General features: G+C 61.1%; 107 protein-coding genes and 7 pseudogenes (2 of these 114 running past the window's edge). 62 read left to right on the top strand and 52 right to left on the bottom strand.

Annotated elements, in window-relative coordinates; genetic code table 11:
* From ETW23_RS15010 to ETW23_RS15025, 4 genes and pseudogenes are all read left to right on the top strand, one after another.
* Positions 1–844, top strand: partial view of a pyridoxal phosphate-dependent aminotransferase gene (locus tag ETW23_RS15010; RefSeq protein WP_134830463.1) — the 3' portion only. Its footprint begins 341 nt before the window's first position; only the last 844 of its 1,185 coding nucleotides appear in the window; the start codon falls outside the window, past its left edge; its stop codon occupies positions 842–844.
* A pseudogene (locus tag ETW23_RS15015) lies at positions 841–2,444 on the top strand (5-guanidino-2-oxopentanoate decarboxylase). The gene ETW23_RS15010 and the pseudogene ETW23_RS15015 overlap by 4 nt, the downstream one beginning before the upstream one ends.
* A 5-nt stretch (positions 2,445–2,449) precedes the next feature.
* A complete protein-coding gene (locus tag ETW23_RS15020; RefSeq protein WP_134830464.1) occupies positions 2,450–3,232 on the top strand; it encodes an arginine deiminase family protein in 783 nt (260 codons plus the stop codon).
* Between the two features lie 68 nt (positions 3,233–3,300).
* Positions 3,301–3,585: a hypothetical protein gene (locus tag ETW23_RS15025; RefSeq protein WP_134830465.1), complete on the top strand. Its 285-nt coding sequence runs from the start codon at positions 3,301–3,303 to the stop codon at positions 3,583–3,585.
* Positions 3,586–3,631: 46 nt separating this feature from the next.
* Here the strand turns inward: ETW23_RS15025 and ETW23_RS15030 are convergent.
* Positions 3,632–5,109, bottom strand: a pseudogene (locus ETW23_RS15030) (IS3 family transposase).
* 195 nt (positions 5,110–5,304) lie between these two features.
* Positions 5,305–5,466 carry a hypothetical protein gene (locus ETW23_RS25200; protein ID WP_167738044.1) on the bottom strand — a complete coding sequence of 54 codons (162 nt, stop codon included), beginning with the start codon at positions 5,464–5,466 and terminating at the stop codon, positions 5,305–5,307.
* Here ETW23_RS25200 and ETW23_RS15035 point away from each other — a divergent pair.
* Positions 5,446–6,249, top strand: a pseudogene (locus ETW23_RS15035) (IS3 family transposase); the annotation flags it as partial. The gene ETW23_RS25200 and the pseudogene ETW23_RS15035 overlap by 21 nt on opposite strands.
* A 560-nt stretch (positions 6,250–6,809) precedes the next feature.
* Here ETW23_RS15035 and ETW23_RS15040 read toward each other — a convergent pair.
* The 15 genes and pseudogenes from ETW23_RS15040 to ETW23_RS15110 all read right to left on the bottom strand — a co-directional run bounded on the left by ETW23_RS15040 (position 6,810) and on the right by ETW23_RS15110 (position 23,498).
* A pseudogene (locus ETW23_RS15040) lies at positions 6,810–8,140 on the bottom strand (transposase).
* A gap of 22 nt (positions 8,141–8,162) precedes the next feature.
* Positions 8,163–9,149, bottom strand: coding sequence for a tyrosine-type recombinase/integrase (locus tag ETW23_RS15045; RefSeq protein ID WP_254695043.1), 987 nt, complete (start codon positions 9,147–9,149; stop codon positions 8,163–8,165).
* Positions 9,150–9,801: 652 nt separating this feature from the next.
* On the bottom strand, positions 9,802–10,398 hold the full coding sequence (locus ETW23_RS15050; protein WP_368075845.1) for an IclR family transcriptional regulator: 597 nt from the start codon (positions 10,396–10,398) through the stop codon (positions 9,802–9,804).
* A gap of 67 nt (positions 10,399–10,465) precedes the next feature.
* Positions 10,466–11,805, bottom strand: a pseudogene (locus tag ETW23_RS15055) (TRAP transporter large permease).
* 41 nt (positions 11,806–11,846) lie between these two features.
* Positions 11,847–12,344 (bottom strand): TRAP transporter small permease, encoded by a 498-nt coding sequence (locus tag ETW23_RS15060; protein WP_134830466.1) that lies wholly within the window; start codon positions 12,342–12,344, stop codon positions 11,847–11,849.
* Positions 12,345–12,404: 60 nt separating this feature from the next.
* Complete coding sequence (locus ETW23_RS15065) at positions 12,405–13,475, bottom strand: C4-dicarboxylate TRAP transporter substrate-binding protein (RefSeq protein ID WP_134830467.1); 1,071 nt, start codon at positions 13,473–13,475, stop codon at positions 12,405–12,407.
* A 176-nt stretch (positions 13,476–13,651) separates the two neighbouring features.
* Positions 13,652–15,172 (bottom strand): class I adenylate-forming enzyme family protein, encoded by a 1,521-nt coding sequence (locus ETW23_RS15070; RefSeq protein WP_134830468.1) that lies wholly within the window; start codon positions 15,170–15,172, stop codon positions 13,652–13,654.
* A 23-nt stretch (positions 15,173–15,195) separates the two neighbouring features.
* Entirely contained in the window at positions 15,196–16,200 is a 1,005-nt protein-coding gene (locus ETW23_RS15075) for a nitronate monooxygenase family protein (RefSeq protein WP_129369610.1), read from the bottom strand.
* 10 nt (positions 16,201–16,210) lie between these two features.
* Positions 16,211–16,990 carry an oxepin-CoA hydrolase, alternative type gene (locus tag ETW23_RS15080; RefSeq protein ID WP_134830469.1) on the bottom strand — a complete coding sequence of 260 codons (780 nt, stop codon included), beginning with the start codon at positions 16,988–16,990 and terminating at the stop codon, positions 16,211–16,213.
* Complete coding sequence (locus ETW23_RS15085; RefSeq protein ID WP_134830470.1) at positions 16,987–17,412, bottom strand: PaaI family thioesterase; 426 nt, start codon at positions 17,410–17,412, stop codon at positions 16,987–16,989. The genes ETW23_RS15080 and ETW23_RS15085 overlap by 4 nt, the downstream gene beginning before the upstream one ends.
* Before the next feature lie 3 nt (positions 17,413–17,415).
* Entirely contained in the window at positions 17,416–18,546 is a 1,131-nt protein-coding gene (locus tag ETW23_RS15090; protein ID WP_134830471.1) for an acyl-CoA dehydrogenase family protein, read from the bottom strand.
* Between the two features lie 14 nt (positions 18,547–18,560).
* Positions 18,561–19,757, bottom strand: coding sequence for an acyl-CoA dehydrogenase family protein (locus tag ETW23_RS15095; RefSeq protein WP_134830472.1), 1,197 nt, complete (start codon positions 19,755–19,757; stop codon positions 18,561–18,563).
* A gap of 13 nt (positions 19,758–19,770) precedes the next feature.
* Entirely contained in the window at positions 19,771–20,949 is a 1,179-nt protein-coding gene (locus ETW23_RS15100; RefSeq protein ID WP_134830473.1) for an acetyl-CoA C-acyltransferase, read from the bottom strand.
* Between the two features lie 11 nt (positions 20,950–20,960).
* Positions 20,961–23,054 (bottom strand): 3-hydroxyacyl-CoA dehydrogenase NAD-binding domain-containing protein, encoded by a 2,094-nt coding sequence (locus ETW23_RS15105; RefSeq protein ID WP_134830474.1) that lies wholly within the window; start codon positions 23,052–23,054, stop codon positions 20,961–20,963.
* 138 nt (positions 23,055–23,192) lie between these two features.
* Positions 23,193–23,498: a hypothetical protein gene (locus ETW23_RS15110; RefSeq protein WP_134830475.1), complete on the bottom strand. Its 306-nt coding sequence runs from the start codon at positions 23,496–23,498 to the stop codon at positions 23,193–23,195.
* Between the two features lie 146 nt (positions 23,499–23,644).
* On the opposite strand from ETW23_RS15110, the gene ETW23_RS25205 reads away from it, so the two are divergent.
* The 3 genes from ETW23_RS25205 to ETW23_RS26095 all read left to right on the top strand — a co-directional run bounded on the left by ETW23_RS25205 (position 23,645) and on the right by ETW23_RS26095 (position 25,838).
* The gene (locus tag ETW23_RS25205; protein WP_167738125.1) at positions 23,645–23,803 is read left to right on the top strand and encodes a hypothetical protein; all 159 of its coding nucleotides are present in this window, start codon (positions 23,645–23,647) and stop codon (positions 23,801–23,803) included.
* A 442-nt stretch (positions 23,804–24,245) separates the two neighbouring features.
* Positions 24,246–24,974, top strand: a complete 729-nt coding sequence (locus tag ETW23_RS26090; RefSeq protein ID WP_247676984.1) for a plasmid recombination protein — start codon at positions 24,246–24,248, stop codon at positions 24,972–24,974.
* Positions 24,975–25,322: 348 nt separating this feature from the next.
* The gene (locus ETW23_RS26095) at positions 25,323–25,838 is read left to right on the top strand and encodes a hypothetical protein (RefSeq protein ID WP_247676985.1); all 516 of its coding nucleotides are present in this window, start codon (positions 25,323–25,325) and stop codon (positions 25,836–25,838) included.
* A gap of 288 nt (positions 25,839–26,126) precedes the next feature.
* Here ETW23_RS26095 and ETW23_RS15120 read toward each other — a convergent pair.
* Positions 26,127–27,274 (bottom strand): IS3 family transposase gene (locus ETW23_RS15120; RefSeq protein ID WP_254695044.1). Its coding sequence is split into 2 segments (ribosomal slippage): positions 26,127–26,993 and positions 26,996–27,274, totalling 1,146 coding nucleotides; the frame shifts between segments, so codons are not numbered across the junction.
* A gap of 38 nt (positions 27,275–27,312) precedes the next feature.
* Here ETW23_RS15120 and ETW23_RS15125 point away from each other — a divergent pair.
* The 3 genes from ETW23_RS15125 to ETW23_RS15135 all read left to right on the top strand — a co-directional run bounded on the left by ETW23_RS15125 (position 27,313) and on the right by ETW23_RS15135 (position 29,941).
* Positions 27,313–27,915, top strand: coding sequence for a LysE family translocator (locus tag ETW23_RS15125; protein ID WP_254695213.1), 603 nt, complete (start codon positions 27,313–27,315; stop codon positions 27,913–27,915).
* Positions 27,916–28,018: 103 nt separating this feature from the next.
* A complete protein-coding gene (locus ETW23_RS15130; RefSeq protein ID WP_134830477.1) occupies positions 28,019–28,648 on the top strand; it encodes a 2'-5' RNA ligase family protein in 630 nt (209 codons plus the stop codon).
* 378 nt (positions 28,649–29,026) lie between these two features.
* On the top strand, positions 29,027–29,941 hold the full coding sequence (locus tag ETW23_RS15135; RefSeq protein ID WP_134830478.1) for a homocysteine S-methyltransferase family protein: 915 nt from the start codon (positions 29,027–29,029) through the stop codon (positions 29,939–29,941).
* Positions 29,942–30,618: 677 nt separating this feature from the next.
* Here the strand turns inward: ETW23_RS15135 and ETW23_RS15140 are convergent.
* Positions 30,619–31,653 carry an MBL fold metallo-hydrolase gene (locus ETW23_RS15140; protein WP_205879908.1) on the bottom strand — a complete coding sequence of 345 codons (1,035 nt, stop codon included), beginning with the start codon at positions 31,651–31,653 and terminating at the stop codon, positions 30,619–30,621.
* A 155-nt stretch (positions 31,654–31,808) separates the two neighbouring features.
* On the bottom strand, positions 31,809–32,507 hold the full coding sequence (locus ETW23_RS15145) for a TetR/AcrR family transcriptional regulator (RefSeq protein WP_129369436.1): 699 nt from the start codon (positions 32,505–32,507) through the stop codon (positions 31,809–31,811).
* A 176-nt stretch (positions 32,508–32,683) separates the two neighbouring features.
* Between ETW23_RS15145 and ETW23_RS15150 the strand changes: the two genes are divergently transcribed.
* The 7 genes from ETW23_RS15150 to ETW23_RS15180 all read left to right on the top strand — a co-directional run bounded on the left by ETW23_RS15150 (position 32,684) and on the right by ETW23_RS15180 (position 38,758).
* The gene (locus tag ETW23_RS15150; protein WP_129369435.1) at positions 32,684–33,148 is read left to right on the top strand and encodes a (2Fe-2S)-binding protein; all 465 of its coding nucleotides are present in this window, start codon (positions 32,684–32,686) and stop codon (positions 33,146–33,148) included.
* 2 nt (positions 33,149–33,150) lie between these two features.
* The gene (locus tag ETW23_RS15155; protein WP_134830479.1) at positions 33,151–35,337 is read left to right on the top strand and encodes a molybdopterin cofactor-binding domain-containing protein; all 2,187 of its coding nucleotides are present in this window, start codon (positions 33,151–33,153) and stop codon (positions 35,335–35,337) included.
* 31 nt (positions 35,338–35,368) lie between these two features.
* Complete coding sequence (locus ETW23_RS15160; RefSeq protein ID WP_129372802.1) at positions 35,369–35,953, top strand: hypothetical protein; 585 nt, start codon at positions 35,369–35,371, stop codon at positions 35,951–35,953.
* A gap of 131 nt (positions 35,954–36,084) precedes the next feature.
* On the top strand, positions 36,085–36,675 hold the full coding sequence (locus ETW23_RS15165) for a YceI family protein (protein ID WP_129369433.1): 591 nt from the start codon (positions 36,085–36,087) through the stop codon (positions 36,673–36,675).
* A 46-nt stretch (positions 36,676–36,721) separates the two neighbouring features.
* A complete protein-coding gene (locus ETW23_RS15170) occupies positions 36,722–37,180 on the top strand; it encodes a RidA family protein (RefSeq protein ID WP_134830480.1) in 459 nt (152 codons plus the stop codon).
* 127 nt (positions 37,181–37,307) lie between these two features.
* Positions 37,308–38,312, top strand: a complete 1,005-nt coding sequence (locus tag ETW23_RS15175; RefSeq protein ID WP_167738126.1) for an alginate export family protein — start codon at positions 37,308–37,310, stop codon at positions 38,310–38,312.
* On the top strand, positions 38,201–38,758 hold the full coding sequence (locus ETW23_RS15180) for an alginate export family protein (protein ID WP_254695045.1): 558 nt from the start codon (positions 38,201–38,203) through the stop codon (positions 38,756–38,758). Before ETW23_RS15175 ends, ETW23_RS15180 begins: the two co-directional genes overlap by 112 nt.
* Before the next feature lie 36 nt (positions 38,759–38,794).
* Here ETW23_RS15180 and ETW23_RS15185 read toward each other — a convergent pair whose 3' ends face one another.
* Genes ETW23_RS15185 through ETW23_RS26590 form a run of 3 tightly spaced genes read right to left on the bottom strand, consistent with a single transcriptional unit; the run spans position 38,795 to position 42,249 of the window.
* A complete protein-coding gene (locus ETW23_RS15185) occupies positions 38,795–40,594 on the bottom strand; it encodes a metallophosphoesterase (protein ID WP_134830483.1) in 1,800 nt (599 codons plus the stop codon).
* Position 40,595: 1 nt separating this feature from the next.
* A complete protein-coding gene (locus ETW23_RS15190; RefSeq protein WP_247676869.1) occupies positions 40,596–42,080 on the bottom strand; it encodes a tripartite tricarboxylate transporter permease in 1,485 nt (494 codons plus the stop codon).
* Between the two features lie 34 nt (positions 42,081–42,114).
* Entirely contained in the window at positions 42,115–42,249 is a 135-nt protein-coding gene (locus tag ETW23_RS26590; protein WP_282103138.1) for a hypothetical protein, read from the bottom strand.
* Positions 42,250–42,738: 489 nt separating this feature from the next.
* On the opposite strand from ETW23_RS26590, the gene ETW23_RS15200 reads away from it, so the two are divergent.
* Together ETW23_RS15200 and ETW23_RS26595 are read left to right on the top strand one after the other, a co-directional pair.
* Positions 42,739–42,918 (top strand): hypothetical protein, encoded by a 180-nt coding sequence (locus ETW23_RS15200; RefSeq protein WP_134830486.1) that lies wholly within the window; start codon positions 42,739–42,741, stop codon positions 42,916–42,918.
* A 25-nt stretch (positions 42,919–42,943) separates the two neighbouring features.
* Positions 42,944–44,581: a recombinase family protein gene (locus ETW23_RS26595; RefSeq protein WP_134830487.1), complete on the top strand. Its 1,638-nt coding sequence runs from the start codon at positions 42,944–42,946 to the stop codon at positions 44,579–44,581.
* Between the two features lie 436 nt (positions 44,582–45,017).
* On the opposite strand, the gene ETW23_RS15215 is transcribed toward ETW23_RS26595, so the two are convergent.
* From ETW23_RS15215 to ETW23_RS15245, 7 genes are all read right to left on the bottom strand, one after another.
* Positions 45,018–45,524, bottom strand: coding sequence for a DUF2165 domain-containing protein (locus ETW23_RS15215; protein ID WP_134830488.1), 507 nt, complete (start codon positions 45,522–45,524; stop codon positions 45,018–45,020).
* 61 nt (positions 45,525–45,585) lie between these two features.
* A complete protein-coding gene (locus tag ETW23_RS15220) occupies positions 45,586–47,250 on the bottom strand; it encodes an ABC transporter substrate-binding protein (protein ID WP_134830489.1) in 1,665 nt (554 codons plus the stop codon).
* A 92-nt stretch (positions 47,251–47,342) separates the two neighbouring features.
* Positions 47,343–48,227 (bottom strand): TauD/TfdA family dioxygenase, encoded by an 885-nt coding sequence (locus ETW23_RS15225; RefSeq protein ID WP_134830490.1) that lies wholly within the window; start codon positions 48,225–48,227, stop codon positions 47,343–47,345.
* An 11-nt stretch (positions 48,228–48,238) separates the two neighbouring features.
* Entirely contained in the window at positions 48,239–49,648 is a 1,410-nt protein-coding gene (locus ETW23_RS15230) for an FAD-binding oxidoreductase (RefSeq protein ID WP_134830491.1), read from the bottom strand.
* Positions 49,645–50,886, bottom strand: coding sequence for an amidohydrolase family protein (locus tag ETW23_RS15235; RefSeq protein WP_134830492.1), 1,242 nt, complete (start codon positions 50,884–50,886; stop codon positions 49,645–49,647). Before ETW23_RS15235 ends, ETW23_RS15230 begins: the two co-directional genes overlap by 4 nt.
* Positions 50,883–51,674 carry a creatininase family protein gene (locus ETW23_RS15240; RefSeq protein ID WP_134830493.1) on the bottom strand — a complete coding sequence of 264 codons (792 nt, stop codon included), beginning with the start codon at positions 51,672–51,674 and terminating at the stop codon, positions 50,883–50,885. The genes ETW23_RS15235 and ETW23_RS15240 overlap by 4 nt, the downstream gene beginning before the upstream one ends.
* Positions 51,671–52,366: a glutamine amidotransferase gene (locus tag ETW23_RS15245; RefSeq protein ID WP_134830494.1), complete on the bottom strand. Its 696-nt coding sequence runs from the start codon at positions 52,364–52,366 to the stop codon at positions 51,671–51,673. The genes ETW23_RS15240 and ETW23_RS15245 overlap by 4 nt, the downstream gene beginning before the upstream one ends.
* A 128-nt stretch (positions 52,367–52,494) precedes the next feature.
* Here ETW23_RS15245 and ETW23_RS15250 point away from each other — a divergent pair, with 128 nt between their 5' ends.
* Positions 52,495–52,881, top strand: coding sequence for a RidA family protein (locus ETW23_RS15250; RefSeq protein ID WP_134830495.1), 387 nt, complete (start codon positions 52,495–52,497; stop codon positions 52,879–52,881).
* Between the two features lie 80 nt (positions 52,882–52,961).
* Here ETW23_RS15250 and ETW23_RS15255 read toward each other — a convergent pair whose 3' ends face one another.
* Entirely contained in the window at positions 52,962–54,575 is a 1,614-nt protein-coding gene (locus ETW23_RS15255; protein ID WP_134830496.1) for a sigma 54-interacting transcriptional regulator, read from the bottom strand.
* Positions 54,576–54,861: 286 nt separating this feature from the next.
* Between ETW23_RS15255 and ETW23_RS15260 the strand changes: the two genes are divergently transcribed.
* From ETW23_RS15260 to ETW23_RS15310, 11 genes and pseudogenes are all read left to right on the top strand, one after another.
* A complete protein-coding gene (locus tag ETW23_RS15260) occupies positions 54,862–56,229 on the top strand; it encodes an FAD-dependent oxidoreductase (protein ID WP_167738128.1) in 1,368 nt (455 codons plus the stop codon).
* Positions 56,175–56,519 carry a hypothetical protein gene (locus ETW23_RS15265; protein WP_167738129.1) on the top strand — a complete coding sequence of 115 codons (345 nt, stop codon included), beginning with the start codon at positions 56,175–56,177 and terminating at the stop codon, positions 56,517–56,519. The genes ETW23_RS15260 and ETW23_RS15265 overlap by 55 nt, the downstream gene beginning before the upstream one ends.
* A 13-nt stretch (positions 56,520–56,532) precedes the next feature.
* On the top strand, positions 56,533–57,837 hold the full coding sequence (locus ETW23_RS15270) for an ABC transporter substrate-binding protein (RefSeq protein WP_134830498.1): 1,305 nt from the start codon (positions 56,533–56,535) through the stop codon (positions 57,835–57,837).
* Between the two features lie 169 nt (positions 57,838–58,006).
* The gene (locus ETW23_RS15275) at positions 58,007–58,810 is read left to right on the top strand and encodes a branched-chain amino acid ABC transporter permease (protein WP_205879909.1); all 804 of its coding nucleotides are present in this window, start codon (positions 58,007–58,009) and stop codon (positions 58,808–58,810) included.
* A complete protein-coding gene (locus tag ETW23_RS15280) occupies positions 58,810–59,769 on the top strand; it encodes a branched-chain amino acid ABC transporter permease (protein WP_134830499.1) in 960 nt (319 codons plus the stop codon). The genes ETW23_RS15275 and ETW23_RS15280 overlap by 1 nt, the downstream gene beginning before the upstream one ends.
* Positions 59,762–60,550, top strand: a complete 789-nt coding sequence (locus ETW23_RS15285) for an ABC transporter ATP-binding protein (protein WP_134830500.1) — start codon at positions 59,762–59,764, stop codon at positions 60,548–60,550. The genes ETW23_RS15280 and ETW23_RS15285 overlap by 8 nt, the downstream gene beginning before the upstream one ends.
* Positions 60,543–61,187 carry an ABC transporter ATP-binding protein gene (locus ETW23_RS15290; protein ID WP_134830501.1) on the top strand — a complete coding sequence of 215 codons (645 nt, stop codon included), beginning with the start codon at positions 60,543–60,545 and terminating at the stop codon, positions 61,185–61,187. The genes ETW23_RS15285 and ETW23_RS15290 overlap by 8 nt, the downstream gene beginning before the upstream one ends.
* A 38-nt stretch (positions 61,188–61,225) precedes the next feature.
* Positions 61,226–62,215 carry an enoyl-CoA hydratase/isomerase family protein gene (locus ETW23_RS15295; RefSeq protein ID WP_134830502.1) on the top strand — a complete coding sequence of 330 codons (990 nt, stop codon included), beginning with the start codon at positions 61,226–61,228 and terminating at the stop codon, positions 62,213–62,215.
* 189 nt (positions 62,216–62,404) lie between these two features.
* Positions 62,405–62,862: pseudogene (locus tag ETW23_RS15300) on the top strand ((2Fe-2S)-binding protein).
* A 3-nt stretch (positions 62,863–62,865) separates the two neighbouring features.
* Positions 62,866–65,010 (top strand): xanthine dehydrogenase family protein molybdopterin-binding subunit, encoded by a 2,145-nt coding sequence (locus ETW23_RS15305; protein WP_134830503.1) that lies wholly within the window; start codon positions 62,866–62,868, stop codon positions 65,008–65,010.
* A gap of 14 nt (positions 65,011–65,024) precedes the next feature.
* On the top strand, positions 65,025–65,648 hold the full coding sequence (locus ETW23_RS15310) for an Isoquinoline 1-oxidoreductase subunit (RefSeq protein ID WP_247676871.1): 624 nt from the start codon (positions 65,025–65,027) through the stop codon (positions 65,646–65,648).
* An 89-nt stretch (positions 65,649–65,737) separates the two neighbouring features.
* On the opposite strand, the gene ETW23_RS15315 is transcribed toward ETW23_RS15310, so the two are convergent.
* Positions 65,738–66,541 (bottom strand): MBL fold metallo-hydrolase, encoded by an 804-nt coding sequence (locus ETW23_RS15315; RefSeq protein WP_134830504.1) that lies wholly within the window; start codon positions 66,539–66,541, stop codon positions 65,738–65,740.
* Positions 66,542–66,640: 99 nt separating this feature from the next.
* Here ETW23_RS15315 and ETW23_RS25485 point away from each other — a divergent pair, with 99 nt between their 5' ends.
* Positions 66,641–67,021 (top strand): hypothetical protein, encoded by a 381-nt coding sequence (locus tag ETW23_RS25485; RefSeq protein WP_217621244.1) that lies wholly within the window; start codon positions 66,641–66,643, stop codon positions 67,019–67,021.
* A 35-nt stretch (positions 67,022–67,056) separates the two neighbouring features.
* Positions 67,057–67,557 (top strand): helix-turn-helix domain-containing protein, encoded by a 501-nt coding sequence (locus ETW23_RS25490; RefSeq protein ID WP_217621245.1) that lies wholly within the window; start codon positions 67,057–67,059, stop codon positions 67,555–67,557.
* On the opposite strand, the gene ETW23_RS15325 is transcribed toward ETW23_RS25490, so the two are convergent.
* The 12 genes and pseudogenes from ETW23_RS15325 to ETW23_RS15375 all read right to left on the bottom strand — a co-directional run bounded on the left by ETW23_RS15325 (position 67,526) and on the right by ETW23_RS15375 (position 75,590).
* Entirely contained in the window at positions 67,526–67,795 is a 270-nt protein-coding gene (locus ETW23_RS15325) for an HAD hydrolase-like protein (protein WP_134830505.1), read from the bottom strand. The two genes, ETW23_RS25490 and ETW23_RS15325, sit on opposite strands and share 32 nt — an antisense overlap.
* A complete protein-coding gene (locus ETW23_RS15330) occupies positions 67,708–68,247 on the bottom strand; it encodes a hypothetical protein (RefSeq protein ID WP_134830506.1) in 540 nt (179 codons plus the stop codon). Before ETW23_RS15330 ends, ETW23_RS15325 begins: the two co-directional genes overlap by 88 nt.
* Positions 68,248–68,317: 70 nt before the next feature.
* The gene (locus ETW23_RS15335) at positions 68,318–68,974 is read right to left on the bottom strand and encodes a DsbA family protein (protein WP_134830507.1); all 657 of its coding nucleotides are present in this window, start codon (positions 68,972–68,974) and stop codon (positions 68,318–68,320) included.
* 4 nt (positions 68,975–68,978) lie between these two features.
* Positions 68,979–69,689, bottom strand: coding sequence for a glutathione S-transferase family protein (locus ETW23_RS15340; RefSeq protein ID WP_134830508.1), 711 nt, complete (start codon positions 69,687–69,689; stop codon positions 68,979–68,981).
* Positions 69,690–69,699: 10 nt separating this feature from the next.
* The gene (locus tag ETW23_RS15345; RefSeq protein WP_134830509.1) at positions 69,700–71,616 is read right to left on the bottom strand and encodes a monovalent cation:proton antiporter-2 (CPA2) family protein; all 1,917 of its coding nucleotides are present in this window, start codon (positions 71,614–71,616) and stop codon (positions 69,700–69,702) included.
* A pseudogene (locus ETW23_RS26105) lies at positions 71,616–72,229 on the bottom strand (NAD(P)H-dependent oxidoreductase). Before ETW23_RS26105 ends, ETW23_RS15345 begins: the two are co-directional and overlap by 1 nt.
* Positions 72,226–72,912: a glutathione S-transferase family protein gene (locus ETW23_RS15355; RefSeq protein WP_134830510.1), complete on the bottom strand. Its 687-nt coding sequence runs from the start codon at positions 72,910–72,912 to the stop codon at positions 72,226–72,228. The pseudogene ETW23_RS26105 and the gene ETW23_RS15355 overlap by 4 nt, the downstream one beginning before the upstream one ends.
* Positions 72,913–72,991: 79 nt before the next feature.
* Entirely contained in the window at positions 72,992–73,282 is a 291-nt protein-coding gene (locus tag ETW23_RS26110) for a glutathione binding-like protein (protein ID WP_254695047.1), read from the bottom strand.
* Positions 73,282–73,707, bottom strand: coding sequence for a glutathione S-transferase family protein (locus ETW23_RS26115; RefSeq protein ID WP_254695048.1), 426 nt, complete (start codon positions 73,705–73,707; stop codon positions 73,282–73,284). Before ETW23_RS26115 ends, ETW23_RS26110 begins: the two co-directional genes overlap by 1 nt.
* A 58-nt stretch (positions 73,708–73,765) precedes the next feature.
* Positions 73,766–74,569: an SDR family oxidoreductase gene (locus tag ETW23_RS15365; protein WP_134830511.1), complete on the bottom strand. Its 804-nt coding sequence runs from the start codon at positions 74,567–74,569 to the stop codon at positions 73,766–73,768.
* Between the two features lie 15 nt (positions 74,570–74,584).
* Complete coding sequence (locus ETW23_RS15370) at positions 74,585–74,938, bottom strand: cupin domain-containing protein (RefSeq protein ID WP_167738130.1); 354 nt, start codon at positions 74,936–74,938, stop codon at positions 74,585–74,587.
* Between the two features lie 40 nt (positions 74,939–74,978).
* Positions 74,979–75,590, bottom strand: a complete 612-nt coding sequence (locus tag ETW23_RS15375) for an NAD(P)H-dependent oxidoreductase (protein ID WP_134830513.1) — start codon at positions 75,588–75,590, stop codon at positions 74,979–74,981.
* Between the two features lie 302 nt (positions 75,591–75,892).
* Here ETW23_RS15375 and ETW23_RS15380 point away from each other — a divergent pair, with 302 nt between their 5' ends.
* Together ETW23_RS15380 and ETW23_RS15385 are read left to right on the top strand one after the other, a co-directional pair.
* Positions 75,893–76,270, top strand: coding sequence for a helix-turn-helix domain-containing protein (locus tag ETW23_RS15380; RefSeq protein WP_247676872.1), 378 nt, complete (start codon positions 75,893–75,895; stop codon positions 76,268–76,270).
* A 1-nt stretch (position 76,271) separates the two neighbouring features.
* Positions 76,272–77,138 (top strand): hypothetical protein, encoded by an 867-nt coding sequence (locus tag ETW23_RS15385; RefSeq protein WP_134830514.1) that lies wholly within the window; start codon positions 76,272–76,274, stop codon positions 77,136–77,138.
* 121 nt (positions 77,139–77,259) lie between these two features.
* On the opposite strand, the gene ETW23_RS15390 is transcribed toward ETW23_RS15385, so the two are convergent.
* From ETW23_RS15390 to ETW23_RS15400, 3 genes are read right to left on the bottom strand one after another with little or no spacing between them, the layout of a single operon-like run.
* Positions 77,260–77,739: a thioesterase family protein gene (locus tag ETW23_RS15390; RefSeq protein ID WP_134830515.1), complete on the bottom strand. Its 480-nt coding sequence runs from the start codon at positions 77,737–77,739 to the stop codon at positions 77,260–77,262.
* A complete protein-coding gene (locus ETW23_RS15395; protein ID WP_134830516.1) occupies positions 77,736–78,623 on the bottom strand; it encodes an amidohydrolase in 888 nt (295 codons plus the stop codon). Before ETW23_RS15395 ends, ETW23_RS15390 begins: the two co-directional genes overlap by 4 nt.
* Complete coding sequence (locus ETW23_RS15400; protein WP_134830517.1) at positions 78,620–79,624, bottom strand: ester cyclase; 1,005 nt, start codon at positions 79,622–79,624, stop codon at positions 78,620–78,622. Before ETW23_RS15400 ends, ETW23_RS15395 begins: the two co-directional genes overlap by 4 nt.
* Before the next feature lie 116 nt (positions 79,625–79,740).
* On the opposite strand from ETW23_RS15400, the gene ETW23_RS15405 reads away from it, so the two are divergent.
* From ETW23_RS15405 to ETW23_RS15470, 15 genes are all read left to right on the top strand, one after another.
* Complete coding sequence (locus ETW23_RS15405; protein WP_134830518.1) at positions 79,741–80,793, top strand: ABC transporter ATP-binding protein; 1,053 nt, start codon at positions 79,741–79,743, stop codon at positions 80,791–80,793.
* A gap of 86 nt (positions 80,794–80,879) precedes the next feature.
* Positions 80,880–81,980, top strand: a complete 1,101-nt coding sequence (locus ETW23_RS15410; RefSeq protein ID WP_368075847.1) for an ABC transporter substrate-binding protein — start codon at positions 80,880–80,882, stop codon at positions 81,978–81,980.
* Positions 81,977–82,123 (top strand): hypothetical protein, encoded by a 147-nt coding sequence (locus ETW23_RS26805; RefSeq protein WP_368075848.1) that lies wholly within the window; start codon positions 81,977–81,979, stop codon positions 82,121–82,123. The genes ETW23_RS15410 and ETW23_RS26805 overlap by 4 nt, the downstream gene beginning before the upstream one ends.
* A gap of 67 nt (positions 82,124–82,190) precedes the next feature.
* A complete protein-coding gene (locus ETW23_RS15415; protein WP_134830519.1) occupies positions 82,191–83,222 on the top strand; it encodes a carbohydrate ABC transporter permease in 1,032 nt (343 codons plus the stop codon).
* Between the two features lie 10 nt (positions 83,223–83,232).
* Complete coding sequence (locus ETW23_RS15420) at positions 83,233–84,153, top strand: carbohydrate ABC transporter permease (RefSeq protein WP_134830520.1); 921 nt, start codon at positions 83,233–83,235, stop codon at positions 84,151–84,153.
* Between the two features lie 135 nt (positions 84,154–84,288).
* On the top strand, positions 84,289–84,819 hold the full coding sequence (locus ETW23_RS15425) for an ester cyclase (protein WP_134830521.1): 531 nt from the start codon (positions 84,289–84,291) through the stop codon (positions 84,817–84,819).
* A gap of 10 nt (positions 84,820–84,829) precedes the next feature.
* Entirely contained in the window at positions 84,830–86,143 is a 1,314-nt protein-coding gene (gene hisD, locus ETW23_RS15430) for a histidinol dehydrogenase (RefSeq protein WP_134830522.1), read from the top strand.
* Positions 86,140–87,195: an ester cyclase gene (locus ETW23_RS15435; RefSeq protein WP_217621248.1), complete on the top strand. Its 1,056-nt coding sequence runs from the start codon at positions 86,140–86,142 to the stop codon at positions 87,193–87,195. Before hisD ends, ETW23_RS15435 begins: the two co-directional genes overlap by 4 nt.
* Before the next feature lies 1 nt (position 87,196).
* Complete coding sequence (locus ETW23_RS15440; protein ID WP_134830523.1) at positions 87,197–87,964, top strand: SDR family NAD(P)-dependent oxidoreductase; 768 nt, start codon at positions 87,197–87,199, stop codon at positions 87,962–87,964.
* The gene (locus ETW23_RS15445) at positions 87,964–88,983 is read left to right on the top strand and encodes a LacI family DNA-binding transcriptional regulator (protein WP_134830524.1); all 1,020 of its coding nucleotides are present in this window, start codon (positions 87,964–87,966) and stop codon (positions 88,981–88,983) included. Before ETW23_RS15440 ends, ETW23_RS15445 begins: the two co-directional genes overlap by 1 nt.
* Positions 88,980–89,954 (top strand): ester cyclase, encoded by a 975-nt coding sequence (locus ETW23_RS15450; protein ID WP_134830525.1) that lies wholly within the window; start codon positions 88,980–88,982, stop codon positions 89,952–89,954. The genes ETW23_RS15445 and ETW23_RS15450 overlap by 4 nt, the downstream gene beginning before the upstream one ends.
* Before the next feature lie 156 nt (positions 89,955–90,110).
* A complete protein-coding gene (locus ETW23_RS15455; protein WP_134830526.1) occupies positions 90,111–91,070 on the top strand; it encodes a cupin domain-containing protein in 960 nt (319 codons plus the stop codon).
* Between the two features lie 93 nt (positions 91,071–91,163).
* Positions 91,164–92,282: a cobalamin-independent methionine synthase II family protein gene (locus ETW23_RS15460; protein ID WP_134831339.1), complete on the top strand. Its 1,119-nt coding sequence runs from the start codon at positions 91,164–91,166 to the stop codon at positions 92,280–92,282.
* A complete protein-coding gene (locus ETW23_RS15465) occupies positions 92,279–92,974 on the top strand; it encodes an alpha/beta fold hydrolase (protein WP_134830527.1) in 696 nt (231 codons plus the stop codon). The genes ETW23_RS15460 and ETW23_RS15465 overlap by 4 nt, the downstream gene beginning before the upstream one ends.
* Positions 92,971–93,666 carry an RraA family protein gene (locus ETW23_RS15470; RefSeq protein WP_134830528.1) on the top strand — a complete coding sequence of 232 codons (696 nt, stop codon included), beginning with the start codon at positions 92,971–92,973 and terminating at the stop codon, positions 93,664–93,666. The genes ETW23_RS15465 and ETW23_RS15470 overlap by 4 nt, the downstream gene beginning before the upstream one ends.
* A 243-nt stretch (positions 93,667–93,909) precedes the next feature.
* Here the strand turns inward: ETW23_RS15470 and ETW23_RS15475 are convergent, their stop codons facing one another.
* The 4 genes from ETW23_RS15475 to ETW23_RS26810 all read right to left on the bottom strand — a co-directional run bounded on the left by ETW23_RS15475 (position 93,910) and on the right by ETW23_RS26810 (position 99,985).
* On the bottom strand, positions 93,910–94,857 hold the full coding sequence (locus tag ETW23_RS15475; protein WP_134830529.1) for a GlxA family transcriptional regulator: 948 nt from the start codon (positions 94,855–94,857) through the stop codon (positions 93,910–93,912).
* 65 nt (positions 94,858–94,922) lie between these two features.
* A complete protein-coding gene (locus ETW23_RS15480) occupies positions 94,923–97,394 on the bottom strand; it encodes an FAD-dependent oxidoreductase (RefSeq protein WP_134830530.1) in 2,472 nt (823 codons plus the stop codon).
* A gap of 172 nt (positions 97,395–97,566) precedes the next feature.
* Positions 97,567–99,045 carry a trimethylamine methyltransferase family protein gene (locus ETW23_RS15485; protein ID WP_254695049.1) on the bottom strand — a complete coding sequence of 493 codons (1,479 nt, stop codon included), beginning with the start codon at positions 99,043–99,045 and terminating at the stop codon, positions 97,567–97,569.
* Between the two features lie 346 nt (positions 99,046–99,391).
* Entirely contained in the window at positions 99,392–99,985 is a 594-nt protein-coding gene (locus tag ETW23_RS26810) for a helix-turn-helix domain-containing protein (protein WP_134830532.1), read from the bottom strand.
* Positions 99,986–100,070: 85 nt separating this feature from the next.
* On the opposite strand from ETW23_RS26810, the gene thrC reads away from it, so the two are divergent.
* Together thrC and ETW23_RS15500 are read left to right on the top strand one after the other, a co-directional pair.
* Positions 100,071–101,468: a threonine synthase gene (thrC, locus tag ETW23_RS15495; RefSeq protein WP_134830533.1), complete on the top strand. Its 1,398-nt coding sequence runs from the start codon at positions 100,071–100,073 to the stop codon at positions 101,466–101,468.
* A 164-nt stretch (positions 101,469–101,632) separates the two neighbouring features.
* Positions 101,633–102,253, top strand: coding sequence for a hypothetical protein (locus ETW23_RS15500; protein ID WP_167738131.1), 621 nt, complete (start codon positions 101,633–101,635; stop codon positions 102,251–102,253).
* A 132-nt stretch (positions 102,254–102,385) separates the two neighbouring features.
* On the opposite strand, the gene ETW23_RS15505 is transcribed toward ETW23_RS15500, so the two are convergent.
* Positions 102,386–103,303, bottom strand: a complete 918-nt coding sequence (locus ETW23_RS15505; protein WP_134830535.1) for a LysR family transcriptional regulator — start codon at positions 103,301–103,303, stop codon at positions 102,386–102,388.
* A 176-nt stretch (positions 103,304–103,479) separates the two neighbouring features.
* On the opposite strand from ETW23_RS15505, the gene ETW23_RS15510 reads away from it, so the two are divergent.
* The 9 genes from ETW23_RS15510 to ETW23_RS15550 all read left to right on the top strand — a co-directional run.
* Positions 103,480–104,799: a lyase family protein gene (locus tag ETW23_RS15510; RefSeq protein WP_254695214.1), complete on the top strand. Its 1,320-nt coding sequence runs from the start codon at positions 103,480–103,482 to the stop codon at positions 104,797–104,799.
* On the top strand, positions 104,796–106,289 hold the full coding sequence (locus ETW23_RS15515) for an aldehyde dehydrogenase (RefSeq protein ID WP_134830537.1): 1,494 nt from the start codon (positions 104,796–104,798) through the stop codon (positions 106,287–106,289). The genes ETW23_RS15510 and ETW23_RS15515 overlap by 4 nt, the downstream gene beginning before the upstream one ends.
* A gap of 51 nt (positions 106,290–106,340) precedes the next feature.
* Positions 106,341–107,438 carry an aldo/keto reductase gene (locus tag ETW23_RS15520; RefSeq protein WP_134830538.1) on the top strand — a complete coding sequence of 366 codons (1,098 nt, stop codon included), beginning with the start codon at positions 106,341–106,343 and terminating at the stop codon, positions 107,436–107,438.
* Between the two features lie 73 nt (positions 107,439–107,511).
* The gene (gene dddP / locus ETW23_RS15525) at positions 107,512–108,849 is read left to right on the top strand and encodes a dimethylsulfonioproprionate lyase DddP (RefSeq protein WP_134830539.1); all 1,338 of its coding nucleotides are present in this window, start codon (positions 107,512–107,514) and stop codon (positions 108,847–108,849) included.
* A gap of 95 nt (positions 108,850–108,944) precedes the next feature.
* Entirely contained in the window at positions 108,945–110,615 is a 1,671-nt protein-coding gene (locus tag ETW23_RS15530; RefSeq protein WP_134830540.1) for a BCCT family transporter, read from the top strand.
* 298 nt (positions 110,616–110,913) lie between these two features.
* Positions 110,914–111,351, top strand: coding sequence for a hypothetical protein (locus ETW23_RS15535; protein ID WP_134830541.1), 438 nt, complete (start codon positions 110,914–110,916; stop codon positions 111,349–111,351).
* Positions 111,352–111,765: 414 nt separating this feature from the next.
* On the top strand, positions 111,766–112,053 hold the full coding sequence (locus ETW23_RS15540) for a hypothetical protein (protein WP_134830542.1): 288 nt from the start codon (positions 111,766–111,768) through the stop codon (positions 112,051–112,053).
* Positions 112,053–112,829, top strand: coding sequence for a hypothetical protein (locus ETW23_RS15545; protein ID WP_134830543.1), 777 nt, complete (start codon positions 112,053–112,055; stop codon positions 112,827–112,829). The genes ETW23_RS15540 and ETW23_RS15545 overlap by 1 nt, the downstream gene beginning before the upstream one ends.
* Positions 112,763–113,662, top strand: a protein-coding gene (locus tag ETW23_RS15550) for an IS3 family transposase (RefSeq protein WP_134828802.1) whose coding sequence is annotated in 2 segments (ribosomal slippage) — positions 112,763–112,997 and positions 112,997–113,662 — 1,131 coding nt in all (it continues 230 nt past the right edge of the window). Because the reading frame shifts where the segments join, the coding sequence is not laid out codon by codon here. The genes ETW23_RS15545 and ETW23_RS15550 overlap by 67 nt, the downstream gene beginning before the upstream one ends.

Here is a 113,662-nt window from a genome sequence, read left to right on the forward strand (position 1 = left end):
AACCGGCACCGAGGTGCTGGTGGGCGACCCGATGTATGCGACATACGAGGGTGTGATCCGCGCCTCCGGTGCGGACATGGTACCTGTGCCGCTGCGGCCTGAGGCCGGGTTCCGGATGCAGGCCAGCGACATCGCCGCGCGCATCACCCCCCGCAGCCGCGCGATCCTGCTGACCACCCCGCACAACCCGACCGGCGCCATCCTGACCGCCGAAGACCTGCGCGAAATCGGGGCGCTGGCGATCAAGCATGACCTCTGGATCATCTCTGACGAGGTCTACGAGCATCTGATTTTCGAGGGCGCAGAGTTCATCTCGCCGCTCTCTGATCCTGCCCTGGCGGAGCGGGTGATCGCGGTCTCATCGATCTCCAAATCCCACGCCGCACCGGGCTTTCGCAGCGGCTGGTGCGCCGGGCCTGCGGCCTTCTGCACCGCGCTGCTGCCAGTGTCGGAAACCATGCTGTTCGGCAATCAGCCCTTTATCGCTGACATGACTGAAAAAGCCGTGCGCGATGGCTCCGCAGTCGCCCCCGGCATGGCCGCCCGTTTTGCTGCCCGCGCCGACCTGCTGGTCCAGCGCTTGCACAGCGAGACAGAATTGCGCGTCCACCGTCCCGAAGCCGGCATGTTTGCCCTTATCGACGTCTCGGCCACTGGCCTGGACGGTGATGCCTACGCTTGGGACCTTTTGGACAGCGGCGTCGCCGTGATGCCCGGCTCCGCCTTTGGCGGCAGCCTTAAAAACTGGGTGCGCGTCGCGCTTACAATCGACGACAGCAGCTTTGCCACCGCCCTGGACCGGATCACCGCCCACGCAAACCGCAAGGCAAGGAGCGTCGCATGACCGCAAAAACAGTTGGTGAGGCTCTGGTCGCAGGGTTGCAGAAACGCGGGGTTTCCTGCGTGTTCGGGATCCCTGGCGTCCACACGGTCGAGCTTTACCGCGGGCTGGCAGATTCCGGCATCCGCCACATCACCCCCGCCACGAACAGGGCGCAGGCTTCATGGCCGACGGTTACGCCCGCGTCTGCGGCCAGCCGGGCGTCGCCTTTGTGATCACCGGCCCCGGCCTCACCAACACGCTGACCCCGATGGCCCAGGCGCGGGCGGATTCGGTGCCGATGCTGGTGGTCTCGGGCGTCAACGCCAGCGGCACCCTCGGCATGGGCCTCGGCCACCTGCACGAGCTGCCGGACCAGCACGCCCTGGCCAAAACCGTGGCTTTGGCATCGGAACACGTGGCACACCCTGCCGGATTGGAGGCAGCGCTGGATCACGCTTTTGCCCCCTTCTCCGCCGGCCGCCCCGGCCCCACGCACATACAAGTCCCGCTGGACGTCGCAGGCGCCGCATCCGACGACGGCGCAAATGCACTGCCCCCGCCCCCGCCGCAGCTGGACCCGGACCTGATCACCAAGGCCGCAAACCGGCTATCCGCAGCAGCAAATGTCGTAATCCTGGCCGGCGGCGGCATGAAGACCGCGGGTGCAGGCCTCCAAGCCCTGGCCGAACGCCTGGACGCCCCCGTCGTGCAAACCGTAAACGCCCGCGGCCTGATGCACGGCCACCCGCTGACCGTTCCAGCCAGCCCCAGCCTGCAAGCCACCCGCGCCCTGATCGGCGACGCCGATTGCGTGCTGGCCCTGGGAACCGAATTGGGACCAACCGACTATGACATGTACGCCACCGGCAGCATGCCCCGGATGGCAGGGCTGATCCGGGTAGATATCTGCCCCGCGCAGCTGGAGCGGCATGAAACGGCGCTGGCCATCACGGGCCGCGCAGGAGACGCCGCCGCGGCACTTCTCTCCGCCCTGCCCGGACCAGCGAAACAAGGCCAGGGCGCTGAACGTGCGCAACACGCCCGCGCCGCTGCCTATGAGGAAATCGGACCGGACTACCGCCGCCAGGTCGAGGTGCTGAACGCCATGCGCGCCGCAGTTCCCGGCTCATTGATGGTCGGCGATTCCACCCAGCCGATCTATGCCGGCAACCTCTACTACGACCACGACCGCCCCGGCGGCTGGTTCAATGCCGCCACCGGATACGGCGCGCTTGGCTTTGGCATCCCCGCTGCGATCGGCGCCGCCATCGCCGCACCGGACACATCAGTGATCTGCATTGCCGGCGACGGCGGCGCGCAATTCTCGCTGCCAGAGATCATGGCAGCAGTGGACGAGGACCTGCCCATCACCTTTGTCCTCTGGAACAATCGCGGTTACGGCGAAATCGCCGCCTCAATGAAGGCCGTGGACGTCCCCGTGGTTGGCTGCGACCCGACCCCGCCGGATTTTGAGGCTGCGGCCAAATCTTTTGGCATCCCCTTCACCCGCGTGCCCATGGACCCGCAAACCATTGCCGCCGCACTCCGCGAGGCCGGCAGCCGCGGCGCCCCCTCCCTACTTGAAATCGACATTGCCGGACCCGTTCCGGAACAGGAGTAACCCCCATGCGAAACCCCACATTTGAGTTCACCCGCGCCATCACCCGCCGCCCCGCCGCCTCCATTGCAAATGGACTGCGCGCCGAGGACATCGGCAACCCGGATCTGGACAGCATGCTGGCTGCCCATTCGGCTTATGTCGCGGCCCTGTGCAGCACCGGCGCCGAGGTGATCGAACTGGATCCGCTGGACGCATTCCCCGACGCGCAGTTTGTCGAGGACACCGCCCTGTGCCTGCCTCAGGGCGCCATCCTGATGCGCCCCGGCGCACCGTCGCGGCTGGGCGAAGTGGCTGAAATGGCCCCGGCCCTGCGCGGCTGCTACGGCGACATCCGCGAAATCAAAGGCCCCGGCCATATCGAAGGCGGCGACATCCTGGTTACCGGCAAGGAAATCCTGGTTGGCCGCTCCGACCGCACCGACGCCGCAGGTGTAGCCGAACTTGCTGAAATCGCCGCCGGTTGGGGCCACAGCTTGCGCGAAGTCTTTACCCCGGAAGGCGTCTTGCACTTCAAGACCGATTGTTCGCTGATGGATGCCGAGACTATACTGTCGACCAAGCGCCTCGACGCCTCCGGCTGCTTCAAAGGCTACCGTGTGCTGCATGTGGCCGAGGGTGAGGAAGCGGCTGCAAATGCCATCAGGTTCAACAATCTGGTGCTGATGGCAGCAGGTTTCCCGCGCACTGCAGACATGCTCGACAAGGCGGGTTACCAGCTTGTTGAAATCGACAACACCGACTGCGCCAAACTGGACGGCGGCATGTCCTGCCTGTCCCTGCGGTTCTGACCCCGGCAGCAAAGGCCCTGGGGCCCTTCCGTGCAGCGGCGGCAACCAACGCTGCGCGGAACCTCGGAGTGGACGGTTTTCTGCAACCCTTGCGCCTCTCAACAACGCCAGCCAGCTCGCATTTGGCAGCAAGCCCCACCATTCACGATCTGCAATCTCTCCGTCTGCGGGGCTATGGGCCGCAAAACCGCGAAGTCATCATCATTGGTGAAACGCTCTTGACTGAAGCCCGGCTGGCTGAGCTTGCAGCGCTGCCGCAAACGGGTTTCCTTGTGCCCGAACCCTCTACATTCATTTCAACAGTTCGGCTAGGCATGAGCAAAATAGATTTACTGCGGCACGAATGGATTTGAGAGAAGGTGAACCGCACCGGGTTTGCCGGAGGCTGATTAAAGTTAGTTACGCGGCAATGTCCTCAGTTTCCAGAGCGGCGTAGAAATTGGCCTCTGCTTCTGCCGGCGGGATGTTCCCAATGGGTTCAAGCAGGCGGCGGTTGTTGAACCAATCCTCCCATTCGAGCGTTGCGTATTCCACGGCTTCGAAGTTGCACCATGGGCCGCGGCGGTGAATGACCTTAGCCTTGAAAAGGCCATTGATCGTTTCAGCCAGCGCGTTGTCATAGCTGTCCCCAACGCTGCCGACGGAAGGTTCGATGCCAGCTTCGCCCAACCGTTCTGTGTATTTGATCGAAAGGTATTGGCTGCCGCGGTCGGAGTGGTGAACAAGCCCCATCGCCTTCGTCGGCCGCCGCTCATGAACAGCCTGCTCCAGCGCATCGAGAACAAACCCGGCATGCGCCGAAGTGCTGACACGACCCATTGACCGGCAGGCGATTTGGCAAAGCCAAATCTGCCGAGAGGGGGCCGACGATCTTGCGGGCATAGGCATCAATAACAAAGGCGACATAGGCGAACCCTTTCCAGGTGGCGACATAGGTGAAATCGCTGACCCAGAGCATGTTGGGCGCGGGCACACGGAACTGCCGGTTCACCTTGTCCAGCGGGCATGGGGCCTTTTTGTCGGGCACCGTGGTTTTGTGCGGCTTGCCCCGGAGCGAGCCTTTGTCCGCCATTGGTCCGAGGACAATGGCGAGCGCCTTGAATACCCATGCCCCTCTGCAACCGGGCGACCGTGCAGCGGGCAACAGTGAAACCCTCCCGCTGCAATTGCCGCCAGATCTTCCGCACGCCATAGACCCGCCAGTTCTCTTCGAAAACACGCAGGATCTCGGGCCGCAATGCCGCGTCACGCCGGGCACGGTCCGACAACCGGGCCGGATTGGCCCGCTTTGCCAGATGTTCATAATACGTGGAAGGGGCAATCGGCAGGAATGAGCCATGTCGCGCCATTGGTCCGAGCGACAATGGCGAATGCAGATCGGCCCGACCCCATGCTCAGCGCGATGCATGTCCCCTCTCGCGCATGCAGGCATGCGCTGCCGGGCAGCGGATAAAAGACACCATCACTTCGACCGGCGGTCGAGCTCCGTCATCGCAAAATACGCGGAGGCTATGCGGAGGATCTCGTTCGCCTGGCGCAACTCGCGGTTCTCCCGCTCAAGCGCCTTCGTTTGGGCCTTCAAATGATCCCCCGGATCATTTGATCGCTTCGCGAACGACCCGCACTGTCGGCGACATCAGTCGGAACACCCGCCCGCTTGCCGCCGTCGACTTCTGCCTTCTTCACCCACTCATTCAGCGTATGCGCGGAACAGCCGATCTTCGCGGAGATCGACATGATCGCCTGCCAGCGGGGACTGTGCTGGCCGTTCGCCATTGGGCTCGAAGCAATGGCGCCTCAATGGCTCACTTGCCCAGCACCAGGCGTACCGCACGCTCACAGACCTCAGGAGAATACTTGTTTGTTGTCTTGTTCATTATGGCTTCATTCTACTCAGGAGTTGAAGCCTCCGGAAAACCCGGTGCGGTTCAATCTGAACGCAAAACGCGCCGCTCAAAGGCCATGAAAACCTGCTGGTTTTCTTCACCAAGCAGCCAACATACTTGCCGATCAAGACCAATGGGCACCCGCGCACGACGGCCACGAAGCGTCGCGACAAAACGGAAGTTTAACTAGCCGCTCAGCCGTTCCGTCTCTTCCTCCGGCGTCGCCACACCGAACAATTGCTGGTAACCAAGATAGGAGAACCTGAAGACCTCGTAAGCCGAGGTGACGGCACCAGCCAAAGCCCGGTCGCATTCGAACTGACTTGTCGCAGCCGACCAGCGGGCCAAAGGCAACGAACCGGCATGGTTGTCTTGGCCCGCATCAAAGAACAGTCCCGTCTCAGTCTGGGCAACTATGGCCGTCCACGAATGACCGGGGAACTAAAGGAACTCGGTTTGAATGCCGGGCATCGGCGTGTTGGCCGTTTGATGCGTGAGAATGGCATTCGTGTTGAACGGTCGAGAAAATACAAGGTGACGGCCATTGCCCGGCAGGCGATTGCAACGCAATCTGCCGAGAGGGGGGGCAGCAACCCCGCTTTCAATATCGCACCCGACCTTTTGAACCGGAACTTCTCAGCAGACAAACCCAACCAGAAATGGGCTGGTGACATCAGTTACGTGTGGACCCGAGAGGGATGGTTGTATCTTGCTGTGATCTTGGACCTGCATTCACGGCGCGTAATCGGGTGGGCGTTAAGCAATCGGATGAAGCGTGACCTGGCCATCCGGGCATTGAAGATGGCTGTGGCGTTGCGGCAGCCACCCAAAGGATGCATTCACCACACGGATCGCGGCAGCCAATATTGTTCCCACGACTATCAGAAACTTCTGCGCCAGCATGGGTTCCGGGTGTCGATGAGTGGTAAGGGAAATTGCTATGACAACTCTGCTGTCGAAACCTTCTTCAAAACAATCAAAGCAGAGTTGATCTGGCGCAGGTCATGGCCAACGCGCCGAGACGCTGAAATGGCCATCTTCCAGTACATCAATGGCTTCTACAATCCGCGCCGACGGCACTCAGCATTGGGTTGGAAAAGCCCGGTCGCGTTCGAACGGAAAGTGGCCTAAACGAGCACTTGGCGCGGCACGAAAACGGGACAGGTCCATATCTTGTCGACGAACAGAAACTGGGTGGACAGCTTGGCGATGGCAGCGTCACGGCTACCGCTCTCCAATACGTATTCAGAGAGTGCTTCCTCGCAAACCAGGTGGAGCAAATTTTCCGCGCGCATGAACTGCGCTGCATGAAGCACGAAAGTCTGAATCTTTGGCCGCATCGCAATGTGAGAAATCGTGCTGCTGCGCTGATGCAGGTTTCTCGGACGCCCCGCGCGACGTTAGGGTGACGCGGGGCCTTGCCTGGCGTCTGAGAAGCGCTTAGGCGGGAAATCGCGGGGTTCGAGGTTGAGCGGATCGTCAGGGTCTATGGGGATTGGAGGGGTGAGCGCCCTGGATCCGGCTGCTCGGGGACAGGTTTGTGTCGGCCCTTGAAGGCAAGCCTGTGACGGGTTTCGTTGGTTTTCTGCCTCCATGCGTCGCAATCTTTGGATACAGACAGGCAGACGACCGCTGAGGGCTGGATTTGGGCAGGCGGGCTTGGCCGCGGCCGGCGCGGTGTGCGGTTGTGGTTACGAGCTTGGGGTTGAGGCGCGTGGTTCATGCAGATGCCCTCGCGGATGCTGGCGGTGCTCTGGGGCGATCGTTTCGACAATGATCAACCGCCCGCCGCAGCAGGGACAGGGCAGCGCGAGGATGCGGCAGGGTGCATCTGTTTCCCCGGTACTGTCATCATGCGTGTGACCCTGATGTGATGTTGCGGCGCCGAACAGTTCCCTGATCCGGGCGATATTGGCGGCACGGCGGGTATTTCCGCAGAAGCCGTAGTGGCGAATGCGGTGCTGGCCTTTGGGCAGAACATGGATGAGGAACCGGCGGATGAACTCATCTGTTTCCAGGGTCATGGTGGTCCGCCGCTTGAAGCCGTTGACGCGGTAGTTCTTGACCTTGAATGTCACGCTGTGTGCATCGAACCGGATCAGCCGGCGGTTTGAGATCGCGATCCTGTGCGTGTAGCGCGATAGGTACGCTGACACGGCTTTTGGCCCGGCGAACGGTTCCTTGGCATAGACGACCCAGTCGATCTTGCGCAGCGGTCGCAGGAAGGCGTTGAAGACCGCGCGATCGACGAGCTCGGCGTGATCGCCGAAGAACTGAAGTGTTCCGGCATCGTGCAGCCGGGCAAGTCCGTCCAGAATAAGCCGCCGGTACAGGCGGGACAGAACCCGGACGGACAAAAAGAAGTTCCTGCGGCAGTCGATCCACCGCGCCCCGTCCGCAAACAAGCCGCCGTCCCGCCGCCCAGCAGGCGATTGCGCAGCAATCTGCCGAGAGGGGGCACGATCATGTGGACATGGGAATGATGCGTCATTGCTGAGCCCATCGTGTCGAAGACGCGCCTCCGGCACGATGTGTGCAGCACGGACGTGATGCCAACCCGGGCGCCGAGGTGCTTGGGGTCGGCGGCGACCCGGATCACCGTATCCGCGCTCGCCCGCATAAGCAGGTTGTAGATCTCCCCTTGTTGGTGCGCGCGATGTCGGCGATCGGCTTCGGTAGGGTGAAGACCAGATGGAAATACCGCACGGGCAGCAGTTCGGCCTCGCGTGCCGCCAGCCAGACCTTCGGCCGCACCCGCCTGACATTTGGGACAATCCTTGCCCGGCAGTCGATTGCACAGCAATCGATGAGAGGGGCGATTGCGGCAGGAATTATAGGCGATGTGTTCATGCGCGCAGTCTTCACATCGCGCAACATGGCCGCCGAGCACCGCCGAGCGGCAGCGCTCGATCGCGCTCATCACCTTCAACTGGTCGAGGCTGACATGGCCGGCATTGGCCGCTCGCCAGGCAGCACCGTGGGCGCGGAAGATATCCGCAACCTCAAGCCGTGACCGGGGCAAGGCGGGTTACGAGACGCCTCTCTTATTCTTCTTGCGCTTGGTCGGTGTCAACTCGTCGAGCGGGCTGTCCACTGCCGCGATCATTCCGGTGGCGACGCTCGCATAACGCGCGGTCGTGGTCAGCTTGGTATGGCCGAGCAGCGCCTGCCCTCTCATCGATTGCTGTGCAATCGACATCCGGGTAGTAAATGACCCGGATGTCGACCCCGCGTTCCAACAGGTGAGTTGCAAAACTGTGTCGCAACGTGTGCAGCGTGACCGGCTTGGTGATACCTGCCGCTCGCGCCGCCTGCTTGAACAGCCGCGAGATCTGGCGTGGCGACAGATGCTTGCCGTTATACCCGGGGAAAATCACTCGGTCTGGGCCCGGCACGCCTTGGTCCTGCCTGGTGGGGCGTTCTTCCCACCAGTGGCGCAACAGGCCCAGAATATCGGCAGGCAACATCACGTTGCGATCTTTGCGGCCCTTCGATTGCACGATGCGAATAATGTTCTGGGCACCATAGATGTCGCCAACCCGCAGCCGGACGACTTCTCCCGCCCGCATGCCGCAGCCATAGGCCAGCGACAGCACCACCCGCGCCTTAAGGCTCGGCGCCATCAGCAGGATGCGTTTGACCTCGTTGCGGCTCAGCACCAGCGGCACCTTGACCGGTTCCTTCAGGCTGAAGATCTCCGCCACCAGATCGTGCCGCCGCAGTGTCACACGAAACAGAAACTTCACCCCGGTCATCGTACGATTACGGGTGCAGATGCTGGTACCGGTCTCGATCTGATGCCGCTGGAAGTGCTTCACGTCATCCGGTGTTGCCGTCTCCGGCGAGCGCTCGAGCCAGGCCGCAAAACGCTTGCAGGCTCGTAAGTGGCCGGTCTGAGACGCTGGCACAAGATTGCGCGCCGACATATCCGCGATCATGCGGGCCCGAATGGATGTCGTCGTGTTCTGTGTTTGGATGTTCATGGAATAGCCCACTGTCAATTGAGGCAAAATCACCTCGATCAACAGCACACACCCAACCTCGATATCCGCGAAACAAATCCCGACTAGGCACAACGCCAGCCACAAACGCCCATATCGCGGAGCGATTTAGTGCGAGAGCGCTGTTTGCGCTTGCAGTACGAAATCACAATGACCGGGATGGGCTCAGATCCGCCGAATGCCAATGCAGCAGGCAACTTGGCGCAGATGGAACGGAACCAGTCATCGGCAGAATAGGTCAAGCCTCTGATCTTCCACTGCTACGGTCGATGTGCTGTCGTTCGCATGGCAGGAGCGAACTTTGGCGCCGCAAGCGGCGAAACCTGGCTCTGAGCCCAAGCCAGGCAAATGTTGCAAAACGCACAAATGTCCTAAGCGGTCTGAGAAGCTGCCATCAAACGATGGCTCCGGGCCCTCCGCGAGGAATGGCGGCAAAACGAAACTCCGCCGGCAGAGTCGGTTACACCCGGGACGCCCTATTCATTCATCACAAGAGCGGACTGTTGGCCGGTCATCCTGCGGACCTCAGACACAGCTTCGGCAAGTGCCGGGCCAACCTCGTCAGAGATGCGTTGATCAGTAAGTTGCTTTGAGGTGGAACTTGCCAGAAAAGCCACCGGCTCACCTAAATCAGACGGACGGTATGGCACAGCAGCAGCGTTGATGGTCTCGGAAAACCGGCTTACGCCCTCACCTGAGTGTAGCCGTCAGCCAGGATCTCATTATGCGCAGCAAGTCTTATTGCTGCGAATTCCGCCAGCAACTCTGCTGGCTCATCGCCTTGGCTTTCAAGAAAACGGGCAAATTCCTCATCGTTGAGCGCACCCAAATACGCTTTGCCGCTGGAAGAAGTATGAAGCGGCATCCGATAGCCGACATCCAGCCAGATTGCCGAGGAGTTCACTGGCCGCCAGGCCCTGGTCAGCAGCATCCGCTGGTCATCTTTGATGCTGATCGCCGTCAGCGTGCCGGTTTCATCCGCCAGCCGCTGCATCACCGGCGAGGCGATCTCGACAAAGGCAAAGGAGGCAGCCGCGATATTCCCCAGTGCAAGCGCCGCCGGGCCGAGACGGTATTTGTCGTGCCGCCGTCCATGGGTCAGGTATCCAAGCGCGCACAGGGTGAAGGTCAGCCTGGACACTGTCGGGCGCGGAATGCCGGTGCGCTCTGAGATTTCGAGGTTGCCCAATCCATCATCCGTCGGCCGGAAAGCCCGCAGAATTGTAAGGCCCCGCGCCAGTGTGTTGGCAAATCTTTTGTCCGATGCGTCGGCTGGCATGGTATTCCCTGTATCTATGCGGGCGTCCGGCCCGAGCCGGGTATTCGCTGTCCGCTGGCCCCCAATACTACTGAACCGCATTTGACAGCACCAGAGAGATTGACGGGAAAGCCACCAGCAGAAGCAGCACGACCACATCAACGCTCAGAAACCGCCAGATGCCGGAAAAGACCATGCCCACCGGGGCGTCCTTGCCGACAACATTAGACAGCACAAAGACATTCAGCCCCACCGGCGGGGTGATCAGGCCGATCTCCAGCAGCTTCACGACAACAACGCCAAACCAGATCAGGTTCAGCCCGTAGGATTCCACCAGCGGCACCACCAGCGGCAGGGTCAGAACCATGATTCCGATCGGGTCCAGGAACATGCCCAGCATCAGGTAGACGACGCAGATCGCAAACAGCAGCGTGCCCGTAGACAGCTGCGCCTGCGCCACCCAGTCCACCAGCGCGGGCGCCATGCCCGTCAGCGCAATCGCAGCGACAAATATCTTGGCACCCGCCGCAACAAAGAAGATCGCGCCGGTCTGTACACAGGTTTCCCGGACCGCCTGCCAGATGCCTGCAAGATCAAGCTGCCGCTGCACCAGGCCGATCAGCACAGTCAGCACAACGCTCACCGCCGCCGCCGCGGTGGCGGTAAAGTACCCGCCGTAAATCCCGATCACGATCACTGCAAAAATCACGGCCGCGGGCCAGGCCCTGCGGAACGCCGCCAGCTTGTCGGCAAAGCTGGCCGCTTCGCCGCGGGCAGGCACCGCCGCCGGATCCGCCCTGATCCACATTGCAATGACCAGAACAAAACCCGCCAGCGTCAGCAGCCCCGGCAGAATGCCGGCAATGAACAGTTTGTTCACCGAGGTCTCGGTGAAGATCGCATAGATGATGAACAGAATGCTCGGGGGATCAGAGAGCCGAGTGTACCCCCGGCAGCGACGCTGGCGGTTGCCAGCCTTGGGTCATAGCCAAGGCGCAGCATTTCTGGGGTACAGATTTTGCCCATGGTCGACGCACAGGCCAGGCTGGAGCCGGTAATGGCGGAAAACCCGCCGCAGCCCATCACCGAGGCCACCGCAATGCCGCCGCGCAGGCGCAGCAGCCAGACCTTGGCCGCGTCATAAACCGCCGTGGTGATCCCGGCACGATAGGCAATGTTGCCAAGCGCGATGAACAGCGGGATCATCGACAAATCAAAGGAATGCAGCAGATCGAACGAATTGTTGAAGACCAGCGACGAGGTCGCCCGGAAGGCCCGTTCCGGCATGAAGGTGCCAGTGCGGAAGGCAAAGATTGTAAAGGCCGCCAGCGTCGCCACGCCGATCAGGGCAAAGGCAATCGGCACACGGATGGCCAGAAGCACAAGCATAACGGCAAAGGCCACAAGGCCGATCAGGGCAGGATCCACGGGCAGTCTCCTCGGCAGGTCTGTTGAATGTCAGATGGGTGTCAGGTCTTGTGCAGCACGATTTCGCCGCCGCGCAGCAGGGTCAGCGCATCGCCGGCAGCCATCACCGCAAGCCGCAGCCATCCCAGCGCAATCCCAAGGGTAAAGGCCAGCCGCCCCGGCCATTGCGGCAGGTTCAGATCGCCGTAGAACACACTGCCGGTCTGCCACTGATGCAAAAACTCCCGGCCGCCGGAATACAGGATCGGCGTCAGCGCCAAGAGGCCGAACAAGGTGCCGAACACGGTCAGCCAACCCGACACCCGCGGCGGCAGCAGATTGGTCAGAAACTCCACCGCGATATGCGCCCGCTGCGCGGTTGCGGCGGCCAGGGGCATCACAATCGCCAGAACCATCAGCTCACGCACGATGACAATGGTGTCCGGCACCGAGCTGTTGAACAGGTTCAACGCCACCACATCGGCAAAGATCAACAGCGCCAGAAGAATGATAGCCGCCGCCGATATATCTACAAAAACCCGTTCCAGCCTGTGCAGCATCTTGTCCTCCCTCACATTTGCCAGGCGGCGCTGCCGCCGCCCGGCCCTGTTCCGCCTTGATCAGTTGCTGCGCGTCCAAGGATAGCCCTTGGCTTCGAACTCAGACGTGAATTCAGCCACTGCTGCGGTGTAGGTGGCCATCAGCCGGTCCGCATCCAGACCAACGCTGCGGGCATTTTCCATCCAATCCGCAATAAAGGGTTCCGCCGCCGCATTCAGGGCAGCCTTGTCAGCCTCGCTCAGCTCGATGACCTCGATCTTGCGGGCGGTTTCGCCTGCGGTCATCGCCTTCATCGCCTTGCTGTTGGCACCGGTCACAATCTTGGCAAACTGATCCGCCAGTTCCTCGCCCGCCTGCATCAGCACCTGCTGCTGGCCAGCCTCCAGACCGTCAAAAACCTGCTTATTCATGAACATGCCGTAGCCGCCGATTTGTCCCCAATTCAGGACAGTATAGCTGTCGATCACCTCGTCCCACTTCAGCGAGGGCACGATGTAGTCATAGCCCTGGCTGCAATCGATCAGCCCGGTGTCCATCCCCTGATAGGCCTCATAGACCGACAGGTTCACGCGGGTTGCGCCCATTTCGCCAAAGACCTTGCCGTAGACGCCGGCACCGCGGACTTTCTTGCCCTTGATGTCCTCAACCGAACGGATCGGCTCTCCGGCGCAGGCCACGTTCACAGCCGAGGCGGTGAAAGTGCCGATATAAACCAGGTTCTGGCGGGCCAGATGTTCGGTGATCTGCGGTTCCGACCGCATCAAGCGGTCGGCTGCACGCATGGCGACCCAGGCATTCGGCCCGCCGATGGGAAAGTCCGCCAGCGAATAGGCCGCCATTTCCTTCTGGAAATAGGCCGCAATGATCGACCCGGCATCCGCCACCCCGTCGCCGATCCCCTGCACTGCCGCGCTTGCCTTGAACAGCGCGCCGCCCCATTGGACGTCCATCCGCAGATCGCCTTCCGACAGCTCGCCGATACGGCTGTTGTACCATTTCAGCGCGGCAGGAACCGTGCCCCGATCCGGGCCGCTGTGGCCGTAGTAAATCACGGTCTCCGCAGAGACCGCCGTCGCACCAAGACCGGCCGCAATGGTCAGCCCTCCCAGAATATTCCTGATCATTCCCATGACTGGCATCTCCTCCTCGAAAGCCATTCGTTTCATTTTACTATGTGGAATTTTGACGTTCTGTCCAGAATTTTATTTCACATAATGAAATTTACAATGACTGCCTGCGCTCGACCCGCAGCAGAACAGGACTTCCTCTTCTGCGCCTCTGCAGAACAAGAAATTGGCGCAGCAGATCAAACGCCTTCCGCCAGCTCGCTGGCAAAGGCTTCGATCAGTTTCGCTTTCAGGATTTTCCCAGTCGGCGCGGCAGGCAGGGCCGCAGCCACGATAATACGTGCCGGCCGCTTGTAGGGCGCAAGCCGGTCGTGCAAAAAGGCTTTCAGCTCTGTTTCTTTCACGCTGCTGCCAGTGGCGGCGCTGACAAAGGCCAGAACCTCTTCGTTCCCTTCAAGGGTACGGCCCACCACGCTTGCCACCACCACATCGGGATGCTCGGTCAGCGCTGCCTCGATCTCCACCGGGTAGACATTGAAACCGGACCTGATGATCAGCTCCTTGGTGCGCCCGGCAATATGCAGCCGCCCTTCATCGTCAAAGCAGCCCAGATCGCCGGTGCGGAAGAACCCGTCCTCTGTCAATGCCGCCGAAGATTGCTCTGGGTCACGGAAGTAGCCCTTCATGACTTGCGGGCCGCCCACCAGGATCTCTCCTATACCTTCCTCCGGAGTGGCGCCCGGCGCCTCCAAGTCGAGCTTAAGGGTGCAATCGCCCATCGGCAGGCCGACACTGATGTCAGGATCGCCGAATGCGTTGCAGGTGGCGCAGACACCCGCCGTGCCTTCAGTCAGCCCATAACCGTTTTGCAGCGGCAGGCCATAGAACGCCTCTGCCTCGCGTTTCCAGGCCGGATCCAGGGGCGCACCGCCCGAGGACACAAACCGCAGCTTGCCCGCATCATAGCGCGGCTTGCCGTTAGAGCGGGCATAGTTGAACAGATGCGCATGCATCTGCGGCACTGCGGGCAACAGGGTCACATCCTCTTGCAGCGCCTGATACAGACGCTCTGCCGAGAATTGCGCCTCCATCCGCATCGCCGATTGCGCAAGGGTGACCGACAGCATGGTGACAAGCCCGAAAATATGGCTGAGCGGCAGCGCCAGATAGGTCACATCCGCCTTCTGAATGCCCCGCACTTCGGCTGAGGCCGCCGCCCCTGCGATCAGGTTGGCATGGGTCAGCATCGCCGCCTTGGGGGTGCCGGTTGTGCCCGAAGTATAAAGCAGAAGGGAGACCTGATCGCGCCCGTCCTCTGACACCGGTTCCGGCGCGGCCCCCTCGCGCGGCATCAGGGCCGCCGTGCCAAAGGCGCCCTGCACGTCCTGAGCGCCATAGTGCTCCGCATGGTCGCGGGCTGCTGCGGATGAGGCGGCTGTGAACATCACAGCGCTGGGGTCGGAGTGGGCAAAGATCCGGTCCAGTTCAGCCGTGGTCAGCCGCGCATTGATGGCAACCGCGGATGCATCCAGCAGGCTTGCGCCAAAGAAGAATGCGATCACCTCGGCGCAGTTTTCAAACACCAGTACCACCCGGTCTCCGGGCCGCACGCCTGCGGACTTCAGCTGCTCCGCCGCGGCATGTGCCGCTTGGGACATCTCCTGCCAGGTCAGGCGGCGGCCATCCTGATCCATCAGCGCCAAAGCACCGGGGCGGGTGTCAGCGGCTGCCTGCAGCAACCCGTGTACGCGGTTATGCATGTCTATTCTCCTCCCTTTCCCCGTCACGCCGCCAGGCCCAGCCGCCCGAAGACCGCCAGCGCCTCAGCCTCCAGCCGGGCGGTGATTTCGGCGAAGGGCTCCACCTTGTCGACAAACCCCAGCGCATGGCCCGCCGACAGCAGCCCGCGGGAAACGTCGCCAGTGGCATAGGCTTGGCGTCCGATTTTTCCGGACACATGCTTCAGCAGTTCCTGAATGCCGATCTCCGGATTGTCGCGCTCCAGCCGGGCGACAGTTTCCGTGGTCTGATTGCGCAGGCTGCGCACAGTGTTACGCACCGAGTGCATGGTCAGCTGCGTATCCAGCTCGCTCGCATTCACCATTGCCTGCTTGTAATCCGGATGTGCGGTCAGCTCACTGGCAACCAGGAACCTGGTGCCTATCACCACGCCGGCCGCGCCCATCACAAGTGCTGCCATGATCTGCTTGCCGTGTCCGATGCCGCCGCCGATCAGCCAGGGGATGGTCAGCCGGTCCCCGGCCAGGCCTGCGTTGACCATGCTGCCAACCATATCCATGCCGGGGTGGCCGCCGCATTCAGCACCGACAATCGACACCATGTCGACCCCCACCTGCTCCGCCTTCACCGCATAGCGCAGGCTCGGCACCTTATGCAGCACGGTGATCCCGGCATCCTTGAGGATGGGCATGAACGCCTCGGGGCTGCGGCCGGATGTTTCGACAAACTGCACGCCTTCGTCCGCGATCAGACGGAACACCTCCTCGGTCTTCTCGCCCGGCACCAGCTTGGGGATCATCGAGACATTGACGCCGAAAGCCCTGCCGTCGCACATCTCGCGGCAGCGGCGGATCTCGGCGCGCAGATCGTCCATCTCCGGAAAACTGGCAGCCGTGATGAACGAGACAATCCCGGCTCGCGCCGCAGCCGATACATATTCGGCATTGGCCAGCCATTGCAGGCCGCCCGCCACAACCGGCAGCCGGGTGCCATAGGTCCGGGTCACGGCTGTATCGAAAATCACCGGAAGCGCAGAAGTATGCATCATGTCGGTCTCCTTACCGGAATACTGGGGAGGTTTTGCTAAGAAAGGCGCCGATGCCCGCCTGGGCTTCCTCACCGCCAAGGGCCTGCGCCATGGCATCGCGTTCATGGGTCATCTGGTCTTCGAAACTGGCGGTTTCGGCCTGGTTGAGCAGCATCTTGATGTCCGCAATCGCCATCTCAGGGCCACGGGCCACCGCATCGGCCAAAACTTCGGCCTGCGCCAGGGTACGCCCCTTGGGTGCCAGTTCCGTCACAGCCCCCAACTGATGCATCCGCTCAGCGCTGAGCGGTTCTGCCAGCATCGCCATCCGTGCAACGGTCGCCCGCGGCAGCGCCTGCGTCAGCGCATAGGTGGCGCCGCCATCCGGCACCAGGCCTGCCTTGACATAGGCCAGCGTGAACATCGCCCCCTCTTCCGCTACGATCATATCCGCCGCCATTGCAAGCGATAGCCCGGCCCCTGCCGCGCCGCCTTCGACAGCTGCAATCACGGGCTTGGGACAGTCCCGGACCGCACGGATCAAGGCGTTCAGCTTGCCGATCTGCACCTGCCGCTCCTCATAGGGCATCGCGCGGCGTTCCTTCAGCATGTTCAGATTGCCGCCGGAACAGAAGAACCCGCCCGCGCCCGCCAGGATCACAGCCGCAATCGCAGTATCCTCTGCCGCCCGCGCCAGACCCTCCTGCAAGCCTTGGTAATACTCATACGACAGCGCATTGCGCATGCCTGTGTTGCAGTTCCAGATAATCAGGGTCCCGCCGCGGACCTCATGCCGGTAAAGCGCGCTCATGCCGTATCCTCAGCTGCTGCCCCGCGCACCCGCTTGAAAACGCCGGTTGAGGCCGCAATCAGCCGCCCTTCCCCGTCGCGCAGATCGCAAGAGACAAATTTGGTTGTGCTGCCGCCGCCGGTGATCCGGCCGGTCGCCCGCACGCACCCCTGGCGGGCCACTGCCAGATAATTGACGTTCAACGACAGGGTGACAAAAGGGGTGATCCCTTGCGGATCGCAGGTGAGGCTGGCGGTGATCCCGCTGGCCGTATCCAGCAACGTTGCCGCCACGCCGCCATGCAGGCTGCCCTGCCGGTTCAGATGCAAAGGCGAAATCTCCAGCACGCAATGCGCCTCAACCGCCTCCGGGTCGAGTTCAATGCCGTAGCCCATCGCTTCAAACAGCGGGATCAGGGGCCTGTCGGGACGGACCAGCGGCATGTCTTACCCCGCCTTCAGCGCAATGAAGCGCTCCAGATGGTAGTCCGTGTCGCCGAACAGATGGTCGATCATCGTCAGCCGACGGGCGAAATGGGACAGCGCGTATTCATCGGTCATACCGATGCCGCCATGCATCTGGATGCATTCCTCGGCCACCAGCGCCCCGGCCCGTCCAATCAGGTTCTTGGCGGCGCTGGCGTGGCTTTCGCGCAGAACCCGCGGCTGATCCAGATTGCCTGCGAGGTTGATCACCGCCGAACGCGCCTGCTCCACCTCGATCAGCATGTCCGCCATCCGGTGCTGCAGCGCCTGAAACTTGCCGATCGGCATGCCGAACTGCTTGCGCTCCTTCAGGTAGCTGATGGTCAGATCCTTGGCCGCTTCCATCGCCCCCAGCGCCTCGGCGCAGAGGGCAGTCAGGCCTCGGGCAACAGAGGCTTCCAGCGCGTCCAGCCCTTCTCCGGCCGCGCCCAGTCGCGCCGCAGCCGTCAGGCGCACCCCGTCCAAGGCAACCGTTGCAGAGGAAATACCATCCATATTGCGGTGGCCGCTGACGGTCACACCGGGCGTGCTGACCGGCACCAGAAACAGCGAAATGCCTGCCGCATCCGCAACCGCGCCAGCCTCCCGCGCCGAGACCACCAGCGTCTGCGCCTCAGCACCATAGAGCACATGGGTCTTGAGACCGTTCAGCACGATATCATCGCCTTCCACAGCAGCCGTGGTTTCCACATGGTTCAGGTCATAGCGCGCGCCTGCCTCGCCCTGCGCCAGCGCGGCCACATGGGTTCCCGCGATGATCTCATCCGCCAGCCCGCGCTGGCGTTCAGTGCCGAGGGCAGCAATCAGCCCGCCCGCCAGAACTGCCGGCAGTACCGGTTCGATCACGCCAGCGCGGCCCAGCTCTTCGAACACCACCATCAAGTCAAAGCCCTGGCCACCGAAACCGCCCTGATCTTCGCGGAACATGGCCCCCAACACGCCCAGATCGGCCAACCCGGCATAGATCCCGCTATCAAATGGCTCACCTGCCGCAATCAACGCGCGGCGGTTCTCATGTGAATACTTATCCGCCAGAAACCGCTGCAGCGTATCGCGGAGCATCATCCGTTCTTCGGTCAGATTGAAATCCATGTTACCTGCTCCCGTTACAGACCCAGAATGGCCTTGGTGATAATGGTGCGCTGCACCTCGTTCGAGCCGCCGAAAATCGACAGCTTGCGCATGTTGAAATATGCTGGTGCCGCCGCCGCCGCATGATCCGGCCCCAACGCCGCCGCATTGCTGCCGCCGTCCAGGAAATCAGGCTGGAACGGCAGCGCGTCCGGCCCCATCGCCCGGCGCAGCAGCGATGTCAGCTCCTGCCGGATCACCGTCCCCTTGACCTTCAGCATCGAGCTTTCGGCGCCGGGCGCCTGCCCCTTGGCCGCAGCCGAGACAACCCGAAGGTTGGTGGTCGCCATCGCCATCAGGTCGATCTCTGCCTGCGCCATGCGGGCCGCGAAATGCGGGTTTTCCGCCAGGGGCCGCCCGCCGGACGCCACTCGCCCGGCCACATGTTTCAGCGTGGTCAGCAGGGCGTTTGAAAAACCGACCCCGGCGATATTGGTGCGCTCATGGGTCAGCAGATACTTGGCATAGGTCCAGCCCTTGTTCTCCTCGCCCACCAGGTTCTCTGCAGGCACCCGGACGTTGTCAAAGAACACCTCGTTCACTTCTGGTTCGCCATCAATCAGCACGATGGGGCGGACCGTGACTCCGGGGGTGTCCATGTCGATCAGCAGAAAGGAGATGCCTTCCTGTTTCTTGGCATCCGGATCGGTCCGCACCAGGCAGAAAATCCAGTTCGCGTGCTGGCCCAGCGTGGTCCAGGTTTTCTGACCGTTGACCACATAGTGGCCGCCGTCACGCATTGCCCGGGTCTTGACTGCCGCCAGATCGGAACCCGCGCCCGGCTCGGAATAGCCCTGGCACCACCAATCCTGGCCGTTCAGGATGCGCGGCAGAAAGCGCTGCCGCTGTTCTTCGGACCCGAAGGCCAGCAGCACCGGCGCCAGCATTGACAGGCCAAAGGGCAGGCTGCGCGGGGCATGGGCCAGACAGGCTTCTTCTTCAAAGATATGGCGTTGCACTGCGTTCCATTCACTGCCGCCATAGGTCCGCGGCCAGTTCGGCGCCAGCCAGCCGCGCGTATTCAGCAGGCTGTGCCATTGCTCAACGTCCGCCTTGGCCAGCCGCTTGCCCAGCCGCACCTTCTCGCGCAGCTCATGCGGCAGGGTTTCCTTCAGCCATTGGCGGACCTCTGTCCGGAACGCCTGTTCTTCCTTGGTGTAATTCAGATCCATCGCGTGGTGCCCCTCAGAAGATTTCAAACAGGCCGGCCGCACCCATGCCGCCGCCGATGCACATGGTGACAACGCCCAGCCTGGCGCCGCGCCGCCGCCCTTCCAGCAGCAGATGCCCGGTCATCCGCGCACCGGTCATGCCAAACGGGTGGCCGATCGAGATCGAACCGCCGTTGACGTTGCAAATCTCCGGGTCGATCCCCAGCCGGTCGCGGCAGTAAAGCGCCTGCGAGGCGAAGGCCTCGTTCAGCTCCCACAGATCAATGTCGCTGACCGTCAGCCCGTGCCGCTGCAGCAGGCGCGGCACCGCATAAACCGGACCGATGCCCATTTCATCCGGCTCACAACCTGCCACGGCAAAACCCTTGAATGCACCCAGCGGCTCGACACCTTCGCGTTCGGCAACGGCACTGTCCATCAGCACCAGCGCTGCCGCCCCGTCGCTCAGCTGCGAGGCGTTGCCGGCAGTGACGAAATGCCCCTCGCCCTGCACCGGGGCCAGCCCGGCCAGCCCCTCCAGCGTGGTGTTCGGCCGGTTGCAATCGTCCATGGCAAAACTCACCTCCTTGCGGGAGATCTCGCCGCTTTCCTTGTCCTTGAAGGCCTGGGTCACGGTGATGGGCACAATCTCACCATCCAGACGGCCCGCGGCCTGGGCCGCTGCCGTGCGCTGCTGGCTGGACAGCGCCAATTCGTCCTGCGCCTCACGGCTGATGCCATAGCGTTCGGCGACGATGTCAGCGGTCTGGATCATCGGCAGATACAGCGCCGGCTTGTTCTCCAGAATCCAGCTTTCCTGCGCCTGCGGCGGGCGGGCGGGCGGCATCTGGCTGATGCTTTCCACCCCTGCCCCAATGGCGGCCTCTGCGCCCTCCATCACAATCGAATGCGCGGCCATCGCCACCGCCTGCAATCCGGACGAGCAAAACCGGTTCACGGTGGCTGCGGAAACAGACACCGGCAGCCCGGCGCGGATCACCGACTGGCGGGCAATGTTGGACCCGGTCCAGCCTTCGGGGTAGCCGCAGCCGACCAGCGCGTCCTCGATCAGGTCCGGCGCGATGCCGGCACGCCGCACCGCGTGGCTGATGGCATGGCCCGCCATGGTGGCGCCGTGGGTTTCATTGAAGGCGCCGCGGTAGGATTTGGCCAGACCAGTGCGCGCAGTGGAGACGATGACCGCCTGTTTCATAAAATACTCCTTCAGGTGTTGAGACTGCCAAAGCTCCGGCCTTCGGCGGCCAGTCGTTCCAGCAGCGGCGCAGGCTGCCAGAGGATCGGATCTTCCTCATGGTAGCGGCAGATGTCCTGCAGGATCCTGTCCAGCCCGATGGTATCGGCATAATGCATCGGCCCGCCGCGCCAGCGCGGAAACCCGTATCCGTTCAGCAGGGTCACATCCACATCCAGCGGCCGCTGGGCGATGCCGTCCCCGACCACGCGCGCGGCCTCGTTCACCATCGCTGCCATGTAGCGGCTGATGATCTCATCCTCGCTTATCGCCCGCGGCGTGATGCCCTTGGCGGTGCGCTCTGCTGCAATGATGTCTTCCACCTCAGGGTCAGGCTTCGGCCCGCCGGCGCCCTCTTCATAGATGTAAAAGCCGCGCCCGGTCTTGCGCCCGAACCGGCCCAATTCGCACAGGCGGTCGGCAAACTCGGGGTAGGTTTCCCTTGGATCGCGCTCAGCCGCCAGGCGCTTGCGGTTGGCCCAGCCGATATCCAGCCCGGCCAGATCGCCAACCGCAAACGGCCCCATCGCCAGACCAAAGCCGGTCAGGGCTTTGTCCACGGCATAGGGGCTCGCCCCTGCGAGCACCATGCCGTAGACCGCCTTGCCGTAATGCGACAGGATCCGGTTGCCGATGAATCCGTCGCAGACGCCCGCGCGCACCGCTACTTTCTTCAACCGCTTGGCCAGCGCAAAGCCCGACGCCACCGCATCAGGGGCGGTATCTTTGCCCACCACAACTTCCAGCAGCCGCATCACATGCGCGGGCGAGAAGAAATGCAGCCCGATCACATCCTGCAGGCGGCTGGTCATTGCCGCAATCCGGTTCAGATCCAGATATGAGGTGTTCGAGGCCAGAATGGCGCCCGGCTTGCAGACCTCATCCAGCCGGGTGAACACGTCCTTCTTGACGTCCATGCTTTCAAAGACGGCTTCGATCACCAGATCTGCCTGTGCGAAATCCTCGTACCGGGTGGTGGTGCGGAACGCTTGCGCCAGAATAGCATCTCGCTGCGGCGCTGCCAGCTTGCCGCGTTTCACAGCACTCTCCAGCATCCTGCCAACGCTGTCTGCCGCCCTGTCTGCCGCAACTTCGTCGCGCTCGGCCAGGGTCACATCCAATCCGCTCAGCAAAGCGCTGACAGCAATCCCCGCCCCCATAGTGCCGCCGCCAACAACGCCCATCCGATTGATAGCGCGTGGGTCAACACCTTCGATTTCCGGCAGTTTCCCAACCTGGCGCTCAGCAAAGAAAGCGTGGATCAGGGCGGTGCTCTGGTCCGAGGCCATCAGCTCCTGAAACAATGCGCGCTCTTTCTTCAGCCCGCCCTCGAACGGCAGCGACATCGCCGCCTCCACTGCATCGAGGCAGGCGATTGGGGCAATCGCCCCGCGTGCGGCCCTGGCAACTTTGGCCCGGACGCCCTCCAGTTCCGCCGGCTCCAGTATATTGCACAGCAGGCTCCCGGCCGGGCGCGGCTCCTTGCCTGCCGCGATCAGCTCCCGGGCAAATGCGATACCTTCGGCGCGGGCATCGGTGCCGTCCGCCACCCGGTCAATCAGCCCCATGGACAACGCCGCATCGGCACTAACCGGCTTGCCGCCGGTGATCATACGGGCCGCATCTGCCGCCGGGATCAGCCGCGGCAGGCGCTGGGTGCCGCCTGCGCCCGGCAGCAGCCCCAGCGACACTTCCGGCAGGCCGAGACGGGTGCCCTTTACCGCGATCCGGTAATGCGCGCCCAGGGCCGCCTCCAGCCCGCCGCCAAGCACATTCCCGTGCATCGCCGCAATGACCGGCACCTGCGCCGCCTCGATTTCAGTGATCAGATCCGGCAGGAACGGCGCCAGCGGCGGCTTGCCGAATTCGCGGATATCCGCGCCGGCAAAGAAACTGCGCCCCGCGCAGCAGATGACAACAGCCTTGGTTTCCGCGCGGCTCAGCGCGGCCCGAAAACTCCCCTGCAGACCGGCGCGCACCGCATGCGAAAGCGCGTTCACCGGCGGGTTGTCCACCCGCACAACAGCAACGCTGCCATCCATTGTCAGATTAACCTGATTTGCCATCCTGGTCCTCCGCCCGTTGTTCGCGCATCTCTTGGCTTGGGTTTCTGAGTAACAATTTCGATTTCTAATTTCAACATGTAAAATTACATTCCTCTTTGCGGAATTTGCTTCCACCGAGACGGCTGCTCATCCGTGAGGTCACACAGGACGCGGCGGAGAAGGCAAGCTAGCACGCATCAACTGCCAACCGTGTTGCATGTCGACCAGTCGGGTTAGCGACAAGCAATCCTGCCATTTGGCTTCGGCGGCGTCTTGGATATCGGTGGACGCGGGATCCCAGGACAGCGCGTGCGACAGATCACGTTCCAGTTCGAGGGTTTCGTCCACTGCCTTGGTCAGCGTGTCGAAGGTGCGGGTGATGAAGGTGGAACCATCATCTGCTTCGTTTGCAGGCCACAAGCCTTTTTCTGTGCCCAAGCGCATGATACGGCAAATATCAGCCATAGTCGGCCTCCTCTCGCGAGATCGGTTTTGGTTAGGGTGCGGCAAGGGGTAGGAGCCTTGCTGCACCTGAAATATATGGTACCATAAAGCCAAAAATAAATACGAGATTGCCAGACATGTCAAAAAAAGCGCGAGGACGCCCGGCGGTGGATACCGAAGCGGTCAATCTCCGATTGGCGCGTGGGATGATCGAAGTCATTGATAACCAGCGCCGCGAGCAAGACGATCTTCCGACACGGCCTGCTATGATCCGGCGGATGTTGAAGCAATGGTGCCAGGATCGCGGAATTGAAGTCGATGAATAGCAATCGTTGCCAGTGGCGACCTTCTGCGCATCCAGATTATCGAAAATCAAAATGCAATCCCAGGCTCTGGCAGGGCGGGTCCAGAACTCCTGTGATGGCAATGTAACCGGGGCGCCAGGGCCAAGCCGGGTGTAGTTTGACGCCCATGTGTAAGTAGTTCGAAGCCCAATAGAGACAATCGAAATCAAGTCCAAATGCAAGGCTGGGAACCGGCCGCGCAAGCACCCGCAGGGCTGCTGGAGCGCCTCCCCGGCGTAAGGGGCAGACGAGGTAGCTTCAGCTACCTATAGTCTATCTCTTTGGGGAGCTTTCACGCGCATTTGTGCGCCTGTCTAAGCTGCCCAAGCCCCAGAAAAACTATATGGCAAAATAGCTTATCCTCAAAATGAAGAGTTTCTGAGGCGGATCCGCGTTTTACGTTTTCGCCGAGGCCGCGTACCCAATGAAAAAAGGAGTACCGCCTCATGGCCTACCAGTACGTCCACGTCGAAACTTATACCCGGAAGCCGCAGCTGGTGAAGGCACGAAAGACCAGTGGAACAGTACAAGACAGATATTTGAAGAAGCACTGAGAAGTCCGGAATTCTCCAAACATGTCGAACATCGGCGTGCGCCGGTTCCGGTCCTGCGCCACGGCGCCATCCCAATCAGCGAACTGCAGGCGCTGCATGACCGGCGCTGCTGTGAAATCCGTGAAACAGTCACGGCGTCGTCCGGCAAGAGCTACACCCGCAGACTGCGTTCTGATGCGCCGACCTTGTACACAGAAGTTCATTCTCATCCAGTTGCAGCCCGCGACTTTCTGGCAGCCCCTAACAAGCACCAGCCCGTGATCAACAGATGGGCGAACCTTGCCTTGAAGGACTTCCGGAAACGGATGCCGCCGGGTGTCCAGTTTGCAGCGGCGTTCCACCTGGATGAGGCGAATGTGCATATGCACATTCTGGCGCTGAACATGAACGACCCGCGGCTGGATGCCAACAAGCTGCACGCCGGCAAAGTGGCGGCGGCGGATTACCGGGCCAGCCATGAGAAGCCGCGGACTCTCTCGTCCCTGCCGAAGCCAGAATTGAAGCCGAAGCCGCGGAAACCAAAGAAGCCGAAGCCCAGCAAGAACCGGGTCACACAGAAAAAGAATATGGCAAAACAAGAACGGGCATTGGCTGAATAGGAGAAAGCCTGCGCCAGGGCGGAAGCTGCCAATGCCAAAAAGCTCGAGGCGTGGAAGAAGGAGAACGGGCGGCATCTGCATGCCGCCCGGAAGAAGCGAAAAGAAAAGAACCCTGAAAAGGAAGCGTTTGATGCTGGGATGATACGCTTTCAAGACCGCTACTACGAAGCGGTCGGCAGGCCCTGCGGGCTTCTGCGCAAGGGACCGGGCCACGAGCGCCTGACCACAAAGCAATACGCTGCGCGCAAGGCCGGTGCCAAAGCCCGCGCGGAAGAGCAGCTGGCGAACCTTCGGTTCGAGACACAGCTGGAAGTGCGAGAGCAGGCGCTGGAAGCGCAGGCCAAGGCCTTGGCAGATAAAGAGAGCCGCCTTGCGGCAGAATACATTGCAATGAAAAAGAAGGAGGCAGAGGTCAGGGAAAGAGAAAAAGCGTTGGCGAGCCGGGAGAAGGAGGTTGAGGACAGGGAAAGATCGATAAAGGGTCAGGAAGAAAGGGCGGGAGCTGTTCAAAAGCGGGTTGAAGCAATTTCTTTGGGATTGGAATTGATCCGCCGTGATCAATTGCATTGGGTGGCCGGCAATGACGGGCGTGGAGGCAGGCTGGTGGCCGGCCCACGCGGCGGTCCGGAACGGCCGCTGCCGCTCAAGCTGCATGCACGGCTGTCGCCGGCGATGTCGCTTCTCGAGATCCTTTTGAAGATCATCGCGGAAATCATCGAGGATGCGCTGCACGAGCATCGCAGGGCGATTGCCAGGGATGCGCAAGCTTTGGCAGAATGCCGGCAGAAACTGGACCTGCCGGAGGATCCAGTGGTTGCTGCAATCTTCCAGCGCAATGATCCAGGCGAGAGGTTTGAGGTTTAGTTCCGGAGAGCCGCTCAGATTGATAGAATTCGACAAGGGCGGAAATCAGTCACTCACTGCGCGAAGCTTCAATGCCAACTACGCCGGACTTTGCTGCCGTTTTCCTCAGCGTGTTTAACGTCCGCTTTCACTCTCAATCTTTGGCAGGATATCGAGAATGGACAGTGCCTTCATGTTGTCCTTCTTGAACCGTCCTGCTGTGACCAGTTGCGAATAGCCATGAACGATGCTCCACAGGGCAACCTGAGCTACTCCCCAATTGTTGGACAGGTTCTGGCGTAATTTAAGCTACTCTCTGCTCCTGCTGATCGGGTTGGGTTTTGTGTTTTCTCGGCCAATAGACCACGGCCGGGGTTTGCCGCCAAGGGCGGAATGTGGGCGTTTTCGGTTGTAGAACTCGATCCACTTTCCGACGCCGACCTTCGCCTCTGATCCGGTCTCCCAAGCATGCAAGTAGACGCATTCGTATTTCAGGCTCCGCCAAAGCCGCTCGACGAAGATGTTATCGAGGAACCGGCCTTTGCCATCCATCGAGATGCGCACACCGGATCGCCACAGCCTGTCCGTCCAGGCGAAGGACGTGAACTGGCTGCCCTGATCTGTATTCATGATCTCGGGCGGGCCGAACTTGTGGATGGCCTCGTTCAGCGCCTCGACACAGAAGTCCGCTTCCAGCGTGTTCGAGATGCGCCAGGCCAGCACCTTGCGCGTGTGCCAGTCAATGATCGCCACCAGATACAGGAACCCCTTGCGCATTGGCAGATAGGTGATGTCTGCCGCCCAGACCTGGTTCGGGCGCCCCACCCGCAGACCACGCAGCAGATAGGGGTAGGTCTTGTGCCCCTTCGCAGCCCTGCTGGTGTTGGGCTTCTGGTAGATCGGCATGAGCCCCATCACCCTCATCAGCCGCCTGATCCGCTTTTCGTTCACCAAATGACCTTCATTGCGCAGATGCCAAGTCATCTGCCGCACACCGAAGAACGGCGTTTCCAGGAACTGTTCGTCGATCCGGCGCATCAGCATCAGGTTCAGAGCCGTCTCGCCTTTGGGCTGATAATAGAACGACGACCGCGAGATCGACAGCAGCTTGCACTGCTTGCTAATGGGCAGATTGGCATTGGCAGGCTCGATCATTTTCCTCCTCACTTGCCGATCCACGGTTTGAGCTTTCGTGACAAAAAATCGTTGGCAACGGCCAGCTCCCCAATCTTGGCGTGCAGCTCTTTGACCTGTTCTTCGTCAATCTCCTGGGGCTTCCTGCCGCCGCGCTTGAACACGCCGGACGCGCCCTCCAGAAGAGCCCGCTTCCAGCTGTGGATCATCGTTGGGTGAACGCCAAACTGGCTCGCCAGCTCAGCAACAGTCCGCTCGCCCTTCAGAGCCTCAAGCGCGACTTTCGCTTTGAAATCGGGCGAATGGTTCTTCCGTTTCGACATCTCTGATCTCCTCTTCGTCGAAGATCAGCAGACAGCAAATCGCAGCTTACGTCAGTGTCCGAAACTCAGGGGGTAGCTCATTAGCGCTTGCGTCATCGCAGGCAGTCAGGTTCGGGCCACGCGCCGCGGCAGTCACAGTCGCGGGTGATGCCGTTGGATCGGTCGTCCACATACTGATCGCGGTTGCAAGTCTTCAAACGCTGATTGCAATGTCTGAAATCATCCTGCCTTACCTCCAGATCGCAGGCGGTTTCTTCATTTTGTTTCTCGCTTGGCAATCGCTGCGCAGCTCCGGAACCACAGAACAAGCACCAGCACACGTCAGCACGGTTCCCAAAGCAACTTTCTTTGCGGGGTTCTTTGCATGCGTGACGAACCCCAAAGCCATTGTCTTTTTCGTCGCGCTTTTCCCCGGTTTCATCTCTCCAGAGCACAGCGTTGCAATGCAGTCATTGATCTATGGGGCGATTTTTGTGGGCCTGGATGCTGCTTTCATCTTCGGATACGCACTCATTGCAATGTACGCATTTCAAAAAACCCTTTCCGGCCGCTTCAGTATCGAGAAGCTGAGTGCTTTGGGTCTTTTGGGCGTTGGCGCTTTGCTGGTTTTCAAAGGGTACAAAGAGCTTCCATCAAATTGAGCAGTACCGCCTGCGGTCGAAGACATGACAAGGCAGTCGTTCAGCAGCGTCGCAGTATTTTGCACGATGGGCTTGTTCCAGCCATCCGTCGCGCCAGGCGTGAATGGCCGATCACCGAGACCAGGGCCGTTCACCTGGTCGGGCTTGGACTTGCAGTGAGCCGGGCATTCCTGCCGTTGAAGTGTTCGCCTCAACGTTCCAATGTTGTCCGATGATTTATGTATTGGCATACCCTGAATTTGAACCGCACTCGGCTCGCCAAATTGATCGCTTTCGTTCTTCTCACGAACCGGAAAGAGCTAAGCTGGTTCCTCCGCACATAACGCTGGTATTTGGTTTGAGACAGGCGGACCCAAAGGGCGTTCTCACGCTATGCGAAAGCGTGTCTGGCAAAATACCTGAGCTTGCCGTTGAGTTTTCGAACAGCAAAGTCGTGTATAACCCCTTTGAAAAGACGCACAAGCTTCTTCTGCTTTGTGGCAAAGGCAAAGACCCGCTGATAGAACTGCACAATCAGCTATATGAGGGGCTGCACCGCGCTGAATTGAAATCTGAGTTTCCTTATCAACCTCATATGACGGTCGCCACGCATGCTGATCCGCGGGTCATTGAGCAACTGGACGTAGCTGACATTGGGACACTTCCGCTAACCGGAACGATAAGGGCGTTGGAGTTGGTCGAGCTGGTCACTGGCAAGCTAAACTGCCTTAAAACTGTTTCGCTTAGGAAGTAAGTTTTCGCTCGAAGCCGCCGAATGCCGGCGCAGCAATCACCTCGGCGCGAACGCTTCGGAACCGGCCATTGGTGAAGTGGGTAAACTCTTGAGCTTCCCCAATCTTGGCTGATGTTCTGCCGTTCGTCGCCCAGGAGCAGACCTCCGCGTCGGAAGTGGCGAAATCGGGCTTCGAGCCCACTCTGACCGATGCTGCGAAGAGCACCAATGTCCAAGAAGTATCACATGGCCGTCATTCTTTGGTCTGACAGCATGGCCATTTCCGGAACCCCATCCCATTGCAGTCGAGGAATGAGGCTGCTTGAAAGTCGAGGATTTGTGCTCTCTTGCCGCGATCTGTAATATTAACTGAATCTGGAAAGAATGGGGTGGTGATAGATGAAACGGTTCTTGCCTCACGAAACGGATCAGAAATTTCTTATTTTCGCCGCGACTGGAACAGACCTGATTTTCAATCGCGGGGTTGAACTGCCTGGGTTTGCGTCTTTCCCCTTGGTCGAGGATGCCAACGCCCAGCCGGTTGTTGTCGACCAAATGCGTGATCTGATGAAGGTGGCTGCCAAGGCCGATCTGGGCTGCATCCTCGACACGCTCACGTGGATGGCAAACCGCGACCGTGCGGCGCCGCTTGGCTATGGAGCTGACCGCTTGGCGGCTTTGAACCAGAAAGCAGTGGCCCTTATGTGCAACTTGCGAGACGAGGCAATGCGCGATGATGTTCTGGTGGCGCTCTGCATCGGTCCCTCCCGTGATGCCTATGCCAAACTTCCGCCCCTGACGGTCGCGGCCGCGCGCGCCTATCATGCTATTCAGATAGGCACAGTGGCTGACGCCGGAATCGATTTGGTTAATGCGTACACTTTCAATCAAGTCGAAGAAGCCGCAGGTGCTGTACTGGCGGCCAAGGATTGCGGGGTGCCGATTGCGGTCTCATTCGTTGTGGAAGCCGATGGTTGCCTGGACAACGGAACTGGTTTGGAAGAGGCGATTGATCGCGTCGACGTACTCACCGATGGGGCTGCGGCCTATTTCATGGTCAACTGTGCGCATCCCGATCACTTCAGCCATGTCTTGACAGGGCACCCTCGGCTGAAAGGAATGGCGGTGAATGCCTCGCGGTGCAGCCACGCTGAACTCGACAATGCGACCGAGTTGGACGACGGAAATCCGAAAGAGCTCGGCGCCGAGGTTGCGCGCCTCGTACGCAGTTTCCCGGATATCTCTGTTGTAGGCGGCTGTTGCGGTTCGGACATGCGCCACATGAGAGAGATGGCGGCCTGCATCAAGACGTGAAACCATGGATTGCCAAGGCTTTATGCCGGTGTTCAACCGTAACCAGCCAAATGACTGAAATCACCTGTTTTTCCAAGTTCGCTAAAGAAGAGCAAACGGCAGATTCGTCCGGCTCTGCCGGCCTTTTGCCTGGCTCGCAGTGAAGGTTCGGTTTGGGTCAGAAAGGCTTGACACATGGGGTGGAAATGCCTGGCGAGTGTAGGCCATTTTCCCCAGGAAAGGGCTCGCATTGAGTCAGTTTTGACTGACGTTCTACATTACATGTAGAATGCCAAGCAAAGCTGACCTTCTTGTCAGATTTCTGACCCAAACCCAGAAAACGAACGTTCATGCGGTAGGCAGCGAAGGTGCCAAAAGAGCCCAACCTGTACCTTGGGTGTTTTCGCTGCGCGCGCTCGCAGCAGCAAAATCGCCGCGACTGCATCTTTTTCGGCGCCGCTGCGCGGCGTGAAAACCAGCCGTTCGAGCATGCTCCAGCGAGATCTGCCACCCGAATTCACATGTCTCGGGCAAAGCGTGGGTAAGCCTCCTTGGTCAAGTCAAGGTGTCCGGTCTAAACGGGGGCCAGTTCACACTCCGCTGGAAAGGGCGAAGCTAGATACTGCCAAAATCTCGCTGCAGGAGGTGCGGCAGCGCAAGGTCTCCGGCAGACAGATTTACGGATTCACCGATTTTCATCACGACAGCTTTTTCTGCCCCAGGCCCTGCCTTTCAGCGGCCTGCCGAAACTTCGTTGGAGCATCAAACGGGTTCTCGGGCGTCAACGCAATTGTCCCCCAATGCATGCCGATTGCTTTTCGAGCACCGACCCTTGCTACCAGTTCAACAGCTTCTTCAGGGGTGACATGGGCTCCCTTCATCAGTTTGCGCGGCTCATATGCTCCTATCGCCACCAAGGCCAAATCGAAAGGCCCCGCCTTTTTGCCGAGCCCGTCAAAGATAGGGCCGCTCGCCGTATCGCCGGAAAACCAGATACTGCCTTCTTCGCAGTAAATGCCAAAGCTGGCCCACAACGTTTTATTCTTGTCTCGGAGCCCGCGGCCGGAGTTGTGGATTGCCGGCAATGTGGAGATTTTGAGGGAACCGGATTGCCACTCCTCCCACCAGTCCTGTTCGATCACCTTTGAATAGCCGCGGCTGGTAAAGAACGTTCCTAAACCCAGTGGCACAATAACCTGGGTGTCGGTCTTGTGGGGGTAGGCCTCAATTGTCGGTGCGTCGAGATGGTCATAGTGGTTGTGGCTGACCAAAAGCACATCTGCCTTGGGAAGCTCCGCTCCGGTGATCGGAGCTGCGACAAACCGTTTGGGGCCAAAGCCCGCAGGACCCGCAGTTTCCCCGAGGAAAGGATCTGTCAGTATGACCTTGCCGCCCAGCCTAATGATGAAGGCTGAATGGCCCAGCCAAGTCACACTTGGATTCCGGGCATCCGCCAACTGCCGACGGAATTCGTCAACTCCCAGGACATGATCGCTGGGAATAGGTGTTTTGAAAGAAGAAAGCAGCTGGTTCATGATGAACCTGAGCATCTCTCCGGCGGACCCTTCGCGTACTGGGCTGCCGGGAGGGTTTCTGAAGCTGCGATTAGCAGTGTGATGGCTGGGTACTGAACTGCTCATGGTCTGGGACTTGTTTTTTGTTTCATAGGAAGCACATGCACTTAGCAGCGGAAGTATTCCGGCTGTCAGGAGAGCGAGGCTCTTCAGTTTCATATTCCTTGCCTGAGGCTGCCAGCCCAAGGCCATCCGTTTGATAGGGCGGTCTTTCTTACGATTCATGCTGCGGAAACTGAAAAAGGCAGCGTCCAAAGCCGGGACATTCTTTGGCGATGTGTTGGCCGGTTCTTGGACGGGTTTCCCTCAGGTGTTCAGCTTTTAGTGTTGGCATTGGCACTTGCTGAGATCTTTTCGATCAGCATTTGAACGGCAAGTTCGAACACTTCATCATTTGAAGGGATCGGATTGCCCAAATACCGGGTCAAGTTCGGGTACTCAGCTGGATCAAGCTTTGATTGCTTCTGCCTAACCAGCTCCTTGCCGCGGACCGGATCAGAACCGAACACATGTTCACCAGTTCCAACGCCGATAGCCATGGAAAGCAGAACTTCTCCGAAAATCGGGATTTGCCTTTCCGGGAGTCCGGATTTCTCCAGCGCAAGGTAGATTGCTTCAATGACGTAACTGGCTGCCCTGGCATCAGAGTCAGACAGGTTTGTCACCTCCAGCCCGATCGTTGGAAATACCAGGTAAACACTCCGGACAGACGATGCGATTTCTGTAAGCTGAGTGGCCCAGTCTTCGTCCTCCATGTCCCTGGCAGGCAGCATCCTTGCATAGATCCGGTCCGCCATGGCCTGCAACAATTCATTCTTGCTGCGGAAGTAACGGTAGATCGCCGTGGGATCGGCATTCAAGGCTTTGCCTATTTTCCGGAGGGACAGTTTTTCAAGGCTTCCGACCTCCTCAGCCAGAGCGAGGGCGGTATCCAGAATCAGCTCCGTGCTGAGACTGGTTCCAGCTTTGAAGATCAAGTTTTTGGTTTGGATGGTTGGATTTTCCGAAGTCATGACGCGAATGTGATCGCTTTTGGCGGGAAGTCAAGCTTGTTGTCATCACTGCAAGTCAACAAGTGTTGACAGCATATGGTGATTCAAAATACCGAAGAAGGCATCTTCAAGAAGCTTCTGCCAAGCCGCCCGTTGGCCAGGCGACGGCAAGGCGGTTCCGCCAGAGGGATGACAAAATGACTATCAAGCTGAAACTGAACGGCCAGACGCACATGGTCGAAGCTGAACCGGGAACCCCGCTTCTTTGGGTGATCCGGGACGAACTAAAACTAACCGGAACGAAATTTGGCTGCGGAGTTGCTTCATGCGGTGCCTGCACTGTGCATCTGGATGGTGAGCCGGTCCGCTCTTGCCAGACATACATAGAAGATACTGAGGGCTCGGAAGTCACCACCATCGAGGCCGTCGGCAGCGGAGCCATCGGAGCTGCTGTGCAGCAGGCCTGGCTGGAGCTGGATGTCGTTCAATGCGGCTACTGCCAATCCGGGCAGATCATGTCTGCGGCCGGGCTGCTTGCAGAAACCCCCAAACCTACGGCGGAAGACATCGACGATTACATGTCGGGGAATGCCTGCCGGTGTGCTGCGTACCAGCGTATCCGGGCCGGTATCTTGCGCGCTGCTGAAATTCTGGAGGGCTGAAGATGACCCCGAATACGTCCCGCCGAAACTTTCTGAAGGGGGCTGCGGCTTCCACAGCTGTTCTCTTTGTCGGAGTGAATCCCAGCGGCGGTCTTGCCGCTGCCGAGGCAAGCCAGGCTCAGTTCAATCCATTTGTCAAAGTCGGGTCGGACGGCGTAGTGACAGCGATCGTCAAGCACTATGAGGCCGGTCAGGGCATCAGCACCGGGCTTTCCACTCTGATTGCGGAAGAAATCGGCCTGCGTCTTGATCAGATCGAGTTCGAGTTCGCGCCCTCCAACCCTGAACTCTATGCCAACCTCAGGTTCGGGATTTTCCAAGGCACAGGCAGTTCCACATCCCTCGTCAACTCCTGGGATCAGTACCGCCAGGCCGGCGCGGCAGCCCGTGAGATGCTGATCGCGGCCGCGGCTGCGGCATGGGGAATTGATGCCGCGGAAATCACAATCGACGAGGGGATTGTTAAAGCGGCCGGGCATTCAGCGCCCATCGGCGAATTTGTGGCGGCTGCCACGAAGCTCCCGGCGCCTGAAAACCCGCGATTGAAAGACCCGGCAGACTACAAGCTGATCGGCTCACCTGCGGCCCGCCGTCTGGATTCCGCAGGCAAAGGCAACGGTCAGGCCAAATTTTCCATGGATGTGCATCTTCCCAACCAAATGGTTGTGCTGATCAAGCGCCCGCCGTCGCGGGGCGGTTTGGCCGTCAGCTTTGACGACAGCGCTGCGCAGGACGTGAAAGGCTACCTGCACTCCGCAGTGCTGCCGAACAAGGCGGGCATTGCCGTTTATGCGGAAAACACCTGGGCCGGAATTCAGGCGCGGGAAGCGGTTGAGGCTGAGTGGGATGTTTCCGCCGCCGAGACCCGCAGCTCTGATGAGGTTGAAGCCGAAATCCGGGCGGCGCTGGACGCCGAACCTGAGTTCCGGGCAAACAGCACGGATCCGGATGCTGTGGCGGCAGACATCAATGGGGCGGAAAAAACCATTGAAAAGACCTTCTACTTCCCGCTGCTGGCGCACGCCCCGATGGAGCCGTTGAATTGCACCATTGTACAGACCGAAGACGGGGACATCGTGCTCCATGATGGTGCGCAGATGCCGACGGCAACCCATCTGGCCTATCAGGAAATCTTCGGGCTCCCGCAGGAAAAGATCCACATCAAGTCGATGTTCGCAGGCGGTTCCTTTGGTCGCCGGGCAACCCCGACGGCGGACTATCAGGTCGAAGCGGCCCTGGCCTTTATCATGACGGACCGGACGCGGCCGGTGAAACTGGTCTGGACGCGCGAGGATGATATCCAGGGCGGCTACTACCGGCCTGCCTTCGGCCACAAGGTGCGGGTCGGACTGGACGCCAATGGCGGCATTGTCGGCTGGCAGCACCAAATTGCCGGTCAATCTGTAATGAAAGGCACCCCGTTCGAGCACCTTGTCGTGCATAACGGCGTGGATCACACTTCCGTGGAAGGGGCTGTTGATACGGCCTACAGCATTCCGGGATTTGCCCTGGGCCTGACAGATACCCAGAAGGCAACATCAGTCTTGTGGTGGCGCTCCATCGGCCACGCCCATACCGCCTATGTGATGGAAACAATGATGGATCTGGCAGCCAAGGCAGCCGGAACCGACCCACTGGAGTACCGGCTGAAGTATCTGGCAGGCACGGATAACAAGAACCAGCAGAGGAAATCAGCGGTTCTGAAACTGGCCGCTGAAAAGGCCGGCTGGGGCACGGCACCTGCCGGTCATGCGCAGGGGATTTCGGCACATATGTCCTTTGGCACCTTTGTTGCCCTTGTTGCCGAAGTGTCCGGCAGCGCGGAAGACGGCGTGAAGATTGAGAAAATCACATGCGCCGTGGATTGCGGCATTGCTGTCAACCCGGACATCGTGGATGCCCAGATCCAAAGCGGCGTCGGTTACGGCATCGGGCACATCATGCGTGATCAGATTACTCTGAGCAGCGGCGAAGTGGACCAGTTCAATTTCCCGGATTACGAGCCGCTGCGCATCGGGGACATCGGCGCCATTGATGTCCACATCATCCCCTCGGCAGAAGCCCCCAGCGGCATCGGCGAACCCGGAACGCCTCCGGCAGGCCCGGCTCTGGCCAATGCCATTGCGGCCCTGGCTGGCACGATGGTCAGCAAACTGCCGATGGCTGAAAACGGCGTGACTTTTGCCTGAATTGCAAACTCTTAAAGGAAACGACAAGACTATGAGAATTGATTGGACGCTGCCCGAAAAACGGGCTGGCTTCTGGGGCTTCATCGACACGCTGATCGGCCCAGGAGCGACAAAAGCGGAAAAGAACCTTCAGCTTTATCCGCCGTTCATCTTTGCTGCCGGCGTTGTTGTCTTCGGCCTCTTCCAGAGCGCTGACTGGAATATCTGGCAGTATATTCTGGTTGCTCTGATCGCCGTGGACATGGTCGGCGGATCCATTACCAATTCGACCTCCGCAGCCAAACGCTGGTTCTTCCGCGAGGGCGAAGGCTTCAAGGCTCATATGAGCTTTATTGCGATTCACCTGATCCAGATCACTTTGTTCAGCTGGGCGTTTCTGGGCTTTGATCTGGGCTGGATTGCCATGGTCTATGGTTTCACCCTCGCGTCCTGTGCGGCGATCCTTCTGACGCCTTTATACCTGCAGCGCCCGTTTGCGGCCCTTGTCTACTGCATCGCTCTGCTTCTTTCGCTCTACGTTTTCGAGAATCCCGAGCACCTGGAATGGTTCCTGCCAATCCTGTTCTTCAAGCTTCTGGTCAGCCATACGCTTCGGGAAGAACCCTATCAGCCCTGATGCCTGACCTCGTCTGACCGGGGCCCGAACATGGACAGATTCAGGTTCCGGCCGGAGCCAGGGGGTGCGTGGAACACACGCTTTTCCTCGCCCGCGCCCCCAATTCCTCAACCCTCAAGATTGGAGATGCCATGTCTTTCTCAAACCTCCTCACCGCAACTGCAGCCGCCTTTCTGCTGGCGACCCCTGTCTTTGCAGAAAAAACCTATAAGACCCAGCAGGGCCACACCGAAGTCCGCGTTGCATGGAGCCATGCAGGCGTCTCGATGCAGCATGGTGAGTTCACCAAGGCTGAAGGCACCCTGGTTCTGGATGAAGCCAATATCGAAGGCGCGAGCCTGAACGCGGTCGTGGATGCAACCAGCATCCATTCCGGCGTCGCTGCGCTGGATGATCACATCAAGAATGCCGATTTTCTGGAAGTGGAAACCTACCCGGAAATCACCTTTGAAAGCGCCTCAGTTACCCGCACTGGCGACAAGACTGCTGATATCACCGGTAACCTGACCATGCACGGGGTGACCAAGCACGTGACGCTTCAGGCCACTTTGACCCACATCGGCAAGCACCCGCTGGCGCAGTTCCTGGAGTACTACAAAGGCGACTGGGCCGCGTTTCACGCGCGGACCGAAATCGAGCCCAAGGACTTCGGTGTCGGCATGACCATCCCGGTTGGGACACTGGTCATCGAAATCGATACCGAAATGCAGGCCGTCGAATAGCCGCTTCACAAAAGCTCTGTGCCATTTCCCGCAAAAGAAACGGCACATGTCCACGCAAGACATGCGCCTTGCAAAGAAGATTAAGACTATGAAAAAAACTGCTTACAATACCGAACATCATAGTGAAGTGCCCACTTTCAACTGGGGCTTGAAGCTGGAGGATGTAAAGGAACTTTTTTATGTTACGGGAATAAATGATTGTATTCCCGACGGTGAGAACGTCTATATTTCGCACCCGGGTGATCCCGTCGGGCAAACAAAGAAGATGCTCGCCTATATGGAAGAAGTATTTACGAAAGCAGGCTTCACGAAAGATGATATTGTCTATGTGGATTGGGTCATTACCAAAGAAGTGACGCGTGAACAGGCATATGAAATTGTCGGGGTTTGGATTGACTACATCAAAGACGTAAAGGTCAAGCCTGCCGCGGGGATTTTCAAATGTGTCGACCGACTGGTTCACGAGGGCCTGCTTGTGGAGTTTGAATACACGCTGGCGCGGTAAATCAGCTCCAAAATTGCTGAAGACCACTTGCAGAGTTTTTTCTCAAGTCAGTCGAAAATTCCAGGAGAGGGTGGTTAGACTGCCCTCTCCTCCTCTTGAATATCTGTAATTGATGGAATGCCTGGCCATGTTCGAATTCAAAAACATGTTCAACTCAAACGCCAAAAAAACTGCTCTTTCTGTCCTTTGCAGTTTTTCGCTTCTTACTGGCGCGTCAGTGACGCAAGCTCATGCTCAGAGACCGGAAAAAGAGGCGCCGGGGTTCAGCCCGTTCTCAAAGAGGATTCACTTCTACCGGTTCTTTGAGGACTACAGCGATGTAACGGACCAGGATCGGCAAGGCGACTGGTTTGCAAAGGTCAAAAGCATTCCTGTACCCGGATTTGAGGGCGCCCGCGTCGCATTGGGCGGAGAATTCCGCTACCGTTTCGAGAACATGAATGACGGTCTGTTCGGTCTCGTTCCCGGGCAGGACTATGATCTTAAACTTCAGCGTTACCTGCTTCATGCGGATGTGCGCTGGAATGACCGTCTGCGCAGCTTTTTTCAGCTATCCGCCTATTATGCGCAGGGGGAACCCGCTGTCCTGAGGTCCCTCAATGAATCGGACGCAGATATTCATCAAACTTTTGTGGATATCGGGTCCAGGGAAAAGTTCGTGCGGATCGGCCGGCAGGAATTGCCTATTGGCTCCGGGCTGAACACGACGATCCGCGAGGGCGTCAATCAACGCAGAGCCTTCGATGCGGTTCTTGCCTCCGTTGACTTTGGAAGTGGCTCAAATTTCACCTGGGTCTATGGCCGGGAAGTGGTGCCGATGGCCGCCTCATTTGAAGACTATTCCGAAGATGGAACAGAGTTTTGGACGGCCTATTTTTCCAGAATCGCCAATCCCTGGCCGACAGCCAACGTGGATATCTACTACATGGGGATTGACCGCCCCAATGCCATCTACAACTCGGGCCGGGCCGTGAACTGCGGCACGCCATCGGCGGGGGAATTTACGGCGAAAAAGGTGCTTTGTCCTATGGGATTGAAGCCATGTATCAATTCGGCAAGTTCCAAGGGCAGGACATCCGGGCCTGGGGTGTGCGGTCACAGAACAGCTATAAACTTTCTGAGACACCTTTGAACCCGACCCTCCACCTGACCGTGAATGCGACAAGCGGAGACTCCGACCCGAATGACGGTAAGCTGGAGACGTTCGAAGTTTTCTTCCCCAATCCTTCTTACATCACGGAGGCGTACACGCTGCGGCCGCGGAACCTATACGAAGTTCACCCCTCGTTCAGTTTCACGCCAGCAGAAAACCTAAAGATTTCGACGGGCGTAAACGCAGTTTGGCGTGCAGAGAAATCTGACGCGATCTATGCATCTGCCGGCATCCCCATCGTACCTGGCGGAACCTCGGACAGCCGCTATGTGGGGACTTTTGCCGAAATAACTGCAACTTGGCAGGCAAACCCGCATTTGTTCTTTAAGAGCTCCTATGTTCGCGGACTGGCAGGCGACGCAATCCAAAACGCAGGAGGCAGGGACGTGGAGTACTTCCTGTTGCAGGCAATCGCAAAGTTTTGAAGTAAACAGTGCGCGCCAAAGGGATAAGGAGGCGTCTTAAACACTTTGCCTTTTTGCCGAGGCGAGGTTCGCATGTTCCGATTTGACAACCTCCAATAGTCTGGTTGGGTTGCAGTACCGGTCGATCATTCCGACACGTGGGAAATAGCCGCGGTCCACGGAGACCAGTGTGTCGCAGACCAGCCGGCAGTGCAGAAGCCGGGCGGCTGTCTGCATTGCCTCTGAAAGCCGCTTCGCTGATGCGTCCTCATCTTCGGCAGGCAGAGCCGGGTTGTCATGACCCATCCGCATATGAACCGAGGCTTTGAGGCCACAGCTTCCAGCGGCTGCATCCGCATCCTGCAGCGTCTTGGCTGGTGCCTCCTGGCACCCCAGCCGGAATACGGCGCCGTCGAGCCCGTTTGCTGCGATCTCGTTCAGCTGCGGGATGTCAGTTGCAGAAAATCCATGGTTAATTACGTGGAAATAGGTTCCGGCGCTCTGCAGGTCGGCCTTGGTCCGAATGCGTGAAAGATAGATGGGCAGCCGGGTGCGTTCTTTCATCTCCAGCAATGCAGGCAGGATTCCTGTGAAATCAGGCCAGTCTATCGTGACTTCCCAGTCCTGCAGGCAGTGCGCGTGCCGGGCGGTCAGGCGCCGGGCTTCTGTGTCACCAAGACCATAGGAAAACAACGTGATCCGGAACCCCAGATGCTGCAGCAGCGGCAGCCTCTTGCGGCGCTCTGGATCTGCAAGGTCCGCCAAGGGGATGCGGACATGGCGCACGCCCATCTCCTGCAGGGCCAAAAGCGGGTAGTCGTTGCGAACAAGTTTGCGGTCGAACTCATCCAAGCCGCCGCTGGGCGGGACCTCTGTTACCTCAGCCCAGTTCTGGCGCAGATCGAAACCCAGAACAGGTCGGGACGGGGTACGGGGATCCGGGGCCCGCGGTTGCGGTGCGGATGATTTGTCCTGCTCTCCAGCCTCTGCGCCGAAGGTGCGGATCATCCGGACAGTGTGGCCATTCTCGTAAACTGTCACCAGGAAATAGCCAAGCTTGGCCTTGTCGTCTCGGCCGAATTCACTGTCATCCGACGGCGCAGCCCGCAGCATTTCGCTGTAATCCTGGCGGACAAAGCTGGTGGCGGGGGCCATGTAGTAATCTGTTTGGCCGAAGCGGTCGTACCAGAAGTTATGGGCGTGGCCGGCAAACATCGCCTCCACCCCGTGCTGCTGCACCAGGTCCAGCAGCCAGGCTCGGCCGGGCTGATTGGTGTTGTCGTAGTGGTCCCGCTCCTCCGGCTGCATCAGATAGGGCGGGTGGTGCAGGAACAGCATGACCCGCTGGCCGCTGACACCCTTCAGCTCCGCCTCCAGCCAATCCTTTTGCGCTGCTTCGTTGGGAAGACCGGAGTTGATGAGCTGTGCGTTCAGCAGGAGAAACTTGATCCCATAGGCCTCAAACGCCTGATATTGGGCGCCGAACTCCTGCGTCCAGGCCTTGATCATACCGTCGGTTGTCGGGCTGGCCGGCGCGCCGCTGATAGGCGTGTCGCCGATATCGTGGTTGCCTGGCAGCTCGTGGATCGGCACCGTCAGCTCCGTGGTGATGCTGCGGTAGACCTCTGCCGCCTGGGAATAGGCCGGACCCGCTTCAGGCACCGGATGCACCAGGTCGCCAGTGTGGACCACGAAATCAATTGGCTGCTGGTTCAGATCGCGGATCACATGGCGGAACCGGCGGTTGGCGCGTTTGTTGACCGGAAAAGGGGAATTGCAGCGGTCCTCCTCAGGGTTCACATGCGTGTCTGATATGACTGCAAAGCAGCCAAGCTTGGCGCCCAAATGTCCGGCCATCTTAGCCTCCGGTTGTCAGGGTGGATGCCTGCCCGGTGCGGGAGGCCTGGATGCGGCTGGGGATCAGCACAAAGACCGACAGGGCGGTAAGCACCCAGAAGGCAATGCAGATCGTGTTGCGCAGGAAGATCATGAGGTCTCCGTCAGAGAGCAGCAGCGACTGGCGGAAATTGTCCGCCAGCAGCGGCCCCAGCACAAAGGCGATCAGGAAGGGGGCCACCGGGATTTCCAGCCGCAGCATCATGTAGCCGACCACGCCCATGCAGAGCATCACCAGGATGTCGAACAGGTTATTGTTCACCGCATAGGCGCCATAGACGCAAAGCACGAAGACAATAGGGTAAAGGATGCGGTTGGGCACCAGCGCCACGCGGCTGAACACCCGGATTGCTATCTTGCCGATGCCGAACAGGTAGGCGGAGCTGAGCAGGATCCCCATGAAAAGCGCATAGATCATCGGCAGGTTCTGCTCGAACAGGATCGGCCCCGGGCGCAGCCCGTGGATCATGAAGGCGCCCAGGATCACTGCGGTGATCACGTCGCCGGGCACACCGAGTGCCAGCAAGGGGATCATGGTGGCGCCGGCAACGCCGTTGTTCCCTGCCTCCGCAGCGGCAACGCCTTCGGGCTCTCCCTTGCCGAAGTTGTCCTTGTTGGGGGAATTGCGGCGGGCCTCGGAATAGCTGAGGTAGGCCGCAGGCGCACCGCCGATGCCGGGGATGGCCCCCAGGATCACGCCGATCACGCTGCCGCGGATCACCGATTTTAGGGTCTTGCGGAACTCGGCAAAGCTGGCGCCGTGGCCCAGGCTGCTGCGCTGCGCTGCGCCGAACCGGGGCAGGCGGGTGGAGCGGTGGATGATTTCAGGCAGGGCAAAGAGGCCGATCAGGACGGGGATAAAGTTCAGCCCCGACATCAGTTCGAAGTTGCCAAAGATGAAGCGGTCGGTGCCGTAGATCAGGTCCAGCCCGACGGTGGCCAGCATCAGGCCCAGACAGGCTGACAGGATGCCCTTGGTGAGGCTGGGACCCGCGACGCCTGCAATGATGGTCAGGGAGAAGACGATCAGAGTGAAGAATTCCGGCGGACCGAACCGCAGGGCAAAGCTTGCCAACACTCCGGCAAAGAGGATCAGCGCGATGTTCGAGATCATATCCGCCACGCAGGAAGAGTAGAGCGCGATGTCCAGCGCCTTGCGCGCTTCGCCCTTTTGCGCCAGCGGGTAGCCGTCAAGGATGGTGCAGGAAGCGGCGGGCGTGCCCGGCATCTTGATCAGGATCGCCGTCAGCGAGCCGCCGTATAGGCCGCCTTTGTAGACGCCCAGCAAGAGCAGGATGCCGGTGACCGGCGGCAGCGAGAAGGTGAAGGGCAGCACCAGCGTCACGCCCATCGGGGTGGTCATGCCTGGAATGGCGCCGATAATGGTGCCGATCAGCACCCCCAGCCCCACGGCCAGGAAGTTCTCGACATTCAGGAACAGGTCCAATGCGGCGAATAGGTTCTCGATCTTCTGCGTCTCCTCACAGCAGGTTTTCGAAGATGCCCAGCGGCATCGGAATGCCCGCGGCATGCAGGAAGAAAAGGTAGAGACCGATCGGGATCCCTCCCGCCTGACGGCCAGCGAACGCCAGCGCCTGCAGGATCGGCTCGACCATGCAGAGGACCACGCACGTGCATTGCTGTACCCCCATCAGCAACTGCTAGAGGACATGGCTGCCGATTTGGTGCAAAAAAGAGAGTTCGATGCCAAGGCGGTCCGGACCTGGCTGCGCGATGTGCCGCGCAAAAATGGTCCAGAGCCGGTCCTGGACCAGTAGATTCGCCCGCCAATCAAGCGGCCCAGCCACCGGATTTGCACAATGTTTTGTGCAAACTCCCGCGGCGCAGACTCCGGTTGGTCCAAAATCCGGATAATTCCCTCCTGGAAAGGTTTTGCCCCAAAGCCACGCCGGGGCGGTCCATGCCCGCATCCCTGCCCAGCTCCCTCTGCAGAGGGAAAGTTCCGTATTTCGAGGCCCTTATCCACAATTTCCGTCTCCGCAGGGTTACAACCCGGGTCGATCCAACCCAATCCGGCGCAGTAAACTGTCTCCATCAGCACACGCGGGCGGCCACCGCCCACCGGAGACAGGAGACCTCGGCCAATGGCACGGGACCGGAAGAGACATGCCGAATGCCAGCAGGCGCCGGAAACACCCGGCCGCCCGCAAAGCGGCTCCTGCCGGCAGGACGCCAGCACCCGCGCGTCACTTCACGAACTCCTGCGCGCCCTCGCCCGCGAGGCAGCCCGCACCGACCACCGGGACGGCAATTCTCCCGGTTAACATCAAACCACCGGAGAACACCGTCATGTCCCAGCCCAGGCTCAGAGCAGCCATCTACGCCCGCTATTCGACGCAATTGCAGCGCGATACTTTGATCGAGGATCAAATTCGCCTCTGCCGCAGTCTGATCGAAGCACGTGGCTGGAGTGTTGAAGGGATCTATTCCGACCACGCGGTCTCTGGCCAAACACAACACCGGCCCGAGTTTCAGCGTTTGCAGCAAGACGCAAGTGGCGGCGCCTTCGACGTGATCGTGACCGAGTTCCTGGACCGCCTTGCGCGGGACCTCGAGCATACAGCCAGTTTCTACAAGCAGATGAACTTCCTGGATGTGCCGATCTTTACGGTCTCGGAAGGCGAGATTGATCTCCTCCATGTCGGCTTCAAAGGGACAATGAACTCTCTCTTCATCAAGGATCTCGCCGACAAAACCCGCCGCGGCCTAAAAGGAAGGGCACTGAAAGGGAAGTCCGCCGGGGGAAAGTCCTACGGCTATAGTATCAGGAACCAGGTCGGAGCGGATGGTGAACTGATCCGCGGCGAGCGCGAGATCAACCCGGAAGAGGCCAAGATCGTGCGCAGGATCTTCCAGGATTATGCCAGGGGTCTGTCTCCCAAGAAGATCGCAGAGGCGCTCAATAATGAAGGCGTGCCTGCGCCTTCCGGCCGCCACTGGGGTGCCTCCACCATTCACGGCAACCGCCGGCGCGGCACCGGCATCCTGAACAATGAGCTCTACATCAGCCGGCAAATCTGGAACCGGCTTCGCTACGTGAAGGATCCGCAGACCGGCAAGCGCATCTCCCGCCTGAACCCGGAAAGCGAATGGACTATCACTGAGGTGCCAGAGCTGCGCATCATTGACCCGGAGCTTTGGGAGGCGGTCCGCAGCCGCCAGGGCGCGCTGAAGACCGCAGGCACATCGACCCCGGTCTGGGACCGCCGGCGCCCCAAGACCTTGTTCTCCGGCCTGATGGCCTGCGGCTGCTGCGGCGGCGGCTTTGCCAAGATCTCCAAGGACAGCTTCGGCTGTTCCCCGGCGCGGAACAAAGGGGACGCGGTCTGCAGCAACAAGCGCACGATCAAGCAGGCCGACCTGGAAGCCCGGGTTCTGGATGCGCTGGCGAAGCACCTGATGGATCCGGATGCGGTGCAGGTCTTCTGCGAGGAATACACTGCCGAGCGCAACCGGCTGAAGGCCGCAGCCGCCGGGAACCGCAAGGAAAAGGAACAGGCGCTCGCCCGTGCCAGGCGCGACCACCAGAAGCTGGTGGATGCGATCATTGCGGGCATTCCCGCAGATCAGGTGAAGGACCGGATGATCGAGCTCGACGCACGGCGCCAGCTGCTGGAACGGGAGCTGGAGCAGACCCCTGCCCCGGACACGGTGGTGTTTCACCCGTCGATGGCGGAGGCCTACCGCGAACGGGTGTCACGGCTGATCCGGACCCTTGGCTCCACCGAAGGCATGGAAGAGGCCAAGGAGTCACTGCGGGCATTGGTGGAGCGGATCGTGCTGACGCCTGCGGCGGCGGGCGCTGGCCTGGATCTGACGCTGGAGGGGGATCTGGCCGGGCTGTTGCGGCTGGCGTCGGTTGCGGAAGGCCTAAACACGAAGAAGGCCCCGGATGGTAGATCCGAAGCCTTTGATATGTCAGGTTAATTAGTGTTGGTTGCGGGAGCAGGCAACCGCCGTATCCTACCTGACCTCTCCGCAATCATATAAACGCATAATAGCGTACGGCCTCAAAAGGCGCCTATTTGAGACATTCCGCTACGGTCTTGCTTTTGTCGGGGCAATCCTCTCGGCGTTGTTCTCAAAGCTGCGTCGTCATGACCAGTCAGAAGCAATATCTGCGATAACGTCGATCTGCCTTGCTTCGTCTCTGATTTGCGGAGTTTGGTGGATGGCAAAAGGCGCGGGCATGCCAAAGCATATCCGGCCTTAGCCTTCCGGCCTGCGTTGTCACCGCAGAAATCTTACGGCCGCGTTCCACAACACAGGCAACCCTTGGGGCCGACAGAAGTTGCAGAAGATTTGATAGGCGCAGCCGGCCCCGCCCGGCAGGAACAACCGCTCTTCACTTCAACCGCCTGCTTTAGAGAACAACAACGGCGCCGCCGACCAGCAGCACGGCATTGAGCATGCCCCACAGCGTCATCTGGAAATGCGTGTTCTGACCGCCTTCGTGCCCGAACCAGTAGCAAAACCAGTTTCCGACGATCAGAAACCCGCACCAAGTCGCGGTAAACATCAAGGTTCCAGCCAGCCCAAGGGCAATGGCCGTGTCCTGGGCCATCTGTCCGGCGGCGGACATGGCAAGCGCGGCTGACCCGGCCCAGAGCGCGGCGGTGGCCGCGAGTTCCCACGAGACAATGAGCCGGAACAGGATCCGGCGCACCTTGGCGCTGGTAATCCGGCGATGGCCGACAAAGCGGTAGGCCTCCGGGTACTCCTCCCGCATGCGGGTCATGTCCATGACCTCGGCGGTGTAGGTTTCATTCAGAAAGGGATGTAGAAGGTTTTCCAGCGCGCCGATTGTCAGCCAAGCGGCCATAAAGGCAACGCTGACGGCCTGCGCGGCCAATACGGTGGTTTCCAGCAATGCTCTGCTCTCCGCTACTGTCTGCCCGCCGAATCCGGCCGGCGGGCAGAGTGTTCAAAGGTCAGGCTTCCCAGTACATGTACTGCGGGTAAAGCTCGTTGGAGATGTGGACCGCGGCCCCCTTAAGATTGCTCTTGGAGTGGTTGTAGAGCGACCGCCAGTAGGGCTGAATGATGACGCCTTCATCCACCATGATCTGTTCGAGCTTAGCCATGATCCTGCTGCGAGCCGCCGGGTCGGCGGTTGCCAGAGCCTGTTCGACCAGAGCGTCGAACTCGGCATTGGCAAATCCAGACTCGTTCCAGCCTTGGCCGCTCCGGTAGGCCAGCGCAAGTGTCTGGATACCCAGCGGGCGGTGGTTCCAGTTGGTGACCGAAAACGGGTATTTCGCCCAATCGTTCCAGAATGTCGCAGTAGGATAAACCTTTCGTCTGACTTTGATGCCTGCATCGCGCAGCTGCGCGGCGATAGCATCGCCCGTTGCCTTCCAGAACGCGGAATCGAGCGAGATCAGTTCATGCTCGAAGCCCGCCATGCCAGCCTCTTCCAGCAGTTTCATGGCACCTTCCGGGACACGCACCGGCGCGCCGATATCTGCATAGTCGGGATGCACCGGTGACACATGGTGGTTCTCTGCCGCACGGCCTTGGCCGCCATAGGCGATTTCCAGCACCACCGCGTTGTCCACCGCCATTGCCAGCGCCCGGCGCACCCGCGCATCGGCATAAATGGCCGTGCCATCCACCTCGGTAGTCTGGTTGCAGCGGGCCAGAACCGTGGCCGCAGTGGTGACTTCATGCTTGGTCCAGCCGTCCAGCGAGTCGAAGGACGCGATGTAATCACCTTCGGTGTCGAAGTTGACGTCGTATTCATCGGCGTCGGCACCGGCAAAGAACGCAGCCGGGTCGGCGCCCAGGTCGAGAAATTCGACCCGGTCCATGTAGGCGCCGTTGCCGGCGTTCCACCAGGTGTGGTCCGGGTTGCGCACCAGTGCGGCACTGTCGCCGGTACTGTAGAATTCCGGCAGATAAGGGCCGGTGCCGATCGGATTGTCCAGCATCGTGACCTCGTCGAACGAAGAATGCACGATGGCGGCCGGGTAGTCGGCAAAGCCGGCGATCAGCGAAATATCCGGTTGCGGCAGTTTCAGCCGCACGGTGTGGCTGCCTGTCACTTCGACCGCATTTGGCAGCAGTTTTTTTGTTTCCGGGTCGATGATCACCTGCAGCTTGCCGGCCATGGCATTGCCCTCGACGGTGCCGTCGCAGAAGCGGGCGATGTTGGCCGCAACATCTTCGGCAGTGAAGGGGTCGCCGTTGTTCCAGGTCACACCCTCGCGCACATGAAGCACGTATTCGGTGGCATCATCGCTGATCTCCCAGCTCTCCAGCAGCACCGGGGTGAACGTACCGTCCGAATTATACTGCACCAAGTATTCCAGCCAGCCGCGGGTAAAAGTTGCTAGGGAGTTGAAGTCGAACTTGCGCGGGTCGCGCATTGCCACGAGTTGCTGCTGAATGCGGGCGGTGCCGCCCATTTGCGCGTTGACCGCGGCCTGTACGGGCGCAGTCAGGCCCATCATCGCATAGGCGGTTGCGGCAGTTGCACCAAAGGAGCATGCCGTTGCCAGGAATTCCCGGCGGCTGACAGGATCAGCTCCGAGGCAGCGGGCCTGCTGGGTGAGTGAATCCGGCAGCGGTTTTCCTGTGCTAGTTAAATAGGTCATTGTTTCCCTCTCTGTTGTGCCGTGAGGCTGGCCGATAGCGCTCTGCGGCGCAGTTTTGCGCTGGCCGGGAAAGCGCCCGCCCAGCGCGAGATTTAGGCAGGCATGCGGATGCTGCCGATCCCGTCGTCCTCTGTCACCGACGCGCAGATGCTGGACAGGGTGCGTGGCTGTTCGTAGGGCCAGGGCGTGCCGCGGTGCAGCACCGCGCGCTGATCCCAAATCAGCACATCGCCTACAGCCCACTGATGAGAATAGGTAAATTCCGGCTGCGTGCAGAACGCCATCAGTTCATCCAGAAGCGCCTGGCTTTCGGTCTCGCCATAGCCGTCGACCTTGAAGGCATGGCTGGCGATATAGAGCGCCTCTCGCCCATTGACCGGGTTCGGCCAGACCGCGTTCCAATGCTGGTCGGGCCATTTGTTGAACATCGGCAATTCAGCCAGCTCAGGAGAAATCTTTCGCCGGGAATGGCTATAGCGGTGCCAGATGCCGCGGCCGCGGATCTTTGCCTTCAGCGCCTCCGGCATCGCCGCCCAGGCTGCCCGGGTGCTGGCCAGTTCCGTTGCGCCGCCTTCGGTGGTGACAACCCGGCCGATCAGAATGTTGGTCAATGCCGGTGTGGGCAGAAAGGTGCTGTCCGAATGCCACAAAAAGTTGGACTTGAGGTTCAGCGTGTGCAGATCCATTTCGCCCGACGTGGAACCGTCCTTTTGCACGTTGGAGACCTCGGGCACCTCAAATTTCTCGCCTGGTTTCCGCTCATCCGCCTTGCGGTCCTCGATCGGGCCAAAGAGCTGCGCTAGCGCCATATGCTCTGCGTTGCTTATGTCCTGCGCCCGGAACAGCAGCGCTGAATGCTCTTCGAACAGCGCGCGCAGCTTGGCGAAATTTTGCCCCGCGCTGACGTCGGAAAGGTTCATTCCGCTCACTTCGACACCAAAGTTCGGCGTCAGCAGTTTTGTCTGAATGGTCGTCATCTCGGGTCTCCTCAGCCCTTTGCCTTTGCTTCGATTTCCTCAGCGGAGAGGTGTTTCACCTTCTCCCAGGCCCGTGACTTGCCAGGGTTCAGCAGTCCCTTGGGGTCCATGCGCTTTTTCCACGCGAGGTGCCGGTAGTCGGCGTTCTTCAATCCACCGCCCTCGACGAAATAGGTATGCGCGTCTGCTACGCTGTGTCCGTGCTGCTCGTAGATACTGTTGATCTCGCGCAACCGCACCTCGTCCGAGAACCAGATGATCGGCAGATCAAAGGCGGCGATCCTGCCGTCCAGCCGGGCAAACTCATGGTGCTGCCAGACGTCATCACCCAAAGCCGCGCCCGCGGCGGCAACCGCATCCGCGTCCGACGGTTCCGGCACCCCGATCTGCTGATACGTGGCCGAGCGGTCCGCCTTCAGCACCTGCAGGGTCGTATGGTTATACGCGAACTCAAAAACATGCGGCAGCTTTGCCGCCTGCCGCTCGGCATCACTCATCGCCAGATCCAGATGGCCGCCCTGCGCCGCAATGAGCGCGCGGAAGGCATCCATATCCTCCGCCGGGACAAGCGAGACCAGCAGGTGCCTGCCCTCCCGCAGGTGTCCTTTGAGGCGCGGGAAGTAGTCAACGATCCGCACCTCGACTGTGCTGGCCAGCTTGCAGCCGATGTCCGGCGCAGCCGCCAGCGCATAGCCCGCGGCATAGCAGTCTCGGTAGCTGTCGAAGGTGGCCATGCAGCCGATCCAGTTGCGGTGCGGAACCGTGCGCAGGGTGACTTCGGTGATTACGCCGTTCAGCCCCCAGGCGTGGTGGATCTGCAGCGCCGCTTCGGCGTCAAAAACATGCTCCTGCGGCTCTGCTTCCAGCGACAGCGCCTTTAGCTGGATGATATTGCCCTTTTCCCGCAGGGCGCCGTTGGCGATCGACCCGATCCCGGCCGATCCGCCGGCCACGAAGCCGCCGATAGTGGCAATGTCCTGGGTCGAAGGGAACATCGCCATTTCCCAGCCCTGCTCAATCAGAGCAGCGTTCACATCGGCCATCAGCGCCCCGGCTTCGGCCCGCACATAGCCCTCGCCGATCTCGAGGATGCGGTTCATCTTCGTGGTCTCGATGATCAGCCCGCCCTTCAGCGGCACCGCCTGACCGTAATTGCCGGTGCCGCCGCCGCGCAAGGTGACCGGAACATCCGCCTCAAAGGCGCGCTGCAGGCAGTGGCGCATTTCATCCGGGGTCTTGGGCACCGCAACCAGATCGCCAAAGCACTTCTTCAGCTGTGCATTCAGAACCGGGCTGTACCAAAAAAAGTCGCGCGAGCGTTTCTTCACAAGCACCGGCTCGTCAATCACCTCCACCGGCGACAGGCTGTCGGCAAATGCGGCCCAATCGGTGCGTGGGTGTTCCAGCGGCATCTCTGTCATTGTTGTTCTCCTTGCAAGGCCTCGGCCAGAGGTTGCGGGGCAGCACGGCTGCCCAGAATGTCCGTGACCGAGAGAGCGTCGAACAGCTGCAGATCCCCGATTGCAGCCCCGTCGACGGTTACGGGCGCAAGGCCAAGCGCCTTGCGGGCGCCGGTGGTGATCATCGGCAGATGGCTGCCAAAAGGCGGGTCCAGATGCGCGGCCAGTGCCGCCAGCGAGAGGGTCGCCAGCGGATCGTGGCTGCCCAACGGGCAAAATGCGTCACGCACGTTGTCGGTGCCCAGCACCACATTGACCCCGGCGGCCTGCAATTCATGGATTCGAGTCAACCCGCGGCGGTCCGGGGTGCCTGCGCTGCGCCCTTGCAGGTACAGGTTGGTGGCGGGCAGTGCTGCCACCGAAATCCCCGCACGGGCCAGCTTCTCCGCGATACGCTGCACGTCTTCATCGGTGTGATTCATCAGGCTGCAGGCATGACCGCACAGAACCGGGCCCTGGAAACCGGTTTTCAGCGCCGCATCGGCGATCATCTCCAATCCGTCGAGACCGGGCGCAAGGCCCTCGTCGACGTGAAAATCCAGCGCAAGCCCGGCTTCCTCCGCGGCGCGGAAGGTGTTGAGAATTCCGGCCTGCCGCTCAGGCTGGCCCAGCACAAAGGCGCCCAGAACGCCGCCGCTTTGAGCCACTCGGCGGGCGCAAGCACGGGCATAGCTGATGTCGGCCATCATGTCGGCACCGGTCAGCGCCGCCCGTTGCAGGATCACCCCTGCCGGGGCCTCTTCCTTCAGTTCCCGCAGGATGTCCCAGGCTAATGGTGCAGCCGCCGGGTCCGGGCTGATACCCCAATCGACGTGCGTGCGAACAGTGGCACAGCCTGCCGACAGCAGCTCCTGCAGTCCGCGACCCGCCCGCCGGTGGATGTCTTCGGCTGTCCATATCCTGCGGTCCTGCGCCTGTGCGGCGATTGCATCACCCAGCCCGCCGCCGATCCCCTGCATCCGGTCAATGGTGTGGCATTTGTCGAGATGCACATGCGGCTCGGTGAATTTGGGCAGCACCAACCGCTCTGGCGGAACCGTGGCCGGTTCAAGTCCAGCCGCCCGTCCGTCCCGCAGCACAAGGTCCCCCGCCAGGCAATCGCCGTACAACTGCCCGCCGAACCGGTCTGCCGCAGCGATCAGTGCAGCCGGGATAAGCACACCGGGCAGGCGCGCATCTGCAGGAAGGGTATCCCTCATGAGCCGTTCCTGTGATCAAAGCGGGCAAACTCCGCAAGAAACAGCGCGAAGTTGCGTCCGGCAGAGGCCAGCATCGCCTCCCCCTTTGCCACGGTGGCCGCGGAGGCATCGCCGCACACCCCCTCGGGGTTCAGATCGCCGGCAATCCAGCCCGGCGCAGCCGGCTGGCCGGTTAGTCCGATAAAACGGAAATTCCCGGCCCAGTCCTCCATTGCGGTGCGGAAATTCTTTGCCTTGCCCATGTCCACTAGATCGGGCCGGACGGCCAGCATCGCCGAAGTCTCACTGTCGCCCGCGTGCAGGTCCACCGCATAAGCGCCGGGTTCGAAAAGACCCTCCGATTCAGCAAAGCCCGACCATGAGCAAACGGCCACGATCAGATCGTGGCTGATGCGCAATTCACGCGCTGCCACCTGCAGCAGCGCGGTATTGCCGCCATGCCCGTTGAACAACACCAGCCTGGCCACCCCTGCACGAGCCACCGAGGCACCGATGTCACGCAGCACCGCCAGCAGCGTCTCCGGTGACAGGCTCAGCGACCCGGCAAAGCGGTTGTGCTCGTTGCTCTTGGTGATAGTCAGCGCGGGCAGCACCAGAACCGATTGCTCAGGGCTGAGATCCGCCAGCATCAGCCTAACCGCCGCCTGCGTCAGGTCCGTATCGACCGACAGCGGCAGATGCGGTCCATGCTGCTCGGTCGCGCCCAGCGGCAGCACCGCCACGCAATCCGTCGGCAAAGCCTGGAAATCCGGCGCCTTCAGCTCAGCCCAATGTCCCTGAACGCTCATGCCGCCTGCCCCAGAAAACTGTCAAGAAACTCGTTGAACCAGCGCGCCTGCTCCGCATCATGAGCCGCCATAAGCCGGTTCTGGGATTGCACGTCCTGAACCCCGGGCCGCCCGTAAACATGCGCCTTGCTGTCCTGCCAGCGGCGGAAGCCGGCCGGTGTCACTTCGGCGTGGAACTGGAAGCCATAGACGTTTTCTCCATAGCGGAAGGCCTGGTTCGGGTATTCTGAATTTCCGGCAAGCCGAACCGCCCCCTCGGGCAGGTCAAATGTGTGGTAGTGCGCCTGGGTAACAACCAGCGGTGCCTCCAGGAACTCTCCGGCCTCCTCAGCGGGTTCAACCGGGTAATAGCCGAACTCGAAGAATTCCCGCTCCGGCGCCCCCGCCCAAGCGCCAAGATGATAGGCGATCTGCTGGCACCCCTGGCAGATTCCGAGCAGCGGGATGCCTTTCTCCAGGCACTGCGCGATCCAGCGGTCTTCCTCCAGCAGGAACGGGTATTTTTCCCTCTCAAAGACGTCGAACAGACCGCCGTAGATCACCGATGCCGCGACCTCGCCCACATCATCCAGGCGGTCGCCCGCAAAAGGTTTCCGGGTCACGGCCTCATAGCCGTTCGCCGCCAGCCAGGTAACCACACGGTCGTCGGCCGGCTCATCGCCATGGCGCACCAAAAGGACACGCGGTGCCATATTCCCCCTCCTTCAGAGAATTGGTTTTGCGTGGCCCTGATGTTGATCTGTGCCAGAGAGTGTCTTTAGGCTTGCAAACTCTTTTCCCTCTTGCAAGCCTTTTAAGCGATAGGAAAAAAGGACATGAAATGAAAGCCTTAAACCCAACCACTATTCGGCCGCCTTTCGCCGCCTATGCGCATGGCACTGAGATTCCGGCGGGAAAACGGGTCATTGTGACCTCGGGGCAGCTTGGCATTCGGGCAGATGATTCGATCCCCGAAAGCAGCTATGATCAGGCCCTCGTCTGCTTCGAAAACATCACGGAAATCCTGCGCGAGGGGGATATGAGGCCCGGTGATACCGCCCATATCTCCGCCTATGTCACCAGCCGCGAACACATGGCCGGCTACATGTGCGCGCGGGATGAATTCCTGGCCGGAACCGGGCGGATCCCCAGCTCAACCCTGCTGATCGTTTCCGGGTTCACACGCGAAGAGTTCAAGGTCGAAGTAGAGGTCATCGCCGCGAAGTAGGCAGGTTTGCCCGCGGCCTAGGAGCATGATGTGGACCGAAGCCCGCTCTGCTGAAAGGCCGCGCCCGGCGCCAGGCGGGGTCATTCTGACAATTTTGTCCCGGCTGCCTCCGAGTCCTTCCTCCAGGCAAGCTTCCGCTTGATCGTGGAAACGCTGATACCGGTCGCATCGGCGGCCTTTTGAATACTGCCCGCGCGGGCTACCTGATCGTGCAGCAGATCAGCCTCAAAGGCCCGGACCCTGTCGCGCACTTCTTCGGCTGGCACCCGGCCTGACATCCCCCCCTGCGGGATTACCGGATTTGTCGCTCCGGCAAAGGCGGCTTCAACCATTGCAGCTGATACGCGTGCCTCCTCCCCGGTGACAACCATCCGCTCGACCATGGTCCGCAGCTCCCGCACGTTGCCCGGCCAGGTCCAGCGCGCCAAACGGTTAATTGCCGCGCGGTCAAAGTATTTTTCCGCACCGTGCAGCATGTTGAAAGCTTCTAGGAAATGCTGCGCAAGCCCGGCAATGTCCGCGACGCGGTCTTGCAAAGGCGGAATGCATATCTCAGCAACTGCAAGGCGGTAGTACAGATCTTCACGGAATCTGCCCGCGTTAACCATCGCGCTCAAATCGCCGCGGCTGGTTGCGATCAGCCGCAGGTCCCTGCCTTCGCGGCCAGGGCGTGATTTTCCTGTACGCAGCCAAGAGGACAGCCTTTCCTGAACCCGCGGCGGCATCAGGTCGACCCGCTCCAAGATCATGGTGCCGCCAACTGCCCGCGCCAGCAGACCCTCGTCACGGCCAGCCTCGGCTGCCTCCTTGCCGAACAGTTCCTCCATAACCGCGGCTTCCGGTAAGCCGCCAAATCCGAAGCGCAGCAGCCGCTTGCGGCTGCGCTTGCTGTAACGGAAGATCAAATCCGCGAGCTTACGTTTGCCAACACCCGACGGGCCGCTGATAAGCACCGCCGCATCTGTGCGCGCCACCCGCATCGCAAGACGGACGGTCTCCTGCATGTCCTCGCTGGCCCAGAACAACTCACCATCCTGCGCCGCGTTCTCGCGGATTTCCCGCAACTCGCTTTCGTAGTTTCGGATCTCCTGTTCAGCCGCCGTCAGCTTACCCTGCATTTCAATCAGCTCAGTCGTGTCGCGCGAATTGATGATGACCCGCCGCACCGTGCCGTCCGGCGCCATCAGCGGGATGCCGGTGGCCAGTACCTTGCGCCCGGACTTCGTTGTTTGCAGTGCGGTCTGGCGCTTTTTGGTGGTGATAATCTTCCAGGTGATCAGCGGATCGAGATACCCCTCGCGTTCCAGTTTGCTGGCGTCGCGCCCCAGGAAGTTGCGCGCGCTCAGGCCGTAACAGCGCTCGAAACCGGCGTTCATCCATAGGGTGCGTCCCGCCCCGTCCGCGACGTAGATGCCATCAAAGCAGTTTTCAAAGATTTCGACGAAATCGTCGAAATTATCCTGCAGCGCCTTCAGCCCTTCGTCGGTGGCCGAGACGAACCAGCTGGGCAGGAAATAATGCTCCACCGCAGTGTCGCGCCGAACGCTGGCTACGCAAAACACCGAGGCGTTGATGGTGATCCAGGCCGGCGCCTGCTCCGCCCCGTCGCGGCGGCGCAGATCCTCCAGCTCCGGATAGCGGTCGGCGAGTTCAGACAGCGTCGTCAGCCCGCCGTCAAACAGGCTGCGCAGCATCCGGTTTGCATAGGTGATCCGCTCCCCTGCAGCCTGAGCACCCCAAAGGGCAACATGTCCAGAATATCCGATTCGCGTTTCATGCCAGTGCCTCCCGAGCCCGACTTGGTGTCATTTTTGATATCATATAGGTTCAATTTTGACACCAATCACTTGCGCCAGTCAGACGAAAGCTCCGCAAGCCACTAATAAATAAAGGATAATATTTCTGCCTCCTGCCCTGGTTCAGCAGCGGCCCCGCCGCCCCGCAGCCGTAGCCTTGAAGCTGAGACATCAGGAGGAACAAGTGACTAATATCATCGAAACCGACGTTCTCGTCATAGGAGAAGGCAGCGCAGGCCAGGTCGCGGCCCTGGCAGCAAGCGAAGCGGGCGCCGATGTTGTCCTGCTGTTCAACGGGCAGGCTTCTTCGACCGCGATCTCCACCGGCTTCCTGACCTATTCCGCGCATGACGGCTTCCCGAAGGAGGAGGTCTTTGATGCCATGTCCGACGTGACCGGCAAGGGGCTGTGCGACACCGCCCTGCTGCGTCGGCTGGTGGATGAGGCGCCCGCCGAAATGGGCGCGATCATCGAAAAATACAGCATCCCCGTCGACCGCGCCCCGCGCGGCTACCGGGTGCGGCGGTCCACCGGAATGCGCGGCAAAGACATCCTGGACGAAACCTACGGCAGCGACGGTGCGGAGGACATGACCGGGCTGATGATGGAGTTCTCCTCCACCCACGGCACGGCGCTGTTCTCGCAACTGCGCAAGGCGGTCAAATCCAGCAGCGTGCGCCGGATCAAGGGCAGCGCCTTGTCGCTGCACCGCGAAGGACCCAGCGTCTGGGCCGATCTGGACGGCTCTCCAGTGAAAATCGCCGCCCGGGCAGTGATCCTGGCCACCGGCGGGATGCAGGGCGTCTATGAGTTCACCGACACCCCGCAGAACCTCTTGGGCGACGGCCAATCGATGGCGCTGGAAGCGGGTGCCGAGCTGGTCGACATGGAGTTCATCCAGTTCTACCCGCTGGCGGTGAACGAAGAAGGCGCGCCCGCGATCTTCCTCTACCCGGACTACCCTTCCACCGCCAAGCTGGTCAATTCCGACGGCGAGGACCTGATCCTGAAACACATGGGCCCCGGCCAGTCGGCGCTGGCCGCGCTGCACAACTGGGACTTCCTCAGTTTCATCATCCAGTCGGAGATCATCGAGGGGCGCGAGGTCTTCATCGACTTCCGCGAAACCCAGGACGCCGAATGGGCGCCGGACTCGCTGACCGCGACCTTCCTGTCCAAACACGTGCCGGATTACCGCGAGCGCCCGGTCCGGATCTCGCCCTCGTCGCACTACACCATCGGCGGCGTACGGGTGGACACCGACGGTCAAACTTCGATCCCAGGCGTCTATGCGGTGGGCGAGGTGGCCGGCGGTTTGCACGGCGCCAACCGCCACGGCGGCACCGCGCTGGTCGAGGCGATGACCTATGGCGCTATCTCCGGCCGCCACGCGGCCACCAATCTGCAGCCGCGTTCCAACATGGCGCGTTCCACCGACAATCCGCCCCAACCCGGCGCGCGGGCAACGGCGCCCTCCCCGCGGACCTGCTGGCACAGGTGCGCCAGCTCACCCAGAAGGGCCTTGGCCCAGCCCGCTCCGACGAGCTGCTGACGGAAACGCTGGCGCAGATCCGCACCCTGCAGGGCGAAATTGCCGGACTGGGCTGGGACGATCTCGACGGCTTTACCGAGGTCCAACGCCTAGCCCGGGTCGCCCGTCTGGCCGAGGCCATGTGCCTGGCGATGCGGAGGCGGCAGGAATCCCGCGGCACCCACATGCGCAGCGACTTCCCGGAGGAGACCGGCGAATGGCAGCGCAAACAAGCCGTGCGCCTGAACGGCGCGGGGCTGGAAATCCATGACATCGCGCTGGGGGATCAACCCCTGGCCGCAACACTTTAAGGGAGGAAAAACCATGAAACCCAACCTGTTGAAACTTGCCTGCGTCTTCGGCCTAGCGGCCAGCACCGCGCTCAATGCGCTACCCGCAGCCGCCAAGGAGGAATTCAAGGTCGGCATCGTCACCTTTCTGTCCGGCCCCGCCGCCGGGCCGTTCGGTGTACCGGGCCACCAGGGCGCCGAACTGGTCATCGAAGCAATCAACGCAGGCGAGCTGCCCGCCCCCTATAATACCCCCGGTTTTGCCGGGGCGCGGCTTGCCCCGATTTTCGTGGACGAGGCCGGCGGCAATACCAAGCAAGTCGCTGAATACCGCAACCTTGTCCAGAAACAGGGCGTGGACGCAGTGATCGGCTATATCTCGTCGGGGTCCTGCCTGTCGGTGGCGCCGGTCGCCGAAGAGCTGAAGACGCTGACCATCATCCCGGTCTGCGGTTCGCCACGTCTGTTCGAGGAGGGCGGCAAGGAATACGTCTTCCGCACCACCGGCCACGCGGTTGGCGATGGCGTTGCTGCCGCGCTCTATGTTCGCGACAAGTTCGGCGATGCGCCTGCCTATACCGGCATAAACCAGAATTACGCCTGGGGCCAGGACAGCTACAAGTTCTTTGACTTGGCGATGGAGACCATCAACCCGGACACCAAGGCCTCCGACAACCCGCAGTTCCCGAAACTGTTCGCGGGCCAGTTCGGCACCGAGATTTCCACCCTGTCGCTCGACAAGGCGCCGCTGGTGCATTCCAGCTTCTGGGACGGCGACATGGAGGCCTTTGTTCTGCAGGCCAACGTGCGCGGCTTCTTCCGGCAGAAAACCTTCATCTCGACGCTCGGCGCCTCGGCAGTGGATCGCCTGGGCAAGGGCTTTCCCGAAGGCGTAGTGATGGGCACCCGCGGCGAATACGGCCTCCTGGTGCGCGACATGGACACGCCGCTGAACCGCTGGTTCGTCGACCACTACAAGGAAAAATACGGCGAATACCCGCTGGGGCCGTCCTATCAGTACGCCCAGTCCATCCTGGCGCTGAAGATCGCGATGGACAAAGCCGCGGAGGCAGTCGGCGGTTTCCCGGGGCAAGCGCAGGTCATCGACGCCTTGACAGGACTTGAATGGGACAGCTTCGGCGGCCGCATTTCGATGACGCTCGGTGGCGGCCACCAAGCAGTGCATCCGGTGGGCTATGGCATCACCGGCTGGAACAAGGACAGCGGCGAACCGGTTGCCACCGACGTCGTGTTCTACCCCGCTAATTGCATCATGCCGCCCGAAGGCCAGTCAGGCATCGAATGGCTTGAGGCCGGCATGCCCGGCGCCAGCTGCTGACCCCGGCTCTCCCCGGTGGCGGGCGGGGCGGCCCTGCCCTGTCCGCTGCTGGAGAAGAAGGGAGGAGGAAAATACTCATGCAACTACTGTTTACCATACTGCTGGACGGGCTGGTCTATGCTTCATACCTGTTCATCGTTGCGGCGGGTCTCACCATCATCTTCGGGTGATGAAGATCCTGAACGTGGCCCACGGCGGTTTTTACGCCTGGGGTGCCTACACCGCCGCCTATTTCATCGGCTCCGCATCCGAGATGGGCTTTCCCGATTGGTTCGGTTTCCTGATCATCGCCGGATCGGCGCTGGCCGTCGGCATCGTGCTGGGCCTTTTGATCGAGCGGATCGTGCTGCGCAGACTGTACGATCACGAGGAAATCCTGATCGTGCTGGCCACTTTCGGGGTGTTCCTGATCCTCGAGGATCTGATCCTGCTGATCTTCGGCGTGAACCCCTATTTCGCCTATCAGCCGATGGTGGCCCTCGGCAGCGTCGAGATGGGCGGCATCTTCCGCGACGTCTACTCGCTGACCCTGTTTGGCGTCGCGCTGCTCGTCGCTGCAGGCAGCTGGTGGATGCTGACCCGCACCCGCTGGGGCAAGCTGATCACCGCCGTCATCCATGACCGCGAGATGGCGCTGATCGTCGGCATCAACGTGCGCCGCCTGTTCGTCGTCACATTCTGCGCCGGCGCCGTTCTGGGTGCGCTTGGCGGCGCCTATATCGCACCCACCGTGTCGGTGGCGCCCGGCTTTGCGGTCGATGTCATCGTGCTCAGCTTTGCCGTTGTTGTGATCGGCGGCATGGGCTCAATCCCCGGCGCGCTGATCGGCGCGCTGCTGGTCGGCCTGCTGCGCGCGCTGGCGGTCCACAAGCTGCCGGAGCTTGAACTGTTCGTGATCTTCCTGGTGATGTCCGCAGTTCTGATCGTGCGCCCCGAGGGGCTGTTCGCACCCGCCAAGGCGAGGAAAATCTGATGCATCAAGCAATTCTATCCGACAAGACCGTGCGTCTTACGGCCTTTGCTCTTCTGGCGCTGGCTGCGGCCGGGCTGATGCTGCCGGCCTGGGTCGTCAACAACATGATGTTCGGCCTGGCCCGCGGCGCTGCTGTGCTGGGGCTTCTGGTGCTGTGGCGCACCGGGCTGATGTCCTTCGGCCACGGCCTCTACTTCGGGCTTGGTGCCTATGCGGTGGCGCTGTCCGAGCAATGGCTGGGCCTCAGCGATTTTGCCCTGCGCATCATCATCGCCATGCTGGCCGCGGTCATCGCGGGCTTTGCGCTCGGCTTCATCCTGCGCCGCTACCGCGACATCTTCTTTGCGATGCTGTCGCTGGCGTTTTCGATGGTTCTCTACGGCATCCTGGTCAAGACCGAGGCGCTGGGATCCACCGATGGTTTCTCGGTGTCGCAGACCACCTTCCTGGGCTGGGCGCCCGAAGGCAAGCAGGTGCTGTTCACGGCCATCATCGCCGTCTGCCTGACGCTGGCGGTGCTGGTGCAGATGTATCTGCGGTCGACCCTCGGACGGCTGACCACCGCGATCCGCGACAATGAGATCCGGGTGGAATACCTGGGCTATTCGGTGGCACAGGCCATTCACATCAAATACGTGATCTCGGCCGCCCTCGCCGGCGCCGCGGGCGGCATGATGGCGATGGCGCTGGGACAGGTCGATCCCGACAGCATGGTCTACTGGACCGTCTCGGGCGAGCTGGTCTTCATCACCATCATGGCCGGACCGGGCAGCGTGCTGGCCCCCTTCATCGGCGCCATCATCTTTGAGTTCCTGCGCACCTACGCATTCGAAATCGCCCCTCACGCCTGGCAGCTGATCGTCGGCGGCACGCTGCTGCTGATCATCTTCTTCCTGCCCGGCGGTATCTGGTCGCTGCTGGAACGCATCCCCCTTATCCGGAGGCTCCGTCATGACTGATACGCCCATCCTGTCCGTCACGGACCTGCAGAAATCCTTTGGCGCCGTGACCGCAGCCAAGGATATCAACGTCGACATCCCCGCAGGCCAGGTGGTCGGCGTGATTGGTGCCAACGGTGCGGGCAAGACCACTTTCGTCAACATGGTCACCGGCTACCTGAAACCCTCGGGCGGCACCATTCGGTTCCGCGGCAAAGACATCACCGGCATCGCGCCGCGGCTGGCAGTGCATCAGGGCCTCACCCGCTCGTTCCAGGTCAGCCAGGTGTTCATGACCCTCAGCGTGCGGCAGAACCTGCTGTCGGCGCTGGCGCTGGCCCGGCGCAAGGGCGGCGCGCTGCTGCGTCCCATCGCCGGCCCGGACCTGCTGGCGGAATGCGACGCCATAATGGCCCGCTACGGTCTGGCGGATGTGGCCGATCACGAGGCCAGCGCGCTTTCACAGGGCTCGCGCAAACTGCTCGACATCGCCATGGCGGTGGTCAGCGGCCCCAAGATGCTGCTGCTGGACGAACCCACCTCCGGCGTCGCCGCCGAGGAGAAGTTCGCCATCATGGACACGGTGATGTCGGCGCTCAAGGCCTCCGGGACCACCGTCCTGTTCATCGAGCACGACATGGAGATCGTCGAACGCTACGTCGACCGGGTGCTGGCCTTCTTCTCGGGCGAGGTGATCTGCGACGCCCCGCCCGCCCGGGCGCTGATCGATCCCAAGGTGCGGGAACTGGTGATCGGCGACACCCACGCCCCAACCCAAAAGGCGGAGACAGCCTATGCTTGAGATCAGTAACCTGAACGTTTCCATCGGCCCGGTGCCGATCCTGCGCGACAGCGCGCTGACGGTGAAGACCGGCGAGATGATCGGCCTGATCGGCCCCAACGGCGCGGGTAAGACCACGATGATGCGCGCGATCATGGGGCTCTTGGCGGCACAGTCCGGCACGATGAGCTTTGACCATTACCAGCTGCCCGCCACCCCGCCGCAAGACCGCGCCCGCATCGGCATCGGCTACATGCCCGAGGACCGCAAGCTGGTACCGCAGCTTTCGGCCGAGGAAAACATCATGATGCCGGTCTGGGCGGTAGACATCCCCGACTATCAGGACCGGCTGAAATGGATTTATGACCTGATGCCCGAGGTGCGCGAGTTCCGCGGCCGCAGCGCCACCTCGCTGTCCGGCGGCCAGCAGAAACTGGCAGCGCTGGCCCGCGCCCTGATGATGGGCGGGCGGCTGATCCTGCTGGATGAGCCCTCCGAGGGCATCGCCCCGGTGCTGGCGCGGCGGATCTCGGAAATCCTGCGGGACCTGAAGTCCGAAGGCATGTCGATCCTGATCGCGGAATCCAACGATCACCACTGCGCCGACCTGCTGGACCGCAGCTACCGCATCGAACGCGGGGCCACGCATCCCGCGTGACCCCTTCCCGCAACTGGTTCAAGCCAAAGGAGACCGGAATGCTGGAACCCGAAGTTAAAGAAACCAAAGCTGGCGCCGCCGCGCGGATCACCCTGAACCGCCCCAAGGCGCTGAACGCCCTGACCCGTGAAATGGTGCAGCGCATGTCGCGCATCCTGTCGGAATGGGAAGCCGACCCAGGGGTAAAGCTGGTCGTCGCCGATGCCGCCGGGGACAGGGCCTTCTGCGCCGGTGGCGACGTGGCCCGGCTTTATGCCGAGGGCACTGCGGGCAATAACGCCTATTGCACCGATTTCTGGGCAGAAAACTATGCTCTGAACGCCCAGATTGCCGGCCTCAGCACCCCCTATGTGGCGCTGATGGACGGGATTGTGATGGGTGGCGGCGTCGGCATCTCGGCCCATGGCGCGCACCGTGTCGTCACCGAACGCACCTTACTGGCGATGCCCGAATGCGGCATCGGCCTGGTGCCCGATGTGGGCGCCAGCCACCTGCTGGCCCCTGCTCCCGAAGGGCTGGCGCGGCTGATTGCGCTGACCGGGCTTCGGCTTGGTCCCGCCGACTGCATCGCGCTGGGACTCGCAGACAGTTTTGTGCCCTCCGACCGGCTGCCAGCGCTGACCAGCGCGTTGATGGAAGCGGCGGACGCAAGCCCGATCGCGGCTTTCAGCGAACCGCCCGGTCCCGGAACCCTGCCCGATCCTAAAGCCGTGGCGGAGACGTTTGCAGGACAGCTGCCCGAAGCAATCGCTGAGCGGCTGGAGCAGAATCGCCAGGATTGGGCGCAAAAAGCAGCCGCTGCATTGCGCCGAGCCTCGCCGATTTCCCTCCAGCTCACACTGAAACTGCTGGATGCAGCGCGGCAAGATTCCAGCTTGCTCCGCTGTCTGGCCCGCGATCTGAACGCCGCGTCATACTGTCTGGCCGAAGGCGACTTTCTTGAAGGCGTGCGGGCCGCGATCATCGAGAAGGACCGCAAACCCAACTGGAAACCAATCAATTTCGCGTCTCCGGAAGTCAGCCTCTAGGCCCTGGCCCTGCTTCGCGGGCTTTGTGTGGCCACAAGGTTACTAAAAGTATACCGGTTGCGATTCGAAACCTGCGGTGAAACGGTAAGCGCGAACCGCCCCAACCTCGGCCCTGCCACTCTCGGCAGGGCAGCGCCAAAAGGCGTTGAAGCCAATCTCCAGGACCAGCCAAAGGAGGACACCCCAAAAATGACTGACCTCACCATCAACGGAAAGGACGTCACACTCGACGTCCCCGGCGACACGCCGCTGCTTTGGGCGCTGCGCGACGATCTGCGCCTGACCGGCACCAAATTCGGTTGCGGTATTGCCCAATGCGGCGCCTGCACAGTCATGGTCGACGGTATGCCGGTGCGCTCCTGCGTGACCCCGGTGGAGGCGCTCGATGGCTCCGACGTTGTCACCATCGAGGCGCTCGAAGGCCCGAGGCCGACGCGGTGCGCAAGGCCTGGGTCGACATCGACGTGCCCCAGTGCGGGTACTGCCAGTCCGGCCAGATCATCGCCGCCGCCGCCCTGCTGACCGAAATCCCCAATCCGACGGATGAAGATATCGACTACGCGATGGCCGGCAACGCCTGCCGCTGCGCCACCTACGTGCGCATCCGCAAGGCGATCCACAACGCAGCCAAGATGCTGGAGGCCTGATCCATGACCAAGTTCTCCCCGACCCGGCGCGGCTTCCTGGCCGGCAGCGCAGCCCTTATCATCGGCGCGCATCTTCCTGTTGGCGGCAAGATGGCGGCGAAGGCAGCCTCCGGCCCGATCAGCCTCAACGCCTTCGTCCGCATCGCCGAGGACAACACAGTCACGGTAATCGTCAAGCACATCGAATTCGGCCAAGGGCCCTTTACCGGCTTCGCCACCCTCGTCGCGGAAGAGCTGGACGCCGACTGGTCGCAGATGCGCGCCGAACACGCGCCTGCGGACACCGCCACCTATCAGAACTTCGCCTTTGGCATCCAGGGCACCGGCGCCTCCACCGCGGTGCGCAATGCCTTTACCCAGATGCGCCAGGCCGGCGCAGCGGCCCGCTCCATGCTGGTGCAGGCCGCCGCCCGCGAATGGGGTTTGCCCGAGGATGAGATCACCGTCGCCAAGGGCGTCGTCAGCCACGCGGCCAGTGGCAATTCGGCGCAATTCGGCGAGCTCGTTGCCGCCGCTCATGACAGCACCCCGCCCGAAGAGCCCAAGCTCAAGGACCCGGCAGATTTCGTGCTGATCGGCAAGGACGTTCCGCGCCTCGATTCTGCGGACAAGACCACCGGCGCAGCACAGTTCACGCTCGACGTCTACCGGGAGGGGATGCTGACCGTTGCCGTCGCCCACTCTCCCTGGATTGGCGGCAAGGCAAAATCGGTCAATTCCGCCGCCGCGCTGGCCATCGATGGCGTCGAGAAGGTCGAGACGATCCCCACCGGCGTCGCAGTCTATGCCAAGAACACGTACAGCGCTTTCAAGGGCCGCGATGCGCTGGAAATCGACTGGGAACTGAGCGAAGCGGAAACCCGCTCTGCCGAGGAACAGATGGAAGAGGTCGCCGCCGCCGCTGCGACGGGTGAAGGCGTGGTTGCCGAAACCTATGGCGATCTGGACGCGGCCTTTGCCGGTGCCGCTGAGGTGATCGAGGCCGAATACCGCCTGCCCTACCTGGCCCATGCCCCGCTGGAGGTGATGGACGGGGTGATCGAGAATCGCGGCGACGCCGCTGAGATCTGGATGGGCAGCCAGATGCAGACCGTCGACCAGCAGGTGACCGCCAATATCCTCGGCATCGCGCCCGAGCAGGTGGCGATCAACACCCTGATGGCCGGCGGCAGCTTTGGCCGCCGCGCCCAGTATGACTCGCAGTTCGCCCAGGAGCTGGCCCAAGTGGCCAAGGCTGGCGGCCAGGGCACCTTCAAGCTGGTCTGGAGCCGCAAGGACGACATCCAGGGCGCCTATTACCGCCCGCAGGCCGTCCACCGCCAGCGCGCTGCGCTGGATGAGAGCGGCCGCATCATCGGCTGGCAGAACACCTTTGCCACCGAAAGCATCATGGGCGGCTCCGCCTTCGAAGTGGTGATCCAGAACGGCGTCGACCCCTTCTCGGTTGAGGGCTCAATCCACAAACCCTACGACTTTGGCGCTTTTGAGGCCCGCTGGGTGCGCACCGACAGCAAGGTGCCGCACCTGTGGTGGCGCTCAGTCGGCCACTCGCACACCGCATTCGCCAACGAGGTGTTCCTGGACGAGGTGCTGCAGGCCAAGGGCAAAGACCCGGTCGCGGGCCGTCTGGAGCTGCTGGGCGACAAGTCCCCGCGCGACCGCAAGGTGCTGGAGCGCGTGGCGGAAATGGCCAACTGGCAGGGCGTGAACGGTTCTGACGGCAAGGCCTACGGTGTGGCGCTGCATCCCAGCTATGACGCCCATTTCGCCTATATCGCCGAGGTCTCGGAGGTGGCCGGTGAACCCCGCGTGAGCAAGGTCTGGGTGGCCGCAGACGTCGGCATCGCCATCAACCCCGATGTGGTTAAGGCGCAGATCGAAGGCGGGCTCGGCTATGGGCTCAGCGCCGCGCTGTTCAACGAGATCACCTTTACCGAAGACGGCCAGGTCGCGCAGGAGAACTTCGACAGTTACCGCCTGCTGCGGATCCACGAGATGCCCGAGGTCGAGATCGATCTTGCCGTCAGCAGTGAAAAACCCGGCGGCATCGGAGAAGCGGGCACCCCGCCGATTGCGCCGGCCGTCAGCAACGCCTGGCGTGTCCTAAAAGGCCAGCCAGTGCGCCGCCTGCCGCTGGTGCGCGCGTAAAAGGAGACCGGACAATGAACTTCATCAAACGCGCTGCGGCCCTGACCGTTGCGGCCCTGCTCGCGCAATTCACCGCCGACGGCACAGCCGCCGCCCAGGAGGTGAATGGCCTGAAAACTGCCGAGGCTTTCGAAGGCATTGCCCCCGAAGAGGCGCGCTCTGCCGCGATCTTCGGCGAAATGGCCAAGGTCATCACTCACCCGCGCTGCATGAACTGCCACCCGGTCAACAGCGGACCGCTGCAGGGCGACGAGCGCAAACCGCACTCGCCGCCCGTGCCGCGTACCGAGGACAACTTCGGCGTTGTCGCGATGCGCTGCACCACCTGCCACGGCGAAGAAAACCGCCCGTTTCTGGGGGAAAGCGGCTCGGTGCCCGGCAACGGGCACTGGCAGCTGGCACCCGCCAGCATGGGTTGGGTCGGCATGACCGTGCCGGAGATCTGCGCCCAGTTGAAGGATCCAGAGCGCAATGGAGGCCGCACCATGGCCGAGGTGGCGCACCACATGGGCCATGACTCCCTGGTCGGCTGGGCCTGGACCCCCGGCGAAGGCCGCACCCCGGCCCCGGGCACCTGGGAGGCTTTTGCCGAACTCGCGGAAAACTGGATCGAAACCGGCGCCGCCTGCCCCGGCTGAGCCGGCAGCTTGCGCGAAAGATAAAACCGGCGGCCCCTCGCGGCCGCCGGTTTCCCGTTCAGACCATTGTCAAATCCGGATAGACCCGCTCAGAGCGGCACGAACCGCCAGACATCGCCCTCCGTCTCGACCCGGCCCAGACCCGGGAACGGCAGGTGGGTGGCGGCGATCGGTGTGCCCGACTGCGCCGCATCAGCCAGCAGCGCGCGGCGGGTGGCGGCGGCGGCATCAGCGTCGCTGTCCAGCGCATAGCCTGCGTCAGGCTCGGAAAAATGCACCTGTCCCGAGATCACCGCGTCACCGACAATCAGCAGTTCCTCGCCGCCAGACCTAAGGCGCAGCCCTGTGTGGCCTGGGGTGTGGCCCGGCAGCGGCACCAGCGTCAGCCCCTCGCCAAGGTCAGCGGCCCCCTCATGGGTCACCACACGGTCCGCGAAAGATGCGGCCACTGCCTGCACCATTTCGATCATCGGGCGCTGTTCCTCCGGCACTGCATCGGCCAGCCCGACCTGCGTCCAGAACTTCCATTCCGGCTTCGACACATGCACCCGGACCCCGGAAAATCCGCCGCCCAGCAGCCCGCCCAGGTGGTCGGCGTGCATATGAGTCAGCACGATGTCGGTGATCGCTTCGCCCGAGACGACTTCCAGCGCCAGGCCTGTCGCGGGGAACATCTGCCGCAGAGCTTGGCCGGAACCAGTATCGACCAGGACCCGACGGCTGGCTGTATCAATCTGCCACAGGTTGGCGCCGATGGTCATCGGTGCGCTCAGCCGTTGGGACAGATCGCCGGACAGGCCGGAAAAATACTCCAGCGGCAGATCAAAATGGCCGTCGTCGAACACCGTAAGGCTGATCTGGCCGACGGACAGGGTATGAGGGGCATTGGGCATGGGCGCTCTCCTTTTCGCGTGTGGTGATCCGGATATGGCGCAAAGCTGAGGTGGCAGGTATTGTCGCCGGTGACAAACTATTTGCCAGTTACGCCAATCATGCCACTTCAACAGCCCACAGTGATCCTGAACTATCCCGGTTCCATGCCCTCTGCTGTGCTGGGGCTGAATGACATTCTGAGCCACGCCGGACTGGCCCCGCTAACGGTCGCACAGCCGGACCTGGCACCCGCCCATACCCGCACCGTGATCCTGCCGCCTTCCGCGCGTGAGGTGCATCCCTCGGATGCGCCCTGGGTCACCGGCTGGCTAGCGGAGCAATCCGCCCAGGGTGCGCTCATCTGCTCTGCCTGCACCGGGCTGCACTGGATTGCCGCCGCAGGGATCGACCGGGGCCGTCCAGTAACCACCCATTGGGGGCTAGAGACGCGCATACGGCTGGAATACCCGCGCTTCAGCTCGATACTGCCCGGCTGGTGATCGAGCACACGGATTTGGTGACTGCTGGTGGGCTTATGGCCTGGATCGACCTGGCGCTGGTGGTGATTGAGCGGCTAGCGGGCCGCGCCGCAATGCTGGACACCGCCCGGCATTTCATCATCGCCCCCGGCCGCCGCGACCAGCGCCGCTACCGCCGCTTCCTGCCGCCGATGGACCACGGAGACCGGCTTGTTCTAGCCGCGCAGCAACGGATCGAGGCTCAGTTGGCTGAGCCGCTGAGTGCCGCCGATCTTGCTGCCGCTGTTGGCCTGTCGCTGCGCAGTCTGCAGCGGCGGTTCACCCGCACCACCGGTCACAGCCTGACTGCCTACCAGCAGAACTTGCGTATCGAACGCGCCCGCGACCTGCTGACCACAACTGGACGCAGCGTGGCAGAGATCGCGGCAGAGGTGGGCTATTCCGACCTGCCAGCCTTTCACCGGGTTTTCTCACGTCAGGCCGGCATGACCCCCAGCCGCTTCCGGCGCACGCATTGGAACGCGCCTAGCCCTGCAACGCCGCCGCCAGTTCGTTGAAACGGTCCACTTCCAGATCATAAGCACCGGTTTCGCCCCGTGCAGGCGTCTCCGGCGTCCGGTCTCCCCATTCCCGAGTCCGCCGCACCAGCGCGGTGCGGAACCCCACCTGCCGCGCAGCGTCCAGGTCATAGGGGTGGCAAGCCACCATCAGGCATTCCTCAGGCGCCAGCTGTAGCCGCCTTGCCGCCCGCCGGTAGGCTTCTGGCAGCAGCTTGTAGAGGCCCAGCCCTCGCATGACAGCACCGCATCCCAGACCAGCCCGTTCCGGCGCGAGCTGTCGATGATCAGCCGGTAGGACAGCAGCGAGAATGACGCCACGATGCGGTTCATGCGAAGCGCCGCCAGCCCTTCCTGCACGTCGGGCCAGGCATCGAACCTATGTGGTGCATCCCAAGCAATCGCTTGCCGATCCTGCGCGTCAAAAGTCTCCAGCCCTTCATCGATCAGCAGCGCTTCCAGACAGAACCGGTGCGCTTCGTCGAAGTTGTATGCCGGCGGGCCATCCTCACCGAGATTCAGCATCGCCTGCATCGACCGCCGCCGCAGGTCATTGGCCAGCGCCGCCCAGTCACGGCTGATCCCGTGGCGCTGTCCCGCCGCGGCGAATGCATCGCGGAACCCGCTGTGCCAGTCCAGCACGGTGCCGCCGGTATCAAATGTCAGCGCCTTGATGTCTTGAAGTCTCATGCGGTTTCTCCCTCACCAGCAATTCCGCACCAGGCCGGGCCAGCAGGCGCCGGCTACCCTTAACTGCTGTTCAGGCCGCCTGCGCGGCCTTCAACTGCTGCAGGATACTGGCATAGTTTTCTTCACCCTGCGCACCGCTCACCAGATGTTGGCGCTCAAAGATCATCGCGGGCACGCCCTGGACGCCGCGGCTGGTCCAGAATTGCTCCTTGGCGCGCACCTGTTCGGCGCGACCGCCGCTTTCCAGCATGGCGCGGGCCGCATCGCCATCCAGCCCCGCGCCAGCGGCAACCGAGGCCAGAACATCAATGCTGGAAACATCCTCGCGCCGGGTAAAGAAGGCCGCAAACAGCGCCAGCTTTACGTCATGCGCCTTGCCCTGCTCCTCCGCCCAGCCGATCAGCTGATGGGCGTGGAAGGTGTTATACATCCGCATGTCGTCGGCGTAGTTGAAGGTGAACCCCAGCGCCGCGCCCATCTCTGTCAGTCGCGCCCGCGCCTGGCGCGAACCCTCCGGCGTGGTGCCGTATTTCGCGGCCAGATGCTCGCGCAGGTTCTCACCCTCCGGCGCCATCTGCGGGTTCAGCTCGAACGGATGCCAGCGGATATCCACCCCGATGCCGGTCTCGCGCACAGCCTCGGCCAGCTGGTAATAGCCGATGGCGCACCAGGGGCATACAACGTCCGAGACGATGTCGACGCGGATCGGCTGGGTTTCTGCGGTCATGGGATCACTCCTTGTAAATGGCGGCATTGGCGGCCGCCGCAGCTTCAGTGTCGCCTTGGCCAAAGACGGCAGGTCGCGGTTTCGGCAGCTGCAACGCCGCCTGGGTGGCAGGCCGCGCGTCAATGCGAGCGAGCCAGGCGTTCAGATGGTCCAGGCCGGAGACATCAACTCCGGCCCAGAAATAGGACCGTGCCCAGGGGTAGGTGGCGATATCAGCAATCGACATCTCCTCCCCCACCAGCCATTCGCGCCCCTGCAGGCGGCTGTCCAGCACCTCCAGCAGGCGGCGGGACTCGCCCACATAGCGCTTGATTGCATAGGGGTCATCATGGCCGTTGGGCCGGGCAATGAGCTGGAAGTACATCGCCTGCCCCATCATCGGCCCGATGCCGCCCATCTGAAACATCAGCCATTGATGCGTCTGTGAGCGTTCATTGGGATCCTCGCTCAGGAACCGCCCGTATTTCTCGGCCAGGTACCACAGGATCGCGCCGCTTTCGAAGACCGCGAAACCATTGTTGCCGCGGTCTACGATGGTTGGGATGCGGCCATTTGGGTTGAGCTTCAGATATTCCGGCGCCTTCTGCTCCTTTTTGGAAAAATCCACCGCTGACAGCTCATAAGGCACATCCGCCTCATGCAGGAAGATCAGTGGCTTCCAGCCGTTCATCGTCGGCGCCGTGTACAGAAGGATATCCGGTTTACCCTCGTTCATAACCTCGGTCTCACAGGCTCGCATCTCCCTTGGGCGGCGGGGTCCAGCCGCGTTCCGAACGGTCGTGAGTGTCATGGCGGTCCGCCTTCATCAGCTCGAACAGAGTCTGCGAATGCGCCCGCATGGCATCGATATAGCTTTTCGACACCCCGCTTTCATTCCAGCTCTCCCGCAGCCCGTCCAGCGCCTCGCGGTCATGGCTGCGGAAGGTGCGGCTGGCGGCCTCTGCCCGGAACGGGTGGTAGCCGATGGCGGTCATCGCATCGCGGCCCATCGCCAGCGCGCCCTCAAAGGTCTCCCGCTGGGCCAGATGGGCACCCGCCCGCTCCAGCTCGTAGACATGATGCCGGTCATGGGCGCGGGCGTGGATGGTGACCTGCGGATAGGTCTTGGCGACATGATGCACCAGTTCGGTCTGCTTTTCCCGGTCATCCAGCGCGGCGACGAACAGCTTGGCACCTTCCAGTCCGGCGCTGTGCAGCAGGTCCGGGCGGGTGGCATCGCCGTAGTAGGCGCGGAAGCCGATCCGCGACAGGTTCTCGATGGTTTCAGGATCGTGGTCCAGCACCGTGACCTTGTGGCCGTTAGTGACCAGCATCCGGGTGATGATCTGGCCGACCCGGCCAATGCCCGCCACCACGATGCTGCCCGCCTCGTCGATCTCATCCGCCGCGCGGTCCTCTGTCCGGACCGCACGCGGTGCCAGCACCTTTTCATAAAGGATGAACAGCAGCGGCGTCAGCAGCATGGTCAGCGCCACCACCAGCGTCATCGGCTTGATCACCTCGGCACCCAGGATGTCGGCCCCGGCGGCAAAGCCGAACAGAACAAAGGCGAACTCCCCTGCCTGCGCCAGACCCAGCGAGAACAGCCAGCGGTCGGCGCCGCGCAGGCCGAAACCAGTGCCCAGCACGTACAGCACCCCCGCTTTCAGCGCCATCAGCCCCAGCGCCAGGCCAACCAGCCCAACGGGGTTGGACAGCAGCAGCTGGAAATCGATGCCCGCGCCGACCGTGATGAAGAACAGCCCCAAGAGCAGCCCCTTGAAGGGTTCAATATCGCTTTCCAGCTCATGCCGGTATTCGCTGTCCGACAACACCACGCCGGCCAGAAAAGTGCCAAGCGCAGGCGACAGGCCCACATAGTTCATCAAAAGCGCAATGCCGATCACCAGCATCAGCGCCGCGGCGGTGAAAATCTCGCGCAGCCGCGCCTCGGCGATAAAGCGGAAGACCGGCCGGATCACCGTCCGCCCCGCCACGATGATGCCCCCGATAATAAGCAGGACCGCCACCGCCTGCGCCCAGTCGGGCAGCGTGTCGAACAGCGTCGGCGCGCCATGACCATGCCCGTGCGCGTCAGCCGCAGGCGCACCAAGGCCGGAATCGCCGTGACCGTCATGGCCGCCAGCAACGGCATTCACCGCCAGCAGCGGCATCAGCGCCAGCATCGGAATCACCGCAATATCCTGAGTCAGCAGCACCGAGAAAGAGCCTTTGCCGCCCGCTGTCGGCATCAGCCCCTTTTCCCCCAGCGTCTGCAGCACGATCGCTGTCGAGGACAGCGCCAGGATCATCCCCAGCGCCAGTGATGCCTGCCAGGCAACACCAAAGACCAGCGCCGCCGCGGCAATCAGCACGGCGGTGCCCAGCACCTGCATCCCGCCCAGCCCCAACAGCTGCGCCCGCATCCGCCATAGCATCGCGGGCTGCAGTTCCAGACCGACCAGGAACAGCATCATCACCACGCCGAATTCGGCAAAATGCTGAATGTCGACGGTCTCGCCGCCGACAACGCCCAGCACCGGGCCGATCACCACCCCCGCGATCAGGTACCCCAGCACTGAACCGAGCCCCAGACGCTTGGCCAACGGCACCGCAATCACCGCGGCAACCAGGTAGACAAAACCAGCAGCAAGAAGATCCATCACACGGCCTCCAGCTTGGCGGCCCCTGCCGCCGTGAATCCATTCAGCGACAACGCCGCGCGGGCGTCCGCAATATCCAGCGTGTCGTCACGCAGCGCCTTCAGCAGTGACCGCCATTCGGCGAGGTGAGACTTGTCCCGCCCCTCTTCCACCGCGCGCCCCGCGCCGAACAGCGCGAAGGGCGCCAGGTAGCGCATCCGGCACAGGTCAGCGGTTTTCTCAAATGGCATCAGCAAGGTACGCAGATGCGCGCCATTTGCACCTTCGGGCGTGTAAGCCTCGGCCGCGGCCCGCAAGTGACCGCATTAAATGTCACCTTGCCGTCCAAGGCATGGCCCGAATAGCCATAAGCAAACCCGTGCTCCAGCACCAGGTCCTGCCATTCCTTCAGCAATGCCGGCGCAGAATACCAGTACAGAGGATGCAGAAAGACAATCGCATCATGTTCTGTGATCCGCTGCTGCTCACGATCGACGTTGATTTCAAAAGACGGATACTCGCCGTAAAGATCGACGCATGTTATGCCCTTGATCCCGCGCGCGGCCTCGAACATCGGCGCGTTTATCTCCGAACGGTCAGGCCGGGGATGCGCCAGGTAAACCAGAGTCCTCATGCTGCTCCCTCATAACGGCTGCGTGCCCAGCGGACGACCTCCAGCTGCTCCTCATCCGCGATCACGCGGGTGTATCCGGGCTGCGCATAGCAGCGATCCAGCCAGCTCCGGATAGACGGCCAGCGCGCATCGTCCAGTGCGAACCCCGCCAGCTCCGCTCCGCGCAACCAGCTCGACAAAGCGATATCCGCCACGCTGAAGGTGCCCGCGGCATAGTCCGCATCGGCCAAGAGCTCCGCCAGCGAATCCAGCAATTGCGGCGCCAGCACGGTCATCGCATGTTCGACCATGTCTTCCTTGCCGCCGGCCTTTCCGAAGTAATAGGGCACAACGATGCGCTGGCCGAACATCATGCCGCCAAAGACCTGCGCCATCTGGCTGTCAGCAAACTGCTGTATCCGCAACGCCCGCTGGCGCAGCTCCGGCTGCGGCGGGATCAGCACCGGCAGCGGCACCGTTTGTTCCGCCCAGGCGGCGATATCAGCGCTTTCGGTGACTGGCGCCAGGCCATCACCTGGCAGCAACACTGGCACGGTGCCGGCCGGGTTGACCGCCAGCACCTTCTGCCGCTCGGTATAGGGAACGGCGGGGTCCAGAGTATAACCGATCCCCTTCTGCTCCAGCACCACCCGCACTTTGCGCACAAAGGGCGAGACCGGGTAGCCAACAAGTGTAATGCTCATTTCATTGCGTCTTTCTCATCTGATTTGCCTCCGGCCCTCGGCGGCCCGGAGACCGGCCGCCAGCTAGGCTGCGGCTGGATCAGGCGTTTTTCACATCGCCGGCAAACCGCGCCGCGTTTTCCTTCAGGAAGGCATCGGCATCCGCGTTTTCGTCCCAGAACTGGGGCTGCGCCTTGGGGATGGTCAGCGCCTTCTGCACCGCCGGGCGCGCGTCGATGCGGTCGAACCAGGCCTTCAGGTGCGGCAAGTCGTCAACTTCGACCCGCGCCCACGGGTAAGCCCGCGCCCACGGGTAGATCATCATGTCGGCGATGGAGTATTCCCCGGCAATGAAATCGCGGCTTTGCAGCTGTGTGTTCAGTACTTCCATCAAGCGGCGGGATTCATCCACGTAACGCTTGATCGAGAACGGCTCCTCATGCCCGTTCGGGCAGCAATGCGCTGAAAATACATCGCTTGCCCCATCATTGGGCCGACGTGACCGACCTGAAAGAACAGCCACTGCAGCGTTTCCGACCGGGTAACCGGATCGTTTGACAGGAACTTGCCGTATTTGTTGGCCAGATGCCAAAGAATAGCGCCGGACTCAAAAATGGCCCGATCTTCGGCCCGGTCATAGATCGTGGGGATCTTTCCGTTCGGGTTCAGCTTGAGGAAATCGGGGGTTTTCTGCTCCTGCTTGGAGAAATCGATGAAAGTCAGGTCATAGGGGACACCAGCTTCTTCCAGAAAAAGAACCGGCTTGTAACCGTTCATAGTGGCGGCGGTGTAAAGGTGAATGTCCGGTTGGGTCATGATTGTCTCCTGAGGGCAAGTGTCCGGGCCCGCTCGTTGCCGCGCAGGCCCGAAGGGTTCAGATTTCCAGCGTCCAGTGTTTCTGCTGGTAATCCAGCACGTCCTTGATCGCCTCTTCCGGGAAAACAGTGCGGAATTTGTGGTGATCCGCCGCGATGACCTCGGCCATCTTGTCGATCATTGGCTGCGGATCCATCTGCAAGCCGTCGCCTGCAAACAGGTCGCGGACCTTGCGGATCGCTTCCGGCGGCGTAATGCTATTCGAAGGATCGTACCACTCGTCCATCTTGTCATACATCCGGTCATTGAACCCAGTCCGGTACGCGCCCGGATTGATGGTCGCGACCTGTACCTCCATCGGTTCAAGCTCTTCCCGCATCAGTTCTGCGATGGCCTCCAGCGCGTGTTTGGACGCGGTATAGGGGGCCAGATACGGGAAGATCAGGAACCCGGCGATCGACGAGACGAACACCACCTTGCCGCGCCCACGGCGGGCAAAAGCCTGCGCATAGGGCTGCACGAACTCGACGGTCGAGAACACGTTGGTTTCGAACACATTCCGGATGCGGTCCACGTCAACCTCGGCAATCGGGCCGGTATCGCCGATGGCGGCATTTGCCACCACGACATCCACATCGGCGCCAAAGCGGTCAAAGGCGGCCTGACGATCCTCGGCGCTGGTGATGTCCAGCTTGGCTGTTTCCAGCGTCAGACCCAGCGCGGCCGCTTCTGCCTTGAGCGTTTCGGCACCTTTTGCGCCGTGGGTCGTCGCAATCACGCGATGACCCTGTTTCGCCAGTTCGAAGGCCGCGCCCTTGCCAAGCCCGGAGCCGGTACCAGTGATCAGAATAGTCTTGGTCATCTGTCGTTCCTCGTCTCAGTTCTGCGGTTCCACGTCGTTGTCCAGACGCTCAAACAGCACGGCCTCAACCGTGGTGGTGCCGACATTGCTGACCTGATGCGTCCAAGGTCCGTTGTGCATGAAATCGCCATCGGCGACCTCTTTCACGATGGTTCCACCATCTTCCAGCTTGATCGACAGCAGGCCGCCCTTGATGAAGTAGACGATCTCCTCAGGGTGGCGGTGCGGCTCATCCGTCGCACCCGGCGGCATCATCATGCGGACCAGACGCGTAATTCCGGTGTTCACCAGCTCTTCATACATGTCGGGCGACGCTTCGTCGGCCAGCGGCGCGCGCTGGCCGACGGTGATCAGGGGAGAGTTGCTCACCTCACGAACCTCCTTTTTGGAATGAGTCCACAGCCGTGAATCAGGCCACTTCCGACACAGAGTTGGCACCGAAGACACGGGCCAGATGCGCGTCAAAACGGGCGAAATCCGAGTCCACATCGGCGTTCTTCATCACGTCAAAGGCGCCAAAGGTGGGCAGAGGCGACATGCCGAAGAACTTGGCGTTCAGGTGCATCGGGCGCAGCAGATCGTCGAGCGACGCGCCTTCGAAGAACGGCTCAGCCGGGTTGTCGAATGCCTCAACCGGCGCGTTCAGCGTGACGGACAGCATGTAGGTGGTGCCGGTCAGCGAGCCGCCCATACCGTAGTTTTCTTTCGGGGCTTCGGCGACGCGGCCATCACCATTGGTCAGGCGGCCATCCATACCTGCGGTATAGACCTCATCCATGTATTTTTTGAACGACCACGGTACACCCATCCAGTTTACCGGGAACTGCATGATGACGGTGTCGGCCCATTGGTGGCTGGCGATTTCCTGCTCGACATCATAGCCTTCGGCGACCTTGGTCACACGCACGTCGTGTCCGGCGGCTTTCAGGTACGCGGTGGCACGGTCAATCAGCGCTGCGTTCAGTTCACCCTTGGCGAAGGGATAGGGCTGGTGGCCGTTGAGGATCAGAATATTGCTCATGGTGTCTTCCTTGCGATTTCCTGCGGCGTGGCGGGATCAGCCGCCGCACAGCCCGCAATCTGGACACGACGAAACATTTCGCAACTAGTATACTTTTGGTAACCTTCACCAAAATCAGCTCGGAAGGATGGGGCGGTTTCGCAGATGACCCGACTAAGGCCATGAAATAAGACCGGAAAACTTCCGCGCCCCGCCCGCGTTGACAAATTTGGACAATTATGAAATTTACTTCCCAAGTAACGAAAAGTGACCTGATCACTTTTCCTGCCGACCCGAATCCACTCCGGAAACCCATGGAGGCAATGATGCGAGCACGCGTGGAAGAAGACGACCAAGGCCGCCGCAACGCCTACGACGCCTGTTTTGAACCCTGCGCAATCGAGCGCGGCATGCGGATCATCGGCGGCAAGTGGACCGGCTCCATCCTGTGGCACCTGAAAGACGAACCTGTCCGGTTCAACGATCTCGCCCGCATGGTCGGCGGTGCCAGCAAGAAGATGATCACCGAACGCCTGCGCCAGCTCGAAGGACAGGGTCTTGTGACCCGCCAGGTTCTGGATACCGCACCGGTGTCGGTGCAATACGCGATCACGGATCTTGGCCGCACCGCACTGGGGTTCCTGGACGAGTTGCGCAAATGGAGTGAAGGACTGCCGCAGCATATAACGGCAGAGGCCTGACGTGCTGAAGCGGCTAAAACCGTCCCCGCTGCCACCCATCCGCCCCGTGCCCGAACGCGCCGCAACCGGCGAACTGGCGGAAATCTACGAGCGCACCAAACGCGGGCTGGGCGTGCCTTGGATGGGGGTCGTGGCGATGGCCTTTGCCCGTTATCCAAGCTTCTACAAAACTTTCTGGCAAGCGCTGGAGCCGGTGGCCGCGACAGAGGCCTTCGCCGCGGCCTGTCAGGACCTGCGCAACTTCGCGGAAATGCGGGCAGGTTCGTTCTCCCCGCCGCCCCTCAAGGCACGGCTCGAAGACGCGGGCTATGACGCGGCGGAACTGGAGCAGATCATCGCCTGCAACGAGGTCTTCTCTGCCGGCAACATGCCCTATCTGCTGATGGCGTCGCTGGCCCGGACGCTGCTGGAAGGCCAGGCTTGGACCGCGCAAGGCGAGGCCGCACCCCGGTCCGCGCTGGCGGCAGCAGGCGAACACCCGGTCCTGATGGAGGCCCATCATGCCAGCCCGGACACCGCGGCGCTTTACGCCGACTTGCGCGAGACGCTTGGGTTGCCGTTTGTAAATACCGATTACCGCGCCTTTGCCCGCTGGCCGAGTTATATTGCGGCGGCTTGGGAAGATCTCAAGCCCGTGATCCGGTCCGGCGGATACGAACCCGCGGTCCAGGACATTCACGAACGGGCGGTGGAACTGGCACTTGGCCTGCCAAACGCCACCGGTCTCACGCCGGATGCTCTGGAAGCCGCTGCGGCACAGGATGCGGACCCGAATGAAGTTCTCGCCGTCGTGCGGTTGTTCCAATGGCTTCTGCCTGGTCTTGCGTTCAACGTCGCCTTCCTGCGCGCGCAGCTTGTGACCGGCTGACCACCGCCAGAAGGCATGTCTATTGCGTCGGGCTAAAATCGGTGACGGCAACAGAGGCGAGCGTCATTCAAGCGACCTTGTCGGCTGTATCCCAGGCTGGTGAAGCAACTTTACGGTGCCCTCATCCCGCCTGCCGCCCGCCTTGCAGCCCAATCGAGCGCGAGCGGTGTTTCAATTTATGGCGCTCCGACGCTGATATCTTCGCAGCTTGCAGGCGGCGCATGATATCAGACGGGATCGCCGTCGCGTGCGGTTCCGGCTTCTGCTGAACGTGAAGTTCCATGAACTCACCTGCGGCTGCAATTTTGTCGCCGGCTAGCATTTGCATGTGCAGGTGAAAACGCTTGCCGTCGCAGTCCAGCAGCCGCGTTTCGACACGGACACGGTCCCCTTCCTTCACCTCGCGCAGGAAAAACTTGTGATCCTCAAGCAGATAGATCGTGCAGCCGGTCCGTTTGCGATAGTCGGCGTCGAACCCGACCTCATCCTGCATCGCATCAACGGCCAGGCTGAACACCAGCCCATAGTAGCTGTCCCGCATATGGCCGTTATAGTCGATCCATTCGGGCATAACCTTGGTCTCAAAGGCAAAGATCGTCACTGTGGTGCCTCCAGATTGTAGAACCGGGCCGCGGTGCCGCGAAACACGGCGCTGTGCATCTCTGCCGGGACCAGCCCGCGATAGGCCTGCGCCAGAGTGCGGTAATCAGAATACAGCTTGTCGACCGGGAAGTTCGACCCGAACATCACCCGATCGGCGCCGAACTGCGCCAGGCAGGTCTCGACAATCGGACGGATGCTGGCCACTGTCCAATTGTGTTCGAACATGCCCAGACCTGACAGTTTGCAAGTGACATGGGGCAGACGCGAGAAGTGCTTCAGTTCCTTCCCCCAAGCCGTCAGCCCCTCGGCGGAGCGGTCATGGGGTGAGCCTGCATGACACAGCGCCACCGGGGTATCCGGGGCCTGCGCCAGAACCCTTGCGGTTTTCTCCATCAGTTCCGGGATCAGCTGCAGATCAAAGCTGAGCCCTCGCTGTCCCGCCTCTTGCAATCCTGCCAGAAACCGCGGGTCATCCAGCAGCGTATTGGTGCCGGTTTGCGCGTCTTCGCCCGGTGCGCGGCCGATGATCTGGCGCACACCGCGCACGGTTGGCAGGCTCTGGAACCGGTCGAGCTGTTCTGACAGGTCCGGCGCGGTCAGGTCGCAGAACACCACTTGTGCCATCGGCCAGTCCGGATTCGCGTCTGCCACCGACTGCACCCAGCGCGCCTCTGCCAGACCGTCCTCGGCGCCCACTTGGATATGCACCGATGCAATGACGCCTTCGGCCGCGGCCTCGGTGCGGAATCCCCCCAGCAGGTAATCCCGCTGGATCGGCGCGGGATTGCCAAAGAACCGTGTCTCTCCCTTGGCCATCAGCCAAGGATAGTGAACCGCCCCGAGATCCCACAGGTGGTGATGCGCGTCGATCCACCCGGTCATGTGCGCGGCACCTCTGCCATCCGGGCGAGGATATCAACGCCCTGCTGGTTCCAGAAATGCAGCAGGTCGATGAATATCCAGTTCTCGGCGAGTTTATCCCCCTCGCGGCGGTAGATGTCGATCACCCGGAACTCCCCGGCCTTGCCGGTGGCAGGCATGCCCATGAAGCCCCCGGTGGGGCGGGCGGTGAAATTCGGCCAGCCGAAGAAGCCGCCAAAACTGCCCTCGGCCAGACGGCAGATGTGATTGGTCTTGGAGCGGTCTGTGAAACCCGCACGGAACGGCCCCGAGTGCTGCTTGGCATAGCGTCCGATCGTATAGGTGGCGCCGATCCCCGCAGGGCCCCACCAGATCATGTCCTCGGCCCAGGTCCGGCGCAGCTCATCCTCCAGGCTCAACCCGCTTTTCCACTGCCCGAGGTCGGAGATCATTGCGTTAATTGTTGCCAGGGTCTTTTCGCCCTCCTCCGGCGGCTGTGGGTCGAACATCAGCCCGTCATGGGTCATCGGTCCGGGCTGCACCAGATGCGCGGCGGTCTGCGGCGGGAACGGCTGCAAGCCCGCCTGCATCATCAGATGCGGTATATCGAAGTACATCGCCGTTTCGGTGACCTTGCCATCTTCGACCTTGTTGAACTCGCAATAGCGCAGGAACGCCATCTTGCCGGTCGGGGCGATCCCCAGCCAGGGCGCATCGAACAGCCCCATCAGATGCCCCATCGAGACCACCCAGACCGAAGCGAACCCGTCCATCGCGTTGGCACCCGCCATGAAGATGTCCTCACGCCTCTGCATATTCTTCAGTGACCCGCGCAAGGGGGTCCAGAACACATCAGCGACCGCTTCGGCGCCCTGCTGCTCATGGAACGGATGGTAGCCGCGCCAGATATGATTCGAGGCGTAGTACCGCGCAAGCACCTCGCCTGCTTGCCCTGCCTTCGACCTGTCCAAATCGGTGTAAAGGTTTCGGATCACTTGCTTTTCCACTGAAAAGTCAGTCATGAGAGGTTACCCCTTGCATACGTGTGCAAAAAAGTCTTGCCAAAAAGTCATCTATAAGTCTACCCTCTTTGCATTCGTATGCAAAACGGCCGGTCACAGCCGGCAGAGGGGAAGCCATGGCCGAGATACAATTGCAGAATGTTGGCAAACGCTGGGGGTCGTTCGTCGGCGTCGACAACTTCGACCTGACCATTGCCGACAAGGAGTTCCTGGTGCTGCTGGGGCCTTCGGGCTGCGGCAAGACCACCACTATGCGGATGATCGCAGGGCTGGAGGAAGCCTCTGAGGGCGACATTCTGATCGACGGTCAGCGCGTCAACGGCATGGAACCCAAGGACCGCGACGTGGCGATGGTATTCCAGTCCTACGCGCTCTACCCCAATATGAACGTCTACGAGAACATCCGTTTTCCGCTGAAGGTCCGCGGCATCGACCCCAAGACTCATGATGAGAAGGTCCGCCGCGCCTCGGCGATGGTGGAACTGGACGACTTTTTGCACCGCAAGCCGGCCGAACTCTCCGGCGGCCAGCGCCAGCGCGTTGCTTTGGCCCGCGCCATCGTGCGCGAACCCAATGTCTTCCTGATGGATGAGCCGCTGTCAAACCTCGATGCCAAGCTCCGCGTCTCCACCCGCGCCCAGATCAAGAACCTCAGCCACGAGCTGGCTGTGACAACGATCTACGTGACTCACGACCAGATCGAGGCGATGACCCTGGCCGACCGCGTCGTGGTGATGAAAAAGGGCGTGGTTCAGCAGGTGGGCTCACCGACCGAAATCTACGACCGGCCCGCCAATACCTTTGTCGCCAGCTTCATCGGCAACCCGGCGATGAACCTGATGGAGGGAGAGGTCCAGGGCGGTACCTTCCGCGCAAAGAACGTGGAAATCAGCGGGCTGAACGCCCCGGACGGACCGCTCACACTGGGTTTCCGGGCCGAGGACGCCAGCATCGCGGCACCCGGCGAGGGCCAGATCAACGCGCCGATCTACACGATGGAACTGCTGGGCGACGCAACGATGATCTCGGTGCGCGTGGGCGGGGCTCTGGTTTCGGTAAAGGCGGACAAGAATTTCCGGGCTGAAATCGGCCAGACGGTGTCGCTCTCCGTGCCGCAGGGCATCTGCCACCTGTTTAACGGTCAAACCGGCGCGAGGATCGGGGGCTGATCCCCCCTGTCGGCGCTTCCACCGCTGCGGTCCATCGAACGGGCGCAAGCCGCCTGCATCCATTCTAGAAAAACAGGGAGAATGATATGTTACTGAAACGACTTGCCGCAGCATCGCTGTTTACCGGGCTGATGGGCTCGGCAGCTTTCGCGGCCAACTGCGGCCCCGAAGGGCAGTCAATCCGCATCCTGGCCAGCGACTTCCCGGCAATCCACGCCGTGGTCGGTGCAGCTGAAGCCAATTGCGCAGGCTCGGCGGAGGAGTTTTCCGCCAACCACACCACCGAAGCTCGCCAGATCATGAACGCGGCGCTAACGCCGAACCCGGCGGAATACACCTCGGTGATCCTCGCCAACGCCACGCTGACCCAGCTGATGAACGATGGTCTGGTCCGGCCGCTGAATGACCTGGTCGAGAAATACAAGGACAGCATCCCGCCGAATGTGCTGATCACCATCGACGGCAACGTGATGGCGGTTGCCTTCATGGCCAACTCGCAGCACCTGTTCTCGCGCAAGGACATCCTGGAGCAGGCCGGTGTCGACAGCATACCCGCATCCTATGAGGAGGTGCTGGAAGCGGCAGAGAAGATCCGCGCCGCGGGCATCATGGAACATCCCATCGCGATGAACCTGCAGACCGGCTGGAACGTGGGCGAAGTCTTCAACATGATCTACCTCGGCCACGGCGGCGAGTTCTTCGCACCCGGCTCTGCCGAACCCTCGATCAACAATGAGCAAGGCATCGCCGCGCTGGAAACCATGAAGGCTCTGGCCGAATACGCCCACCCGGACCACCTGACCCATGCCTCCAACGAGACCCAGGGCCTGTGGGAATCCGGCCAGGCGGCGCTGGCCATCATGTGGGGCTCGCGCGGCGCGCCGATCCTGGATGACGAAGGCTCCACCGAGGAAGTGACCTCTAACACCGTCCTGTCCGCGGCCCCCACCGTCGGCGGCGGCTCGATCCCGGCAGCCACCCTGTGGTGGGATGGCATCTCCATTGCCTCCAATGTCTCCGATGAAGAAGCCGAGGCAACCCTCGCCGCGCTGATCAGCGGCCTGACCCCGAAATGGTGGCGGAGAACAACGACGACGCGGTCTGGCTTCTGCCCGGTTTCGAGCCTGGCCCGGCAGCGGCGGGCGTGGCCGGAACCGTGCAAGGCGGGGCCCGTCCCTACCCGATGATCCCGCAGATCGGCCTGCTGCACGCAGCGCTCGGCTCGGAACTGACCGACTTCCTGAAAGGCGGCGAAAGCGCCGAGCAGGCGCTGGCCGATGTCGAGACCGCTTACCGGACCTCGGCCAAGGAAGCCGGCTTCCTCAAGTAAACCTCCCCGACTGGAGGGGGTTGAAGGCCCCCTCTCTTTTCCCGGACAGAAGACTGAGACGCACGCCATGAAGCACCGCACCTTTTTCTGGTTCATCCTGCCGACGCTATCCGCGATGATCCTCTTCATCGCGCTGCCCATCGTCTCGGTTTTCATCCAGTCGCTGTTTGTCGAGCACGAGCAGGTTCTGGTGGTCTCCGAGAGCTGCGGCCCGTTCGGCTGCACGCCCACGACCACTGTTGATACCGCGGCCACAGCCGCACTGCAGGAAGAGCAGCCGCTGGGGCGGTACAACGGGCTCAACACCTACATCAACCGCTCGCACCTGGCCTTCGTCGAAGTCGGCGAAGCCTGGCGCAGCACGGAAACTTTCGGCGCGTTCTGGAAACAGATCATCAACCTGCCCTTCTACCGCGCGCTGATCTTCACGCTGACTTACACGGCGGTGGTCACTCCGGTCGTTATCGCGCTTGGCCTGGCAATTGCAGTGGGCGTCAACAACCTGCCCCGCATCCTCAAGGGTCCGTCGATCTTCATCTCGCTGCTGCCGTTCCTTGTCACACCGCTGGTTGGTTCCCTGATCCTGTTCTGGATGGTCGACAGCGACGGCGTCATCGGTGCCACCATCCAGCGCATCTTCAACGATCCCTCGCTGAGCCTGAAGGCTTCCACCGCGCTCACCTGGACCATGCTGATTGTCTATGGTGTCTGGCACACCCTGCCGTTCAGCTTCATCACCTTCTACGCAGGCCTCCAGACCGTGCCCGAGGACACCATGGAGGCGGCGATGATTGACGGCGCGTCGAAGTGGCAGCGCATGATCCATGTGGTCGTGCCGCATCTGGCACCGCTGATGTCCTTCGTGACGCTGATGCTTTTGATGGACAACTTCCGCGTCTTCGAGCCGATCGTCAGCTTCAAGGCCGAGGCCCACGCCACCTCGCTCAGCTGGATCATCTACAACGACCTGCGCGAAAGCGGCAATCCGCTCTACGGCTCGGCCGGGGCGACCTCGATGATGACCATCATCGGCGTGGTCATCCTGCTGACCCCGGTGCTGATCCGCACCTGGCGCGACTTCTCCCGCAAAGCACACTGAGGGCACGATCATGGCAACCAATGCACAATCCTCCATCGCAGTCCCGGCAGTGAACCCGAAATCCCGCTCCCGCGTCCCTCTGCTCACGGTGGTTTCGCTGACGCTCGTGGCGCTCTGGCTGATCATCGCTGCTTTCCCCTTCTTCTGGACCTTCTGGGGCAGCTTCAAGGTGCAGTCGGACTTCTTCTCCAAGACCGACTGGCAGAACGCCATCTACGGGGTCAACACGATCCGGCAGACCGGCAGCGCCTTCACGCTCGAAGGCTACCAGGGCGCCTGGGTGGACGAGGAATTCTGGCGCAACGTCATCAACTCCGGGATCGTGGTGTTCTTCACCGTGGTGATTTCACTCACCTTCGGCACTCTGGGAGGCTACGCCCTCGCCCGCTCCGGCCGTCGCTATGCCTTCTGGCTCCTGATGGCCGCGCTGGTGTTCCGCGCCATGCCGCACATCACCCTAGTTTCGGGCTACCTGCTGCCGTTCTTCGAGTGGAACATCTGGGGCATCCTGCCGACCACCATCATCGTGCTGGTGGCAATCAACCAGCCTTTCACCCTGTGGATGCTGCACTCCTTCTTCCTCAACATCCCCAAGGACATGGACGAAAGCGCCATGGTCGACGGCTGCACCCGCTTCCAGGCCTTCCGGCACGTGATCATCCCGGTGATGTGGCCCGGCGTCATCACCACCGGCCTGTTCAGCTTCCTGCTCGCCTACAACGACTTCGCAGTGACGGCGATGCTGCTCAGCTCGGAGAACGAGACCATCATCCCCGCGATCAACAGTTTCCTCGGGACCACACAGGTCGAAGGCAAGGTGATGTACGCCGTCGCCGCCGTGGTCTCCGCCACCGCCCCGCTGTTCGTGTTGATCCTGTTCTTCCAGCGACAGATCGTCAGCGGCCTGACCGCCGGCGCGGTGAAAGGCTGATGAGCAGCGCCGCAAGACATAATGCCGTTGCGCGCCACCCGGCGCTCAACCGGATGCCAAGGGATTTTCTGACAGGCGGCCGTCTCCTCCTCGTCTGATCACATCATCCCTTGGCAACAAATTAAGGAACAGAGCATGAAAGGCTCCCGCCCCGAACAAGCCGTGCTGACCAAAAACACGGACATGAGCAAGACTGAAGAAACCCGCCGCGTGATCGAAAACATGGTGGACGGGCTGAACGACCACCGGATCAGCGACATCGGCGAATTCTTCTCCGAAGGCTTCCGCTGGATGGGCAACCAGGGCTGCGGCACCAAGACCGGGCTGAAGGAATTCCAGGACAACTGGCAGCGCCCGTTCCAGGCTGCCTTCTCTGACAAGGTCTGCATCGACGAAGCCCGCCTCTATATGGGCGAATGGGCCGCCGCATTCGGCCGCCAGGAGGCCACTCACTCCGGCACGTTCCTAGGCATCGAACCCACCGGCAAGCGAGTCGAGATCCGCTACATGGACTTCTGGAAAGTCGTCGACGGCAAGATCGTCGACAACTGGGTGAACGTCGATTTTGCCCATGTAGCCGCTCAGCTCGGCGTTGACCTGTTCAACGGCGAAGGCTGGGAAGCATTTGACCGCGGCGAGAAAGTGCCGCCGCGCCCCGAAAACTGAGGACCTGACCATGACCATCGAATACCTGAAACGCGGCAAGCCTGAAGCGGACCGTGCCGAGGACGACGCCAAGACCCGCGCCGTGGTCGAAGCGACGCTGAAGGATATCGAAACCCGCGGCGATGCCGCCGTGCGGGAGCTGTCCGAGAAATTCGACAACTACAGCCCCGAAAGCTTCCGCCTCAGCCAGCAAGAAATCGACGCGCTGATCGCCTCGCTGAGCGAGCGCGAGCTGGAGGATATCAAATTCGCGCAGAAGCAGGTGATGAATTTCGCCCAGGCGCAGCGCGATTCCATGCTGGACATCGAGGTGGAGACTCTGCCCGGTGTCATCCTCGGCCACAAGAACATCCCCGTCCAATCGGTCGGCTGCTACGTGCCCGGCGGCAAGTTCCCGATGGTGGCTTCGGCGCATATGTCCGTAGCCACCGCCAAGGTCGCGGGCGTGCCGCGCATCATCGCCTGCACCCCGCCTTTCAACGGCAAGCCCAACGCCGCTGTGATTGCCGCGATGCACCTGGGTGGTGCCCATGAGATCTACGTGATGGGCGGCATCCAGGCGATTGGCGCTATGGCGATCGGCACCGAAACGATCGATCCTGTCCACATGCTCGTCGGCCCCGGCAACGCCTTTGTGGCGGAGGCCAAGCGCCAGCTGTTCGGCCGCGTCGGCATCGACCTGTTCGCAGGCCCGACCGAGACCATGGTGATCGCGGACGAGACCGCCGCAGACGCCGAGCTCTGCGCTACCGACCTCTTGGGCCAGGCCGAGCACGGCTACAACTCCCCCTGCGTGCTGCTGACCAACTCGCGCAAGCTGGCCGAGGAGACGCTGAGCGAGATCGACCGGCTGCTGGACATCCTGCCGACCGCCGGCACCGCCAAGGTGTCGTGGGAGGAATACGGCGAGGTGATCGTCTGCGACACCTATGAGGAGATGCTCCAGGTCGCCGATGACATTGCCTCCGAGCATGTGCAGGTTATGACGGACCGCGACGACTGGTTCCTGGAAAACATGACCTGCTACGGCGCGCTGTTCCTCGGCCCGCGTACCAATGTCTCCAACGGCGACAAGGTGATCGGCACCAACCACACCCTGCCGACCAAGAAGGCGGGCCGCTACACCGGCGGACTCTGGGTGGGCAAGTTCCTGAAAACCCACAGCTATCAGAAGGTCACCACCGACGAGGCCGCCACCATGATCGGCGAATACGGCTCGAGGCTCTGCCTGCTTGAAGGCTTCGTCGGCCACGCCGAGCAGTGCAACATCCGCGTCCGCCGCTACGGCGGCAAGAATGTGCCTTACGGGACAGCCGCAGAATGACCACCGATATTCACACCCGGAACAAGGCGCTGATCGCCCCGGTGCGGGACACGATGCGCGACTTCACCGAAAAAGGCGTGCGCGCCGCGCTGGAGGAACTGATCGCGCCGGACGCGGTAGTGCATATGTGCCACCCCTTCGGCGACCTGACCGGCTCCGCAGAACTCTATGAAACCTGCTACGCCCCGTTGTTGCACGCCATGCCGGACCTGGAGCGCCGCGACTGGATCGTCATGGGTGGCCGTACCGAGCACGGCGGCGACTGGATCGGCTGCGGCGGCCACTACTTTGGCACCTTCGTGCGGCCCTGGCTGGACATCCCGCCGACCGGCCACCTCACCCACATGCGCTTCCACGAGTTCTACCGCTTCGAGGAAGGCCGCGTGGTGGAGATCCAGACCATCTGGGACATCCCCGAGGTGATGATGCAGGCGAAGGCCTGGCCGATGGCGCCCTCGCTCGGTCTGGAATTCTGCATCCCTGGCCCGGCAACGCATGACGGCATCGTCCCAGGCCCCTGGGACGAGGAGAAGTCGCAGGCCTCCTGCAGCCACATCGTCGACATGCTGACCCACTTGAAGAAGCACCCGAGCCAGGGCGGCCCGGAAGTGATGGAGATGCCGAAATTCTGGCATGAGCGGATGAACTGGTACGGCCCTGCCGGCATCGGCACCGGCCGCGGCATCGCAGGCTTCCGCAACTGGCACCAGATCCCGTTCCTGAACGGCATGCCCGACCGCGGCCAGTATCTGGGCGAGATCACCTATCACTTCTTCGGCGACGGTGAATACGCCGCGGTGACTGGCTGGCCGAACATGATCCAGACCATCACCCATGACGGCTGGATGGGCATCGCCCCCTCGGGCCAGCGCATCACCATGCGAAGCCTCGATTTCTGGAGGCTGGAGAACGGCAAGATCCGGGAAAACTGGGTCACGGTGGACATTCTGGACGCCTACCGGCAGTTGGGCGTAGATGTCTTTGCCCGCCTGCGCGAGTTCAACAAGGCCCGCGTGGCTGGCGAAATCCCCTTCCCTGTCAGCGAGGTTTGACATGCCCACCTTCCCCAGCACCCCCAGTTTCAGCCTAGAGGGCAAGCGCGCCCTGATTGCCGGCGCGTCTTCCGGCATCGGCACGGCCTGTGCCGTGGCCCTGGCGGAACGGGGTGCTGAGGTCACTCTTGCAGCGCGCCGCACTGACGCGCTGCAGGACATCGCAGCGGAAATGACCGCCCGCGGCTGGAAAGCCAGGGTGCTGAAACTGGATGTCGCCGATGTTGCGGCAACGGCGGAGGCGGTGGCCGCAAACGGCCCCTTCGACATCCTGGTCAACTCGGCAGGCCTTGCCCGCCACGGCAAGGCCACCGACACCTCGCCAGAGGATTTCGACGCGGTAATGCAAGTCAACGTCCGCGGCGCCTACTTTCTGACCCAAGCGGTGGCCAAGGGATTGCTGGCAGCCGGCCGCCCCGGCTCTCTCATCAACATCTCCAGCCAGATGGGCCACGTCGGCGGCCGCGAGCGCGCAGTCTACTGTGCCTCAAAATTCGCGGTCGAAGGCTTCACCAAGGCGATGGCGCTGGAGTTCGGCCCGGACAAGATCCGCGTCAACACGATCTGTCCGACTTTTATCCTCACCGATCTGACCCGGCCGACCTTTGACGACCCGGAAAAACGGGCCTGGGTGCTGGAAAAGATCAAGCTCGGCCGCCCGGGAGAAATCGAAGACATCATGGGGGCCGTTGTCTACCTGGCCTCAGACGCCTCTGCCCTGGTGACCGGAACCGCGATGATGGTTGACGGAGGTTGGACGGCAGACTGATGGGAGCAAGCAAGGTCACCTCAATGGACGTCGCCCGCCTGGCGGGTGTCAGCCAATCTGCGGTCAGCCGGGTATTCACCCCTGGCGCGTCCGCCTCTAAGAAAACAATAGAGAAAGTCCGCAAAGCGGCCAAGGAGCTCGGCTACCGGCCGAACGTGCTCGCCCGCGCAATGGTGTCCGGAAAAAGCGGCATCATCGGGCTGGTCGTTGCCTATCTGAACAACCAGTATTACCCCGAGGCACTCGAAAAACTGACCAATGCCCTGCAGGACCGGGGCTACCACGTGCTGGTCTTCCTTGCGTCGCACGCTGCGGGCAACATCGACCGCGTGGTCGAGGAGATCCTGGATTTCCAGGTCGACGGCATCATCGCGGCCTCGGTTGCGCTCTCCTCCGACCTCTCCGCCCGCTGCCAGACAGCCGGCGTGCCGATGGTGCTGTTCAACCGCGCGCAGGACGACCAGTCGATGTCGGCCGTGACCTCCGACAATATCGCCGGCGGGCGCAAGGCCGCGGAATTTCTGCTGGCAGGCGGCCACGAGAAAATCGGCTATATCGCCGGCTGGGAGGGCGCCTCGACCCAGCGCGACCGGGAGGCCGGCTTTACCGCCGAACTGGCCGCCGCCGGCAAGACGCTGCATGCCCGCGAGGTCGGCAATTTCGTAACCGAAGAAGCCCAGGCCGCCACCCGCCGCATGTTTGCAAACGACCCGCCGGATGCGGTCTTTGTGGCCAATGACCACATGGCCATCGCCGTGATGGACACCCTGCGCTTCGAGCTCGGCCTCAGTGTGCCGGACGACGTTTCCGTCATTGGCTACGACGATGTCACCGTTGCCTCCTGGCCCACTTACAACCTCACAACCGTGCGGCAGCCTGCCAACCGTATGGTGGCGGAAACCGTCGATATTCTCCTCGCCAAGATCGAAGGCCCCGACGCCGGGCCGCGCCGGGTCGAGATCGACGGCCCTCTTATCGTTCGCGGCTCGGCCCGCATACCTGAAGGATGGAAGACATGAAGGGATTTGACCCCAAATTCAAGGATTTCCCCGACTACATCATTGGCATTACCAAGGAAATCTGGGAAGATCGCGGCATCGCCACGCTGCATGATTACTACGCGCCCGATATTGTCGTGCGTTCGCCGGCTTCGGTTGTTGTCGGCAACCAGGGCGTGATCGCCGCCACCATGGCAACCCTGGCCGAATTCCCCGACCGCACCCTTCTGGGCGAGGACGTGATCTGGTCAGGTACGCCCGAGGAGGGCATGCTGTCCTCGCACCGGCTGCTCTCAACCGCGACGCACCTGGGCGACGGGGTCTACGGCAAGGCAACCGGCAAGAAGCTCACCTACCGCATCCTGGCCGACTGTCACGCGATCAACAACCAGATCAACGATGAATGGCTGATCCGCGACCAGGGCGCCATCGTGCGCCAGATGGGCTGGGACCCCAAGGAATACGCCCGCGATCTGATCGCGCGCGAGGGCGGCCCCGAGGCTTGCGTGCAGCCCTATACCCCCGCCAACGAGCAACCCGGCCCTTACAAAGGCAACGGCAACGACAATGAATGGGGCCAGAAATACGCCGATATCCTGACGCGGATCATGAATGCCGACATGCGCGCGATTGAATCCGAATACGACCGCGCAGTGCAGTCGGAATATCCCGGTGGCATCACCGGCCACAGCTGGGGTCCGGTGGACCGCTTCTGGATGGGGCTGCGCGCCTCCTTCCCGAACGCCGAGTTCAAGATCCACCACCAGATCGGCCGCGACGATCCAATGATGCCGCCCCGCGCTGCGTTGCGCTGGACGCTGCATGGCAAGCACGACGGCTGGGGCGTCTTCGGCAAACCGACCGGCGCCGAGGTCTTCGTGCTGGGCGCCAGCCACGCCGAATTCGGCCCCTGGGGACTGCGCCGCGAATACGCGCTGTTTGACGAAACCTCGGTCTGGAAACAGATCCTGCTGCAGACCGGCGATCTCTGAATGCGGCCCGGTGCCTCTCCTCTGAACGCCAGTCAGGCGGCCCGGCGGTATCACGCCCACCGCGCCAGCCTGCGCGCACGGCGGCTGAACAACCACCCGCCCGGTTGCGGGCGCTGACTCAGCCGTTTCAAACCAGATTTCAAGAGGATACGAGATATGAGCACCATCCAGGAACGCATCGTCCGCTACGGCGAATTGAAACCCTGCAAGACGGCCTTCATCGACGCCCACACCCCGGGCTCCGACCAGAAGGAAAACTTCACCATCATCGGCGGCGGCGTCAGTGAAAGCCCCGACCAGCATGTCCACATCACCGACAAGATCGGCTTCAACATCGGCGCCGCGGGCCAGCCGCCGAAATGCCGCAACTCGCTGCACAGCCACACCACCGCCGAAGTGTTCTTTGTCGCCAAGGGCCGCTGGCGCTTCTTCTGGGGCCGCTACGGAACTGCGGGTGAGTTCATCGCCGAGGAAGGCGATATCTTCAACATCCCCACCGGCATGTTCCGCGGCTTTGAAAACGTCGGCCAGGACTACGGCATGATCATGTCGATCCTTGGCGGCGACGATGCCGGCGGCGGTGTGACCTGGGCGCCGCAGGTGATCGAGGACGCGCAGGCCCACGGCCTGATGCTGGGCCACAACGGCGTGCTCTATGACAGCAAGAAAGGCCAGGAACTGCCGCACAACGTGCAGCCGATGCCGGTGCTGACCGAGGAAGAGCTGAAAGCCTACCCCGAGGTTCCGGTCGAAAACGTGATCGGCAAATATGTCGCCCGCTACTGGGACCTAATGGCGCTGTCCGCAAAGCAGCCGGTCAAAGTCATCGGCGAGGAGGCGCTGATCCGGGACAAGCCCGGCTTCGAGGTCGATTTCCTCGGCCGCGGCTCCGCCGTGAGCGAACAGGTCAAGGCCGAAAGGCCGGTGGTGCTGATGCCCGCCAGCGGCCATTGGCGCATCGCCATCAACGAGGTCGAGACCACCCTGTCCAATGGCGACACCGCGCTGGTCCTGCCCGGCGAAAGCTACAGCGCCGAACCCTCGATGACCGGCAACGCGGGCCTCTACCGCATCACTGCCACCGACGATCCTGCCGGCGCCACCTGGCAAGGCTGACCGCAGTTTCCTCCTGTGCGGCGCCGTCCGCTGCACAGGAGGTGTACAGGGGGTGTACGCATGGCACCGCCCTGAAATCAGGGAGATTGGATGATGGTCAAGACAACCCATGTCGGCTCGCTGCCCCGGACCCGGGAAGTCGTGGATTTCATCTTCGCCCGCGAGCGGAAGGAGCCTTTTGACCAAGCGGAATTCGACGCCTGCATGTCGGCTGCCGCTTCTGAAACTGTCCGCAAACAGGTTGCCGCGGGGGTAGATATCGTCAGCGACGGCGAGACCTCCAAGATCTCCTATGCCACCTACGTCAAAGACCGCTACACCGGCTTTTCCGGCGACAGCCCGCGCAATGCGCCTGCCGATCTGAAGATGTTTCCGGGCTTCCTGCAACGGCTGGCAGACGACGGCGGCACGCCGCAATATGCCCGCCCCATGTGTACCGGCGAGGTGCGCTCCAAGGGCCAGGCTGAGCTGGAAAAGGACATCGCCAACCTCAAGACTGCCATGGCAAAGCACGGCATGGAATACGGTTTCATGAACGCGGCGTCGCCCGGGGTCATCTCGCTGTTTTTGCAGAACGATTTCTACCCCACACGCGAGTCGTACCTGGCCGCGCTGGCCGATGCGATGAAGGCTGAATATGAGATCATCGTGGCCGCCGGGCTGGACCTGCAGCTGGATTGCCCCGACCTGGCACTGTCGCGGCATATGCTGTTCAATGACCTGTCCGACGCGGAGTTCATCAAGATCGCAGACATGCATGTGGAGGCGTTGAACCACGCGCTGCAAAACGTGCCGCAGGAGCGCGTCCGGGTGCATATCTGCTGGGGCAACTACGAAGGCCCGCATTGCTGTGACATTCCGATGGACACAGTGTTCACCACTCTGATGAACACCAAATCGCGCTATGTTCTGTTTGAAACCTCCAATCCGCGCCACGCCCATGAATGGACCGTGTTCCGCGACCGCAAGGCAGAGATCCCGGAGGACAAGGTGCTGGTGCCCGGCGTGGTAGATACTACCACCAATTTTGTAGAACACCCGGAACTGGTCGCGCAGCGCATTGAAAGATTTACGGAAGTCGTCGGCTCTGACCGGGTGATCGCGGGCTCGGACTGCGGCTTTGGTACCTTTGCAGGCTTTGGCGCAGTGGACCCGGACATCGCCTATGCCAAGCTCGCCGCGCTGTCGGAGGGGGCACGGCGCGTCAAATGACACCGCTTGTCCTGATCCCCGGCATGATGTGCGATGCGCGGCTTTTCAACCCGCAGATTGCGGCGCTGTCCGGCAGCGTTCCGATCGTGACCGCGCCAATCGGCGGTCATGGCACAATGGCGGCGCTGGCGGCGGAGCTGCTCTCTTACGCGCCGCCGCGCTTTGCACTGGCGGGCCTGTCGATGGGCGGCATCCTGGCGATGGAAATCCTCCGCCAGGCGCCAGAGCGGATCGCAGGCTTGGCGCTGATGGACACCAACCCGCTGGCCGAAAGGGATGAGGTCAAGGCCCGCCGCGCGCCGCAGATCGAAGCCGTCCGCCAAGGCGGGCTGCGCCGGGTGATGGCCGAGGAGATGAAGCCGAACTACTTGACGGAAGGGCCCAACCGGGCCGCGATCCTTGATCTGTGCATGGACATGGCCTTGGATCTGGGTCCGGACGTTTTCATCAATCAGTCCAAAGCCTTGCGCGACCGCATCGACCAATGCGAAACGCTGCGCGCCTTCACCGGCCCGGCGCTGGTGCTGTGCGGTCGCGACGACATCCCCTGCCCCGTCACCCGGCATGAGCTGATGCACGAATTGATGCCGCAAAGCCGGCTGGAAATCATCGGAAACGCCGGCCATCTGCCGGTTCTGGAACAACCTGAACAAACCACGGCGGCACTGAACCGCTGGCTGGAGACGATATGAAACCATCGCTGCTAAACCTGCTGAATAAGGTCGACACCCCCACCGTCTGCAACGCCATCGAAGTGGCTGAGGGAAAGCGCGGTTTCAACGCCTTCACCCGCGGCACCATGCTGTGTTCAGACCCGGATGCCGGCGCCATGGTGGGCTATGCCCGCACCGCCAAGATTGCCGCGGTGAACCCGCCGGAAGAACCGCCCGAAGTGATCCGCAAGCGCCGCATGGACTACTACCGGCACATGGCTCTCGGCACCGGGCCTTCGATCACCGTGGTCGAGGATCTGGACTTCCCCCATTGCATCGGCGCCTACTGGGGCGAGATCAACACCACCGTGCATAAAGGCTTCGGCATCAACGGCGCGCTGACCAACGGCGTGATGCGGGATCTGGGCGATCTGCCCGAGGGCTTCCCGGTTGTTGCTGGCTCCATTGGCCCCAGCCACGGGTTCGTACACGTCAAGGAAGTCGGAACACCCGTCTGCATCTTCGGCCTGGAAATCAATGACGGCGATCTGGTGCATGCGGACAGTCACGGCGCACTGGTGATCCCCCCAGAGGTGTTGGGTGATCTCGAACAGGCCATCCTCAAACTGCTCGAAACAGAGAAACTGATCCTGGAGCCTGCGCGCAAGCCCGGGTTCGACTTCGACGCATTCGAGGAAGCATGGCAAGCGTTTGAAGCGGCCAGGACTTAGGTTAGGACCCATTAATCCTGCACCATTGGTTTCGCCGCTTTCGACTTGGCTGCGTAACAACTACTGGCCGTAGAACAAGCGGTCCGCGGAGGCCGTTTCTGACCTTGGAGTTGTTGAGCAGGCAGCGAGGTCTATGGCTGGGCTCATTGGCGTAAGGCACCTTCTGCGTTTAATCGCGATGGTACCACACAGCTGTGCTGTGACCAGCTTGGCCTGATTTGGTCCCATTGCCGCAGTCTGAATTTAGTGTGCGAGCACGGCCTTTTCGAAACGGGGAGTGATGCCAAATTGCCTCTTGTAGTGTTTCGAGAAGTGGCTGACCGATGAGAAACCGCAGGCAGTCGCGACATCGATCACGCGCATCTGCGTTTGCTGCAAAAGCGCGCGCGCTCTCTCGAGCCTGAGAACCGTCATATAACTCTTTGGGCTGTTTCCCAAATGCTGGCTGAAAAGCCTTTCTAGCTGCCGCGTCGAAATACCAACCTGTTCAGCGATGATTGACGGCGAAACAGGATCCTCCAAGCATTCCTGCATATAGCCGATTGCCTTTGACAGTTTTTCATTCCTGAATTCGACGCGCCGGAGACTGGCCACAACCTGGCGGCTGTTCCCATCCCGAACAGATGCGCTGAGGAGTTGATCAGCGACTTGAGTGGAGGCTTCCGGGCCGGCCTTCTGGCAAATCAGCGCGGAAAAGAGATCCAGAGTGGCAACGCCGCCACCGCAGGAGACGACGTTGGCAGTTTCTTCAAAAATCGTGCAGACAGGATCCAGTTCAAGAAAGCTCTCTTGAAAAATGGGTTTCATTCTCCAGTGCGAGCTGATGCGCCCCTCTTTTGCGACGCCAATTCGAGCGAGAAACAGTGCTCCGCCTCCCAGTCCGCAAAGTTGCGCCCCAATTCTTGCCGCTTGCCGCAACCAAGCCGCGGTTCTGCCAGACTTGGGGTAATTTTGGGAATTGAAGGCGCAACAAATAACGATGCAATCCTCGCGGCGCACATCAGGCAAAGCACTGTCAACTGCTGCATTCAGTCCCGAAGAAGAAATGACACTGTCACCCGTTTCGCTGACAATTTTCCACTGAAAAAGCGTCTTTCCAGATGTTTCGTTTGCGGCGGCCAAAGAGTCGATTCCGGATCCCAAGTCCAAAGCTGAGAACCCGGGCATCAGCAAGAAAACGAAACGGTTCAATTCAACCGGCTCACATCGGTCCGAGCCTATTTTTTTCTCTGGCCGCCCATAGTCCTATTCCCGAATTAGGAACGCATATTTGCGCCGTTGGCGTCGTAGGCCGGCCCTGCCAAGACCAGCGCATCGTAAAAGTTGCCAAGGATCTCCACCTGAAGCTTCGTTCCGGGAGCCGCGAACTCGGCCGCAACGTAGCCCATGGCCATCGACTTTCCGACATGATGTGCATAGCCGCCCGAACTGACGTAACCGACCGGCTCACCGTCTTTGAGGATCGCCTCATCATGGGCCACGTCGATCCCCTCAACGTCGATCGTCATCGTCACCAGTTTCTGGGAAACGCCGCCCTCGCGGGCCTTCAGCGTTGCCTCCTTGCCGACAAACTCCTTTTTCCAGTTGATGAAGACATCCATCCCGGATTCGACCGCGTCAAAGTCGGGACGGTATTCCATCGTCCAGACACCCCAGCCCTTTTCGAGCCGCATCGATAGCAGTGCGCGTGCGCCGTACCAGCGATAGCCCAGATCCGCGCCGGCCTCTTCGATGGCGTCTGCCAGGCGCATCAGATATTGCGGCTTGCAGTAGATCTCATAGCCCAGTTCACCAGAGAAACTGATCCGGTTGATAATCACCGGCACGCCGCCGACAAAAGTCTGGCGCAGGTCGCGGAACTTGAAGGCTTCGGCTGAAACATCGTCGCGCGTGATCCGGGCAAGCAGTTCCCGCGATTTCGGGCCTGACAGGGCGATGCCGTGCCAGTCGTCTGAAACATTGGCATAGGAAATGCCTGGGGGCAGGTCTTTTTCGAACCAGCGGCGGTGCGCCTCCTGCATCGCGCCAGAACCGAACAGCATAAAGTGATCCTCGGCCAGACAAGCCACGGTCAGGTCTCCGTAAAGCTTGCCCTTGGGTGTTAGCATCGGTGTCAGCGCCAGGCGTCCGGGTTTGGGGACAAAACCGGCCAGGATATGGTTCAGGTATTCGCGAACGCCCTCGCCCTTGAACTCATGCTTGGCAAAGTTGGCAACCTCGATGCCGCCGACAGCTTCGCGCACGGCCTTGATTTCCCGCGCGACATAGTCGTGCGACCGGTTGCGCTCGAAGGATGGAACCTCATGCGCATCCTCGGGACCGTCGGCAAACCACAGCACATGTTCCAAGCCGAACCCCTGGTCCATCACCGCCCCCTTGGCGATCATGCGGTCATAGAGCGCGGTTGTCTTTTGCTTGCGGCCCTTGGGCAGGGTTTCGTTCGGGAAGGTCATCACGAAGCGGCGTTCGTAGTTCTCCGACGACTTGATGGTGCCCCAGTCAGGTGTCGCGAACTCGCCAAACCGTGCTACGTCCATCGCCCAGACATCGATGGAGGGTTCGCCGTCGATCATCCACTCCGCCAAGGTCAGGCCCACGCCGCCGCCCTGGCAGAAGCCCGCCATGACACCAACAGCCACCCAGTAGTTCTTCATGCCCGGAACAGGACCGATCAGCGGGTTGCCGTCTGGACCAAACGTGAACGGGCCGTTGATCACATCCTTGATGCCGGCATTGGCCATCGCCGGGAGACGTTCGAATGCGGTTTCCAGGCGGTCTGCCACCCGATCCAGATCCGGCGGCAGCAGTTCATGGCCGAAGTCCCAGGGCGTCCCGCCGACTTTCCACGGGGTCGCCTGGGCCTCGTAAGTGCCCAGCAGCATGCCCTGCCCTTCCTGGCGGCAATAGACGTTGGCCTCGAAGTCGATCCCGTGCGGCAGTTGCTGACCGAAGTTCACAACTTCATCCATGCGCTCAGTGATCAGGTAATGGTGCTCCATCGGCTGAACCGGCAACTGAATGCCCGCCATATGACCCACCTCACGCGCCCACAGACCGCCGCAGTTCACGACATGCTCTGCGTTGATCGTACCCTTGGGGGTGACGATGTCCCAGCTGCCGTCCGGGCGCTGCGTCATACCGGTTGCGCCGCAGTGGGTGAAATACTGTGCGCCATGCGCCTTGGCCGCCTTGGCAAAAGCATATGTCGTGCCGGACGGGTCCAGATGGCCGTCCTGCGCATCCCACAGAACCGCGTGATAGTGGTCCGGATCGATCAGCGGGTGACGCTCGGCCAGTTCCTTGGGCGAGATGAATTCCTGATCCAGGCCCATGTAACGCGCCTTCGAACGCTCGCCCTTTAGGTAGTCATACCATTCCTTGGTGGAAGCAGCGTAGAAACCACCGGTCTGATGCAAACCGACGGATTGGCCAGACAGTTCCTCGATTTCTTTATAAAGGTTGATCGTATATGACTGCAGGCGCGAGATGTTAGGGTCAGAGCTGATGGTATGGATGCCCCCGGCCGCGTGCCAGGAGGAACCGGATGTCAGCTCGTCACGCTCAAGCAGCACCGCATCTTTCCAGCCAAATTTTGCAAGGTGGAACAGGATTGAGCAGCCAACAACGCCGCCGCCAATAACAACGACTTTGGCGTGGGACGGAAGTTTCTTGCCGCCTGTGGTCTCTTCGGTCTGACCTGTGGTCTCTTCGGTCTGAATAGTAGGCATGTTTCGTTCATCCTCAGGGATTCAGCTCTCATAGCGCCAGGGAATAGGGTGCGCGCACCCCGTTTGGATTCCAGGCCATCTCTGAATGAAAGCGGGGTTTCTGATTGTTAATGAATTTCGGGTCGGCAGCGCGATCACGTCCTTTGCGACCCGCGAACCGATCCCGTAAGCGTTAGAAGTCCGTCGCTGCGCCACCCTCGGCCTTGCGCTTGGCGACAAAAGCGTCCAACTCGTCTCGGATCGCCGGATCCAGGACCGGAGCCTCGTATGAGGCAAGCCGCTTCTTCCACTCCGCGTTTGCACGCTCGATCGCAATCGGCGATCCAGCCTCTTGCCAGGTTTCAAAGTTACGCCAATCGCTCAGGATTGGTGAATAGAAGGCATCGCGGTAACGCGCCTGGGTGTGTTCAGTGCCAAAGAAGTGGCCCGCCGGCCCGACCTCATTAATGGCTTCCAGCGCCAGATCGTCAATGCTGGTCGAAACCGGTTGCAGGAATTCTGAAATCATTTGCAGCAGGTCGATATCGAGGATCACCTTCTCATACGAGCAGCACAGGCCCCCTTCGAGCCAGCCGGCCCCATGCATGAGCATGTTTGCGCCGCCATTGATGGCGCCCCAAAGCGAGAAAACCGCCTCATATGCAGCCTGCGAGTCGACCGTATTGGCCGCGCATACATTCGATGAGCGATAAGGAATGCCATAGCGCCGCGCCAGCTGGCCGCCGATATGCTGCGCCTTCATGTATTCCGGCGTGCCAAACGCCGGTGAGCCGGTCTTCATGTCCACATTGGACGTGAAACCGCCATACATCACCGGCGCGCCCGGGCGCACCATCTGGGTAAAGGCCACCCCCGCCAATGCCTCGGCATTCTGCAATGTCACGGCCCCGGCAATCGTAACCGGCGCCATTGCCCCGGCCAGCGTGAAGGGTGTGATCACGACCGGCTGGCCCATCTCGGACAAAGCCATCACCCCCTGCATCATCGGAATATCGAGCTGCAGAGGAGAGTTCGTGTTGATGATCGAGAACATACACGCCTGATCACGCATCTGCTCGTGTGTCAGACCATGGGCAATCCGTGTCATCTCGATCGCATCGGACACACGCTCCTCGCCTAGCGAGTAGATACAATACGCCTTGTCGGTCAGCGCGATGTAATCCTGGATGCAATCAAGATGGCGGACAGAGGCGTGAATATCGACAGGTTCGACAGGATACCCGCCGGTCACGTTCAGCACATTGTGCATCTGTGCCAATCGCAGGAAATTGCGATAGTCTTCCTGATTGCCAGCACGCCGTCCCCGGTCCGTATCAGAGCAATTCGGCGCACTTGCCATCATGTTGAAAACAATATTGTTCCCACCCATAACAACGTTGTGCTGGGGGTTGCGCGCGTGCAGCGTGAACTCCGACGGAGCACTTGCAACGGCTTGGTTAATCAGATCCGGATCGAAGCGCACGCGCACTTCGCCATCCCTGACATCTGCACCCGCCTTTTTCATCACGGCGCGCGCGTCATCGTGCAAAACGTCCAAGCCGGTTTCTGAAAGCAGTTTCAGGGATGCCTGGTGAATATGTTCGACCTGATCATCCGAAATGAGCTCAACGGCCGGATAAGGACGCTTAAGCTGGGTGAAGGGCCGCTGCACGATTGCTGGGGCCGGCGCCCCGCCATCACGGCGGCGTCCGCGGCGTCCGCGCGCTCCTTGGGACAGTTGATCAGTAGACATCCAATAGCACCTTCATGGCCGGAATTGAGCTTGAGAACGAGAGGCTTGGGTTCAAGCCCTCAAGTCCGTTTCTGCGGGTGGAAGCTGGATGAAGAACCAAGCCGCAGGCCGCCGCTCAAACTTGCGGAGGCTGGCGGGCTTGCCGGCCCGCCAGAGACCGGAGGCACCAGACGAAGGTTCTTTTTATGTTTTCCAATATACCGCATTGAATCCGATATATAGGAATAATGCAAAGATTCGGTCAAGCCCTTCTGCGGCCCGCCCCTCAAACTGACGCAGTTGGCTCCTGATACTGAGTCGGCTGGGCCACGAGAAGTATCGCCTCCGTTTCCCCGTCCGCCTCGTTGCTTATGCGATGGTTGCAGTCACTGCGGTACCGCAGTGTGTCGCCGGCCTCCGCCCGGACGGTCCGATCGCCAACCGTTACCGACAGTGACCCAGACAAGCAGGTCAGGTGCTCAAAGGTGCCAGGGGCATGAGGCTTTGAATCTAGCTCTGCTCCAGGCTTCATGAGCAGCCTGTGCCACTCAACAGGAAGAACCGTTCGCCGCGGACTGAGCATATACAACTCACATTTCCCATCCGCGCTACGCCGCATTGGCGTGGAATAGTGGTGAAGATGCTCAATTGGCTCCTCTTTCCCAGGCCCGCTTTCCAGCAAGCTGAGATCAATCCCAAGCGATTGAGAAAGAGCCCAGACAATGGAGAAGGTCGGGTTTGTGGCGCCCCGCTCAATTGCGGACAGCATTGACCTGGACACCCCGGTACGCTCAGAGAGCCGCTCCAAAGTCAGGCCAAGCGACTTTCTGGCCTCCTTCATGATTTTTCCGATATCTGGAGTGGCTGCGTGTGTGTTCATTCCCAATATCCAATATATTAGATTTTTCTTTACTGACTGCTGAAGCCTTGCTAAGTCCACAATATTGGAAATCCAGGGGAATGCTATGCTCTACTCCAGCACTCGCGGGAACGCACCCGCTCGATCCCTCCGGGAATTGCTAAGCCGTGGCACTGCTGAGGATGGCGGTCTTTACGTGTCCGAGACCTGGCCCGAACTCACGCCCGGCGAACTGACTACGCTGGGCGGGCAGCCCTACGACCAGATTGCATCGGATGTTCTGGCGCTGTTTGGCGGAGCCGAGTGGCAGAAGGGCGATTTCACCGCAGGCATAAAACATGCACTGGCCGGTTTTGAACGCAATGATGGCCCGCCCCTGACCCGCCTGAATGACCAGCTATGGAGCATGGAGCTATTCCATGGTCCCACACTCGCCTTCAAGGATTACGCCCTCGCTCCTCTGGCGGAAGCGATCGACCGGGAACTCGCACTCACCGGCAAACGGGCTACAGTACTCTGCGCAACGTCCGGAGATACCGGCGCAGCTACGGCTAACGCCTTTGCGGGGCGTTCGCGCGCCAATGCAGTAATTCTGTTTCCGGAGGGCCGCGTATCTGACGTGCAGCGCAAGCAGATGACCTGCCTGGGAGCAAAAAATGTCCAGGCCATCAGCGTTCGGGGAGACTTCGATGACTGTCAAAGCATAGTCAAGAGCCTGTATCAAAGCGAAGCCGCTGAAAAATATAGCTACACGGCTGTGAATTCGATCAACCTGGCCCGGATCCTCCTTCAGACGTCCTATTACATTTACGCTTCGGTGAAGATCCACAACGATTGCGGCCAGCCTGTGAATTTCGCTGTGCCGAGCGGAAACTTCGGTAATATCTTTGCGGGCTATATCGCCAAGCAAATGGGTGCTCCCATCGGGAAGCTGATCGTCACGTCAAACGAGAATGACGTCCTTCCTCGGCTGTTCAGCACTGGACGGATGTCGAAAGCCGAGACGATTCCAACAATCTCACCCAGCATGGACATTCAGGTTTCAAGCAACTTTGAACGCATGCTGTGGCTTTTGAAAGGACGCGACGGGAACGCAACGCGCGACATGCAAAAACAGCTGGCTGAACAGTCTTACTACGAACTCACGCAAGCCGAGCGTTCCGCACTGACCGAGAACTTCGGAGCGATGAAATGCGGCAAAGGCGACGCCCTGGACACCATGCGCCAGCTCCACAAGCAGTTCGGCAAGATCATTTGCCCGCATTCAGCAACCGGATATTTCGCGGCAGATCAGCTGAAGGCAACGCTTGACGGTCCCATTGTTGTCGCTGAAACAGCCCATCCGGCAAAATTCCCGACGGCTGTCGAAGAAGCGCTCGGCAAACTTCCGGATACGCCTGCGCGGCTGATGGACCTGTTTGCCCGTGAAGAGGAGTTCGCAACCGTCGATCCGACGGTTGAAGCGGTGCAAAGCGTGATCGACGGAAAATTCGGAACGCCATGAAACTGACGTGCTTGCCCCCGGAGGTTCAATCTCTTCTGAATGAACCGCGTGACATCCTCTTGATCGGGATGTCGGGAATCGGAAAAACGCTCCTTTCGAGCTATTTGAACCAATCTGGGGCGTGGCACTATGTGTCGGTAGACGCCCAAATCCAAGAGCGGTATTTGCGCGAGCAGATTCTTGATGTCTTCAATGCCGAGGTCAGCAAGGGTGCAATGCTGTCCAAGCTGCAGGAACTGGGCATTCTCAGCCTGGACAATGAATTGTGCAAGGACACGCTTGCGCCTTTGACGTCCTATTTGGGGATGCCCGGCAACCCGGACAAAGGCGGGATCGAATTCAACGAATATGTGAAACGGCAAAACTTGCATCGGCTGGCTGAACGCACGGCGGTCGAGGACCTTCTTCGGCTAGGTGCCGATCAGCCAATTCTGGCTGATTCCAGCGGATCGTTCTGCGAATTGTTCACTGCCGGTGACCCCACATTTGCTGCTTTGAAAGACAGGTTCCTTGTCGTGTCGCTGAGGGAGAACGACGAACTCGTCAACAATCTGATAGCGAGATATGTTGAGAATCCGAAACCGATTTACTATCCGCCTGACCTGCTTTCTGAATACTGGGGTGAGTTTTCGGCTGCGGTTGGAAACCAGGACAGGAATGTCGATCCGAGGAAGTTTGCGCTCTGGTCGTATAAGAAGTTGGTTTCTGTCAGGCGGGACAAGTTTGCGGACCTGGCTAAGCACAGTGACATATCTATTCCCGCCGCAAATTTGCGATACGCCTAAGGGCTGCAGCCCTGACGAGCCGTGCTCTCCCCTTTTCCGGATGCCTTTACCTGCGCACCTCCAGCGGCATCTATCCGCCGCTGGCCTTGTTCCTCCAAAAGCACACGACTTAATGCGAGGCAACTGCAGTTTCTAGAACGCGCCCGCCGTTAGGCCCGCCACGCCTCTGAGCCACCGAAAGAACTGCACCGAGCGGGTTTTGGCTTGTTGCTCTTCTGAAATCTCAAGCCAGTATCCGTTTGGCCCAACCACAGTTGTTGGAGAAATCTGGACAAGGCTGCCTGCGTTGAGTTCATATTCAATCATATTGCGGTCGACCACGGCGACGCCGACCGAATTTTTGGCTGCCTGAATGGCAAGCTCAAGCGTTGCAAATTCCATGGATGTCCCGCTGGGAATATCCGGGTTGTCCGGCTCAAGTGCCAGCCAGTCCTCCCACAAAGGAAAGCGCACACCTTTGTCAAAGACATGCAAAAGGCAGCTGGCGCGCATGGCCTCACGGTCCTCAAAAAGTGCCGGCGAACAGACGGCAATGTGCTGTTCCACCAGCAGCTGCACATGTTCGGATCCTGCGGTGGGATGTGCGCCAAATTGAACGACGCAATCCATGCGGATATCAGGCCATGGCTCGGTGTGGACGGCCAATTCAACACCCGGAAACCGTTGTGGGTAGGATGACAGGCGCCGTGTCAGCCAACGGGACGCCAAGGTGGGTGGCGCCAGCAGGTTGATTTTATGCCGTTGAAGGGATCCGGTGGCTTCGCCCACGGCGTTTTCCAGAAGGCCAAATGTCTCGAAAATCCGCTGATGGAAGACCCGGCCCTCTTCCGTCAACGAAATGCTGTTGCCGACCCGATCAAACAGCTTGAGATCCAATGCATCCTCCAGCGCTCTTATCTGCCTGCTAACAGCGCTCTGGGTGACGCCAAGCTGCTTGGCCGCGCCGGTAACGCTCAGACAGTTGCCAACAACCGAAAAGGCCCGGAGCGAGGTGAGACTTGGGGAATTATTCATTGGTGCGATGCGCAAGCCGCTGTGGAATAGTGCCATGCAACTTAGTCAGTTCTCGCGCCAACGTCATTACAAAAAGGAATGCTTATTCCTTTTTGTAATTTGCCTGAATCCCTGAATTTCACCAAAGACACGCCACGACAGCTCGACACGAGGGAGGCGTGGTGTCCGTGGATCACTTCAGGACGGAGCATGATACCCTTGGCTCGGTATCTGTGCCTGCGAATGCCCGCTATGGCGCTCAAACACAGCGCTCCGCAGAACTTTTCCCCTTATTTGGCGCGCAAAAGTTATCTGCTTATCCACAGTTGATCGAGGCGATGCTGCATGTCAAACGCGCGGCTGCGCAGACCAACGTGTCCATCGGAGCCATGCCGGAGGACGTGGGAGAAGCGATCAGCGCGGCCATAGACCATTTGTTGACACAGCCTCTGGGGGCAGATTTCCCCATACATTCATTTCATGGAGGTGGCGGGATCGGCATCAACATGAACGTCAACGAAATGCTGGCCAATCTCGCCAACCATCAGCGATTTGGCATGTCTTTTGGCAGCAACGCACCGCTGCATCCGAATGATCACCTTAACCTCAATCATTCCACCAGCGACGGCCTGTCCACCGCCTGCCACATCGCGGCCCGTGCCGCCTGGGCGGAGCTGGAAACCGAGCTGCTGGGACTGGTGAATGACCTCGAACAGTGCGCTAAACAGATGGGGGACCAGCCCAAACTGGCGCGCACCTGCCTGCAGGATGCGGTGGATATTCGTGCCGGGGACTATTTCGGCGGGGTTGCGCATAATCTGCGCAAGCTGACGGCGCGCGCCGGCGCAGACGCCAGCGATCTGGCAGCCGTGAACCTGGGCGGCAATATCATCGGGCGGCCTGATGATTGTGACCCGGATTTCTTCAATCAGGTCATCCATCAGTTGAATACGGTTCTGGAACAGGCAGGCCTGGCCCATGATCTGCGCCGCACCGACAATCTGTTTGCCGCGTCGCAAGCTCATGATCCGCTGCAAAACCTGGCGTCGTCGCTGGAACAGATCGCCCGGACACTTATCCGGTTTGGCGGGGATCTGCGGCTGATGGCGTCAGGGCCCAATGCAGGCTTTGGCGAAATCCGCCTGCCGGTAAAGCAGCCCGGCTCATCGGCCATTCCGGGCAAGATCAATCCGACGATCCCCGAATTCACTATGCAATGCGCCATGATGGCCTGTGGCCGCGCGGCGACGGTGCGCATGACCCAGGATCACGGGGAACTGGATTACAACCCGTGGCAGATGCTGGTCGTGATCGCCCTGCTTGACATGATTGCCCTGTTGCAGAGCGGGGTGTCCTCGCTGCGCCGCAACTGTGTGCAGGGGCTGGAATTGAACTCCCAGCGCAACACCGAAAATGCGCAAGGGCTGGGCCCGAGCCTCATGCAGGTCAAACGCAAATATGGCTACAGCCGTGCCTCGGCCGTAGCGAAACAGGCCGCGGGCGATGTGTCCATCGTTCGCGCAGCTCTTTCCGGAATAGAGGAAGTACAATGACACTCGATGCAGATCTGAGCTGGGCCAGAACCTGGCTGAAGGCAGAAAAGAAGCAGTATATCAACGGCCAGTGGGTGGCCGGTGCAGGTCAGGCTTGGGATGTGAAGAACCCCGCCACAGGCGAAACCCTCAGCACCATCGCGCTGGCCGATGCGGGTCAGGCGGATGCCGCCGCAGCTGCCGCCCACCGCTGCCATCAAAGCGATGTCTGGAGCCGCAAGACCACCCGCAAACAACGCGCCGATGTGCTCAATGCCATCGCCCGGCTGATCCGCGAGAACACGCAAAAGCTGGCTATTCTGGAAAGCCTGCCGAACGGCAAGCTGCTGTCCGAGGCCATGGTGGACGACATCCCGACCTGCGCCGAGATCTTCGAATACTACGCCGGCTGGACCGACAAGTTCTACGGTGAGGTCTCGCCGGTTGAAGACGGGTTTCTGAACTTCACCAACAAGGAACCCGTGGGCGTCTGCGCCCTGATCGCACCGTGGAACTTTCCGCTCTATCAGGCCAGCCTGAAAATCGCGCCTGCGCTGGCCATGGGCAACACGGTGGTGATGAAACCCTCCGAATACACGCCGCTGGCCACGCAATTCCTGTTCGAACTGATCGACCGAGAGCTTGACCTGCCCGCCGGGCTCTTGAACCTGCTGGTTTGTGACGGGCCGGTGGCCAACCACCTGACGGTCAGCCGCGACGTCCACAAGGTGTCCTTTACCGGCAGCACCAATGTGGGCCGTCAGATTGTGCAGAACTCGGGTCAATCTAACCTTAAGGCAGTGACCCTGGAACTGGGCGGCAAATCGCCTTGCATCATCTTCGACGACACGCCGGATCTGGACGCAGCGATCGACCGCGCCTTTACCGTCATGTTCTCGCACAAGGGCGAGAAATGCTCCGAGCCGACCCGCTTCCTGATCCAGAAAGGCAGCTATGACTATGTCATGAGCCGCCTGATCGAGAAGGCCGAGGCGGTGCGCTGCGGCGATCCGCTGTCCGCAGATGCGCAACAGGGCCCGCAATGCAACGCGGCGCAGTTCAAGCGCATCATGGATTACATCGAAATCGGCAAAGGTGAAGCCGAACTGGTCGCTGGCGGCCATGCGGATCAGCGAGGTGACAACGCCAACGGCCTGTTCATCCGCCCGACAATTTTTGCGAATGTACCGGGTTCCGCACGCATTGCCCAAGAGGAAATCTTTGGGCCGGTTCTGTCCTGTACGCCATTTGATACCGCAGAGGACGCTCTGACCCTGGCCAATGACACCACCTATGGCCTGGCCGCCGGGGTCTATACCGGCAACATCAATGTGGCGCACCGAATGGCGGATCGCCTGGATGCGGGCATGATCTTTGTGAACCGCTATGGCTGTTACGGCCTGTCCAGCCCGTTCGGCGGATTCAAGGAAAGCGGCTGGGGCAAAGAAATGGCCATCCATTCGCTGAGTTCCTACACCAAAACCAAAGGAGTCTGGATCGCTTACGGGTGATCCTCCTCCGACCTCTCCACCATCAATTCATTCACTAGGAAAGACTGTAGAATGAAATACACACGCCTTGGCAATTCGGGCCTGCGCGTCTCTCGGCTGTGCCTTGGAACAATGAACATGGGTTCCAAGGATTGGAAGCCGTGGATCTTTGACGAAGCCGAAAGCGAGCCGCTGATCGGCCACGCACTGGACAACGGGATCAACTTTATCGATCTGGCGGACTTTTACTCGGCGGGCGAAGGCGAAGCCGTGGTGGGCAATATCCTGCGCCGCCTGGCGCGCCGGGATGAGCTGATCCTGACAACCAAACTGGGCTACCAGATCGGTCAGGACGTGAACTCTTATGGGACGTCGCGCAAGCATATCCTCGATGCCATCAATGGCTCGCTGCAGCGCTTGAAGATGGATTACATCGATATCTACATGCTGCACTACTTCGATACCGAAACCCCGGTCGAAGAAACCATGGAAGCGCTGAACGACGTCGTGCGCAGCGGCAAGGCGCGGTATATCGGCGTGTCGACCATGTACACATGGCAATTCGCCAAGATCCTGAATGTCTGCGAAAAAAATGGCTGGACCAAGCCGGTCAACATGCAGCTTCAGCTGAATTGCGCCTACCGTGAAGAAGAGCGCGAAATGATCCCCTACTGCATGGATCAGGGGATTGGTGTGTCGTCCTTCAGCCCGCTGGCGCGGGGCACCCTGGCCAATGATCCCGACTCGACCCGCAACAAGACCGACTTCTTTACCGCGCAGATGTACAATGACCAGGCGTCCTATGACATCGCCTGTTCCGTGCAGCGTGTGGCCGAGGCCAAAGGCATCACTTCCTCGCAGGTGGCGCAGGCCTGGGTTCTGCGCAAGTCAGAGATTTCGTCGATGCTCGTCGGTGCGGACAGTGTTGCCCAACTCGACACCGCCTTTGCGGCGCTTGAGACAGAACTCGATGCAGAGGATTTGCACGAGATCGAACGTAACTACACGCCCTGTGACCTGATCAACGACTACACAGCGGAAAAGCGCACCCCGCGCACCCCGCGTGCAGCCATCGGCAAATATGCCGGCCAGACACCGGAAAACCACGACCTGAGCATCCCGTGTACGGCCATCGGCCAATACGCGGATCAGGCGGCAAACGTGGCTTGATCCACTGCCCGCGTGCCTCAAGCACGCGGGCATGTTTTCGCATGTCTCCAAGCTTCTGAAAGGGATGCACAGAATGAACTCGCATTACAGGGATCACCGGAAGATCGACCCAAGCCAGGGCGCACGCCTTGGCGACGGGACGGAAAATGACGGCAACCGGGTCGAGATCGGACCAACGGCGCTCGCCCATGCCGAATGGCGCGAGGCGGGTCTGGAACTGCCCGACCTGGCCGAGATGCGCAAAGCCCGCCATAAGCGCCTGACCGACGCCATCGTCGCGCGCGGCTATGGCGGCCTTCTGATGTTCGACCCTTTGAACATCCGCTACGCAACCGACACGACGAACATGCAATTGTGGAACACCCACAACCCGTTCCGGGCCTGCCTGCTCTGCGCCGACGGTTACATGGTTATCTGGGACTACAAGAACGCGCCGTTCCTGGCCGAGTATAATCCGCTTGTCCGCGAGAGCCGGTCCGGCGCGGACATGTTCTATTTCGCACGCGGCGACCGGATCGGCCCGGCGGCCGACGCCTTCGCCGCCCAGGTGGCGGACCTGCTTGCCACCCACGCACCGGGCCATACTCAGATCGGCATCGACAAGATCCAGCCTGCCGGATTGGACGCGATCCGCCGCGCGGGGTTGGAGTATCGCGACGGCGAGGAAGTCACCGAACGCACGCGGGGAATCAAGACCGAGCACGAGCTGCGCGCCATGCGCTGCGCCATCCATTCCTGCGAACGCGCCATGGCCGCAATGGAAGACTTCGCGCGCACCGAGATTCCGAACGGCGGGGTGACCGAAGACGACGTCTGGGCCGTTCTGCATGCCGAAAACATCAAACGTGGCGGCGAATGGATCGAAACACGGCTGCTCACCTCGGGGCCGCGCACAAACCCCTGGTTCCAGGAATGCGGGCCTCGGGTCATCTCCGAGAATGAGATCCTCGCTTTCGATACTGATCTGATCGGACCTTACGGCATCTGCGCTGACCTCAGCCGCACATGGTGGATCGGCGACGACCTGGCGCCGGCCCATATGCGCGAGAGCTATGCCGAGGCCGTCGAACACATCCGCTACAACACGGCGCTCCTGCAGCCTGGCCTCCACATGGAGGACCTGACCCGCTCATTGCATGTGCTGCAGGACAAGTATCAGGCGCTCAAATACTCCTCGCCGATGCACGGGGTGGGGATGTGCGATGAGTGGCCTCTGATCGCCTATCCCGACCGTCTGGTGGAAGGTGCCTTCGACGCCGTTCTCGAGCCCGGCCTGACGCTGTGTGTCGAGGCGCTGGTGGGCGAGGTCGGCGGGGACCACATGGTCAAGCTGGAGGATCAGGGCGTGGTGACCGGCAGCGGGTTCGAGACGATCTCAACCTATCCGCTCGACGCGCGCCTGATGGGCTGAGCAACCCAGTCAGAGTTTGCAATGCGCAAATCCCGCCAGCAAACCCCAAACACAGTCTGCTGGCGGAACAGTTTTCACAAACCAGGGAGGAAAGTATGAAACCACCTTTAGGAGAATTGGACATTCCAGTTTCGGAGAGCGGCTTTTACGCCGGGTTTTCGAAAAACGTGGCCGTTGGCGCCAAGCTGCTCGTCACGGCGCTGATCGTATGGGCCGTAGCCTTTCCCGAGAGCGCTTCATCAGCGCTGGGATCCCTCAACACGCTCATTCTCGGAGTGTTTAACTACTGGTACATCTATGCAGTAGCCTTCTTCCTCATCCTTTGCCTGGTGCTGGCGCTCCTGCCGGTCTCCGGCCGCTTGCGGTTGGGACTAGACGGTGAAAAGCCGGAATTCTCGAATTTCTCATGGTTTTCCATGATGTTCAGCGCGGGTATCGGGATCGGGATGCTGACTTTTGCGACCGCTGAACCGATTTACCATTTCCAGAACAACCCCAACGTGATCATGGGCGAAGTTGCCGGCACCTCGGCAGAAGCCGTGCGCTCGGCCTATATCTGGTCCTTCGCGCATTGGGGGCTGTCGGCCTGGGGCGCATATGCAATTGCCGGGCTGGCCTTTGCCTATTTTTCCTACCGCCGCAATCTGCCGCTGACGGTGCGCACTGCATTGATCCCGCTGTTTGGCAAGTCGCTTTCGGGGCCGCTGGGGCATTTGGTCGACATCGTGTCGGTGGTCGCCATTGTTTTGGGCATTGCGCAGACGCTTGGGTTTGGTGTGGAACAATTCGTGGCCGGCCTGGCACGCATTGGCGTCGGTGACTGGCTGCTGGTGGCCGACGGAAACGGCGGCCAGAAAGCCTCTTTCGCTGCGATCCTGTTCGCCCTTTTGGTCATTGTCGGCGCATCTACGCTGTCGGCCCTGTCCGGTGTCGGTCGCGGAATCAAATGGCTGTCGAACCTGAATATGGGGTTGAGCTTTTTCCTGTTGGCGTTCTTCCTGATCTTCGGATCCACGATGTTCGCTCTCGAAGTGTTTTTCGTCGGCATCTGGGACTACCTGCTCGCGCTGCCGGAAATCAGTTTCACCGTGTGGTCTGATGATGGCACCGAGAAGGGTGCGGCTCTGGCCGGATGGCAAGGCGGCTGGACAGTGTTCTATTGGGCCTGGTGGATTGCCGTGACGCCGTTTGTCGGCCTGTTCCTGGCCCGGATTTCGCGCGGTAGAACAGTGCGTGAATTCATTCTTGGCGCGATGATCATTCCGTCGATCATGTGCTTTATCTGGTTTGCCTTTATCGGCGGAACGGCCATTGATCTGGAACTGAGCGGCGCGGCCGAAAACGCGATCCTGGGCGTTGGGATTTCCGATCAGCTCTATGCCACACTTGCGGTCCTGCTCAGCGACGGGCTGACCTGGGTTTTCTCGGTTATCGTCGTCGTATTGCTGCTGACCTATCTGGTGACATCCGCGGACTCGGCTGTGTTGATCATCAACACCATCAACGCGGCCGGTGACGATGGTCCAAAGGCGCGCCCCCATATCATCTTTTGGGGTATAGCGCTGGCATTGGTCGTTGGCGCCCTGCTCGTTGTCGGTGGCCTGAAAGCCATTCAAACCGCGATGGTCATCGCCGCGTTGCCGTTCAGCTTTGCGATGGTACTGATGGGCTTTGCACTGATCAAGGCGATCATCAACGATAGTCGCCGGAACGCGGCAGGAGTCGCATCGACAGTGGATGATGAGGATCCGTTACCGGCTGAGTAACGGCACACAATACTCCCAGAGCGCCCGCATGACCTGTTGCGGGCGCTCTTTCTGCAATCAATCTGGGGAGGGCTTTGTCAGGTTCTCTGCTCGATGAAGGCGGATTTTTGCCCCGACAGCCGCACACCAGGTCCGCACGCATTGGCAACGAACTCCGGCCCATAGCACGTCGGGAAGATTAGCCGCTGAGAGGCTATGGCCACGCGCGCAGCCCTCAATTCGCGCAGCGGGTAGCCATAACCGGGTCTCAGGTCTCAACAGTGGTTTTGTGTAAACCACACCGCTGAGGAGGCCGGGTATGACCGCCACCTATTCTACTGCGCCGACCTTACTGGTCGCCATCGACATTTCCAAACACCGCCACGAAGTTCTGATCGGTGATCCCGGCAAGAAGCGCCGCCGCCACAGCCGCTCGATCCAACTGAAACTGACCTGCCAGACTGGATCTCGCAGCAGCACGGCGCCCCCCCCGATATCGGTAGCTGCCATCTTGCCGGACCAGCTCGGTCATTTCAGCAACCAGTCAGCCCTGGTATTCCCGCCCCCTTGGACGATGCCGCTGCGCCACCGGCGGGCACATGTTGAGCGCTTGATGCGGACGTGTGTGGTTGTATTGCCTGACGCATCAATCAATGACGATCTGCGCCTGTTTTGTGGTCTTCAACCGTTCGGCATTGGGCATCTCACGGCGAAGCGTTCCATTGAAACGTTCGCTGTATTCGTTCTCCTAGGGTGATCCCGGAAAGATCCGAATTGGGGTCACACCGACCTTCTCGAGCCAGCTCCGGGTTGCCTGGGATGCAAACTTCGGGCCGCAGCCGGTTTCGAGGGTGTGCCGTGACCAGATGCGGAAGCGCATAATTGTCCCGGTTGCGTCAGGCGTATTATCGAGCTCAGGATTTCTCCCGTGCGTTAGGACCTAAGCATCAGGGCCCTATTTCTCCGCGCTGAATGCCAGCTGGCCGCATCGGTAAGGAGCACGGCGCAGAAACATTTGAATAGGGTTTTCCACATTCCCGTTGTCTCCGGCCATCCCGATTTTCGCCTTCTTGGCCTATATTTGTCCAGATATCGGAGATCAGCAGGACTGGGCCTGAACACGCGTTTGCGCGAACGGGAAAGGCTTGCCCCAGGAACAGAAGGACAGGTCATGACCGAACGCAGGACCCACATGGTCAAGTTCCGCTTGAGCGAGACTGAGAATCAGCAGCTGGAACAGCTTGCCAGGCAGAGCGGCTTTGCAACAAAAGCAGGTTATCTGCGCCATGCAGCGCTGGAGGCAGGCGGTGGTGATGCGGCCCTTGCAGAGGAGATCGGAAAACTCGGCCTGGCGGTCAACGCGCTGCATGGCCGCGTTCCCGCCTCCCGGATCGGCCGTCTCGCCAAAGCAGTCTGCCAGCTGGCCGAGGCTTTGGCCATGCGCGGGGCGGAACGCTGATGCGCCCCTACATGACCTTCCACAAAACCGCCCAAGCCGCCGTCGCTTATATCTTCGACGATGGCGCTGAGATTATTGGCGGCACGATCCCGGTGCTGCCCCGGCGTCGGCTTAGTCAGTATCTCGACCATCTCGCGGCGGGTCATGACATCATTCATATGACCCTGTCCTTGCCCGAAGGCTTGCGCGCAAGTAGCGGCCAATGGACCCGGATTTTCCTGACGGCGCTGCGCGAAACAGGTTTCCCGGAATTCGCAACCCCATGGCTGGCCGCGCGTCACCCCGGCAAAAGTTGCGACCATGTCCATTCGGCCATCGTATCCCGGACCTTTTCGGGTTGGGTGGTCAGGCCGCGGGTGTCCCGAAAAAACACCGACCGGGTGCATGGGATGCTGGCACGACATCTGGGCCTCGAAAAGCCTGTGTATTTCGACCCGAAGATCCCCGATCTGACCCCGCCAGTGCCGCAGCGGAACCTGACCACCGATCTCCGCCGCCAGTTGCATACCGACCTCGACTCAGTGTTCCGGCATCAGCAGCCACGGTCCTTCCCCGAGCTCGACGCCGCCATGGAACTAGCCCCCGGTGAGTTTCGGCGCACCCGGGTCCTGAACTCGCACAGGACCAAAAGCGATCTCTGGGTGAATGGACCTGCTTCACTTTTGTTCCGGTTTTCTGCGAGCAATGCTCGCCATAGAGGAGACCGGAAATGGCACCCAAACACAGTGACGATTTCAAACGCGAAGCGGTTCGGATCGCGACAAGCAGCGGGCTGACGCGTCGCCAAGTCGCGTCGGATCTGGGGGTCGGCCTTTCGACCTTGGGCAAATGGATACGTCAGTTCTCGGACGATCCTTCTACCGCGACCCAGGATTCTGAGCTTCGGCGCGAGAACGAACGCCTACGCAAAGAAAACCGCATTCTTCGGGAGGAGAGGGAGGTGTTAAAAAAGGCGGCAATCTTCTTCGCGGGTCAAAAGCAATGAGATTTCAGTTCATTGCGGATTACCGCGGGGATTTGCCACGCAGCCATTTGTGTCGCCTGATGCAGGTGACGGATCGTGGTCTTCGGGCCTGGCGGCACAGGCCGCCGTCACGCCGCCAACGTCGGGATATGGTGCTCTTGGCGCATATTCGAGAGCAGCATCGCTTGAGCCTGGGCAGCTACGGTCGTCCGCGCATGACGCAGGAACTCAATGAACTGGGCATCCATGTCGGGCAACGCCGTGTGGCGCGGATCATGCGTGATAACGGCATCCAGGTGCTGCGCAGCCGCAAGTTCAAGCGCACGACCGACAGCAATCACACCTTCAATATCGCGCCCAACCTGTTGCGTCAGGATTTCACCGCAAGCGCCCCGAACCAGAAGTGGGCGGGAGACATCACTTATATTTGGACCCGCGAGGGATGGGCCTATCTTGCTGTGATCATCGACCTCTATTCGCGACGGGTGATCGGCTGGGCCCTGAGCAACCGCATGAAACAGGATCTGGCCTTGCGCGCTTTGGACATGGCGATTGCCCTACGAAAGCCGCCCCCGGGCTGCATCCACCACACTGATCGCGGCGCCCAATACTGTGCCCACGAGTATCAAAAGCGTCTGCGCAAGC

Source organism: Leisingera sp. NJS201, assembly GCF_004535885.1.
Lineage (GTDB): Bacteria > Pseudomonadota > Alphaproteobacteria > Rhodobacterales > Rhodobacteraceae > Leisingera.

Excerpts from the sequence above, each read along its gene's own strand:
- ETW23_RS15020 (WP_134830464.1), top strand. The coding sequence starts at position 2,450 with ATGCGAAACCCCACATTTGAGTTCACCCGCGCCATCACCCGCCGCCCC.
- ETW23_RS15050 (WP_368075845.1), bottom strand. The coding sequence starts at position 10,398 with ATGCCAGCCGACGCATCGGACAAAAGATTTGCCAACACACTGGCGCGG.
- ETW23_RS15060 (WP_134830466.1), bottom strand. The coding sequence starts at position 12,344 with ATGCTGCACAGGCTGGAACGGGTTTTTGTAGATATATCGGCGGCGGCT.
- ETW23_RS15065 (WP_134830467.1), bottom strand. The coding sequence starts at position 13,475 with ATGGGAATGATCAGGAATATTCTGGGAGGGCTGACCATTGCGGCCGGT.
- ETW23_RS15070 (WP_134830468.1), bottom strand. The coding sequence starts at position 15,172 with ATGCATAACCGCGTACACGGGTTGCTGCAGGCAGCCGCTGACACCCGC.
- ETW23_RS15075 (WP_129369610.1), bottom strand. The coding sequence starts at position 16,200 with ATGATGCATACTTCTGCGCTTCCGGTGATTTTCGATACAGCCGTGACC.
- ETW23_RS15080 (WP_134830469.1), bottom strand. The coding sequence starts at position 16,990 with ATGAGCGCGCTTTACCGGCATGAGGTCCGCGGCGGGACCCTGATTATC.
- ETW23_RS15085 (WP_134830470.1), bottom strand. The coding sequence starts at position 17,412 with ATGCCGCTGGTCCGTCCCGACAGGCCCCTGATCCCGCTGTTTGAAGCG.
- ETW23_RS15090 (WP_134830471.1), bottom strand. The coding sequence starts at position 18,546 with ATGGATTTCAATCTGACCGAAGAACGGATGATGCTCCGCGATACGCTG.
- ETW23_RS15095 (WP_134830472.1), bottom strand. The coding sequence starts at position 19,757 with ATGGATCTGAATTACACCAAGGAAGAACAGGCGTTCCGGACAGAGGTC.
- ETW23_RS15100 (WP_134830473.1), bottom strand. The coding sequence starts at position 20,949 with ATGAAACAGGCGGTCATCGTCTCCACTGCGCGCACTGGTCTGGCCAAA.
- ETW23_RS15105 (WP_134830474.1), bottom strand. The coding sequence starts at position 23,054 with ATGGCAAATCAGGTTAATCTGACAATGGATGGCAGCGTTGCTGTTGTG.
- ETW23_RS15110 (WP_134830475.1), bottom strand. The coding sequence starts at position 23,498 with ATGGCTGATATTTGCCGTATCATGCGCTTGGGCACAGAAAAAGGCTTG.
- ETW23_RS26090 (WP_247676984.1), top strand. The coding sequence starts at position 24,246 with ATGAAAAAAGGAGTACCGCCTCATGGCCTACCAGTACGTCCACGTCGA.
- ETW23_RS15130 (WP_134830477.1), top strand. The coding sequence starts at position 28,019 with ATGGCCGATCACCGAGACCAGGGCCGTTCACCTGGTCGGGCTTGGACT.
- ETW23_RS15135 (WP_134830478.1), top strand. The coding sequence starts at position 29,027 with ATGAAACGGTTCTTGCCTCACGAAACGGATCAGAAATTTCTTATTTTC.
- ETW23_RS15140 (WP_205879908.1), bottom strand. The coding sequence starts at position 31,653 with ATGAAACTGAAGAGCCTCGCTCTCCTGACAGCCGGAATACTTCCGCTG.
- ETW23_RS15145 (WP_129369436.1), bottom strand. The coding sequence starts at position 32,507 with ATGACTTCGGAAAATCCAACCATCCAAACCAAAAACTTGATCTTCAAA.
- ETW23_RS15150 (WP_129369435.1), top strand. The coding sequence starts at position 32,684 with ATGACTATCAAGCTGAAACTGAACGGCCAGACGCACATGGTCGAAGCT.
- ETW23_RS15155 (WP_134830479.1), top strand. The coding sequence starts at position 33,151 with ATGACCCCGAATACGTCCCGCCGAAACTTTCTGAAGGGGGCTGCGGCT.
- ETW23_RS15160 (WP_129372802.1), top strand. The coding sequence starts at position 35,369 with ATGAGAATTGATTGGACGCTGCCCGAAAAACGGGCTGGCTTCTGGGGC.
- ETW23_RS15165 (WP_129369433.1), top strand. The coding sequence starts at position 36,085 with ATGTCTTTCTCAAACCTCCTCACCGCAACTGCAGCCGCCTTTCTGCTG.
- ETW23_RS15170 (WP_134830480.1), top strand. The coding sequence starts at position 36,722 with ATGTCCACGCAAGACATGCGCCTTGCAAAGAAGATTAAGACTATGAAA.
- ETW23_RS15175 (WP_167738126.1), top strand. The coding sequence starts at position 37,308 with ATGTTCGAATTCAAAAACATGTTCAACTCAAACGCCAAAAAAACTGCT.
- ETW23_RS15185 (WP_134830483.1), bottom strand. The coding sequence starts at position 40,594 with ATGGCCGGACATTTGGGCGCCAAGCTTGGCTGCTTTGCAGTCATATCA.
- ETW23_RS26590 (WP_282103138.1), bottom strand. The coding sequence starts at position 42,249 with ATGGTCGAGCCGATCCTGCAGGCGCTGGCGTTCGCTGGCCGTCAGGCG.
- ETW23_RS15200 (WP_134830486.1), top strand. The coding sequence starts at position 42,739 with ATGGCACGGGACCGGAAGAGACATGCCGAATGCCAGCAGGCGCCGGAA.
- ETW23_RS26595 (WP_134830487.1), top strand. The coding sequence starts at position 42,944 with ATGTCCCAGCCCAGGCTCAGAGCAGCCATCTACGCCCGCTATTCGACG.
- ETW23_RS15220 (WP_134830489.1), bottom strand. The coding sequence starts at position 47,250 with ATGACCTATTTAACTAGCACAGGAAAACCGCTGCCGGATTCACTCACC.
- ETW23_RS15225 (WP_134830490.1), bottom strand. The coding sequence starts at position 48,227 with ATGACGACCATTCAGACAAAACTGCTGACGCCGAACTTTGGTGTCGAA.
- ETW23_RS15230 (WP_134830491.1), bottom strand. The coding sequence starts at position 49,648 with ATGACAGAGATGCCGCTGGAACACCCACGCACCGATTGGGCCGCATTT.
- ETW23_RS15235 (WP_134830492.1), bottom strand. The coding sequence starts at position 50,886 with ATGAGGGATACCCTTCCTGCAGATGCGCGCCTGCCCGGTGTGCTTATC.
- ETW23_RS15240 (WP_134830493.1), bottom strand. The coding sequence starts at position 51,674 with ATGAGCGTTCAGGGACATTGGGCTGAGCTGAAGGCGCCGGATTTCCAG.
- ETW23_RS15245 (WP_134830494.1), bottom strand. The coding sequence starts at position 52,366 with ATGGCACCGCGTGTCCTTTTGGTGCGCCATGGCGATGAGCCGGCCGAC.
- ETW23_RS15250 (WP_134830495.1), top strand. The coding sequence starts at position 52,495 with ATGAAAGCCTTAAACCCAACCACTATTCGGCCGCCTTTCGCCGCCTAT.
- ETW23_RS15255 (WP_134830496.1), bottom strand. The coding sequence starts at position 54,575 with ATGCTGCGCAGCCTGTTTGACGGCGGGCTGACGACGCTGTCTGAACTC.
- ETW23_RS15270 (WP_134830498.1), top strand. The coding sequence starts at position 56,533 with ATGAAACCCAACCTGTTGAAACTTGCCTGCGTCTTCGGCCTAGCGGCC.
- ETW23_RS15275 (WP_205879909.1), top strand. The coding sequence starts at position 58,007 with ATGAAGATCCTGAACGTGGCCCACGGCGGTTTTTACGCCTGGGGTGCC.
- ETW23_RS15280 (WP_134830499.1), top strand. The coding sequence starts at position 58,810 with ATGCATCAAGCAATTCTATCCGACAAGACCGTGCGTCTTACGGCCTTT.
- ETW23_RS15285 (WP_134830500.1), top strand. The coding sequence starts at position 59,762 with ATGACTGATACGCCCATCCTGTCCGTCACGGACCTGCAGAAATCCTTT.
- ETW23_RS15290 (WP_134830501.1), top strand. The coding sequence starts at position 60,543 with ATGCTTGAGATCAGTAACCTGAACGTTTCCATCGGCCCGGTGCCGATC.
- ETW23_RS15295 (WP_134830502.1), top strand. The coding sequence starts at position 61,226 with ATGCTGGAACCCGAAGTTAAAGAAACCAAAGCTGGCGCCGCCGCGCGG.
- ETW23_RS15305 (WP_134830503.1), top strand. The coding sequence starts at position 62,866 with ATGACCAAGTTCTCCCCGACCCGGCGCGGCTTCCTGGCCGGCAGCGCA.
- ETW23_RS15310 (WP_247676871.1), top strand. The coding sequence starts at position 65,025 with ATGAACTTCATCAAACGCGCTGCGGCCCTGACCGTTGCGGCCCTGCTC.
- ETW23_RS15315 (WP_134830504.1), bottom strand. The coding sequence starts at position 66,541 with ATGCCCAATGCCCCTCATACCCTGTCCGTCGGCCAGATCAGCCTTACG.
- ETW23_RS25485 (WP_217621244.1), top strand. The coding sequence starts at position 66,641 with ATGCCACTTCAACAGCCCACAGTGATCCTGAACTATCCCGGTTCCATG.
- ETW23_RS25490 (WP_217621245.1), top strand. The coding sequence starts at position 67,057 with ATGGCCTGGATCGACCTGGCGCTGGTGGTGATTGAGCGGCTAGCGGGC.
- ETW23_RS15325 (WP_134830505.1), bottom strand. The coding sequence starts at position 67,795 with ATGCGAGGGCTGGGCCTCTACAAGCTGCTGCCAGAAGCCTACCGGCGG.
- ETW23_RS15330 (WP_134830506.1), bottom strand. The coding sequence starts at position 68,247 with ATGAGACTTCAAGACATCAAGGCGCTGACATTTGATACCGGCGGCACC.
- ETW23_RS15335 (WP_134830507.1), bottom strand. The coding sequence starts at position 68,974 with ATGACCGCAGAAACCCAGCCGATCCGCGTCGACATCGTCTCGGACGTT.
- ETW23_RS15340 (WP_134830508.1), bottom strand. The coding sequence starts at position 69,689 with ATGAACGAGGGTAAACCGGATATCCTTCTGTACACGGCGCCGACGATG.
- ETW23_RS15345 (WP_134830509.1), bottom strand. The coding sequence starts at position 71,616 with ATGGATCTTCTTGCTGCTGGTTTTGTCTACCTGGTTGCCGCGGTGATT.
- ETW23_RS15355 (WP_134830510.1), bottom strand. The coding sequence starts at position 72,912 with ATGAGCATTACACTTGTTGGCTACCCGGTCTCGCCCTTTGTGCGCAAA.
- ETW23_RS26110 (WP_254695047.1), bottom strand. The coding sequence starts at position 73,282 with ATGGAAGTACTGAACACACAGCTGCAAAGCCGCGATTTCATTGCCGGG.
- ETW23_RS26115 (WP_254695048.1), bottom strand. The coding sequence starts at position 73,707 with ATGACCCAACCGGACATTCACCTTTACACCGCCGCCACTATGAACGGT.
- ETW23_RS15365 (WP_134830511.1), bottom strand. The coding sequence starts at position 74,569 with ATGACCAAGACTATTCTGATCACTGGTACCGGCTCCGGGCTTGGCAAG.
- ETW23_RS15375 (WP_134830513.1), bottom strand. The coding sequence starts at position 75,590 with ATGAGCAATATTCTGATCCTCAACGGCCACCAGCCCTATCCCTTCGCC.
- ETW23_RS15380 (WP_247676872.1), top strand. The coding sequence starts at position 75,893 with ATGATGCGAGCACGCGTGGAAGAAGACGACCAAGGCCGCCGCAACGCC.
- ETW23_RS15395 (WP_134830516.1), bottom strand. The coding sequence starts at position 78,623 with ATGACCGGGTGGATCGACGCGCATCACCACCTGTGGGATCTCGGGGCG.
- ETW23_RS15400 (WP_134830517.1), bottom strand. The coding sequence starts at position 79,624 with ATGACTGACTTTTCAGTGGAAAAGCAAGTGATCCGAAACCTTTACACC.
- ETW23_RS15405 (WP_134830518.1), top strand. The coding sequence starts at position 79,741 with ATGGCCGAGATACAATTGCAGAATGTTGGCAAACGCTGGGGGTCGTTC.
- ETW23_RS15410 (WP_368075847.1), top strand. The coding sequence starts at position 80,880 with ATGTTACTGAAACGACTTGCCGCAGCATCGCTGTTTACCGGGCTGATG.
- ETW23_RS26805 (WP_368075848.1), top strand. The coding sequence starts at position 81,977 with ATGATCCCGCAGATCGGCCTGCTGCACGCAGCGCTCGGCTCGGAACTG.
- ETW23_RS15415 (WP_134830519.1), top strand. The coding sequence starts at position 82,191 with ATGAAGCACCGCACCTTTTTCTGGTTCATCCTGCCGACGCTATCCGCG.
- ETW23_RS15420 (WP_134830520.1), top strand. The coding sequence starts at position 83,233 with ATGGCAACCAATGCACAATCCTCCATCGCAGTCCCGGCAGTGAACCCG.
- ETW23_RS15425 (WP_134830521.1), top strand. The coding sequence starts at position 84,289 with ATGAAAGGCTCCCGCCCCGAACAAGCCGTGCTGACCAAAAACACGGAC.
- hisD (WP_134830522.1), top strand. The coding sequence starts at position 84,830 with ATGACCATCGAATACCTGAAACGCGGCAAGCCTGAAGCGGACCGTGCC.
- ETW23_RS15435 (WP_217621248.1), top strand. The coding sequence starts at position 86,140 with ATGACCACCGATATTCACACCCGGAACAAGGCGCTGATCGCCCCGGTG.
- ETW23_RS15440 (WP_134830523.1), top strand. The coding sequence starts at position 87,197 with ATGCCCACCTTCCCCAGCACCCCCAGTTTCAGCCTAGAGGGCAAGCGC.
- ETW23_RS15445 (WP_134830524.1), top strand. The coding sequence starts at position 87,964 with ATGGGAGCAAGCAAGGTCACCTCAATGGACGTCGCCCGCCTGGCGGGT.
- ETW23_RS15450 (WP_134830525.1), top strand. The coding sequence starts at position 88,980 with ATGAAGGGATTTGACCCCAAATTCAAGGATTTCCCCGACTACATCATT.
- ETW23_RS15455 (WP_134830526.1), top strand. The coding sequence starts at position 90,111 with ATGAGCACCATCCAGGAACGCATCGTCCGCTACGGCGAATTGAAACCC.
- ETW23_RS15460 (WP_134831339.1), top strand. The coding sequence starts at position 91,164 with ATGGTCAAGACAACCCATGTCGGCTCGCTGCCCCGGACCCGGGAAGTC.
- ETW23_RS15465 (WP_134830527.1), top strand. The coding sequence starts at position 92,279 with ATGACACCGCTTGTCCTGATCCCCGGCATGATGTGCGATGCGCGGCTT.
- ETW23_RS15470 (WP_134830528.1), top strand. The coding sequence starts at position 92,971 with ATGAAACCATCGCTGCTAAACCTGCTGAATAAGGTCGACACCCCCACC.
- ETW23_RS15480 (WP_134830530.1), bottom strand. The coding sequence starts at position 97,394 with ATGCCTACTATTCAGACCGAAGAGACCACAGGTCAGACCGAAGAGACC.
- ETW23_RS26810 (WP_134830532.1), bottom strand. The coding sequence starts at position 99,985 with ATGAACACACACGCAGCCACTCCAGATATCGGAAAAATCATGAAGGAG.
- thrC (WP_134830533.1), top strand. The coding sequence starts at position 100,071 with ATGCTCTACTCCAGCACTCGCGGGAACGCACCCGCTCGATCCCTCCGG.
- ETW23_RS15505 (WP_134830535.1), bottom strand. The coding sequence starts at position 103,303 with ATGGCACTATTCCACAGCGGCTTGCGCATCGCACCAATGAATAATTCC.
- ETW23_RS15515 (WP_134830537.1), top strand. The coding sequence starts at position 104,796 with ATGACACTCGATGCAGATCTGAGCTGGGCCAGAACCTGGCTGAAGGCA.
- ETW23_RS15520 (WP_134830538.1), top strand. The coding sequence starts at position 106,341 with ATGAAATACACACGCCTTGGCAATTCGGGCCTGCGCGTCTCTCGGCTG.
- dddP (WP_134830539.1), top strand. The coding sequence starts at position 107,512 with ATGAACTCGCATTACAGGGATCACCGGAAGATCGACCCAAGCCAGGGC.
- ETW23_RS15530 (WP_134830540.1), top strand. The coding sequence starts at position 108,945 with ATGAAACCACCTTTAGGAGAATTGGACATTCCAGTTTCGGAGAGCGGC.
- ETW23_RS15535 (WP_134830541.1), top strand. The coding sequence starts at position 110,914 with ATGACCGCCACCTATTCTACTGCGCCGACCTTACTGGTCGCCATCGAC.
- ETW23_RS15540 (WP_134830542.1), top strand. The coding sequence starts at position 111,766 with ATGACCGAACGCAGGACCCACATGGTCAAGTTCCGCTTGAGCGAGACT.
- ETW23_RS15545 (WP_134830543.1), top strand. The coding sequence starts at position 112,053 with ATGCGCCCCTACATGACCTTCCACAAAACCGCCCAAGCCGCCGTCGCT.